The sequence below is a fragment of the Streptomyces sp. NBC_00316 genome, assembly GCF_036158715.1.
Lineage (GTDB): Bacteria > Actinomycetota > Actinomycetes > Streptomycetales > Streptomycetaceae > Streptomyces.
Window position 1 is genome coordinate 631963 of record NZ_CP108023.1, and the last position, 115343, is coordinate 747305.

Consider the following 115343-nt stretch of genomic DNA (forward strand, 5'->3'; position numbering starts at 1 on the left):
GTGAGACGGGAGCTTCCGGGGGGACTCCAGGAGCCAGGCACCGGACCACCAGGTCACGGTCGGTGACGATACCGCGCAGTCGGCCGTCGTCGGCGACCAGCAGACAGCCGACCTCGGCCTCGCTCATGCGGCGGGCGGCCTGCGCGGCCGAGGTGTCCGGGCGCACCGCCACCACCGGCGACATCATGTACTCGGAGGCCTTCACCGCACGCCCCTCTCGGTGCGTCAGGGTGACCCGGCACATCGGGGCACCGACGGGTGCCCCGTACAGCACTTCATTGTCGCGCCGCCGGTACCGTCACGCACCTGATCCCGCTCCAGGACCGCCGCGCGGATCAGGGGGGGTTCTTCGTCAACGGGAGCGCTGTGACTCCGTGCTGGGCCCCCGGGGCCGAGCCCCGCTACCGCTACCGGCCCGGTAGCCGGTCGCCCGTCCGGCCTCAGACTCCCTCGCCGGCCGGCGGAGGCACGGTGATCACAGGACAGACGGCCCTGTGGAGCAGGCCGTGCGGAACGGAGCCCAGCCTCATGCCGGTGAAACCCTCCCGGCCACGCCGGCCGACGACCACGGCCAGCGCATGTTCGGCCGCGTCGGCCAACGCCTCGACAGGGTGCCCCGGCAGCACCGAGTGGCTCAGAGGAACGTCCCGGTAGGCACCGGCCCGCCCCGCGGTCGCTTCCTGCAACTGCTTGTTGCACGACTCGAGTGCGGACTGCTCGTCGGCGAAGCGCAGCAACGGCCGCTGCCACGCCCACACCGCGCGCACGGAAACACCCCGCGCAGCGGCGGTCTCCAGGGCCCGGTCCAGTGCCGCATCGGCCGACGGGCTGCCGTCCACGCCGACCACCAGATACGGCGGCTCCTCCACGCTGCGCTCGTCGTCCGGTACCACGACCACCGGGCAGGCGGCGTTCGCACTCACCGGGACGGTGGTGGAGAAGGCGCTCAGCATCTCCGCCAGCCGGCCCAGCCGACGCGAGCCGAGAACCACCAGCTGCGCGTGTGCGGACTGGCGTGTGAGGACCTGGGCAGGATTGCCGTCCGTGATGAACGTCGTCACCTCGACACCGGGCTGCCGCTCATGGGGCCGCAGCATCGCCTTGTCGAGTGCCTCGTCCCCGAGCTGACGCAAGGCCTTGTGATGTGCGGTCTCCTCGACACCGCGCACATGATGGCTGACTGGCAGCACGGCGTGAACCAGCTGGAGGGACGCCCCGCGGAGGGCGGCTTCGTCGGTGGCCCAGTCAAGGGCCGCATTCGCCGGCTCTGCAGCGTCGACGCCCACCACCACCGGGAGTACGTCACTGGCGGATGTCATGGTTCCTCCTCCGGTCTGCGTACGCGTGGCTGCAGCCGTCGGCTGCAGCCACGGCCCATACCTGCACGGTACGCACATGGACGACGAGGCAGCAGGACCGAGTGGTCCCCGCCGAGGAAGACGCCCGCCCGGCTCCGGGCTGTCCGGACCCTGAGTTCGCACGGGTGGCGGGCATGCAGGCCGTCAGGGACGGGGCCGGCACTCATGGCGGGAGTGTCTGTTCGGTCCAGATGGTCTTGCCGACGGTGGTGTAGCGCGTGCCCCAGCGTTCGGTGAGCTGAGCGATGAGGAAGAGTCCGCGGCCGCCCTCGTCGTCCGCACCCGCCCGTCTCAGATGCGGGGCCGTGCTGCCGCCGTCGGAAACCTCGCAGATGAGGGTCCGGTCGCGGATCAGCCGCAGCCGGATGGGGGCCTGGCCGTAACGGATGGCGTTGGTGACGAGCTCGCTGACCACGAGTTCGCTGGTGAAGACGGTCTCTTCGAGGCCCCACCGGGTCAGCTGCCGGGCAGTCAGTTCCCGTGCCTCCGCCACAATGGCCGGATCGCACGGCAGCTCCCAGGAGGCGACGCGGTCCGGGCCCATCGTGCGGGCACGGGCGATCAGCAGGGCGACGTCGTCCGGTGGCAGGAAGGGCAGCAGCGCCGCTGTCACCTCATCGCAGATCTCCTCCAGCGGCCGGTCGGGACGGGGCAGGAGGCCGCCCAGGGCATTCATCCCGACATCGATATCGGGATCCCGGGCCTGGACGAGGCCGTTGGTGTACAGGACGAGCAGGCTGCCGGCCGTCAGGTCCAGTTCGGTGGTCTCGAAGGGCAGACCGCCGAGCCCCAGGGGAGGCCCGGCGGGCATGTCCAGGAACTCGACGGCCCCGTCGGGATGTACGACCGCGGGAGGGTAGTGGCCGGCACGGGCGAGCGTGCACCGTCGGTCGACCGGGTCGTACACCGCGTACAGGCAGGTGGCCCCGATCGCCGCCCCGTCCGTGGCCGGGCCGCCGTTGTCCCCGCCGCCCTCATCGGTGAGGCGCACCAGGTCGTCGACGTGGGCGAGCACCTCGTCCGGGGGGAGGTCCAGGTCGGCAAGGGTGTGCACGGCGGTCCGCAGCCGTCCCATGGTGGCGGAGGCGTGCACACCGTGCCCGGGCACGTCGCCCACCACCAGGGCGACACGGGATCCGGACAGCGGGATCACGTCGAACCAGTCCCCGCCCACATCGGTGTCCGACCCGGCGGGCTGGTAGCGGCCGGCCACCTCCATGGCGCTGAGTTCGGGGAGCTCGCGCGGGAGCAGGCTGCGCTGCAGGGCAAGGGTGGTGGCGTGCTCCCGGGTGTAGCAACGGGCGTTGTCGATGCTGAGAGCGGCCCGGGAGACGAACTCGCCCGCGAGAGTGAAGTCGTCGTCGTTGAAGGGTGCAGGGTCGCGCCAGCGGTAGAACGTGGCCACGCCCATGAGGACGTTGCGTGCGGTCAGGGGCATGGCGATGAGTGAGTGCACCCGGGCGAGGCGGATGGTCGCAGCCCGCCTGGGATCATCGGCGAGCCACGGAGCCGTGAGGTCCAGCGGGGTGATCAGCTGTGCCTTGAGGTCGGCCATGCACGTGGCCTGCGGTGCGGAGGCGGCGAAGCGGGACAGCTCGCCGACACCGTACGCGGACCGATCGGGCCCCTCGAAGACGGACTGGTAGGCGGCTCGCCGCAGTGTGACGCTCTCGCCGAGCGGGCCGGGAGGCGGTGCGTCGCCCCGCAGGACCGAGTCCAGCAGGTCCACGGTGACGGTGTCGGCCAGTGCGGGAACCGCCACCCGCGCCAGTTCCTGCGCGGTCCGCACGACGTCCAGGGTGGTACCGATGCGGACACCTGCCTCGTTGACCATCGCCAGCCTGTCCCGGGCCCGATGGACGTCGGTGACGTCGGTGACGGCGTGGCACAGCCCCAGTGCCTTGCCGGCCGAGTCCTCGATCCGGAAGATGCCGGTGGACCAGACGTGTTCGTGGCGGGCATCGGCCGGGGTGTAGCCGCGCTGGAGGAAGTCGACCACCGGTGTGCCCGTGTCGAGGACCTTGCGCATGACTGTCTCGATCTCGGCGACGTTCAGATTCGGGAGCGCCTCCCCGATCCGCCTGCCCAGCCGCTCGGCGATCGGGACGCCGGTCATCTGTTCCAGGGCAAGATTGCGCCGCGTGCAGCGGAGCTCGGTGTCGGAGACCAGCAGGCCGACCGGGGACTGTGTGAACAGACCCGACAGCACCGCCCAGTCCTCCTCCCAGCGCTGCATCTCGGCTGCGTCAGTGGCCAGCACCGTCCGCCGCTGCGCCTCGTCGGGACCGGTCCAGAGGTAGGTGCGAACCGCCAGCTCCACGGGCCGGCCGTCCTTGCACCGTACGGTCACGACAGCCTGCCGCCGCTGTCCTTCCTCCCCGCAGAGCTCCGCGACGGCCGCGCCGGCGCCGGTACGCGCGGTCCGGGCGAGCAGGTCCGTCGCGCGCAGGCCCAGGACCTCCGCAGCCTCGTAACCCAGGAGCCGCTCCGCGCTCCGGCTCCAGCCGACGAGCACGCCCTGCGCGTCGACCACTGCCGTGGCCGCCCGGGCCGCGTCGAACGGATCGACGAACGTGCTGCCGACCTCGGTGTCGTGTGTGTCCGGTGCCATCGCCGTACCTGCACTCCACTCCACTGTCGCGGCGCGAGTCCCGCATGCGAGCGGCCCTTCCGATTATCGCCCGGCACGCCCTGCCGGGCCTCCGGACGGCACCTCCGGCCGGGCTCGCCACCACGCGTGAGGCGTCCGCCGCAGGCACACCAGCTCGCGTGCTCCCTGCGGCGCACGTGGTCCCGACCGATACCCGGCATGGGTACGGCGGCCGGACGACAGGAGAGTGACCGGCACCCTGGCTCGTGAGGCGGGAGCAAGAACAATCAGGCCAGCAGACCGCCGGTGTGCCCGTCCTCGGCGAGCATCCGCCAGGAATGCCCGGCCGTTGCGAACGCCTCCGGGTCGACGGCCTCCACCAGCCCGTCGACCACGCTGATCAGCAGCACGTGCGGATCGAACACCTCCCAGGCGCCCGCCCTGCGCGCGTCGTCCACGTCCTGCCATGCGGCGCGCAGTCGCTCGTACGTCCAGAGCGCGTACAGCAGTGCCGACAGGTCCTGGTGGAGATAGGCGGCGGGCCCGCCCTCGTCGTACCAGTCGGGCAGCTCCAGCCGGCCGGTGGCGCCGTCGAGGGCGACCGCGAGGTCGTGCGGCCACCAGCCGATCGCGACGTAGTCGCGCTGGTACCCCCGCCCTTCCTCCGCCTCGTCGCCGCTCCCGAAGGACTCCGGGTGTGCCTGCGCCATGGTGACCAGCGGTTCATCCACTTCGACCCCGAACATCTCACCGCCGAGCGGCAGCCCCACCTCCGTGAGGAGTCGCCTGGTCGGCCCGTGGGAGAGCACGGCCGGCAGCTCCTCCGGCCGGTAGCGCCGCACCCGCCCCTCGTCGGTCAGCGCGGCGATCTCCTCGACCAGGTCGGCCCCGCACTCGTAGGCGAGACCGCTTGCCTCCGTGCCGGGCAGCGCGCCCCAGGCCAGCGAGGCGACCAGCAGCGCGGTACCCCAGTGCGCGGGCGGGTTCTGCGCTGCCTGCCCGAACAGGCCCGGGTCGATCTCCCGCATCCGCCGCTCGGCGATCCCCGCCACGGCAGCGGCCACTGCCGCACCCCGGTGCCCGTTGCCCGCCTCCGGCTGTCCGGCGGCCCCGGCCACCGCCTCGGTCTCGCGGATCAGCCCGGCAAGCGCAGGCAGGTCCGAGGCCAGCAGGTCGCGCCGCACCTCCCCGTCCGCCCGGGCGGCGAGGTGGACCTCCCCCGTGACGCCGTCCAGCACCACCCGGCTGCCGCAGTACTGCGTCTCGCCGAGGACAAACAGCGGGCCCGCACCGCACCGCTCACGGCCATCGAGCGCCTCCAGCAGGCCCGCTCCCGGCCCCGCGAAGTCCAAGAACGCCGCCTTCTCCGGCAGCCCCTCCGTGACCAGGAATTCCCGGCTCGCTCCATGCGTTAACCCCGCGGGCAGGTCCGCCTCCCGCACCCGCCCGCGCGCCGCCGTCCCGTCGCTCTCCATCGCCATCCCGTCTCCCCGCACCGACGCCCCCACACTTCGAGCGCCCCGACTCTACCGTCGCCGCAGCCGGCGAAATCCGGGGACGCAGGCAGTCAGGTCAGAAGCAGTCACGGGCACACCGACTTCGCAGCGGCACTCCCCCGCCGGCCACCGCGGCACCTGGTGACGCCCGCATCACGCAGCGGGCCCCGTGCCGGCCGTGGCCCTCACCGGCCCGCCCCCGCGGGCTCGCGGGCCGGTGCCGTGACCAGCTGTTCGGCCCAGATGGTCTTGCCGGCAGCCGTGTAGCGCGTGCCCCAGCGCTCGGCCAGCTGCGTGACCAGCAGCAGACCTCGGCCGCCCTCGTCGGTGGTACGGGCGTGCCGCAGATGGGGGGCGGCGCCGCTGCCGTCCGAGACCTCGCAGGTCAGTGACCGGTCACGGAGCAGCTGCAGGCGGACGGGCGGATTTCCGTACCGGATCGCGTTGGTGACCAGCTCACTGACGATGACCTCGGTGGCGAACACCTCCTCGTCCATGCCCCAGCAGGTGAGCTGCCGGGCGGCGAGGGAGCGGGCGGTTCCGACCACGGCGGGGTCGGCCGGCAGGTCCCAGGAGGCGACCTGGTCGGTGGCCAGGACGTGGGTGCGTGCCACGAGTACCGCCGCATCGCCGCGTGGGTCCGCGGGCAGCAGTTCCTCGGCGAGCGCCAGGCAGATGTCCCGCGGGGACCCGGCAGGGCCCGCCAGCAGGCGTTCGAGTTCGGCACGTCCCGCCGCCTCCGGACGCGCCTGGAGCAGTCCGCCCGTGTGGAGCGTCAGGACGCTTCCCTCGGGCAGATCCAGCTCGGCTGTCTCGAAGGGCGGTCCGGGGCGGCCGAGCGGTTCGCAGCCGCGCAGGTCGACCAGGTCCACGCTCCCGTCGGGACGGCTGACGACGAGGCCGGGCCGGCCGGCTGCCGCCGCGGTGCAGCGCCGGGAGAGTGGATCGTAGATCAGGTACAGGCAGGTGGCACCGGTGAGACCGGCCGGCTCGGCGCCGTCCCCTTCATCCGCGAGGCGAAGCACCACATCGTCGAGGCGGGCCAGCACCTCGTCGGGTTCAAGATCGAGGTCCGCGAGGGTGTGCACAGCGGCACGGAGCCGTCCCATACCGGCGGCGGTGCGCATCCCCCGGCCGGTCACGCTGCCGACCACCAGGGCGACGCGGGCACCCGACAGCGGAATGACGTCGACCCAGTCCCCGCCGGCTCCGGAGTGAGCGTAGTGGTGGGCCGTCTCCACTGCGCTGTGGACGGGAAGCCGCTGCGGCAGCAGTCCCCGCTGCAGGGTGAGCACGGCGTTGCGCTCACGGTCGTAGCGGCGGGCATTGTCCAGCGCGACCGCCGTGCGGGCGGCGAGTTCCTGGGCCAGGACCAGGTCCTCTTCGTCGAAGGACCGCTGCTCCGCCCAGCGGTAGCAGGTGACCAGTCCGAGGACGACGTCGTGGGCGACCAGAGGGACCAGCATCATCGAGTGGACCTGCTCCTCGAGTATCCGGCCGGCTCGGACCGGGTCCCCGTGCACCCACGCGGCGCCGTCGGTCACGGGGCTGACCAGCCGCGGCACACAGTCGGCCAGGACCTGGGCGGCCGGTGCGGTGGCCGGGAAGGTGCTCACCTCGCCGACCGCATACGCCCCCGGTTCACGGTTCGTCCGGCGCGACCCGGAGGCCGCACGTCGCAGGACCGTTCCGGGCTCGGGCCGGGCCGACGGGATCTCCCCGCCGCCGAGCACCGGGTCCATGACATCGATCGCCGCGCTGTCGGCGAGTCGGGGCACCAGCACCTCTGCCAGCTCCTGAGCGGTGCGCAGCACGTCCAGGGTGGTGCCGATACGTGTGCCGGCTTCGGCGAGCAGGGCCAGGCGCTCCTTCGCCAGGTGGCGATCGGTGACGTCGACCGCCGCGTCGGCCACGCCCAGGATCCGGCCGTCGGCATCCTCCAGGCGGAACGCGGAGACCGAGTAGACGTGTTCTCGCCCGGGATCACCCGGCGGCCGGCCACGCTTCTCGAATCCGATCACCGGCTTTCCGGTCCTCAGGACCTGCTCCAGTACCCGTTCCAGCCGTTCCCCGCTGAAGTGCGGCCACGCCTCGGTGGGACGCAGGCCCACGGCCGACTGCAGCGGCGTGCCGTGGATGCCCTCGGCGGCCGGGTTGAACCGCATGATCCGCAGCTGTGGGTCCATCATGTACAGACCCAGCGGGGAGAGGGTGAACAGTGCCTCCAGGAATGCCTGACCGACCTCTTCGGTCACTCCCTGCCCCTCCTGACCTGCCTGGCCGGCCGAAGCCAGTGCCACGGCCCAGCGCGGCATGGCCGGGTCGCAGGTCTCGGGCCGCACGCGGACCCGGCAGCCCACAGGACGGCCCTCGAAGTGCCGCAGCACGACATCCCCGTCGGCGTCCTGCGCCGCCACCAGCAGTTCCGCCACCGGCCGGCCGACGACATGATGTGCCGGGTAGCCGAGCAGCCGCTCCGCCGACGCACTCCATTCGGTCACCACGCCCCGGGCGTCGACCACCATCCGGGCCCATTCCCGCCCGCCGGGGCCGCTCCGCCCCGCAGCGCCCTGTCCCCCGCCGTCCCTGGTGGCGTCCGATCCGCCCATGGCCATCAGCCTTGTCCGTCACGTCTCCGGCTTGAGCAGTCGCCCGGCTTCGCGGTGTGCGGCATGCGCCTTGGCTCCGCGGCCGACGAGGTGCTCGTCCGAGGGATGATCCTCATCGGCCGCTCCTTGGTCGCGCTCGCCACTGCTCGACGCCCGCCGTCTGTTCCATCGTGCGACGGAAGCGCACCCACCGCGATGCGGTGCGTCAACGGACGGCGGGCGTCGATGAGGAACGTTCCGGCCCCCGCCTGCAGCGGCTCGGCGCGGCCGAACCCGCCCGCGGGGTCGCGCGGCGGCGGGAGCGATCCGCAATCCGTCGGCTGACCGGTGAACTCACCTGTATTTCCGGCTTCTTGAACCGGCCAGGCCGTGCCGCCCCCGCATCTGCCGGCCGGCGGAGCGCCCGAGTGGCGCTCCCGCTCAGGATGTGACCCGAGTGGCGGCCCCGTTCAAGATGAAACAGGATGAAATCGTAAAAAAGGGAGGCATGCCAGTGGCTGCACCACATATCCCCTCCCGGGTGGCCGAGGCCTCCGTCCTGCCGGAACGCGGCCCCGGCCCGGTGAAGGTCACCCTGTCGGTCAACGGTGCCGAGCACGCGCTGGAAATCGAGCCGCGGGTCAGTCTCCTGGATGCACTGCGTGAACGTCTGCACATGACGGGCGCGAAGAAGGGATGCGACCAGGGCACCTGCGGCGCGTGCACGGTGTGGGTCGACGGACGCCGGGTGCTCGCCTGTCTGACCCTGGCGATCGCCTGCGAGGGCCACGAGGTGACGACCATCGAGGGCTTGGCGCGGGGTGACGAACTGGACGCCATGCAGAACGCGTTCATCGAGCAGGACGCCTTCCAGTGCGGCTTCTGCACCCCCGGCCAGATCATGTCCGCGGTGGCGCTGCTCAAGGAGGGTCATGTCTGCGACGACGCCGAGATCCGGGAGTGGATGAGCGGCAACATCTGCCGCTGCGCTGCATACCCGAACATCCGAGCCGCCGTTCGCGCAGTGCGGGACCAGACCTAGGAGATCTCTCGTGCGGCCCATCAGCTACTCCCGCGCACATGCCGTCGCCGACGCCGTCGCCACTGTCGCCGCAGACCCCACCAGCGACTTCCTGGCCGGGGGGACGACCGAAGTGGACCTACTGCGCCAGAACGTCCTGCTGCCGCGCCGGCTGGTGGACATCAACGACCTGCCCCTCACCCAGATCGAGGAGCGCCCCGACGGCGGCCTGTACATCGGCGCCCTGGCGCGGATGAGCGAAGTGGCCGAGGTCCCGGCGCTGCGCGAGCGGTTCCCGATGGTGGCGCAGGCCCTGGTCCTGGGTGCCTCCGCGCAGCTGCGCCACATGGCCAGCATGGGGGGCAACATGATGCAGCGGGTGCGCTGCGGCTACTTCCGCGACGGGATGTCACCGTGCAACAAGCGTGACCCGGGCAGTGGTTGCAGCGCCCTGGACGGATTCAACCGCGGTCATGCCGTCCTCGGTGTCAGCGATCACTGCATCGCCACCCACCCCTCGGACGTGGCCGTGCCGCTGATGGCGCTGGATGCCCGCATTCACACCGAGGGGCCGCACGGCCGCCGGGTCTGTGCGATCGACGACTTCTTCCTGCTGCCGGGCGCGACCCCGCATCTGGAGCACCCGCTCGAACATGGCGAGCTGGTCGTGGGCATCGAGGTGCCGGGCCTGCCCGCTGCCCGTAACTCCGCGTATCTGAAGGTCCGTGACCGCGAGTCGTACGAGTTCGCCCTGGCCTCCGCGGCCGCCGCGGTGACCATGCAGGACGGTGTCATCGGCGAGGTGCGGCTGGCCCTCGGCGGGGTCGCCGCCAAGCCCTGGCGGGCCCGCCGCGCGGAGGAGTTGCTGCGCGGAGCGCCGGCCCGGCGGGAGACGTTCGAGCGGGCAGCCCGCGAGGAACTCGCCGCCGCCCGCACCACGCCGCTCAACGAGTTCAAGGTCGAGCTGGCCCGGCGGACCGTGGTCCGTGTCCTGGAGACCCTCACCGGTACGGAGACTCCCTCATGAGCACCCCCGTTGCGATCGGCCGGCCCACCGACCGGGTCGACGGCCGCCACAAGGTCACCGGCGGCGCGCAGTACTCGGGGGACTTCCTCCTCGACAACATGGCTTATGCCGTCGTGGTCGGCGCGCGGGTGCCCAGTGGGCGGATCACCGGCATCGACGGGTCCGAGGCGATGGAAACCAGCGGAGTACTCGCGATCCTGACCCATGAGAACCTGCCCAGGATCGCCACGCAGCCGCCGCTGATTCCCTCGCTGGCGGGCATGCCCGCCCCCGGGCAGACCTTCTTCCCGCTTCAGGACGAGGTCGTGCACTACACGGGTCAGCCGGTGGCCGTCGTCGTCGCCGACACCATGGAACGCGCGCAGCACGCAGGCGCGTTGATCCGCGTCGTCTACCAGGAGACGCCCTCGGTCACGACACTGGACCAGGCACGTGACGAGGCCTACGAGCCCGAAGCGATCTTCGCAGGCTTCATCCCCGGCCGGAACCGGCGCGGCAACGTGGAGGCCGGGCTGGCCCAGGCCGATGTGCGCATCGACGCCACCTTCACCTACGCCGCGAACAACCACAATCCCCTCGAACCCTCGACCACCACCGCGGCCTGGGACGGCGACCGGCTCACCCTCTACGACGCGACCCAGGGGGTGACCGCCACGCAGCTCACCGTCGCCGCGCTGCTCGGCCTCACCCCGTCGAAGGTCCGCGTCATCTCCCACTACGTCGGCGGCAGTTTCGGTTGCAAGGCCATGATCTGGGCGCACCCCGCCCTGGCCGCGCTCGCCGCCCGCCACGTCGGACGTCCGGTGAAGCTCAGCCTGACCCGCGAGCAGATGTTCACCTCGGTCGGTCACCGGGAGGAACAGGAGCAGCACCTCACCCTGGGGGCGAGCAACGAGGGACGCATCACCGCGCTGCGGCACCACAAGCTCTCGCCCACCTCGCATTTCGACAACTGGGCAGAGCCCTCCCTCGGGGTCGCCTCCCAGATCTACGGCTGTCCGAACTACGAGGGCGTCTACCGGCTGATCCGCGCCAACACCATGACGCCCACCTTCATGCGGGCCCCGGGCGAGGCCTCGGGCATGTTCGCGCTGGAGAGCACGATGGACGACCTCGCCCACCACCTGGGCATCGACCCCGTCGAACTGCGCCTGCGCAACTACACCGACACGGACCCCCGGACCGGCAACCCCTGGTCGAGCAGCGGTCTCAAGGAGTGTTACCGGCGTGGGGCCGAGCGCTTCGGCTGGTACCGGCGCAACCCGGAACCCCGCTCGCATCGCGACGGACACCTGCTCATCGGCTACGGCATGGCCGCTTCCGTATATCCCGTCTACGGGCCGAACAACCCGCAACGCGCCCGCGCCCGGCTCTACTCCGACGGCACGGCCGTGGTGCAGGCCGCCACGCCCGACTTCGGCACCGGTGTCGCCACGGTGATGGCCCAGGTCGGCGCCGACGCGCTCGGCATCCCGATGGAGCGGTGCCGCTTCGAGGGCGGTGACACCGCACTGCCCACCATCGCGTCCGCCGTCGGGTCCTCGGGATCCGGCATGATCAGCGCCGCGGTACACACCGCCGCAACCAACCTGCGCAACCAGCTCGTGGCCCAGGCGGTCGCCGATGCGCAATCACCGCTGCACGGCGCCGATCCCGGTACCGTCACCGTGCAGGACGGCCGCATGATGCTCCGTGACGGGCCGGAGACCGGGGAGAGCTACGCAGACCTGCTCCACCGCAACTTCCTGCCCGACGTCGAAGCCGACGGCGCCTGGTCGCCCGCACCCCGGACCCACCACTACGGGATGATGACCTTCGGTGCCCAGTTCGCCGAGGTTGCCGTCGACCCCGATCTCGCGGTCGCCCGGGTCCGGCGGATGGTCGGCGCCTTCGCCCCCGGCCGCGTACTCAATCCCAAAACGGCACGGAGCCAGCTCATGGGCGGGATGCTCTGGGGACTGGGCCAGGCGCTCCTCGAGGCGAACTACATGGACCCGCACCGTGGCCGCTGGGTGGCCTCCGGCCTGGGCGACTACCTCGTCCCGGTCAATGCCGACGCCCCCGAGGTGGAGATCGAGCTCATCGAGGTGGAAGACAAGATCGTCAACCCGCTCGGCGTCAAAGGCGTCGGGGAGGTCGGGCAGGTCGGCGCCGCGGCAGCGATCGCCAACGCCATCCACCACGCCACGGGGCGCCGCATCCGCAAGCTGCCCATCACCATCGAGGACCTGCTCTGAGGATCTCGTCGGCGGCCGGGAGAACACCCCCGCCGCCATGGACGACCGGCCGGTTTGCCGGGGCCGCCGGGCAGTCGCAGGCTGGATGCATGGGGCTCCCCCACAACGCCACGGAGATGCTCAGCGGCTGGGCCGTCGGGACTCCCGGACCCATCGGTTCCGGTCCCCTGGTGCGGACCCACCGCCGAGTGACCGCGCCCGGCCCTGATGAGCTGCTGCTGCGGGTGGAGGCCTGCGGAGTGTGCCGCACAGATCTGCATCTGGCCGAGGGGGACCTCGCGCCCCACGCTCCGTCGACCATTCCCGGACACGAGATCGTCGGCCGCGTGGCAGCGGTCGGAGACTCTGTGACCCGGTTCGGCGCGGGGGACCGCGCCGGCGGCGCCTGGCTGCGCCGTACCTGCGGGTCGTGCCGCTACTGCAGAGCGGGGCGCGAGAACCTCTGCCCCGCGTCCGCCTACACGGGGTGGGACGCGGACGGCGGCTTCGCCGAGTTGGCCGTCGTGCCGGAGGCGTTCGCCTACCGGCTGCCCGAGTCCCGCGACGCCGCTCTGCTCGCTCCGCTACTGTGCGCGGGAATCATCGGCTACCGGTCACTGCGCCGCAGCGCGTTGCCGGCGGGCGGCCGGCTCGGAATCTACGGCTTCGGTGCGTCGGCCCATCTCGCCGCCCAGGTGGCTGTGGCCGAGGGGGCGACCGTCCATGTGATGACGCGTTCCGCGCAGGCGCGTGAACTCGCCATGTCCCTGGGTGCTGCGTCGGTCGGCGGTGCGTACGACGGTCCCCCGGAGCCGTTGGACTCGGCGATCCTGTTCGCTCCGGTGGGCGACCTGGTGCCGGTGGCTCTGGAAGCCCTGGACCGGTCGGGCACCCTCGCGATCGCCGGCATTCATCTCTCCGACATTCCCGTGCTCAACTACCAGCGGCATCTCTTCCAGGAGCGGAACCTGCGCAGCGTCACCTCCAACACCCGCCGGGACGGCCGGGAGTTTCTCGAGCTCGCCGAACGCATGGATATCCGGGTCACCGTCAGCCGGTACCCCCTGGACCGGGCCGACCGGGCACTCGCCGACCTGGCCGCGGACCGGGTGAACGGCGCCGCGGTACTCACCACCGGCTGACCGGCCCGATGAGAGCCGTACAAACCAGGCGTAAGCTTGACAAAATGCCTGTACACCGCAGTCGGGCGATGGAGGCGGCGCATGACCGACCCCTACGGCTTCCTCAAGTTCCCCCGCAGGCCCGTCCCGGCGCGCCCCGTCGAGGAGCGGCTGAACGACTGGCACGAGGTCTACGCGGGGCAGGCGCGGCTTCCGCTCATCTCCGAGCAGGCGGGGCGCTGCATGGACTGCGGCCTGCCGTTCTGCCACAGCGGCTGCCCGCTGGGCAATCTCATCCCCGAGTGGAACGCGTACGCGAAGCAGAACGACTGGCGGGCCGCGGCCGAGCGACTGCACGCGACGAACAACTTCCCGGAGTTCACCGGGCGACTGTGCCCGGCGCCGTGCGAGGACGCCTGCGTACTGACCATCAACACCGATCCCGTGACGATCAAGAACGTCGAACAGGCGATCGCCGACGAGATCTGGGCACGCGGGTACGCATCGCCTCGGCCGCCCGAGCAGCTCAGCGGGAAGACCGTCGCCGTCATCGGCTCCGGACCCGCCGGACTGGCGGCGGCGCAGCAGCTCACCCGTACCGGTCACACCGTCGCCGTCTACGAGCGCGCCGACCGCATCGGCGGACTGCTGCGCTACGGCATACCCGCGTTCAAGATGGAGAAGCACCACTTGAACCGCCGCATCGAGCAGATGCGGACGGAGGGCACGAAGTTCCGCACGGGTGTGGACGTCGGCTGCGATGTCGACGCCGCCGAACTCTCGGGACGTTACGACGCCGTGGTCATCGCCGTCGGGGCCACCGGGCAGCGGGAGCTGCCCGTCCCCGGCCGCGGGCTGAACGGCGTCCATCAGGCCATGGACTATCTGACCCTGGCCAATCGGGTCAGGGAGGGCGACTACGTCGCGCCCCCCGTCTCCGCCGAGGGCAGACACGTGGTGATCATCGGGGGCGGGGACACCGGCTCGGACTGTCTGGGCACCGCGCTGCGCCAGGGAGCGGCGTCCGTGGTGCAGCTGGACATCAACCCGGAGCCCGGTGAGGTCCGGCGGGACACCGAGCCCTGGCCCACGTATCCGAAGGTCTACCGGATCTCCCATGCGCACGAAGAAGCCCGGGGACGTGCGGGAACGGATCCACGGGTCTTCGCCTCCGCCACCCTCTGCTTCGAAGGGGACCTGGCCGGGCATGTGCGTCGGATACGTCTGGTGGAGGTGGAGCCCGAGGCCAGACGACCGCGACCGGGCACCGAGTACGTGATCACGGCGGATCTGGTCCTGCTCGCGCTCGGCTTCTACGGCCCCGAGCGCGGCACCGGACTGATGAGACAGCTCGGGCTCGCACTGGACGACCGCGGGAACTTCGCCCGGGATGCCGCCTTCACGGCCGAAACGGCTCAGCATGCCGGGCGGACGCCCGGCACCGGCCTGGACGGGGTGTTCATCGCCGGTGACGCGGGACGCGGCCAGTCCCTGGTGGTGTGGGCCATCGCGGAGGGGCGGTCCGCCGCGGCCGCGACGGACCGCTACCTGAGTGGTTCCACGGTGCTGCCTGCGCCCGTCGCCCCGGGGGACCGGCCCCTGGTGGCATGAGCGCTTCCGGGGCTGAGCGCGCGTCTCCGGGCGACATACGCCGGACGGGTGGCGAGGGGACTTCTCCCTCACCACCCGTCAGGCGTACATCAGTGCCGGCAGGGCCGGGCGTCAGTAGGCCCCGAAGACGTTGTCGATCGAACCGTACTTGGCGGCGGCGTAGTTGCACGCGGCGGTGATGTTGGCGACCGGGTCGTAGATGTCCATCGACGTACCGGGCACGTGGTAGGCCTTGAACGTGGGGTCGATGACCTGGAGCAGGCCCTTGGAGGGCGTTCCCTTGGCGGCGTTCGAGTCCCAGTTGTTGATGGCCTTCGGGTTGCCCGAGGACTCACGAATGATGTTGCGGTGGATGCCGTCGTAGCTGCCGGGGATGCCGTTCTTGGCCATGACGGCCAGCGACTCCTTGATCCAGCCGTCGAGGTTGTTCGCATACGTGACGGGCTGCGCGGCAACCGGAGTGGAGGAAACAGGAGCCGCGGACTCGGACTTGGCGCCTATGGTCAGGGTCATGCCCGGGCGAATCAGGTCGGGGCTGGCTCCGATGACCTGTCGATTGTCCTGGTACAGCTTCTCCCAGCCGCCGCTCACGGAATACGCACGAGCGATCTTGGAAAGGGAATCACCTATGATCACGGAATAGGTGGTCGGCGTGGCCTTCTGCGCAGCAATTCCCTTGACGGAAACGGCAGTCGGCGCCACAGCCTTTTGAGCGGCGGCGGGCTGCGCCGGCGCGGCCGAGGCGACGGTTGCGCCGAACACCGGAAGCGCGAGAGCAGCGCCGCCCGTGCCCACCGCGATGAGACCGCGGGTCAGCGAATTGGGCTTGTGACGACGGTGGTTACCCTTTGCAGGCATTGCGAATTCCTCTCCGTCGCCTACGAGGTGAGCTGTCGGGTTCGGGCTGGAGATGCCCCGCCGCATATGAATGCGACTTCACCCCGAGCCGTTCCGGATTCCGGATCGGCGGCTTACCTGGTTCCCCCGCTCCTGCCGTACGTAAGTGGGTTGGGTTCCCGGACGGCGGCAGGATTCGGCGTTCCATCCGGATTGACGGTGACCGTAGGCGAGAAACACCGGACGAAACAAGCCCCGAATTCCCGATCGCAATTCATTTGCAAGATCGATTCACTGGAATCCGTGTTGCCGACGCCACATCCCGGAGTGAGTTTTCTTGGCACAGAAGGGAACCGGACAGCGCTCGGAGTCCTCCCTCACCACAAACGTGACTCTCACCACTAAGTCCGAAATGGGCGATTTGCGCGGCACCAATCACCCTGAGGCGAAACCCACTTGAGGTGGAATCCAAGGGTCAGAGGGAACAGCTCCCCCAAATCGCCCATACCGGCACATCTGCCGCGATCGTTGCGCACGCAGTGAGACCCGGCACCGCAGAGGCGGTGCCGGGTCTCACTGCGCGGACGCGCGGATCGGGGGAACGCGGATCAGAAGAAGACGCCGCAGCGCAGCAGGACGTTCGCGTAGGGGCGCGCCTCGCCGGTGCGTACCACCAGCCGTGCCCCCGCCGACAGCGCCTTGAGCTCGTCGTGTGCGACGAGCTCAAGGCCGGGCAGGCGTTCCTGCAGCAGCCGGGCGGCCTCCGGATTCGCCTCCCCCACCTCGCTCGCTGCCGTGGCGCCCTCGATCACCAGCTCGTCGAGGAGTCCCTCGAGCACGTCGGCGAAGGAAGGGATGCCGGCGCGGAAGGCCAGATCGACGACGCGCGGACCGGCCGGGACGGGCATGCCCGCGTCGCAGACGAGGACCGCGTCACCATGACCCAGCTCGGCCAGTGCCCCGGCCAGATGGCGGTTCAGGATTCCGGCTTTCTTCACAGCGCTGAGACCTCCTCGGCGGTCGGGAAGGACTCCTGGGCGCCTTCCCTGGTGACGGCGGCGGCACCCACCCGCACGGCGAAGGCGGCAGCCGTCGTGAGGTCCTCGCCCCGGCTCAGACGCCAGGCCAGGGCTGCGGTGAAGGCGTCACCGGCGCCGGTGGTGTCCACGGCGTCGACCCGCAGGCTCGGAACCCGCACCACGGTGTCGGTACGGCCGTCGGCGACCAGCGCGCCCTCCGCACCCAGCGTGACCACCACCGACTGCGGGCCGAGGGCCAGCAGCCCCCGCGCCCAGTCCTCGGGACGGTCCCCGGCCGTGGCGCCGAGCATGAAACGGGCTTCGTGCTCGTTGACGACCAGCGGGTCGCAGGCGTCGAGCACGTCCGCGGGCAGCGGCGCGGGCGGCGACGGGTTCAGTACGAACCGGGTGCCGGCCGGCCGGGTGCGTGCCACCTCGGCCACGGTCCCCAGGGGGATCTCCAGCTGCGCCGAGACGACGCGGGCACCGGCGAGCAGGCCGGCGGCGGCGCGGACGTCTTCGGGGGTCAGCCGGGCATTGGCCCCGGGCGAGACCACGATGCTGTTGTCGCCCGACGGGTCCACCGTGATCAGCGCGACGCCGGTGGGCGCCCCGCCGACCTGGACACCGCCGGTGTCCACACCGGCCGCACGCTGCGATTCCAGCAGCAGCCGCCCGTGGGCGTCGTCGCCCACCCGGGCCAGCAACGCGGTACTCGCGCCGAGGCGGGCGGCGGCGACGGCCTGGTTGGCCCCCTTGCCGCCCGGGTGGACGGCCAGATCGGAGCCCAGCACGGTCTCGCCCGGCGCGGGCCGACGCTCGACGCCGATCACCAGGTCGGCGTTGGCCGACCCCACGACCAGCAGGTCGTAGTCGTGCATCACTGTCCTACTTTCACTCGCGTGAGGGGTGGGGCGGGTCAGGAGAAGTCGGCGACGTTCTTCCCCGTCACGACCTTCACCGGCACCTTGACCGTGCTGTCGACCTGCTTGCCTCGCGCGACCTCGACCGCGTTCTCCACGGCGATCCTCCCGAGCTCCTTCGGCTGCTGGGCGACCGAGGCGTACAGCGTGCCCGCGGCGACCGCCTTCAGACCGTCGGGGGTGCCGTCGAAGCCGACGACGTCGACGGACTTGCCGGCCTTGCTGCCGAGCGCCTTGACCGCGCCGAGCGCCATCTCGTCGTTCTCGGCGAAGACTCCGGTGATGTGCGGGTGGGACTGCAGCAGGTTGGTCATGACGTCCAGGCCCTTCGTGCGGTCGAAGTCCGCGGGCTGGGAGGCGACGACCTTGATCCCCGGATAGGCCTTCAGACCCTCACTGAAGCCCTTGCCCCGCTCACGGCTGGCGGAAGTTCCCGCGGTGCCCTGGAGGACGACGATGTCGCCCTTGCCGCCGAGCTTCTCGGCCAGCGCCTTCGCGGCGAGCCTGCCGCCCGCGACGTTGTCGGAGGCCACGAGCGTCGCGGTGTCCGCCTTGTTGACGCCTCGGTCGGCGGCGACCACCGGGATGTCGGCCTTGTTGGCGGCCCGCACCGCGGGCCCCACCGCGTCCGAGTCCACCGGATTGACGATGATCGACTGCACACCCGCGCCGGTGAAGTTCTGCAGCTGGTTGGCCTGTTGCGACGCATCGTTCTGCGCATCCGTGACGGTGAGGTCGATGCCCGCCTCCTTCGCCTCGGCCTGCGCGCCCGCCTTCATCTGGACGAAGAAGGGGTTGTTGAGCGTGGAGAGCGACATGCCGACCTTGGTGGTCGTGCCGGAGTTGCCGGAGTTGAAGAACGACACGGCCGCGACGACGGCCGCCACGCACACCGCGGCGATCGCGATTTTCGCGGCTCCCTTGCCCCGGGGCCCGGATGCACCGGACGAGGACGCCGACGACGCGGACCCACCGCCGGCCCGCCGGCGCACCGTGTCCAGCAGGACCGCGAGCGCGATCACGACACCGATGACGACCTGCTGCCAGAAGGCCGAGACGGACAGCAGGTTGAGGCCGTTGCGGAGCACGGCGAGTATCAGCGCGCCGATCAGGGTTCCGGATGCCTTGCCCACGCCGCCCGCGAGGCTGGCGCCGCCGATGACGACCGCGGCGATCGCGTCCAGCTCGTACCCCTGCGCTGCCTGCGGCTGCGCGGAGGCCAGACGGGAGGCGAGGACGATGCCCGCGACCGCGGCGAAGAGACCGGACAGGGCGTAGATGACGAGCTTCTGCCGCTTGACGCGCAGGCCCGAAAGCCGCGCCGCTTCCTCGTTGCCGCCGATCGCGTACATGGAGCGGCCGATGTACGTACGCCCGAGGACGACCGCCGTGACCAGCCCCATCGCGATCATCACCAGCACGGGGACGGGCAGCCACCCGCCGAGCGTGTCGCCGAGCACGGAGACGGAGTCGGGGAAGGCGATCGGGCTGCCCTGCGAGATGACGAGGGACAGACCACGGCCGATCGACAGCATCGCCAGCGTGGCGATGAACGGCGGGAGTTTGCCGTACGAGACGAGGGCGCCGTTGACGAGACCGCAGGCGATGCCCGTGACCACGGCGAGGATCACCGCGATCCACACGGGGACGCCCTCCGACGTCGCCATCCAGGCGAGTACGGTCGCGGAGAGCGCCGCCACCGAGCCGACGGACAGGTCGATGCCCGCCGAGACGATGACGAAGGTGACGCCGAACGCGAGGATCGCGGTCACGGAGGCCTGCACACCCACGTTGAGCAGGTTCTGGGTGGTGAGGAAGTCGCCGGACAGCAGCGACATCGCCACCACCAGGACCACCAGGGCGCTCAGTGCGCCGTTGTCGAGCAGGATGCGGCGGAGCGCCGAGGCGCCACTTGCCCCCGTATTGCTCTTGATCGTGTCAGTGGCCACGGGAGCCCTCCACTTCATCGTTCACATCTGGGGTGGTTGTCACGGACGGGGCGGTCACGGCCAGCGCCATCACCGCGTCCTGGGTCGCTTCGTGTGCGGGCAGTTCGCCGGCGATCCGGCCCTGGGCCATGACGAGCACGCGGTCGCTCATACCGAGGACCTCGGGCAGGTCGCTGGAGATCATCAGGACCGCGTGGCCGGACGCCGTCAGCTCGTTGATGAGCTGGTAGATCTCGACCTTCGCGCCGACGTCGATGCCTCGGGTCGGTTCGTCGAGGATCAGCACCCGGGTGTCGGCGAGCAACCACTTCCCGATGACGACCTTCTGCTGGTTGCCGCCCGAGAGGGTGCGGACGTGCTGGCCGAGACCCGCCATCCGCACGCCGAGCTGCTCGGCGATCCGGGCGGCGGCGGCGCGCTGTCCCTTGAGGTCCACCAGACCGCCGCGGCTGGCCGACCGCAGGGTGACCAGGCCGAGGTTCTCCTGCACGGAGGCGTCGAGCACGAGGCCCTGGCCCTTGCGGTCCTCGGGCACGAGCCCGATTCCGGCGCCCATGGCTGCGTTCACATCGCCCTTGCCGAGACGTTCGCCGCGTACCTCGACACTCCCGGCGTCGTAGGGGTCGGCGCCGAAGACGGCGCGGACGACCTCGGTGCGCCCGGCTCCGACGAGTCCGGCGAGTCCGACGACCTCTCCGGCGTGGACGTCGAAGCTGATGTCGTGGAAGACGCCGCCGCGGGTCAGACCGCGCACCGAGAGCAACGCCTCACCCGTCTCCGGGCGTTCACGGGGGTACTGCTGCTCGATGCTGCGCCCGACCATCAGCCGTACGAGCTCGCCCTCGGGGGTCGAGGCGGGCACCTGGTCGATGCTGCGGCCGTCGCGCAGCACGGTGACCCGGTCGCCGAGCGCCGCGATCTCCTCCAGATGGTGGGTGATGAAGACGATCCCCACCCCGTCCGCGCGCAGCTGCCGGACGATCCCGAAGAGCTTGTCCACCTCTTCGCTGGTCAGCACGGCGGTCGGCTCATCCATGATGAGGACGCGGGCGTCCAGGCTGAGTGCCTTGGCGATCTCCACCATCTGCAGCCGGGCAATGCCCAGTTCGCGCACCTTGGCCTTCGGCGAGACGTTCACGCCGACCCGGCGCAGGAGTTCCTCGGCGTCCGCCTCCATCTTCCTGCGGTCGATCATGCCGAAGCGGCGTGGCTGACGGCCGAGGAAGATGTTCTCGGCGACGGTCAGCTCGGGCACCAGGTTGAACTCCTGGTAGATGGTGGCGATCCCGAGCCGCTCGGCGTCCTGGGCGCCGTGGACACGTACTTCGTTCCCGTCGACCAGGATCCGTCCGCTGTCCGGGCGGTAGGCGCCGGAGAGCATCTTGATCAGCGTGCTCTTTCCTGCGCCGTTCTCACCGAGGAGGACATGCACCTCGCCGCGGCGCAGGTCGAAGTCGACGGAGTCGAGCGCGACCACGCCGGGGAAGGTCTTTCGTATTCCCTCGATGCGCAGCAACTCGTCCTGACTGCTCACAGGTTGCTCCTCTGGTCCGAAGCGGGCTCGCCGCACGACCTGCGTACGACGAGACGGGCGGGAAGGGTGACGGACTGCGGGGGCCGGCCCTCTATGACGTCGACCAGCGCCCGTACGGCGGCTCGGCCGAGGTCCCCGGTCGGCTGGGCGATCGCCGTGATCGGCGGATCGGTGTGGACGAACCACGGGATGTCGTCGAACGCGGCGAGCGCGATGTCCTGCGGAACCCGCAGCCCGCGCGCGCGGATCGCGTCCAGTGCGCCGAGGGCCATCAGGTTGTCGGCGGCGAAGACCGCGTCCGGCGGCTCGGGCAGGGCCAGGAACCGCTCGGTGGCACGGCGCCCGCTGTCCGCCTGGAAGTCGCCCTGACCGATGTAGGCGTCGGCCAGCGCGAGTCCGTGCCGGCCCAGGGCGTCGCGGAACGCCTCGACGCGCTCGCTGCCGGTGGTGGTGGCGGCCGGGCCGGCGATGATCGCCAGCCTGCGGTGGCCGAGGCGGTACAGATGGGCGACGAGGTCCCGCACGGCTGGACAGCCGTCGGCGCGTACCACCGGAACGTCCACCCCGGGAATCCAGCGGTCCACGAAGACCATGGGGGTACCACCGCGCGCGGCGTCGAGTATCTGCGGGGAGCCGCCGTCGGTGGGCGAGACGAGGAGCCCGTCGATCCGGCGGTCGAGGAGCGTACGGACGTGGTGGTCCTGCAGCTCGGGCCGTTCGTCGGCGTTTCCGATGATGACGCTGTACCCGAGGGCGCGCGCCGCTTCCTCGACGGAGCGGGCCAGCGCGGTGAAGTACGGGTTGAGCACGTCGCTGATGATCAGCCCGAGGGTGCGCGTCTGGTCGGTGCGCAGCGACCGGGCGACGGCGTTGGGCCGGTAGCCGAGCGTGTCGACAGCGGCGAGGACGCGCGCCCTCGCGTCGGGGCTGACAGACGGATGGCTGTTGAGGACACGTGAGACCGTGGCGACGGACACGCCCGCCTCGGCTGCGACATCTTTGATGCTCGCCACTGCCGGACCACCTTCCTGTGGTTTCCGTGAGCATCGGATCCAGGGGGCGGTGCGTCGGCTCCGCAGTCGTGGAAACGATTACATGAGCGATTGGAATCGATTACATGGCTCCGAGGCAACCCCCTCCCCGCATAGCGAGACAAAACCGTAATAGAGTCGCGCTCATATGAGCGTGGCGCAGAAGTGCGCCCGTCCGGTGTGACGACGGCCCCGCCGCCCGCCCGGCGGCCCCGGCCCGACGTCCCGGGCGAGTTCCCGTGCAACCTCCACGCAACGTTGCGTGCGGTTGGCTTGCACCACGCCATCGGCATCGGACAGCGAAAGGCCGGCCCGTGACTCTCTCGGAAGCACCGCGCGTGGAGCTCACCCCCGCAGCCGCCGATCTGGTGCGGCGGCTACGGGAGGCCCACGGGCCACTGATGTTCCACCAGTCCGGCGGCTGCTGCGACGGCAGTGCGCCGATGTGTTACCCGGACGGAGAGTTCCGTACCGGCAACTCCGATGTGCTGCTCGCCTCGCTCACCGTCGACGGAGTCGCGGAGCGTGTCCCCTTCTGGATGTCGAAGAGCCAGTTCGCGGTGTGGGCGCACACCCGGCTGATCGTCGATGTGGTGCCCGGGCGCGGCAGCGGATTCTCGCTGGAGGCGCCGGAAGGGGTGCGGTTCCTGATCCGGTCGCGCCTCGTCGGCGCCTGATCCGCACGGTCCTCACTCTCCACGGCGTACATCACTTCCTGTCGCGCGCGTACCACCACGACGCCGCGCCGCACGCCGACGTACGCCGTGCCGCCAGGTGCTCCCGGGCGGGCTCTTCTCCCGGGACGACGGCCGCATCCGGCTCCTCGACGGCGTACGAGGCCGCGGCGCCACCACGTCTCCCGGGTCAGGGCTTGAGGCTGCTGACGACGTTGGCCGTGGCCGTCAGTCCCTCCTGGATGGTCGGCGCCATGCTCGTCCCCGCGAGGAAGAATCCGAGCAGCGCACAGACGATCGCATGCGAGAGCTTCAGACCACCGTTGCGGAGGAAGATCACCGCAAGGACCAGCAGTAACAGCACCAGTGAGATCGAAATGGCCATGGCCAACCTCCTCCGCCGCGCCGGAATGCGGCATTCGGCCGCCAGTGTGGCGTAGCGGAGGGGCCATCCGGCGGACTGGCGTGTCCGCCATCCGGGTGTTGACTGACTGTCACGACGGCAGGGTGTACGGCCCGTCAGATGCCGTCCGGCGCGACCCTGTTCCTTGTACGGAGGAAGAGCTCGAGCCCGGCCAGGTCGTCCGTGTTCAGATGGTCGGCCCCTGCGGCGAGCAGTTCGGTCCAGACGGCGTCGCGCTCGGGTCCCGCGACGTCGGGTGTCGCCCAGAAGCGGACGCGCTGCCCGCCGCAGTGGGCGGCGTCGACGAGGGAGCGCAGACGGTTCCGCTCGACGGCGGGGAACGGTCCGGTGCCCAGCCAGCCGAAGCTCTCGGTCCAGTTGCTGCTGATGAGCGGAATGAAGGCGGCGGTGGCCGCGGTGCCGAGGTCGTCGAGCCTGCCGTCGTAGAAGGCAAGGCGGGTGCGCTGGGCCTCCATGGGGACGCGGGCGGCACGGTCGCCGGAGATGACGGGGGTCACTGCGCCCGTGCGAACCCGGCCGTCGTGGTACGTGGTCAGCATCCGGCGGTAGCGCTGGAGTTGCCGGTCGAGCTCCAGGTAGGCGGCGGCACCGTCCGTCTTGATGTCGATGAGCAGCTGCACGGGATCTCGGTGGCCGGCGTACACCGTGCCGTGGTTGGCCCTGACCCTGGCCAGCAGGGGGTCCAGATAGAGCGATGCCAGCGTGCGGGTGGGGTCGAGATCGGTGGCCTCGTGGGCGACGAGCAGCTCCCCGTCCACGAGGAAGATGTCCGCCTCGACGCTCGTGAACCCGTGCGCGAGCGCGTCGTGGAGGGGGTGCTCGTGGAGGTAGTCGTTGTGCGCATGGGCCTGCCGCAGCGGACGCGGGTGCGGGCGGTTGCGGGCGGCAGGCGCGGCAGCCGTGGCTGCCTGGCGAGGTAAGACTGCGCCTGCGGCGAGGGTGGTGAGTGCGGTGGTGACGACGCGACGGCGAGTCGGGAACACCATGGATTCTCCCGGGAACGAGGTGCGGACCGGACGGGCGGACGCAAGCGAGTATGGATCCGCGGTGCGGCCACTCGGCAGGTACCTGCCAAACGTTGAGCCGCCCGTCGCCCGCCCGTCGACTGCCGTTCCCCGGTCCGGCGCGAGTCGCACGACGTCGCCCCTGCCCGGCAGTTTCCGTCACCCCCGACACGGAGCAGGGGCGGGGATACCCAACGCGTACCTCCGCCCCCACGTCCCGCCCCGTCGAACGCAGTCCCGCTACGGCGCGGGCAGTTCCATCAGTTCGGCGATCGCCTCGCGGTGGCGTCCGGCCGAGCCGTACGCGCTCGCATCGGCCTTGGCCCGCTTCAGATAGAGATGCGCGGGGTGCTCCCACGTCATGCCGATACCGCCGTGCAGCTGGATGCACTCCTCCGCCGCGTGGACCGCGACCTTGGAGCAGTACGCCTGCGCCACGGCCACCGCGAGCGGTGTGTCGGGGCTGCCGGTCGCAAGGGCGTCCGCGGCGTTGCGCGCGGCGGCGCGGGCCGAGACGACCTCCAGCCAGAGCTGCGCCATCCGGTGCTTGAGCGCCTGGAACGAGCCGACGGGCCGGTTGAACTGGTGCCGTTCGCGGGTGTACCGGACCGTCTCGGTCAGGCACCACTCGGCGAGGCCCAACTGTTCGGAGGCGAGCAGTCCGGCACCGGCGAGCAGCCCGCGGCGCACGGCGGAGCGTGCGGCTTCCGCGTCGGCGAGGCGGGTTCCGGTCGCGGCGTCGAGGGTGACGGTGGCCAGCGGGCGGGTCAGATCGAGGGGAACGAGCGGCTCGACGGCGACACCGGGCGCGTCAGCCTCGATCGCGTACAGACCGTCGCCGGTCGGCACGAGCAGCACATCGGCGGTGGCCGCGTCGGCGACCACGGAGACGGTGCCGTCCAGGGTGCCGGTCACGGTCGCGGCGACGGTCTCGGGCGCCGCGGAGAACGGCACGGCGAGCACCGCGACCTTGCGGGCCGCAGCCATGTCGCCGAGCAGTTCGGCGACCGGCCCGTCCTCGGTCCCGAGGGCGAGGAGCGTCTCGGTCGCGACGACCGCGCTGGTCAGGTACGGCGCGGGGGTCACGCTGCGGCCCAGTTCCTCCAGCACCACAGCGGCCTCGCGGTGGCTCGCGCCCTGGCCGCCGAGCTTCTCCGGCACGAGCAGTCCGGCGACGCCGATGCCGGCGCCGAGCGCCTTCCAGAGCTGGGGGTCGTACGGCGTGTCGGACTCGACGCGGGCGATCACCGTCGGCGCGTCGGACCGGTCGCCGAGCAGCGCCCGTACAGCGGCGCGCAGATCGTCCTCGGCCTCCGAGTACAGCAGGTCGGGCGCCACGGTCTCTTCGGTCCGTTCGGTCATCGGGACAGGTCCTTCCAGGCGACGTCCTTGTCGGTGCGCGGTTCGGCGGGCAGCCCGAGGACGCGTTCGGCGACGATGTTCAACAGGACCTCGCTCGTGCCGCCCTCGATGGAGTTGCCCTTGGACCGCAGATAGCGGTAGCCCGCGTCGCGTCCGGTGAAGTCGACCAGTTCCGGCCGGCGCATCGTCCAGTCGCTGTACAACAGTCCTTCGTCACCGAGGAGTTCGACCTCCAGCCCGCTGATCTCCTGGTTGAGACGGGCGAAGGCGAGCTTCATGCCGGAGCCCTCAGGACCCGGCTGCCCGGCGACGAGCTGCTGGCGCAGCCGTTCACCGGCGAGCCTGGCGACCTCGGCCTCGACCCAGAGGGTGAGCAGCCGCTGATGGACATCGTGGGTACGCAGTTCGGGACGTTCGCGCCAGGTCCTGGCGACCGGGCCGATCATGCCGCCCTCGCGCGGAATGCGGGACCCGCCGATCGAGACACGCTCGTTCATGAGCGTGGTCTGGGCGACCTTCCAGCCGTCGCCGACCGGGCCGAGCCGCCTGCTGTCGGGAATGCGCACGCCGGTGAGGAAGACCTCGTTGAACTCGGCCTCGCCGGTGATCTGACGCAGCGGCCTCACCTCGACACCCGGGTCGGTCATGTCGCAGATGAAGTAGCTGATGCCGCGGTGCTTGGGCAGGTCCGGGTCGGTGCGGGCGATCAGGATCGCCCAACGGGCCAGGTGGGCGCTGGACGTCCAGACCTTCTGGCCGTCCACGGTCCAGTCCCCGGTGCTCTCGTCGCGCACCGCGCGGGTGCCCAGCGCGGCCAGGTCGGACCCGGCGCCCGGCTCGCTGAAGAGCTGGCACCACACCTCCTCGCCCGTCCACAGCGGGCGCAGGAAGCGCTGCTTCTGCTCGGTGGTGCCGAATCCGAGGATGGTGGGGGCGGCCATGCCGAGGCCGATGCCGATGCGGCGGGGGTCGTTGCCGGGGGCACCCGCTGCGGTGAGTTCGGCGTCCACGACCGGCTGCAGGGAGCGCGACGCGTCGAGTCCGCCGAGCCCGGCCGGATAGTGCACCCACGAGAGACCGGCGTCGAAACGGGCCCTCAGGAAGTCCGTGCGTTCGGTGGTCGCCGGGGGGTGTGCGGCGACCAACTCCCGCGTCCGGCGGCGCAGTTCGGCGGCGTCGATGGCCGTCATCGGGCGACTCCTGTCGGGACGACGACGATACGGCCGGTACTCGTGCCGTCGGCAACACGCTGAACGGCGGCGGCCGCCCCGTCGATGGCGACACGCTCGCTGATCAGCGGCTTGATGGCGCCCTGCGCGGCGAGCGCGGTGAGCTCCTGGTGGCAGGCGCGGACCGCGGCCGGGTCCTTGGTGTTGTACAGGCCCCAGTGGAGCCCGACGATCGAGTAGTTCTTGACGAGGGCGTGGGTGAGTGCCGGGGTGGGGATGGTGCCGCTCGCGAAGCCGACGACGATCACCCGACCTTCGAAGGCGATGCACTTGACGGACTTGGCATACGCGTCGCCGCCGACCGGGTCGTACACGACGTCGGCGCCGTGCCCGGCGGTGAATTCCTTGACCGCCGCGACGATGTCCTCGCTGCGGCGGTCGATGACCAGGTCGCATCCGAGCTCGTGTGCGATCTTGGCCTTCTCAGGGCCTCCGACGACACCGATGACCTTGGCCCCGGCGGCCTTGCCGAGCTGTACGGCCGCGCTGCCGACACCGCCTGCCGCCGCGTGCACGAGGAGGGTCTCGCCCGCCTGGAGGCGCGCCCTGCGGTGCAGTCCGAACCAGCCCGTCTGGTAGCCGATGTGCAGCGCGGCCGCTTCGACGTCGTCCAGGGCCTCCGGGGCCGGAAGGAGCGCCGCCTCGTCCGCGACGACGTACTCGGCGAAGCCGCCGTTCGGCAGGGCGGGGGTGGCGAGGACCCGGCGCCCGTCCGGTGTCTCGCCGCAGATCTCCACTCCCGGGGTGAACGGCAGCGGCGGCCGCACCTGGTACTGGCCGCGGCAGAGCAGCGCGTCCGGAAAGTTGATGTTCGCGGCGAGCACCTTGAGGAGCACCTGCCCGTCGCCGGGCGTGGGCCGGTCCGTCTCCTCGAGCTGCATCACCTCGCTCGGCTCGCCGTTCCGGTGCACTCGCCATGCCTGCATGAGGGGCCTCCACAACGCTGTCGGCATTACCACTGCTCCCGCGCATACTAAGCGGTTGCTTGCCCGTGTGGGAACAACCCGCCCCGCACCCGTTCGGCCGGGCCGGATCATGACGGCGCGCCCGGCACGCCCGAGAGGTCCGGGGTGCCGGGCGCGCGGCCTGCCGGAGCAGGGGCGGCCGGTGTCACGGGCCGTTACGCCTGCCCCTACCGGTTCAGCCCACCACCAGCTCGGCGATCTGCGGAGCCGCCGAACCCGCACGCCAGTCGAGACGTACCGCATCGGCCGTCCGGCCGGTCAGGCTCACCCTGGTGTACGGGCCGTCGAGTGCACCGACGGTCCGCCAGGTGCCGTCGGCGCCTCGCAGCTGGATGTCGGCGAGGGCGTCCGACCCGGTCGGCTGCAGGACGGTGACGGACCCGACGGAGCGCTCGGAACCGAGCCCCAGCTCCAGGGCCTCACCGGCCTCGGGCGCGCGCGCCGCCCGGTAGACGGTTCCGGGGTCGCCGTCGGCCGCCGAGTGCAGGGCGGATCCGGCGGCGGCGGGCGGTCCGCCGGCCACCGCGCCGTCCTTCGTCTCGATGGCGAACTCGCGGACCACGAGCCAGGTCGACTGGCCCGCGGTCGCCCGCGCCCGCACATAGCGGGCCTTCGTACCGGCCGGGGCGGTCGCGGTGACGTCCGGCTTCCCCGAGAACGCAGTCAGCTGCTGCCAGCTCTGCCCGTCGGCGGAGTACTCCAGCACGCCGTCGTGGAGGTAGTCGCCGGTGCTGCCGGGCTTGGCCATGGCGAGGGTGATGCCGCCGATCTCCCGCTCCCGGCCCAGGTCGACGGTGATCTGATCACCGGCGGCGGGGGACGCGTCGCTCCAGAAGTACGTCGCGTCGTCGCCGTCGAGCATCCGGGCCACGGTGTTGGTCTGGTACGTACCGAGGCTCGTCGATGCCGTGGGCCTGCCGCTCACACCGATGGTCCGGTCGTGCTCGGCGTTCGCCTTGTCGATGAATCCGTCCAGCACCCCGCTGCCGACGATGACTGGCACCTTGCGGCCGTCAAGTCCTGTGTAGGTGAAGGACTTCGCCTCGGCGACGAGTGCGGGCAGCTGCCGGCGGAGCTCCCAGGCCTGCGCGCCCTTTCCTGCACCGGCCGCCTCGACCATCCGCAGGGCCGTACGGGCCGCGGTCGCCCAGGCTTCGGTGGCGTCCAGCCAGGGGCCGGAGTCGTCGACGAACCCGCGGTCCGGAAGGCTGCTGCGCAGACGGTCCGGGGCGTTGCCCAGGTCGCGGAGCACGGAGGTGAGCCGGTTCGCATCGCCGGACTTCCAGTAGCGGGTGAACTCGGCTGCCAGGTCGGGTGCTTCCTGCTTGTTCAGGGCCGAGCTGTAGTTGATGTCGGCGAAGGCACGCAGCGCCTTCTCCGTGCGGGCGTCGCCGCCCGCGTACTCCTTCAGCCCTTGCAGCCACGACGCCCGCTCGTCGTACGCGGCGTCGTTCCAGGAGTAGTCCGCGACCGTGTAGAGCGAGAGTTTGGAGGCGTACGGCTGAATCATCGGGTTGGCGGTGATCCCGGCCAGCTCGCCCGGCAGCCCCTTCTCGCGGCCGTTGAACGGGCCGAGCAGCAGCCGGTTGGTGACGTAGTCGTTGACCGGGTAGTTGTCCCAGGTCAGGATCGGGTGGTTGAAGACCGTGCGGGCGGCTTCGGCCTGGGCCACGGTCATCGTCGGCGCGATGACGCCGACACCCGTCCACTCGACGAGGACGTCGGGGTCGAGCTGGTCCGCGAGCGCCTGTTTGTACGGCGATGCCGAGACGTTGTAGTACTCGGTGGGCACCATCTGGAGCGGCTGGGCGCCCGGGTGCGTGGCGATGAACTCCTTGTTCACCTTGTTCAGGAGGTACGCCTGCGCGGCACCCGCCGCACCGCCGCCGGTCCCCCACTTCTCCTTGTCCGCCGCGCAGTTCCAGTCGGTGTAGCTGATGTCGTCGAGCGGGACGGCGAAGGTGCGTACGCCGATGTCCCAGATCGTCTGGAACTTGTCGACGAGCGCCTTGACGTCTGCGTCGGAGCTGTAGCAGACGGAGAGCCCGGGCGAGAGGGCGTAGGTGAACTCGACGTGCCGCTGCGCGGCCCGGTCGGCGAGTTCCTTGATCTGCGCCAGCTGATCGGCGGGGTACCGGTCGCGCCACTTCGCGCGGAGATACGCGTCGTCCTTCGGCGAGTACACATAGATGTTCATCTTGTGCTCGCCGTAGTAGTCGAGCTGGTCGAGGCGGGCCGCGTGCGACCACGGGGTGCCGTAGAAGCCCTCGATGACGCCGCGCAGCGCGGTGCCCGGCCAGTCGCGCACGGCAAGCCCGGCGACCTTGGTGCCGGGGTGGTTCTGCCGCGGCAGGATCTGACGGAGGGTCTGGGCAGCGTAGTACGTGCCGGTGGTGTCCTTGCCCGCGAGGACGATGCGGTCGGCGCCGATGCCGAGCACGTATCCGTCGGCGGGCAGCGCGTCGGGGCGTTCGATGTGCTGGCGCGCGAGGGCGGCGGAGACGCCGACGTGGACGGTGAGTCCGCTTCTGCCGGGTGTGTCGCTCCGTACGATCCGCTGCGCACCGGCGCGGCGCAGCGCGGCTTCGACGACCTTCAGGGAGGGCTCGTCGGAGGTGTCGCCCGTCACCAGGGTGACGGTGGGGCTGATGGTGATCCGGTCGGACCGCGATGTCACCGACTGCGGGGTCGGGGTGATGGCGGGAGTGCTGGGTGCGGTCGCGGCGGTCGCGGCCCGTTCGGTGCGGGCGCTGTCGGCCGCCCGGGCGACGGGTCCGGTGGTCAGCAGACCACCGACGAGCAGGCTCACTGCCGAGCCGAGCGCGATGAGACGGGGTGGGCGAGGCGTCACATGTCCTCCATCGGTCACAAGTCACCAGAGTCGCGCAACACAACAAGAGCGAATTCAACATCGTGGCGCCGACATGTCAATGGTCTGGACAACGTCAACGCTTGGACCTGGTGTTTTGTCTTCCCGAGGGTGGACCACAGCGAGGATCAGGAACCTGCCGGCATGCACGCGGTGGCGCACGTCGGCCCGTCCACCGGGCCTGCTGCAGACCACGTGGCGGACCGGTTCACGACGCGCGCCAGCCGCTCCAGCGCAGAACCGAGACCTCGACCACCGGTCCACCGGGAGGGCGCCCGGCGTACTGCCGGTATTTCGCCGCGAGCAGGCCGACGCAGTGCGCGGCCTCGGAACATCGGTCCGCTGACGGCAACACGCGGGCCTCGCCATCGGCCCTCACCCACCAGAGCCGGTCCCAGTTCTCGCCGTAGTGGTCGGCGAGCAGACAGACCGACGGGTTGGCAGCGATGTTGGCCAGGCGTTTCAGCCGCGTCGTCCGTTTCGGTTTGTGGTCCACGGCCAGCACCACCGTGTCGCCGTCCAGTGCGAACACCACCGGAACGAGGTGCGGGCGACAGGCCGTGTCGACCGTCGCCAGGTGGGCGACGCGCGACACGGCGAACCGCTCCCGGGCCTCAGTGCTCGTCAGGGCAGGCATCGCATCCCTTGCGGCAGTTACGGACAGTCGGGGATGTCCGGATCGGCCCCACATGCCGACGCTCGTGCGGCTGCGTCGCCTCAGCGGTACCGGGCGGCCACTTCGGCCAGCCGGTCGAGGTACTCCAGTGTCTCCCGTTCGGGCATCGTCGGCACATAGAACAGCAGCCGCTCGACACCCAGGCCGCTGTAGGCCTCGATCTGCCCGGGATCGGCCGGAACCCCGTACACCGTCACCGGCACCTCCCGTTCGGCACGCGCGCGCAGCCGCTCGATCTGCGGACCGAGCTCCTCCGGCGACACGCCGAGCGCCAGCCACGCGTCGCCCAGTTGCGCCACGCGCGGGAACGCACCCTCGCCGCCGCCGACATAGATCGGCGGATGGGGGCGCTGCACGGGTTTGGGCCACGCGAAGACCGGATCGAAGTTCACGAACTCGCCGTGGAACTCCGCCCGCTCCGAGGTCCACAGCTCTCGCATGGCGCGCAGCCGCTCATCGGTCAGCCGGCCACGGGTCGCGGGGTCGGTGCCGTGGTTCCTCATCTCCTCACGGTTCCAGCCCACGCCAATACCGAAGATCACGCGACCGCCCGAGACCAGGTCGAGCGAAGCGACTTCCTTCGCCGTGATGATCGGGTCTCGCTGCGGAATCAGCGCGATGCCGGTACCCAGCAGCAGGCGTTCCGTCACCACACCGATCGCGGTCAGGGCCACGAAGGGATCCAGGGTCCGGTAGTACACCTCAGGCAGTTCGCCACCGCCCGGGTAGGGCGTCTGCCGGTCCACCGGGATGTGACTGTGCTCGGCGATGAACAGCGAGTCGAAGGAGCGTTCCTCGAGGGCGGTCCCGAGCGAGGTCGGCCTGATGCCCTGGTCGGTGATGAAGGTCGATACCCCGAATTTCACGGCGGCTCCGTCGAGGATTGAGTGCGGTACAGGACGAGTGGCACAGATCTGTTGACTACCCGCCCCGGGCGATACCGCTTCCATGACCACCCGGGTGAACCAGCGCGGAGCACGGTCACGGCTCCTCGGTCGCACGCGCGTCATGGACCCGCGGCGCAGGAAGCGCTCTAAGGCGTGGGCGCGGCGCATCGGCAACGCATGCACGGACCGGCACGGACCGCTCCGGGACGTCGGCATGGAGCCCCGACGACCACAGCGCACGCCCTCTGGTTCTGCTCGCGCCGCGATCCTGCTCCCGCCACGGGTGGACGACGTCGGATGCCCTCGCGCCCGCCGTCGGGCCGGCCTCCGAAAGCCGACCGCTCTTCCGCACGCCACCCCAGGCCAAAATACCCCCCGGGGTATACGTGCTAATCTCGACGAGAGATACCCCCCGGGGTAACCCGTACGGAAGGAGTCACGCCGTGTTCTTCGTCGAAACCATGGAGACCGCCGGCCTCGGCAATCGCAGTTATCTCGCGGGCGGCCGGCGCTCCGCGCTGGTGGTGGACCCCCCTCGCGACATCGACCGGGTCATCGCCGCGGCCGCCCGGCGTGGCGTGCGGATCGCCCTGGTCGTGGAGACACACCTGCACAACGACTACGTGACCGGCGGCCTGGAGCTGGCGCGCCTGACCGGGGCCCGATACCTGGTGCCGGCCGCCGCACTCGTCTCCTTCGACCGGGTGCCGGTCGCCGACGGGGACAGCGCCCAGGTCGACGACGGTCTGGCCCTGCGCGCACTGGCCACCCCGGGGCACACCCCGCACCACATGTCCTACGTACTGGAGGAGGGCGGTCGCGCGGTGGCCGCCTTCACCGGCGGTTCGCTGCTGATCGGGAGCGTGGGCCGGCCCGACCTGGTGGAGCCGCGGCTGACCGCCGAGCTGGCCCGCGCCCAGCACGCCTCCGCGCACCGGCTCGCCGACGAGCTCGACGACGCCGTGCCGGTATTGCCGACGCACGGCTTCGGCAGTTTCTGCTCCTCCTCCCAGGCCGACGGGAACACCACGACGATCGGTGACGAACGCGCCCGTAACGACGCGCTCGTCAAGGACGTGGACACGTTCGTCGCCGAGCTGCTTGCCGGGCTCGACGACATCCCCGCCTACTACGCACATATGGGTCCTGCCAATGCCGCGGGCCCCGGGCCCGTCGATCTGATGCCGCCCGCACCGGCCGATCCCGAGCAGATCGCCCGGCGGCTGGCCGCCGGCGAGTGGGTGGTGGATCTGCGAAGTCGGGTGGCGTTCGCCGAGGGGCACGTCGCCGGATCGTTCAACTTCGAGAGCGAGGGGCAGATCGCCACGTATCTCGCCTGGCTGATCCCATGGGGCCGGCCGGTCACACTGCTGGCGAGCAGCGCCGACGAGCTCGCGCACGCCCAGCGCGAACTGGTCCGGGTCGGCATCGACCGCCCGGCGGCCGCGGCGATCGGCGACCCGCAGTCCTGGGTCCGCGACGCTGACGAGCTGCGCTCGCTGCGCAGGTCGGACTTCGCGGGCCTGGCCGTGGCGCGCGAGCGCGGCGAGGAACCGGTGGTTCTCGATGTCCGCAGGGAGGCCGAACGCCGGGCCGGCTCGATAGCCGGATCGGTGCACATTCCGGTGCACGAACTGCCCCAACGGCTGGACGAAGTGCCGGACGGAGTGGTGTGGGTGCACTGCGCGGGCGGAATGCGGGCGGCGATCGCGGGCTCGCTGCTGGATGCGGTCGGGCGCGAGGTCGTGGCCGTCGACGACGGGTTCGGCGCGGCGGAGGCCGCCGGTCTGACGATCGCGGCTCCACCGCCCGACCGTCCCGCCGGCACGACCGGCACCGCGCCGGCCACCGCCTGACCGTCGGACTCCCCCGTCCCGCACTTCTGGAGCACTTCCCCATGCCTTTCTTGATGTCTCTCCTCCGGCGCCGCCCCGGCCGCGTCACCCCTGCCGAGGCCTGTCGGCGCACCGCCGATGGTGCGGCGGTGCTGCTCGACGTACGCGAAACCCACGAGTGGAATGCCGGTCACGCTCCGGTCGCGGTCCATCTGCCGCTCTCCCGGCTGGCCGCCGGGCACGCGCTGCCCGCGACGGCGGCGGGCCGCCCGGTGGTGGTCATCTGCCGTTCCGGCCACCGGTCCCGGCAGGCCGCCCGCGTCCTCGCGGGGGCCGGCACGGAAGTCGTCGATGTCGCGGGCGGCATGCACGCCTGGGCGGCCTGCGGGCTGCCCGTGCTGGACCGTCACGGAGCGGTGGGCACCGTCGCATGACCACCCTGATCCTGGCCCTGGCCGCCGGTGCCGTGGTCGGTCTCGCGCTGGGCGGGCTTGGCGGCGGAGGCAGTGTCCTCGCCGTGCCCGCGCTGATCTATCTGCTCGGCTTCACCCCGGCCGCGGCCACCACCGCAGCGTTGCTCATCGTCATTGCGACCTCGCTGACCGGTCTGGTCTCGCATGCCCGGGACGGTCACGTCCGCTGGCGTACCGGCGGGCTCTTCGCGGTGGCCGGCATCCTGCCGGCGGCGGTCGCCGGAGCATTGTCGGTCAGGATTCCGGCGGGGGTGCTGTCGGCGTCGTTCGCGGTGCTCGCGGTGCCCAGCGGCGTGCGCATGATGCGGCCACGGACACCTGTGCGGCCGGAAACGGATGCGGCCGGGACGCATCCTGCGGACCGCGCCGCCCGTACGGACGCCGTTCCCACGGGGCGGGCCCTCCGTGCCGGGGCGGGGCTCGGCGCCGTGACCGGGTTCCTCGGTGTCGGAGGCGGGTTTCTCGCCGTGCCCGCGCTGGTCACCGTCCTCGCCGTGCCGATGACGACCGCGATCGGCACCGGCCTGCTGGTGATCACGATGAACTCCGTGGCCGCCCTGGCCACCCGCCTCACCACCCCTGCCTCGCTGGACTGGGCGGTGATCGCCCCGTTCACGGCGGCTGCGGTGCTCGCGGCCTGGGACGGCAAGCGCCTGGCGGCCAAGGTGTCCACGGCCGCGCTCCAGCGGATCTTCGGTGCGGCCCTGCTGGCCGTGGCCGTGTTCATGCTGGCCGACGCCGTGGGATGACCCACCGCCCCGTGACGGATCTCAGGCCAGCGAGAGGAAGAGCTTCTCCAGCCTGGCCCGCATCTGGTCCCGGTCGGCGGGCTCGGCGCCGTCGTCGGCCATGCAGTGCTGCAGACCCGTCGCGATGATCGCGAACCCGGCCCGGTCGAGCGCTCGCGACACGGCCGCCATCTGCGTGATGACGTCCTCGCAGTCCCGGCCCTCCTCGATCATCCTGATGATCGCGGCGAGCTGGCCCTGTGCGCGGCGAAGGCGGTTGAGGACCGACTTCAGTTCGTCGGCCGCCATGTCAAGTTCCACACATCCTCCTCCTGATACCCCAAGGGGTATTCTAACCTGTCCGGGGTACGCCCCGGCGACGAAAGGACAGCTTCCTCGTGACCAGCCCCGTCTCCCTCTCCCCCGCCCAGGCCGCGGCCCGTATCGCGGAGTTCACCGTGATCGACGTACGGGCCCCTGGCGAGTACGCCTCCGGGCATGTGCCCGGCGCGCTGAACATCCCGCTCGACCGTCTCGACGAGGCGCTGCCCGCTCTCAAGTCGGCCGCGGCCCGCGGCTCCCTGCTCGTGGTGTGCGCGTCCGGTGTCCGTTCCACGCGTGCCTGCGACATGCTCGCCGCAGCGGACATCGACGCGGTCACACTGTCCGGCGGCACCTCCGCCTGGGAGGGCGAGGGCCGCAATCTGGACCGTCCCGCCGGAGCCCGTGCCGTCTGGCCGATGGAGCGTCAGGTCCGGCTCGCGGCCGGTTCGCTCGTGGTGGCCGGCCTGCTCGCCGGCAGGCGTTTCCCGGCCGCTCGCTGGCTGTCGGCAGGCATCGGCTCCGGCCTCGTCTTCTCCGCGGTGACCAACACCTGCGGCATGGCCGCCGCCCTGGCGAAACTGCCGTACAACCGGGCCCCGCGCTCGGTGGGCGACTTCGACGCCACGCTGGACGCCCTGCAGAGCTGAGGCATCGGCTGAGGTCGAGGCTCAAGCTGAGGTCGAGACCGACGCGGTACGGCAGGAGCCGGTCACGCGACATGCGTGACCGGCTCCTCACATGACCGAGCAGCTCAGGCTTCGTCCCGGACGAGGGCGAGCAGCCGGTCCAGCACCCGCGGTCCCCCCGCGCGCAGCCCGTCGTGCTCGAACTCGTTCGTCACCCAGGTGCGCAGTCCGCGGATCGACGCCGCGGTGCGCAGCGCGTGCTCGGTGTCGACGTACATGTCGTCGTGGTACACCGCCGCGGCGACCGGCACCTCGTTGGCGGCGAGGCGCCCGGTGTCGTAGAGCTCGGGCCAGTCGGTACGCGAGGCCAGCAGTTCGGCCGTCTCGCGCAGCGGGCGCAGCGCCGGGTCGACGTCGAAGTGCCAGGGGTGGATGGTCTCGCCGGTGAAGAGCACCGGTCCGTCGCCTGCCAGGGCCGTGGCGGCGTCGAACTGCGGGAATTCGGCGCGGATCCGCTCGGCGGCCCAGCCGGTGGGCTCCTTGCCCTGGCCGTAGATCGACTCGTGCATCAGGGCGTACAGGGGGTGGCCCGCGAACGAGTTGGCGGTGCGCACGGCCTCCTGGAACGTGTCGGAGAGCTCGGTGCCCAGCGGCGTGCGCACGAAGGCGTTCTCCAGCAGGTAGTGCAGCTGGTGGCTGCCGTTGCTGCTGCCCAGCATGATGCCCAGGGACTGGAACCCCTCGGGCGTGAGACGGTGTCCTGCGCTCTCCGGCCGGTGCTCCGCAAGGTACGCGGCGATCTCACGGGCGCGTTCGACGTCCTGCGGGTAGCGGGCGTAGTGGGCGGCGACCTTGCGCTCGATCCGCGGGTACGCCGCGCGGTACACGTCATCGGCGTGGCCGTCGAGCGAGGGCAGCCCGCCGGTGATCAGGACGGCCTTGAGCCCTTCCGGAGACGCCGACAGATAGCGGACCGCGCAGAAGCCGCCGTGGGACTGCCCCAGCACCGTCCATGGGGCGCCGCCCGTCAGCCCCGGCCTGATCAGCTCGCAGTCGCGCACGATGTTGTCGGACCGGAAGTGGGCGAGATAGTCCGCCTGCTCACGCGGGCCGCCGCGCAACGGCAGGGTCTGCCGGTTGGCCGGGGTGGACAGCCCGGTGCCCCGCTGATCGAGCAGCAGCACCCGGAAGTCCTGCAGCGCCCGCCCCAGCCAGGCCTCCGTACCGGCGAAACGGCGGGCACCGAAGCCGGGTCCGCCCTCCAGGTAGACCAGCCACGGCAACTCGTCGTCGGCCCGGCCGCTCGCGACCGCCTCCCGGCCGAAGATCTCGATCTGCTCGCCGCCCGGGTCGGCGTGGTCGAGCGGGACAGTGAAAAAGCGGTCGGTCAGAACGACGCCGGGCTGCCGGTAAGTGCTCAAGAGGTACTCCTGGATCAGACGGTTCACGGACAGTTCAGCACACCACCGGGACTCGGACGGTCGCGGCCCATGTGCGGAGCGCCCGGAGGGCTCCTAGCGTGCAGTCATGATCCGGTTCGAGCAGGTCAGCAAGGTGTATCCGGACGGCACGACCGCGGTCGACGGACTGTCCTTCGAGGTCTCCGAGGGGGAACTCGTCACCCTGGTGGGGCCGTCCGGTTGCGGCAAGACCACCACGATGATGATGGTGAACCGGCTGATCGAGCCGACCTCGGGCCGGATCCTGGTGGACGGCAAGGACATCGCTGCGATCGACCCCGTGAAACTGCGCCGCCGGATCGGCTATGTCATCCAGCAGGTCGGGCTCTTCCCGCACCGGACGGTCCTCGACAACACCGCGACCGTTCCCTCGCTGGTCGGCTGGAAACGGACGAAGGCGAGGGAGCGGGCCGCGGAGCTGCTGGATCTGGTGGGGCTCGACCCGAAGACGTACGGCTCCCGCTACCCTGCCCAGCTCTCCGGCGGCCAGCGCCAACGGGTGGGTGTCGCACGCGCGCTGGCCGCCGATCCGCCCGTGCTGCTGATGGACGAACCGTTCGGTGCGGTCGACCCGGTGGTGCGGGAGCGGCTGCAGAACGAGTTCCTCAGCCTCCAGGCAACCGTCAGGAAGACGGTCCTGATGGTCACCCATGACATCGAGGAAGCGGTCCGGATGGGCGACCGGATCGCGGTGTACGGGCAAGGGCGCATCGAACAGTTCGACAAGCCGGCCACGGTGCTCGGCGCACCGGCGACCTCGTACGTGGCCCGATTCGTCGGCGCGGACCGGGGGCTGAAGCGTCTGTCGGTCACCACGATCGAGCCGGATGACCTGGAGGAGCCGCCGGTCGCCCGGCTCGACGAAGCCGCGCAGTCGGCGGCGGCCCGGCTGCACGACGCGGGCGCCCGCTGGGCGGTCGTGCTCGGCCGCGAGGGTGAATTGCACGGCTGGGTGTCGGCGGACGCGCTGCGGATCGCTGGGGGACACGGCACGGTCGGCGAACTCGCGCGCCGGATGGACGCCTGGGTGCCGGTCGGCGCCCCGCTGAAGCTGGCCTTCAGCGAGATGCTCCAGCACGACGCCGGGTGGGTGGCGGTGCTGGACGGTGCGCGTTTCCTCGGTGTACTGACGCCGGCGAAGCTCCATGAGGCGCTGCGCCGGTCGGTGGAGGCGGACGCGCGGGGAGTGGGGCGCGACGAGGTGCGGTTCGACTCGGTGGCCGATGCCTGATCAGCCGCCCTTCCCGCCGCTTCCGCCCTTCAGCCGGACGGAATGAGCTTCTTGGACTCCAGGTAGTTCCGCGCGACGTCCTCGGGCAGCCGCCGCCAGCTGTCCACCTGCTCGTTCATCCGCGCGAGATCGGCGGTCGTCAGCACCCTGTTGAGCCGGTCCAGTGCGTCGCGTACGCCCGCGCTTCCCGCCCGGGCCCGGTTGACGACGGGGACGAGACAGTCGGCGTTCTGCAGATGCTTGTCGTCGGCGAGCAGAACGAGCCCGAAGTCGTCGAGGGTGGCGTCGGTGGTGGTGGTCAGGACCATCTGGTCCCGACCGCTCTGGACCGCCTGCTTGGCCTGGGTGGTGCCGACGCCCTTGGGATCGACGGCGGTGATGTCGATGCCGTACGTCTTCTTCAGCCCCTGAACACAGTACGGCCGCTGCACGCACTCGTCGCCCGCGGCCAGCCGCACCGGCAGCCGGGCCCTGCCGAGATCGCTGAGCGTCTTCAGTCGGTGCTTCGCCGCGTACGTGGCGGCCACCGCGAACGCGTTCTGGTCGACGGCTCGGCCGGGGTCCAGCACGCTGAGACCCCGGGGAACGGCCAGGGCGCGCAACGCCTTCATCGTGGTGTCGACGTCGGGCGAACCGACGGGCGCGGCGTCGGCCCCGTTCTCCTTGGCATTGAGCCAGTCGGCGAAGGTGGCGGCGTACTCCGGAACGACATCGATCTGGCCGCTCTCCAGCGCGGGTTCGTAGATCTCCCGGTTGGTGACGGAGATGATTTTCGTGGAGTAGCCGGCGCGGTCGAGCAGCAGTGCGTACATCTGCGCCAGCAGATCGCTCTCGGTGAAGCCCGCAGACCCGATCGTGAGGTGCCGGCTGTCGCCGGGCGCGGCGGTGATGTCTCCCTGGCTCTCTAGGGCCGGCCCCGTGGTGCACGCGGTCACCGTCAGCAGCACCGCCAGGTGTACGGGTACGGTCCGGCAGGCCCTCATCCGTGGGCCTCACCACGCACCCAGGCGGGGGCGAGCCGCTGCCCCGCCGCGAAGAGCCCCTCGACGATCAGGGCGAACACCGCCACAAGGATCGCTCCTGCGACCACCTGCGGGGTGGAGGCGAGGTTGAAGCCTGCGGTGATGATGCGGCCGAGTCCCCCGCCGCCCGCCAGCGCGGCAAGGGTCGCGGTGGCGACGAGCTGGACGGCGGCGATCCGCACGCCGGTCAGGATCAGCGGCATGGCGAGCGGCACTTCGACCCGTAGCAGCAGCTGCCGTCCCGTCATGCCCATGCCGCGGGCGGCCCGTACGACATCGCGGTCCGCCTCGCGCATGCCCACGTATGCATTGGTCAGCAGCGGCGGGACGGCGAAGAGCACCAGGGCGACGACCGTCGGCCCCTCACCGAACCGCCCGACCGGGGTGAGGAGCAGCAGGACCAGGACGGCGAACGTGGGGACGGCGCGGCCGACGTTGGAGATGTTGACGGCGAGAGCCCCGCCCTTGCCCAGATGGCCCAGGACCAGGGCCACGGGCAGGGCGATGGCACAGCTGATCAGCAGGCAGACGACGGTGAGGAGCAGATGTTGTTCGAGCCGGTGCCAGATGCCGTTCTCACCGGCCCAGTGGGCGGAGTCGGTGAGCCAGGACCAGGTGTCGGACAACGTCTTCACGACCGGCTCCGGGTCCACGGGGTCAGCAGCCGCTGCGCGCCGAGCAGGAGGAGGTCGGCGGCGACGGCGATGACGACGCAGAGAACGGATGCGGTGAGCACCTGGGCCTTGAAGTAGGTGTTCATCCCGGAGTAGATGAGGTTGCCCAGCCCGCCGTAGCCGACGATCGCTCCGACGGTGACCAGGGATACCGCGGAGACGGTGGCGATCCGCAGCCCGGCCATGGCAGCGGGCAGTGCGAGGGGCAGCTCCACGGCGACGAGCAGGCGGACGGGCCCGTACCCCAGGCCACGGGCGGCCTGACGGGTCTCTTCGGGCACGGCACGCAGTCCGGCGAGGATGTTCCGCACGAGCAGGGTGAGCGAGTAGAGGACGAGCCCCGCGACGACGAGGGATGCGGAGAGTCCGTACAGCGGCAGCAGCAGCGAGAACATGGCGAGCGACGGCACGGTGTAGAGGACGGTCGTCACGCCGAGAACAGGTCCTGCCGCCCAGCGCCAGCGGCGGGCCGCGAGGGCGAGCGGCGCGGCGAGGAGCAGTCCGACGAGCACGGAGACGGCGGTCAGCTGAAGGTGCTGGACGACGGCGTCCCAGAGGATTTCGCGACGGCTGGTCAGATAGGCCCCGCAGAGCCACTCATTGCGCGCGAGGCAGTCGTCGGGGGGCGCGGTCACGTGTTCATTGCAGCGCGGGGATGCTGCGCCCGCGCGTGCTGATCGACTGATCGGGGGCTGCCCGTGGCGGGTGAGCGGCCGGGACCGTCGTGTGCGTCGTTCGGCCTGCCGGCGGCCGCCGGCGGACATATGCTCGCCGTCCTGCGCCTTCGCGGGCGACGCGCGCTCGCCCACCGCACCGACGCGGCCTGAGCGCGCCTGATCAACGTGACGAGGAGTGGTCATGGCCCATCGGTTCGAGGCGACGGTCGAGATCGACCGGCCGATCGAAGCAGTCTTCGCCTATCTCGCCGATGGCGAGAACGACCCGGAGTTCAGCCCACGTGTGCAGCGGATCGAGAAGTCGCCCGCGGGCCCCACGACGGTGGGAACGGTGTTCCGGAGCACGGTGAAGGACGCCGGTATGACGACACAGCGGGAGTTCGAGATCAAGGAGCTGGTGACGCCGACCCGTATCCGCTGGCAGGAGCTCTCGAAGAACATCGTCACCGCCTCCGAGGGCGGCTACGACCTCGAGCCCACGCCCGACGGCAGGACCAAGGTGCGGATCTACAACGTGCTGGAGGGCCACGGCATCGGCAAGCTCCTCGTCGGCTTCGCCGCCGGCGCCGCACGCAAGGACGCCCCCGCGTTCGGGCAGCGGATCAAGAAAGCGGCGGAGACTTCGGCCGCCCGCTGAGCGACCGGTGGTGACGAGCACGACGCACTCGCTCGTGCTGCACCTGCTGCGTACGGGTGGCGCTCGCGCGCCTATGGCCGGGGGTGATCCTGCGGGGCGGTAGACCGGGGTCACTCCTCGCATTCCCGTGCCCGTACAGAGGAGCCCCCGCACGGTGCCACCCGGCTGTACCGATGACGCGTACCGCTTCGACGGTCTGCGCGCGATGTACATCAACTGCACGCTCAAACGCTCCCCCGGGTCAGCAACACGGAAGGGCCGATCGACCGGAGCCGGGCGGTGATGGAAGAGCATGGCGTCACCATCGAGGTGGTCCGGGCCCTCGATCACGACATCGCGACCGGCGTGTGGCCGGACACGCGGGAGCACGGCAGGCAGACGGACGCCTGGCCGGAGCTGTACGAGAAGGTCATGGCCTCCGACATCGTGGTGCTGTCAGGGCCCATCTGGGTTGGGGGGGGAACGGTCTGGCATCTGGGGCCCGGCGGTAGGCCTGGACCTTCTCGGTATGTTCGGTGCGGTTGTTTGTCGGTTCCTTGATCGAGGCCAGGCTCTTCTAGCACCACCGGGAGCCCCAAAGCATCGGCCAGCTCAGTGGCGACGTCGTCTACCCGCGAGGCAGTGTCCTTGACGCCGCCGCTGCGAGCGCGTCGGTCAGCTCGTCCCTGACAGGACGACCCGAAGTGCTTCTTCGAGTGCATCGAGGCCGATCCGGCCCAGTTCGAGTGCCTGCCCGGGTATCTCCTCGACGCAACCGTCAGCCAGTGCGTGACAGCAGAACAGTGCACGCCTCGTCCGGCGGCTCAATGAGTCCCCGCCCCAGGGCCGGCGACGGCGGGACTGCGCCGTTGGGACGTGCTGGGGAGTTTCGAGGCGACGCCGAAGGCTGAGCCGGCCTCATGAGCGAGGGGTTGCAGTGCCCAGAGCCGGTTCGATGAGGGAGGCGACCCGGACGAGCACCGCTGGAGCCCGGCCACCATCCGGCCGCTCCCGACCTGACGTTCGTGGAGTCCGATCTGGCCTCTCCTCGCGCAACTCGTCCCGAGTAGCCCCCCCGATGCCAGCCCTTGCTCGGCTCGGACGAGGTCTACGAACGCGGCTCCCGGCGAGAGCTTCACGGAGGAGCCGGCCGACGTCCGGACGCCGGTGGGTGCGCCCGCGTCGAGCTTCACCCAGACCGATACCGTGGCCGAGCCGAAGGGCCGTGCAGAGCGGGCCTGTCGGCCCCAAGGGACGAGCAGGACCGCTCTGGGCTCAGTGCGCGGAGAAGAGCTGGTGAAGTGGCACCACCGCCAGCGCCCTGGCCGGCACCGTGTCGATCAGCCAGGTGGTGCCCCCGGCATAGCGGCATTCGAGGCCGTGGGCGGCCGGGTCGTTGACCGACAGCAGTACGGCGGGACCGTGTCGCCGTCCGGCGAGGACCGCCGTTCGTGGATGGGTGGTGAGGTGGACGGCCTTTCGTGTCATCGGTCGCAAGCCCTGCCGGAGTTGGAGGATGTCGCGCAGGTTCACCGATGCCGTTGCGTGGTACAGCAGCCCGTCCGGTTTCCCGACTTCGTGGTCGTCGGGTGCCGACGTGGTGTGACCGTAGCGAGCGCGGATCAGGTTGTCCCAGACTTCGAAGCGCGGCTCGTCCAAGGCCTGGGCGACGGCCAGCACCTCTGCGGACGACACGGGCTGCCCGCTCTCCGAGAGGGCGGACAGGAGGTCGTCGAGCCGCGCCCAGCCCTGCTGGTTCGTTGGCAGGTGCGGGTTGTGACGCAGTTGGTAGGCAAGAGCCTTGCTGATCCGCCTCTTGCGTCCGAGGTTGAGCTCCCGCAGCGGCGCGCCCCCTAGGGCGCCGCGCCGCTCGGCCCAGGCGTCGCGCAGGGTGACGGCCACCTCGTGGACGGAGCCCCACTCCGGGTGGGCGCTGATTTCGTCCAGCAGGGCCTCGCCGTGCCGGCGGAGCGCGGGGTCGCCGGTTCGATCCGTCAGACACCGTACCGCCCTGACGATCAGTGAGGCGCGGTAGACGGCCCAGATCCGTTCGACCTCCGCGGCGTCGTACGGCTCACCGGTGCACTCGCGCAGCGCTTCGACGTAGCTTTCGAACACCTCACGGCGAAGGTCCCAGGACCCGGGTGCCAAGGCTGGCGCGTCGTCCGTCAGCTGGGCCAGTTCACACCCGATCGGTTCGTGGCCCGTCGCCTCCAAGTCGATGGCAACGATTCTTCCGTCGTCGGTGGCGAGCCAGTTGAACGCGTGCGCGTCCCGGCGGGGAAGCGTCGGCGCGTCGGCCAGCAGCGCCCACCAGCTGTCGAAGGTCTGGTCGACCAGTTTGTCGGCGCCCTTGGGGAAGACGTCGCGAAGCCACATCCGCACCCGACCGCGCACCTTGGCGCGGACCTTGGTGGGCTTGGCATCGCCTGGCCGGGGAGCAGCGTGGATGTAGGCGAGAAAGGCGGCCGCCTGTTTGAGCAGGTCCGCGGAGGCGTCTTCCGTCTCGGGGGAGAGCAGCTCGGCGAGGACCGTTCCGTGCTCGAACCGTCGGACGGTGATCACGTTCACGTTGGACGCAAGGCCCGAGCGGCTGCTCAGCTCGTCCGCGTCCAGGGTGGTGATCAGGTCGCTGGTGCGGAAGCGGGTGTCGGCGCCCACGCGGGCGAGAGCGGTCCGTACGGCCTGCGCGGTACGGGTGTCGCGTTCGACGTTGTCCGTGTGCGTGGGCTTGAACACCAGGGTCGACGAGGCGAAACCCAGGTGGTCCTCGACGGTGATCACGTTGCTGCGGCCACCGAGGTTGCGACGGGTCACGTCCGGGCTGGTTATCGCGCGGGTGGCCGCCCGAGCGTAGTAGAAGCCCGCGTCACCGTCGGCGAGTGCCCGGACCCAGGAGGCCGGATCCGAGACGAGGCCGGCCAGCCGGGCTTCCAGCGCGGCGCGGTCGGCGGGACTGACGCTCCGCCGGAGTTCGGCCTCCCGGCCCAGGACGACCAGGGGGACACACGTCGACGGGTCGTCGGCAGCTTCCCGCACGAGCCGTACTACTCCCTCGGCCCAGTGCTGGGGCGAGGCGCTCAGCGCGGCCACGTGAAGCAGGTCGTCGGCGTACCGCATCCGGCTCGGCGTGTCCGTCAGAGCGGTACCGACCGTGCCGCCCCCGAGGAGGTCGATGACCGTGCGGCGCAGTTCGAGCCGGGTCAGGGTCGAGTACTCGACGAACTCGGCGCACGCCCGGTGCCAGTCGGCGAGAAGACGCCGGATCAGCGGCTCACCTGAGCCCTTGAACCGCTCGTTCAGGGCTCCGAGGACCAGCTGAGGGAACGACGACGCCGGGGCCCCAGCGCCGACGAACCGCTGCACCTGCTGGTCGAACCCGAACTGGCTCGGCAGACCGCGCAGTGCGAGCCGGACGGTCGCCGACTCGGGCACCACGCGTGCCTGGGCGACGATGGTCAGCAGGAGCGTGTGGCGCACCGCCTCCCCACTGACGAAGTTTCGGATGGTGTCGAGGGTGGCGGCAGCCTGATCGAGGTAGCGAGCGGTCCGGTCGTCCATCGGGCGCCCGTCGGCCAGCCGGAGCCACGCCTCGGCGATGTGCAGTCGCCAGGCGGTGCTCTTCTCGGCGTCGGTGAACTCCCGGTGCGCCCCGATGATCCGGCCCAGGTACTTGCGGTCGCCGGTGCTGTCGTGCAGGCGCAGGAAGCCCTCCATCAGGTACGGCACGGCGTCGGCGACCTTGTTGCCCTCCTCGATCGAGCGTCGGATCAGCTCGACGGACCGTGACAGCTCAGCCGTGCCGACCGACTCGAACCTGCTGAGCAACACCGGGCCTTGGCCGAGCCGTCCGCTGAACTGGTGACGAGCGTTCACACCGGTCAACTCGCCGTCGCTCACCACGGCCTCCAGGTACACCTCGGCCAGGCGCAGTGCCCGACAGAACACCGTGGGCCGCTGCCAGGTCACGTCGAGCGCGTGCTGGTGCAGCTTGGTGCCGATCCGCTGTCGGACCACGTGAAGCGTCTTCGCGAAGTGCATTCCGGGTGGAAGCCCCTGCGACGTCGCGGCTGGCCGACAGAAGCCGTGCTCGAACACCAGCAGCTCCAGCAGCGGGCGACTGTCATCGCCGAGGAACTCCTGCCAGAGTTCGAAGATACGGCGGGCCGACGTCTGCGGATTCACGACGGTCGACACCCAGGGTGCTCCACGGAGCCGGATCCACTCGGAGAGGGTTTCGTCGAGCGAACACCCGAGCCAGTGCAGCAGGCTGACGAGCTCGGGACAATGCTCCTCTAGCGCGAGGCGGATCTCCGCCTCGGAGAGGCCGGACACCGGAGGTGGCGTCCGGCGCGCGAGATCCAGCGGCGTGACTTTCCGATCGACGTTCACCCCGGTGAGTCTAAACGGCGTCTCTGACAGCTCGTCGGGTTGGCGACGGGCCCGCCGTCAGTGAGGGCGTCGGCGGTCAATGTCTTGGATCGGGAGGCATGTTGACGGCGTGAGCCGGTCGGTGAGGTTTGATGGATCCGTCGATCCGACAATGGGGCTTCCTGGTACGCGCACAGGGTTTGTGTCCGACCTCGCACGCGCGAGCTCCCCGCGTCGGGCTGCTTTCGGGCAGGGCCCTGTGATGTCCACGTGCGCAGCGTGTTCCTCGGGAGCGAAGCGGAGCTCGCGGTGTTGCAGGTGGCACTGTGTGCGGGGGTGATGCCACCGGTCCGCCGGTCGTGGTGGTGCACAGGGAGCCGCCGACGCCGGCTGGGCCGGGGAAGCAGGTCCGGGACCGTCGTACCTCGACGAGGACTCCGGCGGCCCGGAGAACGACTTCACCAACCGCAACACCTCGTTCATGACATGGAATCTGATGCACCTGGCACGACTGCTCAAGGATGCGGGCGGCCTTCCGGCATACGGCAACCAGCGCTCGGAGTGGGACGCCGGCTGCCGCTTCGACTTCGACAACCCCGAACACCGCTGACACCTGCACCGGGATCACGACCGGGCGGTCGGGGGAAACCCGCGCCGTGGTCACGCGGAAGGCGGAGCGAGGCCCACCACCGCCTTGGCCGGTCGACGGGCGCCGGCATCCGGGCCCTGTCCGCGTCAGTCCTGTCCAACGGGCGGCACTGCACAGTGCGGTGAGGCCCACGGAGTTCGGTTGACCTCCGCTCGCGCGGAGAGCACGGCACGCCGAGATGTGTGTCCGCTCTGAGCGCCGCGCGTGTCCGCAAGTCACGGGTGGCCGGTGACAACCGTACGGACCGAGTTTGTCGATGGGTTGGCCGATTACGACGTGGGCGGCGCGGCCAACTCGCCCGAGCTGTGGGCCGACCCGAACCCGAACAGCGCCGAGCACTGCTCGCACCACCGTTGGAACGAGGTCACCGCAGCCGCCTGATCGCGAACTGCAACTGCCGTTTCAGATCCAAGTGTCGAGCCACATACGGTCGCGCCACGCGTCCATCGGAATGGTCTGCCCCGTGTAGATCGGCCAGAAGTAGATGAAGTTCCAGACGATGAGCAGGACAAGGGTGCCCGCGCCCACCGCGCCCCATATCCGGCGGCGTTCGGTGGCCCCCGGCGGCCCCAGGATGGCGCCCAGCATCATCGCGACGGCCAGGCACAGGTACGGCGCGAAGGTGACCGCGTAGAAGGAAAAAATCGTGCGGTCCTGGTAGTGGAACCACGGCAGCCAGCCGGCAGCCACGGCGCACAGGGCGGCGCCCGCGCGCCAATCGCGGCGCATCGCCCACCGGTACAGCAGATAGACGAGCGCGAAGCAGGCCGTCCACCACAGCAGCGGCGTGCCCAGAGCAATGATCTCCTGCGCGCAGCCGGCAGTGGCCCGGCAACCGTCCTCTCCGAATTTCGGCGACTGGAAGTCGAACACCACCGGGCGGCCGAGGACCAGCCAGCTCCACGGATTGGACTGGTACGTATGTGGGGTGTGCAGTCCCACATTGAATTGGTAGACGCCGTACTCGTAGTGCCACAGACTGCGGATCGGGGCCGGAATCCAGGCCCAGGTGCCGCCTCGCCCGTCCGCCCAGTGCCGCCCGTACCCCTTGTCGGACAGGAACCAGCCGGTCCAGGTCACCAGATACGTCATCAGGGCGACCAGGAGGACGGACATCATCGACCAGAGGTTCTTGCGCAACGCCGACCTGTACGGGCGGCCCGCCCCCGCCACGCGGCGGGAACCGATGTCCCACGCCACGGTCATGATCATGAAGAAGACCAGGTAGTACAGGCCATTCCATTTGCAGGCGGCCGCCAGGCCAAGGAGGACGCCGGCCGCGACCCTCCACGGCCGCCGGCCTGTCCCCGCCCGGTCCCCGGTATCCAGGTCGGGGCCCGCAAAGCCGGTCGGATCCACTGGCAGGGCCGCCGCGAGCTGGGCCCGTGCTCTGTCCCGGTCGATCAGCAGGCAGCCGAACGCCGCGAGCACGAAGGCCATGACCACGACGTCGAGCAGAGCGACGCGGCTCATCACGAACTGCAGCCCGTCCACCGCCATCAGCGTCCCGGCCAGGCATCCCAACGCCGTCGAACGGAACAGGCGGCGACCTGTTCGGCACAGCATGACCACCGAGATCGTTCCCAGCGCCGCCACCATGAAGCGCCATCCGAACGGGTTCAAGCCGAAGATCCACTCGCCGACGGCTATCACCCACTTGCCCATCGGTGGGTGCGCGACGAACGCCCCGGCATCGGAAAGCGGGATCGACTGAGGGTCCGCCAGGATCTTCGGGTCGGAGATCGTGCGGTCCGGCCAGGTGCCCTCGTAGCCGAGCCTGAGCAACGCCCAAGCATCCTTTGCGTAGTACGTCTCGTCGAAGACAACGTCGTGCGGGCGGCCGAGGCGCCAGAAACGGGCCGCTCCCGCGAGGACGGCAACGAGTACCGGCCCGACCCAGCCCATGGACTGCGCGACGCGGTACGCCCGCGCCGGACTCAGGCCCATCGCCTCCCAGATCCGGGTTCCCGGCTCCGGGAAGGGCGGGACCAGACGCTCACGCGTGTCGGTCCGCGGGCGCTCGACATACCCGAACCGGCGCAGCCGCCACGTCCAGGGACCGGGCTCCGTCTCCGGCCGGGCTGCGGCGTCCACCTGGTCCTTCGTCGCAATGTCCCTCGTCACCGCGCCATCGTAGGGGCACCTCGGCGGAGGCGATGCGGTGATGCCTTCCGTTCCGATTGCAGGCAGGTGCAGCTCGCCTTCCACGGGCTGTAGCGTTCGAGCAGGTCACGCCAGGTGATGCCGGTGCGGAACTTGCAGACCATGCGTCGATGACCTGACGGTCGCCGGCCCGAGGCCGTCCGGTCCGTGTGGGTGTCGCGGCGGAGCCCGGGGCCCGCATCCCGGTCCCGGGCTCCGTCTGCCCGCTCGCTCGAACTCGGGGTCAGCCCACACCGTTCGGGCGCGGGGCGCGCAGGTGAGCCCGCTGCTTCAATTCCTCCTCGTCGACCAGGGTGAGCATCGGCTGGCCCGGCACGCACATCATGGTCACGACGAACTCGGTCCGCCCGTCCGTCAGGGCGTTGCCGTCCTGGTAGTGGATCACATCGCCGCCCGGCTCCCAGAAAGTCTCGCCGGCCTTGATCACGCGTTCCGGCTCGCCCTCGAGCTCGAAACGGACCGCGCCCTCGGTCACATACCCGAAAGCCGGCCCCGAGTGGCGGTGCGGGGGAACCCCGGGATCACCGGGCTCCCGCCAGACGATGAGAGTCATCGCCGAAGCGCCCTCGGGGATGAAGGGAGGCTTGACGTCCAGCAGCGTTTTCAGCTGCGTCTGCCATACCTCCGACCGTGGCTGCTTGCCGGCCTGGTCTTCCGGTTCCTTGTCCGACACTGCGCTGTACCTCCATACGTCTGCTCGAAACGGAGAAAATGATCGTTGCGCCACTCCATGGGGCCACGGCACAACTCCCGACGGCAGCGGTGTTCGTCGATCCCAGGCTCACACACCCGCTGCGCATCCACTACCGGATCCGCCCGTCTCCTGTGGCGTCGCCGACCGTGTCAGGTGAGTAAGGCACTTCGATCCGCTTGAGCCTGCTGAAGACTCGTGTCGCAGAAGCAGGTCTGGCTGATGTGGGTGCGGCTCTCTCGGGGGATGAGCCGAGCGAGTGGTCGGCCTCGTGGCAGTAACGCTGAGCATCGTTCACACGCCCGGAGCAGGGAGCTGGTTCGTGAGGAGCACACGGTTCATCCTCGAAGGCGACCCCAGCACTCTGCAGGACCTCCGTGACCTGTGGCCGACCCGGCGGTCGTGGGGTGTGTGTCGTGCTGCTGTACCACTACACGCGCCCTGCCGCCTGGCAGGACGTACTCGCCGAAGGGGAGATCCGGGCGTGATGGCCCATCGATCCCAACGACATGCCCGTACTGCCCCGTGTCGTCCACTTCACCAGTGACCCGGACCTGGCGTCCTCCCGGGATCAGCACAGGACCGACCCATACGGATCACCGTTGACGTTCCCGACGAGGACGCACACGAGTGGAGCATGTGGGCTCGGAACAACTTCCCGCCGGACGCCTTCTCCGTCCTCGCGCCGACCCGCTTCGGCGGCAACCCAGATGCTTGGTACGTCACGGAGCGGCCCGTGTCGATGGCGGAGTGGCGAGAGGTGATCGACCTCCACACCGCGGCGCCGCTCTGGGCGCGCCCGTAGCGCTTCACCACACTTCGAGGCCGCGCCGCGCCACTCGGACAAGCTTGGGTCGGTGATGTCGCGGGGGTCGAGGCCGGCGCCCGCAGGCACTCCAGGAGGTCGCGCAGGCTGTACGCGACTCGAACGCCGTCCCCGTCGATGTGCAACTGTCGGCCGACGCCCCAATGGCGGCATCACGATCACTCCGCACTCCAGGGCCAGGATGACCTGGGCCGGATGGCGGCGTATCCGGGGAGGGCGGCCCCGTCCCCCTGGAGACATGGCCTTCGGGGCGGGGACGCTCGGTCCCCCACACCTTCGGCCCCCACCGTGCCACTCCACCTGTTGGGGATCAACAAGGGTTCACTGTGATCACACGGGCCGGGTGTGTACTGCTGCGACCGGAAAGGTTTGCCGGGAAGCTCGCGGCGTCCGGTGCGGTGCATCGCAAGGCGGAGCATCGCCCGCGTACGGGATGTACTCGGGTGATGCGACAACGCGGCGAGGTGCCGTGCCGGGCGGCGGCGCGAGCCGGTGAACCTTTCCGGTCACAGCAGTACGCGTTCCTGGAGCTCCCCGGGCGGGGCGGCGCATCCACGCCGCCCCGCCCCTTCGTCCCCACACCGACCGGGACGGGATGTATCCCCACCGTCCCCCACTGGCCTCTCATGTGTCACAGGTTGGGGGGTCCTCCGGTCGGTTGGTGCAGAGGCCGCATTCCGCGCATGTGCGGATGTGGCATTGCCGAAGAGGAAGAGTGCCCCGTGCCGTACACACCGAACGCCGGCCCCTATGACACTTTGACCCCGGAGAACGCGGTCGTTGTGCTCGTCGACCACCAGATCGGGTTGATGCAGCTCATCGACGACATGGCCCCGGAGACGGCGAAGAACAACGTCATCGGCCTCGCCCGGGCCGCCAAGACCCTGGGCCTGCCCGTCATCCTCACCACCAGTCGCGACTGGGGCCCGAACGGGGCGCTGCTGCCCGAGTTGGCCTCGCTCTTCCCCGAGAACGAGGTCATCCGCCGGCCCGGCGTCATCAATGCCTACCGCTGGCCTGCCTTCCGTGAGGCACTGGAGGCCACCGGCCGCAGGAAGGTCATCATCGCGGCCGTCACCGACGCGACCTGTCTTTCGTTCCCGTCCCTGGACATGGTCCTGGACGGCTACGAGGTGCACGCTGTCATCGACGCCTCGGGCGCCGAGGCGCCCGGTGAGATCGTCCGCGACGCAGTCGTGGCGAACCTTTCGCGGGCCGGAGTGAACATCAAGTCGTGGTTCGGCGTGGTGGCCGAACTCATCGCCGACTGGCGGCGCGACGAGGCCCAGGGCTGGCCGCTCGCCGTCGGGGCGGTCCACGACCACCTGCCCAGCTGGGGCTACCTCTTGGACACCGACATGGCCTACGGGACGGGGCGGATGACCGCGCCCGAATCGTTCGAGGAGGGCCGGTCCGAGCCGACCGTCCGCACGCAGGCCATGGGTACCTGAGAGGCTGAGCCGCCCGGCCGCCCCTGTCGTAGGGGGCGGGTTCCGGGTCGCGGTGTCGCCGCCAGGTCGATGCGATCGAGGGCGCGGATCCAAGGGGCGTCATCGTTGTCGCCGACCCGGCTGGTCCGGGCATGTGGCACGCGTACCAGCACCTGTGGTGGCTCTTCGCAGCGATCGGCCTCGCCAGCAACTGCGTGACCTGCCTGCCTGCCCTGCGGCAAGCGCACGCCAAGGCAGCGCCGGCCTCAAAACAGAGTATGGAGGCTGCCATTGACGCCTCGGCCGGGATCTCCCGGTCCGCGCAGGAGGCCTGACCGCGCCAACGCCCACTGTGCCGGCCGGGCAGCGGCGATGCCGGGTCGGCACGGTGGAGGCACGGTCCGACCGTCAAAATGGTCGAGCCGAGCGGCGCCGGCGCGCCGGCGGCCCCGCTCGCGTTGTCCCTCGGCGTTCGCGGTGCCTTCGATGTCCGCGGTCCATGCTTGTCCTTCCACTCCTGGCCCAGGTAGGGGTAGAAGCCGCTCTCCAGAAACGCGCAACACGCGCTCCCTCAGCGGCGCCGCGTGAGATCTCGCTGGTGAGCGACGACGGCATCGACAGCCGGCGATGCCCCGGCCGCCCGGCACGGCCTCGGTCAGCGCCACCCACGGTTCGCCAGATCCGGGTCCGCCGCGGCTGCGGCCACTGCCAGGGTGATGTCCCTGACCACGCCCAGCTGCTGCTGACGGTCGAGAGCACCGGAGTTGGCGGTCACCTGCACGCGCACGTAGTCGCTCTTGCCACTGGCGGTCGACAGCGCGTCCGACGGCAGTTGATGGATGAACGCGGCGGTGTTGTCACTGAAGAACGGGATCTCCGGCATCTTCTCCCAGCGCATGACCAACTGAGCGAGTTCCGTTGCGAGTGCGTGTTTGTCGCTGACGGGCGTCGGCGAAGGACGGCCGTTATTCCAGCCACATCCCGTCGCGCATGATGACTCTCCCGCGCAGTTCTGGCTCGCCACGCCAGGCGCGCACAGTCCTCGGGACCGCGCGTACATACAGAAAGGAACCCTCTTCCACGCGTGGATCCCACCCGAACTTGTCGGCGAACGCCTCCGCTGCGTCTCCGGGCACCTGCTGGTCCGGGAAGCACTCCGCCTCACCCTGGAGGAGCACCACGTCGAAGACTCTTCCCGTGTCCAGCGTGAGCCGTCGGCCGCGAATCATCGTGGGCTTCGCCACCGCGCCGGGCTGGGGCATCTACGCCTCCATGAGGTTCGCCGTCGAAGGCTTCCACGAGACCCTCCACACCGAACTGGCCCCTCGACATCCACGTGACGCTCGTGGAACCGGACTTCTTCCGCACCGAGTTCCTCGACCCCGCCGGCCTGCACACCGGCCCCGACACCATCGACGACTACGCGCCCACCATCGGCCCGATGCGTGCAGCCGCCGCGAGCCTGAACCACGCCCGGCCCGGCGACGAGGTCAAGGCTGCGCGCCATTGTCGAGATGGCCGCCGTTGCCCGGCCGACCCCGCGCCTCCCGCTCGAAGCCGACACCCTGCAGGCCTTCGACGACAAGCTGACTCCTTCCGCAAGGAGATGGCCGTCCGGCGGTACATCGCCCTCTCCACCGATCACGGCCAGGGCCTGTTCGATAGGTCAGGTCAGATGTCGTGATGGCGGCTTCTTGGTTTGACTGATGCACTCTGCCGCTTCGTGCCTCCGGGCCTCCCGCTCACCTGCCACATGGTGCATATTGCTGCCGTTAGGGTTCGGTCCGTACATATGACTGGCCCGAGGGGATCAAAGAGTGTCCGATCTGGACTTCTACGCACACGTCGCCACGCGCTGCGACGTTTTCGGGACCGGCATCGGATCCAGTCCCGGCGCATGGGAAGCCGCAGTAGGACCGGACTACATCGACGATCCGGGCAGGGTCGGCTACGCCGGGATTACGGGCTGGTGGAGCTCTCCTTCTCGGATGTCGAAGGGCTTCCGTCCTGTTTCGGGATCAGCGTGCAGGTCCACCGGTTGATCCACGGCCTCTCCGTGCCGACCGCTCTGACAGGGAAGTACGGGGAGTTCGCGCCCCGCGTCCGGTTCACAGAATTGCAGGCCGCGATCCTGTCTCTGGGCTGTGCCGTCGAGCCCGACGACCTCTCGGGGGACGTCCACCGCTATCGCGCGGCCGGGTCCGGTGCTCGCATCTTCGTCATTGACGACCCCGACCCTTATGGGGACGGCGACCATGATGCCGATGATCAGGAGGCTCACCGAGCGGGCGACGTGTGGGCATTGAGCGTTTTCCCGGCCTGGTGGGGGCGTGTCGGTTCTGAAGGGAGGCCTTCGTCGTGGGGTGAGAGGCGGCCGAAGGAGGCCAACGGCCAAGGGAGCCATGTATGACGCGGTACCTGATCTCGTTCGATGACGGCGCGATGACCTTCCCCGAGGAGGAGTTGCCCGAGGTGTCCGAGGCCTCGCACGAGGTGGTGCGTAAGGCTCAGGCCGCCGGTGTGTGGGTCTTCGGTGGTGGACTGGAAAGGCAGCAGGCGAGCGTCGTGGCCACCGACGGGACCGTCACCGACGGCCCGTACCCGGAGACCAAGGCGGTGCTCGGCGGGTTCTCGATCATCGATGTGCCCTCACGTGAGGACGCGCTGGAGTGGGCTGCCGAGCTCGCTGCCGGGTGCCGCTGTGCGCAAGAGGTCCGGGAGATCATGCCCGACCCGACCGTCTGATCGAAGACAACCCGCCACGGCTGGGGCCTGGTTCGGAAGTGGCTTGTGACCTGCGGGATCGGCACGCCGCGGGCCTGTGGGCGACGCGGTTGCTCTGATCCACGGTGCAAAGCAGCTCCCGGGCTCGGGTCGGAGAGCGCGCGGTCAGAACCAGTGCAGGCAGTGCGGGGAGCGCTCGGCGCGGAAGAGGGCGTCAGCGAGGGTGGCCGCGCCCGGGCGGTGGGCCCGGATGTGTCCGGCACGCACGAGCGTGCTCGGGGCCGTGCCGCCGAGGTAGACCGAGCCCAGGTCGCTGATGTCCAGGGACAGGTCGGGCTCCCGGTCCGTCGGGACGCAGTCGGCCTTGCTGTCCCGGACGGTCAGCAGGTAGCGGCCGTGCTCGCCGAGGAACGGGTCCTCGACGTCGAGGACGAGCTCGCCGTCCATGAACCAGCCGCGCGCGGTCAGAGCACGCGGGACGTCCAGCAGCCGCACCCAGAGCCAGTCGGTGTCGCCGCTCACCTCACCGGCGCGGAAGTCCGCGAACTGCCAGCGCAGCGGGTGCTCGGGCGGAACGTGCTTGAACACGACCTGAGAGACCAGGTCGTGTCCGAGTACGAACCGGGACAGGGCCGTGAAGACGGCGTCGTCGGTGGCGATGGTCTCGTCGACCGTCAAGGTGGCGGACTCGCCGATCGAGTAGCTGGCGTACCCGTCCGGGTCGCCGTCGGCGTCACGGTGGACGGCGACGTAGCGCGGCGCCGGCGAGATCGGGGGCTGCCCCGCGCGCAAGGCCCACCAGCGGTGCGGCCGGGACAGCGCGCCGGGCTGGGCGCGGCGATACCGGTCGTAGACCTCTTCCAGAATCTCTCCGCACTCGGCACGACGCAGCACCTCGACCGAGTCGTTGTCAGAGCCGGCCGCCGGTGCGTCGGCCACTGTGCGCGCCCGGGGAACGGCGAGGGCGGCCTCGTGGCGCGGCACCGTCAGCCGCGCCGTGTAGGTCGCCGGTCCGTAGCCGAACCTGCCGTAGACCGGGGCCTCAGAGGCCAGCAGCACGGAGAGGAACTCCCCGCGGGCCCGCAACTCGGCGAGCTGATGCCGCATCATCGCGCTGAGCACACCCTGGCGCCGGTGCGAGGGCAGGACGCCGACGGCGGTCACCCCGGCGGCCGGGGCGAGGATCTCACCGGGCAGGGTGAGCTCGAAGGAGTGCGCGGCGGCGGTGCCGACGGGCCGCCCGTCCGCCGTCAGGGCGAGCAGGCAGCGGTCCGTCTCGAGCGCCGACCACCAGAGCCCGCCGCCCTCGATCGGGGTTTCCGGGAAGCGCCCGAACGCGGCATGGACTGTGTCGACGAAGACGTCAAGGTCCTCATCGGTCGTGGAACGAATCTCCATTTGCCGCCGCCTCCTCGAAACACCGGCACCACGACTCGTGGTGTCAGGCCAAAGTGCAGCGTTGACCCGTGGCCGGAGCAAGCGAATTACGACCGGGCCAGCAGCCGAGTCGGTGGCCGGCGCCCCGTCGTGGACGCCCGGCAGACGACGCATGATCCTCGCCTGCCGCGCCGAAGGCCCTTCGATCCGCGTAATCGCCGCCGGAGTCGGCGTCTCAGTCGGCTCGTACACAAGATTCTCTCAACCCCACCGACAGCTAAGCCTCGATCCACCGAGTGGCTCGCTTGCTGTGGATGAGCAATCAAGAAGAGGTGCCTGCTGACCTGCGATGATGGGAGTTCTGACGCTTCCAGCACGCACAATCAGCAAGGCACCTCGTAGATGCAAGTTTCCCATACTCCGGCAGCGGTCTCCGCTGCGTTCGATGACCCGAACCTGATCGCGTATGCCGGGCTGCTGCCGGTGCTGCGGCTGGCCGAGCGGTGCGGGCTGTCGCGGTTGGTGGCCGAGAAGGTGAAGCTGACCGGCGCGAAGAACGGGGCTGGGGCTGCGGCGGATGCCAAGGTCACCAGCATTGTGGGCGGCATGGCCGCGGGTGCGGACAGCATCGACGACCTTCACGTCCTGCGGCACGGCGCGATGCCGGCCGTGTTCGCAGGTGCCCGTGCCCCGTCCACGCTGGGCACCTTCCTTCGCTCGTTCACCCACGGTCACGCCCTCCAACTCCACGCTGTCCACCGCCGGTTCCTGGCCGCACTGGCCGCGCACACCCCCTTGTTGCCGGGCTCGGACGAGATGGCGTTCATCGATGTCGACTCCACCCACAAACGCGTCTACGGGCGGGCGAAACAGGGCGCCGAGTACGGCCGGTTCAAGGGCATCCGCACCCTGCACCCGCTGCTCGCCACGGTCTGCACCCCGCAATCGAGGCCGGTGATCGCCGGCGTGCGGATGCGACGCGGCAAAGCAGCAGACTCCCGCGGCGCCCCGAAATTCGTGAGCGAGGCCCTGGCCACCGCCCGCGAGGCCGGCTGCACCGGGACCCGAATCCTGCGGGCCGACTCGCAGTTCTACAACGCCGGTGTGATCGCCGCCTGCCACCGGGCCGGAGCCCACTTCTCGCTCACCACCAGCATGAACCCCTCCATCAAACGAGCCGTCCACAGCATCCCCGACGAGGAATGGCAGCACATCAGTTACCCGACCGCGGTGCCCGACCCCGCCACCGGTGAACTCATCTCGGACGCCGAAGTCGCCGAGATACCCCAATACACCGCCTTCGCGAGCCGCAAAAAGAGCGAGCAGATCACCGCCCGGCTGATCGTGCGCCGGGTCCGTGACCTCGCCAAACCCGCCGTCGTGGGTGAACAGGGCGAGTTGTTCCCCGTCTGGCGCTACCACCCCTTCTTCACCGACCAGCCCGCCGCAACCCTGCAGGCCGAGCGGGAACACCGCCACCACGCCGTGATCGAGCAGGTCATCGCGGACACCAAAGCCGGCGCCCTGGCCCACCTGCCTTCCGGGCACTTCCACGCCAACGCCGCCTGGCTCACCCTGTGGGCGATGACCTACAACCTGCTGCGGGCCACTGGCTCCCTGACCTCCGCCTTCCACGCCAAAGCCACCACCGCCACGATCCGCACCCACCTGGTCCACGTTCCGGCCCGGATCGCCCGCTCCGCCCGCCGCATCACCCTGCACCTGCCACACAACTGGCCCTGGCAGCACGCCTGGACACACCTCTTCCACACCGTTCACGGCCCACCCGGCTGACGCGAACAGCCCCTACCCGACCCGCCCGCCGCCAGGGCCCAACCGGAACCGAACCCGTGGAAAAGCTGGGCAGACCAGCGACTACAACCTGCCCATACCCGAGCGCCGACCTGAAACCGGCTCGAAACCGGTCACAAGATCACTCCCCAAACCACGTCGGTGGATCAAGGCTAAGACAGCTGCCTTGCACCCTCAAGAGCCTGGATCCTCATCCGCCGGGCCAAGTCCATCGGCCCGATGCCGAACAGGCGTGACACAGCGGCGACTTGAGTGATTACGGCTGCAGGGGGCAAGGCCTGCGCGACCGGAGTGACCTCCTCCAGCACGGACATCAGCTCGGGCAGCCCAGGGCCTCGGCGCAGTCGGATGTGGATGACGGTAGAAGTGTCCGGCTCCTTCACGATCCGCCTCTCTCGCCCGGCGCAGCCTCGGCCACTGAGTCCACTCGAGGATGTGATGATCTTGCATCGTGTCCCGTGGAGATCTGACGGACGAGCAATGGGCCGTGCTGGAGCCGCTGTTGCCCCAGGGGAAGAAGCCCGGCGATTCCCGCAGTTCGAGGCCGTCCTGGAGCGCATCTGAGTACCCCGGCTGAGGCCGGGCCGCCCCCGGGTGCGCCCGCGGCGGGTACGGGCAGACAAGGCGTACGCCTCCCGCAAGAACCGCGCCTCCCTGCGCCGACGCGGCATCCGGTGCACCATCCCGGACAAGGCCGACCAGGCCGCGAACCGCAGGAAGCGAGGCTCGCACGGCGGCCGGCCACCGAAGTTCGACAAGACCGACTACAAGGCGAGACATGCGGTCGAGTGCGGCATCAACCGTCTGAAGCGGCACCGGGCCGTCGCCACGCGATACGACAAACTTGCTGTCCGCTACGAAGCGACCGTGCTGGTCGCCGCCAGCAACGAATGGCTGCAACCGGCACGTAACCACGTCTCAAGCCCACACCGCTTTGACCACGGCGTGGCCCGCCGAAGCCGCCCGCCCGTAGAACCCTTGGAGGTCCCTGTGATGGTCGAGGAACTCCTGCCTGTCCTGCGCCTCGTCTCGGCCGTGGTAGCGAAGCTTGGCACTGGCGACGTTCCACAGCTCGTCGAAAGAGACAGTCGCGAGGAAGTTTGCGGCCTGTGCCACCCCGGGTGGCTCCAGAATCATCAGGGGCGGGTTGGAGGGGTCGGCTTCGGCGCTGTGTGCCACGGGGCGGCCACCGTAAATCGGCAGCCTCCACAGCTTGTCGGCGTCTGCTTCGAGGGCATGGGCAGCGGCGTAGAGGTCATTGACGTCGTCCCAGATCTTGTCGATCGAGTCGGCGATACCTGCCGCGTATTCGTCGGGGTGGTTGTCCCAAGCCGTCCACATGAACGCCGCAAGCCAGGTGTGGTCGTCCCGGATCTCGGACTCCGCGACGGCGCGAAGGTGTAGGTGGATGCTCACGGCGACGAGTCCTTCTGTCCGTTTGGCCCGCCTGTCGGGCCGAACGGACAGAACTTACTCGACGGCAATGACGGCGAGATGTCCCCTCTCCTAACGCGGGATGCCCGGCGTTGCCAGGACGCACTCCGACACCCAAGCGCCGTGTGCCGTCGAGATCGACCGCTGCGGACAGGTAGCCATCCGTACGGGACTTTCGCAACAGGCCTTAGCTTGATCTTTAACCTGTGCGGCGTGGGCGCGGGATTGTTGACTTCTTTGTGCGTCGCTTTGTGGGGTCGGGTGTGGCGATGGTGTGCACGTCATAGCGTGTAGGTGGCTGGTTGTTCCTGCGGCCGGGTGGCCGTCCCGGGCCGGGCCGAGAGGATTTCGGTGCTTCGGCTGGGCAGGCGGCCTTCGGGCGGAGGTGCCGAAAGTTGCGGCGGACTCGTGCGGGAGTGAGTCTGTCGGGCGGGGCCGGTCTTTCCCACGGCCTTCGGAGGTCTGCCGCCAGATGATCTATTCCAAGGGGTCAGTGATCGTAGGCGATCAGTGAGCGTAGGACGGAGTCCACGACCCATTCGTCGTCGCTCCACACCGAGGTGGTGGTGGCCAGGATCCGGTTGACGCTTCGCATCAGACCGGCGGCCTTGCGCAGCCGCTTGTTGTAGCCGGCCTGCTGGGGCAGGTAGGGGAAGAGGTGGCGCAGGTGGGCACGGGCATGGCGGAGCCATTCGGCCTCGGAGGTGTAGCCGAGTATGGCCTGCATCGTGGCGACGGTGACCAGTTCGGCATCGCTCAGGCGGGGCGTAATGCCGACCGGCGGGCGCCACGGCGCCAGGTCGGGATGCTCCTTCAGCATGTCGTCGGTCGTCGCATAGAGTGCTGTCGCGAGGGTGTCCACGTCGTTCGTCACAAAACGATCTTGGACACCCTCGTTCTCGTCTCCGCAGGCACCCCTTGGACCACACCACCAGGAGGAACCAGTGTCATACCCGCAACTGCTCACCCCCGAGGAGAAGCTCGCCGACGCGAAGAAGCTGTTGAGCCTCCCGCGTATCGTCGTGATCTGCGGCTCCACCCGCTTCATGACCGAGATGAACGAGGCCGATCTGCGGGAGACCAAAGCTGGAAAGATTGTCGTCAAACCGGGCTGTGACATGAAGTCGCCGCACGAACTTTGGTCCGATCCTGTCGAGGCCGAGGCGCTGAAGGTTCGACTCGACGATCTGCACCGGGCGAAGATCCGGCTCGCTGATGAGGTGCTCGTAGTCGGCGACTACATCGGAGACAGCACCCGAGCCGAAATCGCCTACGCCCGGTCGCTGGGCAAGCCCGTGCGGTTCACGCACCCCGAAGTCGACCCTGCCGCCTGACCGCCCGCTGCCACCTCGACAACCAGGGCCGGCAGCCCGCCGCCTGACCGTCTCGCGGTGGCTTCGGCCGCCGCCCACCCCACACCCTCCGCAGGCATCCCTTGGGATTGATCATCTAGTGGGCGGGCGAGCCGGAGCTGTGTGAAGACGGTAAGGATCAGCCAGGTCCAGCGGTCGGCGGCTTCAGGGGTGCGGATCTTGGGGCAGGTCCAGCCCAGGGTCTGCTTGAAGAGGCGGAAGGTGTGTTCGATGTCGAAGCGCCGCAGGAATGCCTGCCGGAGCAGGTCGACGTCGGCTTCGGTGGCATCGGTGCCTGACCACCACAGCCAGACCGGCTTCGGTGTCGCGCCGCTGGGCAGGTACTCGACCTGAAGAGGGATCACGGTGCCCTCGATCACCGGTAGCACGCCAAGCTGGGCGGTCCAGGCCGAGCGATGGGTCAGTCTGGGATGGAGCCGGTCCCAGGCCCGTGCGGTGGCGGTGCCGTAGGGACGGGTCTGGGTCACCGTCTGCGCGTCCGGTGGGTTCCAGGTGGTCGGGTCACCGAAGACGAACTCGCCGTCGTGGCGGGGCGGCCGACCCCGGACACCGGGCTCGCGGCACGGGACCGCACGTCGCAGGACACGGTCCGAACGCATCCGTCCCAGCACCTGCACCGGCAGGTCCTTCAGCAGGAAGGCCGGACGCGGCACCTCGTGGCCGGCGTCCACCACGATCAGGATGTCCGGGTCGCCGTCCTTCCACTGCCCGGCTGTGATGAGCCGTTCGACCAGCTCGCGCATCTGCCCGGCGGTAACAGTGGCGGCGTCGTCACCGGGTGCCAGACGCAGCGCGTCCAGCGGTGCGGTCCAGGAACTGCGGCCCGTCTCCAGCGCGCAGACCACTGAATACGGCCAGCCGGGAACGGGAATGTGCTGGTCCTTGCCCCGTCCGTAGGTGAGGCACAGGGTCCGCTGCGATGAGGTGTGGGCGCTGGGCCGCAGCCAGCAGGTCAGATCGGCGGCCAGGACCAGCCGGCCGTCCGCCGCCCGGGGCAGCGGCACCGTGGCCAGGGCTCGTCTCAGCCGGGCGACATCGACCCGGCCCCCCAGGCGGTGGCGCAAGTGCATCGAGCACCGGTTGCCATCGTGTCCGATTGCGATCCGAGAAGCCCACCCGAGTCTCAAGACAGCGCCGGGCCAGGTCGCCGGTGACTCGTGCGAGCGCCACGTGGACAGCCACTTGCGGCTGCGCCTGTGCCATCACAAGGGACTCGTGCACCTGGTCTCGGCACGTCACCACAACCGGTGCCTTGGCCGCACTCCGCTCGTACCGCTCGATGGCACCCAGCAGGCCAGCGGCTCGGCTGTCCAGAACGGGAAGCACGGCTGCGAGCTCGTCCAGCCCATCAATGACCGGCAGCACCAGGTCCTCGGCCACCACCAGTTCGGCGTCTCGCTATTCCAGCCGGTAGACGGAGATCAGGTGCGAGATCAACCAGGCACGCAGCTCGCCGCCCGGCCATGCTGCCGCCGTCAGTCGTACAGGAACTCTCTCACCGGGTTGGCGTCGATCAGCCAGTTGCAGCAGCAGTGCCAGTACCAGGATGGTCTTGCCAGTCCCCGCGTCGTTGCCCAACACCGTTCCCGAGGTGCCATGGGGCGAGGTCTGAGTGCCTGTGATCACGAGGCGACCTGGGGACAGCCGCTGGAAGAAATCAGCAACCGTCTCCAAGGTTCCTGCCGCAGACGTACTGAGCACTCCGGATGTACTGACCACGGTGAAGGGCAGGTCGATACGGCCGTTGAGGGCGGAGCTTCCTCCTCCGAGCAACTGCCGGTACTCCGCGCTTTCGAGACGTATGACCGACTGCGTCAGCGACTGAGCGACCAGCTCCCCCGTTCGCTGTACGCACGCGGCTCGCACCGCGACCGCGAGTCCTGCGACACCGGCGACCGTGCCGACAACACCGACACCAAGAGACAGCACCCCGGCGGGATCAGAACTCTCGACCTTCACCTGCGGCAACATCCACCACGTCAGAGCGATGCCCGCGAGGATGACCACCACAGTCGCGACCACACCCGCACTCGATTTCTTACTTCCCCCAAGCATCATGAACGACATACTGTTTGGCAGGTGGGGCGCCGGACACCCCCTTCCCCGGACTGTGACTTCGCTGCAGCGACACCGGCGCGACGGCCGTCACCGCGCCGACTGAACACGCACCGGCCTCCACTGCCGGCACCCGTCTGCGACTCCGTTCCCCGCGCCGTGCTCGCCGTATCGCACCCGGCTCCAGCGGAAGGCACGGCGCGCCTCGAATCCGAGCGTGTAAGGTTGCCGCGGTTCCGTGGCAGCGGTTGGTCGCGTGGGAGTCGACGCGCACGGACCGTGTCGGAGGTGGTTCGGGTGGAGTTGGCCACGGCCTTCAACGACGCTTGGCACCAGCAGCCGGATCCGGCGGGCCGGCCCGACGGTCATCGACCGTCGAACTCGCAGTGGGTGCTCGTCTCGGCCCTGTGGTTGCTCGCCGCGTGGACGCCGGAATCCACACCCGGCTGGGCGTCTACGCTCGTACTCAACGAGACCAGTGACCGCCGCGACGAGCCATGGCCGGCTCCGCCCGGGCAGCTTGCCGCGATCGCGGACCTGCCGGAGGTCACGGACGCTGTCCCATACACCAGCATGTTGTCGAAGGACGACCACTCCACGCCGCCCGAGGAACTGGTCTCGCTCATCGCCGGGGCGGCCCACGTCCACGACGCGCGTCGGACGTCGTTGGTGCGGTACCTCGCGGACGAGGCAGCCGGCCGGAAGGGCGATCTGCTCCGCCTCACCACGACCGACGACGACCCAGCCCTGCACCTGTTGCACCGGGATTACTCCGGGACAGTGCGGATCACCCTCGCGCCGGCGCCGACGGTGCAGCAGCCGCCGGTCATCGCGGACGACGGCGCCGACGGCGCCATCCGTACCCGGATCTCCTGTCTCGCCACGCTTCTGAGCGATCTCCTCATGGTGAACAACAACAACTCCGTCGACTTCCGGTTCCGGATCGGCACGCTCCCCGAAGACGGCTCGCAGGATGAGGACCGCCTCGCCGCCGCCACCCGCTGGTGGTCGGCCACCCGCGAGGACGCCGAGGAGTACGCCGAGGAAGAACCGACGTTTCGCCCGATCACGTTCACCGAACTGCGGACGTCGCTCGGCAACGACGCCCGGCTCTCCCTCGTCGACATCTGGGACGGCTCGTGGAGCGGCATCGACGAGATGCCCGAGATTCCGGCCGGCCACGTCGTGACCCATCTCGTCGACGACCTGGTCGACGTCATCGAGGGTCGGCTGGGCGGCGCGCTCGTAGCGGTGAACGGGTACCTGCCCACCGGGTGGCCGCCGGCGGACCCGACCGACGAGGACGACGACGGCGAGTACACGTACGTGCTGTTCGTCCGCGGCAATGAGGTGGGCGTCCTTGACATCGACCGGGCCTGCTGAACGCGTAACCAAGTGTCGGCGCAAGGTGTTCCGCGATCGCGCTCAATGTCGCGATCGGCAGAGCCGGTGTTGGTTCGTCGGTGTTTGCGTAGCCGTCTCGTGGGGGTTCGTGGACGGTCGGCGTGCGCGAGATCCGCGAGGCGGAACCGAGTGCGAGGATCCGCACCAGCAGTAGGTGCGGGCCGTCGCTTCTTCCGGTCCGGATCGGTCGTGACAGCGACGGCTCGGGTCCGGCCGTCGAGCGGTCGCCTGCGCCCGCCGCTTGCAGCCCTGACGAGTTGGTGCGTGACAGCGGCTGAAGCAGGGGTGACCTGTTCATGGGCCGCGGTTCGGCCGCTGCCACGCACCAACCCGTAAAGGTCTCCAGGGTTTGGGGAGTCCTCACTTCCGGACTGACGGTAGCGGTAGCGGATTCAGTGGTCGTCACGGGGTTCCCCGGGGTCGCCAGTACCTCCGCCCAGGTCTCCCGCAGCTGCAGCGTGCGCTCCTGGCATGCGGCGTCCCAGCAGGCCATAAGTGTCGCGTCGGTTGCCCTCTTCGCCGGTTCAGGGTGGACCTCGACCGGGATCCCGGCGGGTGTGCACTTCAGGGTGCAGGGACGGGTGTCTCGCGGGGACCCTCCGCACGCGGTCAGCAGCGCCAGAGCAGCCAGGGGTATCGCCGACGTTGTGTCTCACGCCGGCTCCTCGGCAACCGCCCGCGTCATGACCAATGGCCACTCATGCCGGAACGGCAGCCGCGCCACGCCACTCGACCTGAACAGTCGCGTGCCGTCGCCTCCCCAGTAGCTGAGTCAGGACAAGAGCCGGGATCGGCCGCGACGCCGCCAACCTGCTTCTGGACGCAGCGAGGGGAGCGTCAACACGTCCGCGAAGGCGGCGCGTTGCCCGCCCAGGCCGGTTACGTGCCCGAGTACCCGCCTGGGCGCGTTCGGGTGTACGCCGGCAGCTGATCCACACCCAAGGGAGGAGGAGGGACACCATGACCGAGCCCATCACCACCAGCCCACACAACTGCGGCGCCGTGGAGTCCGGCCTGGCGATCCTGCCGGTGGTCGCCGATCGCCGGGCCGATCGCCCGGGCCACCGGCTCGTCACCGGGCCGCCTCCTGGACGAGCCCCTGTTCTGGCTGGGGCACCACTGCTCGTGCGCCCAGAGCGAGGAGGTCGAAGAACTGCTGGGCGCGGAGATTCGCCCGTTCGGGCGTGATCAGATGCGCACTGCGGCCTGGAAGCTGCCAATGGTGTTCATCGACTCGTAACGGACGTAGGCGCCCGGGTAAGGAGCGTGGAGCACGGTGTTGTTGCCCGCGTAGAGCCCGACGTGCGAGGTGTTGTTGAAGAAGACCAGGTCGCCCGGCTTCAGCTGGCTGCGCGCGATGCGGGTGCCCTGGTTGATCTGGGTGTACGTGGTGCGGGTGATCTGTGCACCGGCCTGGGCGTAGGCCCACTGGGTCAGGCCGGAGCAGTCGAAGGAGTTGGGGCCGGTGGCGGAGCGGACATACGGCTTGCCCACCCGCGTGTCGGCGGCCTGCAGGGCGGCGGCGCCGAGGGCGGAGGCGGGGACCTCGTTGCCGAGGTCGACCCGGTCGCCGGCAGCGCGGCTGGCACGCTGGTCGTCCTGGCGCATCTTCTCGCGCTCGGCGGCGGTCAGAGTGTTGAGCAGGCGCTGCGCCTCGGCCAGCTTGCCCTGGAACTTCCTCTTGTTCTCGCCGAGCGCCTTGCGGACGTCCACGAGGTCGCCCAGCTTGTCCTGGGCCTCCTTGCGCTGCTGCGCGAGGGCCCGCTGCTTCTCCTGGATCTTCTCCAGCGACTCGGTCTGCTTGGCCGTCAACTGGTCGAGGGCCGAGGCCTCGTCGAGGAAGCTGTCCGGGTCCGAGGCGAGGAAAAGTTGCACGGACGGATCGATGCCGCCGGAGCGGTACTGCGCGGCAGCGAGCGAACCGAGGCCGCTGCGGAGCGTGTTGAGTTCCTGCTGACCGCGGGCCACCTTGTCCTGCAGCGCGCCGATCTGCTTTTCGAGCTTCTGCTGCTGCTCCTTGGCCCCGTTGTACTTCTCGGTGGACTCCTCCGCCTCGTGGTAGAGCTTGTCGACCTTCGCCTTGACCTCGCTCTTGGTCGGCTTAGGGTCGGCGTGGGCAGCCTGGGAGGTCAGAGCCACCGCAGCGGCGGCGGTCGCGGTGAGCACGGTCACGCGGGTGCGGCTCGGCTGCTTGGGACGACGGTGTGACGCCACTAAGGCGAGCTCCTTCTTCCTCGAGCCGCCTACCGGGCTATGGGGGGGTGAATCCCCGGCTCCGCGCACGTCACGGACTCGGCGGTTCCTTCGCCGCCACCCCGGATGGGTGATCAATCGTGCGAAGGTTCGAGACCCGACCCTAGTGACCATCTTGTGACCAGTTCAATCCTCACAGGATGAATCTCGTCACACGAGGTACATCCTTTACTCACATCACACGGCGTGTAGCGGCGACTTGACACCCCGTTCCGTAATCTCCGGCACATCGCAACAAGTCTCACTAGTGACCTGAGTCGGAGATTCATCGCCAGTCCGGCACATGTCGTCCCGGTCCAAGGATTCCGCCGATGCCGGCAACTGATGCCCAGCGGGCTGTGCTTGAGGAAGGCCGTGCGAAAACCTCGGTTCGCCGGGCTGACCAGGGGGCTCACTTGACGTGGTCTGGCCGCACGTTGGTACTCACTTGATGAGGCCGCCGCGCATTCGGGAACGGCGGATGCGGCCGCGGAACGGGATTACGGGGGCTGCCTGGCCGGTCTCTACGACCCGGGGGTGGTCGTTGGCGGAGCGATTGGTGGAGGCGGTGCCAACGGAGCAGCGTCGCCGGGGTGACGAGGAAACTGCCCCAGCGCTCCCTGGGAGCAGACGCGACCGGGCCCGGCAGGACCCGGTCGCCCGGTTCCAACTGGGTCCTACCGACTTGGTATTGGAGACGCCGCCGTCTGGCCGTTGAGCCGAAACCTACGGGGCCTAGGGGCGCAACGATGCCGGAGCCTGCGCCGCATCTCGGCAGCTACCGCCCGTCCCTCGCGCTGGAGCTGCCGTCCGGGTCCCCTTTCCGGGCGCCCGCAGCATGCTTGTGAGCCCGGTTGACGGTGGAATCCACCGAAACCGTCCGCTCCAGGCGGCCAACCGCACCGTCGCGGACTGAACATGCTTCAGCAACCGGGCCCACGTCCCATCGGCCTCCCACCGGGCGAACCGCTCGCAAACCGCCTGTCACGGCCCATACCGCTCTGGCACCGCCGCGGAGCCCCAGTCCGTAAACGCCACAACACCCCGTCGATCACCTGCCGGTAATCCCTCCCCGGCCGCCCCCGACCATCCAGCACCGGCAGGCGCGCTGCACAAGATCGGCGTCGGCTTCCTGATACTTGAACATGTTCAAACTCCGTGCCAGGGTACGGCGTGGGTTCTCGAGTCCACCGGTCGCGCACGCGGCCTGCGGAACCCGCTAGGGGTGGAGTGTGTTGCGTTACTCTCGTACTGGGCTGATCTTGCTCGCCATGGCCTTTGCTCTCACGGCCTGCGGCAGGTTCACGGTCATGCCGCCGCCCGACGGCGAACCGGCCGTTCTGAAGCCGGCCGAACTTGCGACCACGTGGACCGACGCCGACGGCGGCACCCTCACGCTGAAGCAGGACGGGACGTTCATCGCCGATAAAATCTGCGTCGCCGTCAGCTGGTACGACAGTTTGACCTGGTCCGGAACAGGCACCTGGGAGCAAGGCTCCAACAAGAAGCAAAGCTTCGTCGGTGTGACCTTCGACGCCGCTCACTCCTTCGACGCCTATCACCCCGAAAAGAGTGAGCGGCGGCCCGACTCCTACGCCGCCTTGAGGCAAGGCAAGGTCCTGAAGCTCTGGGTCGCCGTCGGCGATCCGGACAACGATTATCCGAACTGCGTCCTGACCAGCCCGGCGAGCTGACCCGGCTGCCGCGTGGGCGGGTGAGCTGCACATGGTCCGGCACCGCAGATGAGCGGTTTTAGCCTTGATCCACCGACGTGGTTTGGGGAGTGATCTTGTGACCGGTTTCGAGCCGGTTTCAGGTCGGCGCTCGGGTATGGGCAGGTTGTAGTCGCTGGTCTGCCCAGCTTTTCCACGGGTTCGGTTCCGGTTGGGCCCTGGCGGCGGGCGGGTCGGGTAGGGGCTGTTCGCGTCAGCCGGGTGGGCCGTGAACGGTGTGGAAGAGGTGTGTCCAGGCGTGCTGCCAGGGCCAGTTGTGTGGCAGGTGCAGGGTGATGCGGCGGGCGGAGCGGGCGATCCGGGCCGGAACGTGGACCAGGTGGGTGCGGATCGTGGCGGTGGTGGCTTTGGCGTGGAAGGCGGAGGTCAGGGAGCCAGTGGCCCGCAGCAGGTTGTAGGTCATCGCCCACAGGGTGAGCCAGGCGGCGTTGGCGTGGAAGTGCCCGGAAGGCAGGTGGGCCAGGGCGCCGGCTTTGGTGTCCGCGATGACCTGCTCGATCACGGCGTGGTGGCGGTGTTCCCGCTCGGCCTGCAGGGTTGCGGCGGGCTGGTCGGTGAAGAAGGGGTGGTAGCGCCAGACGGGGAACAACTCGCCCTGTTCACCCACGACGGCGGGTTTGGCGAGGTCACGGACCCGGCGCACGATCAGCCGGGCGGTGATCTGCTCGCTCTTTTTGCGGCTCGCGAAGGCGGTGTATTGGGGTATCTCGGCGACTTCGGCGTCCGAGATGAGTTCACCGGTGGCGGGGTCGGGCACCGCGGTCGGGTAACTGATGTGCTGCCATTCCTCGTCGGGGATGCTGTGGACGGCTCGTTTGATGGAGGGGTTCATGCTGGTGGTGAGCGAGAAGTGGGCTCCGGCCCGGTGGCAGGCGGCGATCACACCGGCGTTGTAGAACTGCGAGTCGGCCCGCAGGATTCGGGTCCCGGTGCAGCCGGCCTCGCGGGCGGTGGCCAGGGCCTCGCTCACGAATTTCGGGGCGCCGCGGGAGTCTGCTGCTTTGCCGCGTCGCATCCGCACGCCGGCGATCACCGGCCTCGATTGCGGGGTGCAGACCGTGGCGAGCAGCGGGTGCAGGGTGCGGATGCCCTTGAACCGGCCGTACTCGGCGCCCTGTTTCGCCCGCCCGTAGACGCGTTTGTGGGTGGAGTCGACATCGATGAACGCCATCTCGTCCGAGCCCGGCAACAAGGGGGTGTGCGCGGCCAGTGCGGCCAGGAACCGGCGGTGGACAGCGTGGAGTTGGAGGGCGTGACCGTGGGTGAACGAGCGAAGGAAGGTGCCCAGCGTGGACGGGGCACGGGCACCTGCGAACACGGCCGGCATCGCGCCGTGCCGCAGGACGTGAAGGTCGTCGATGCTGTCCGCACCCGCGGCCATGCCGCCCACAATGCTGGTGACCTTGGCATCCGCCGCAGCCCCAGCCCCGTTCTTCGCGCCGGTCAGCTTCACCTTCTCGGCCACCAACCGCGACAGCCCGCACCGCTCGGCCAGCCGCAGCACCGGCAGCAGCCCGGCATACGCGATCAGGTTCGGGTCATCGAACGCAGCGGAGACCGCTGCCGGAGTATGGGAAACTTGCATCTACGAGGTGCCTTGCTGATTGTGCGTGCTGGAAGCGTCAGAACTCCCATCATCGCAGGTCAGCAGGCACCTCTTCTTGATTGCTCATCCACAGCAAGCGAGCCACTCGGTGGATCGAGGTTTAGTCGATCGTGTCCCCCTCCCCGGCACTATCCAGGGCTGATCCCCTCCATCACGGCATGGGGAACTGTCTGCCGCGCATGTCAGCGACAGTGTCCAGCTGGGCCCGGACTGCCTCGGCAGTGGGAATGGACCCGGCAGCGCTGCCGGCCGGCACCGAAGATGACCCGGTAAGGCCCAGGGACACTGTCCGCTCCGTACCCCCATCCTCGCCGGCCACAACGTGCTGCCGCCCACGTACCTCGAGCGCGCCGCGCCGTTCGCGAGTTCCAGAACCACTTGGCTCTGTCAGCGTTGATCAATGTCCGCGAGAAGCGGCTCCGCGCAGCGTGATGTTGATCGGGTGATACCGATGGCTCGGTCGCCCTGTCATGCCGAAGAGAGGTTGACGCTATGCGGCGTCGAGCGCATGCAGCAGGCGCCGTTCGTCGTGGTCGGAAAGTCCCGCGCGCCGTGGCCGTTCCGGGTCTCTGGTCAGTTCCCATGCAAGGGTGTCTGCGAGTGTCTCGGCCAGAGGTCGCGAAACGAGCCCCGCGGCTCTGGCCGTACTGCCGTCCCGCGAATTGAAACCGGCGTACTCCGGCAGGGGCAGCCACAGAGGCAGGGACCGCTCGCCCATCCATGGCGCGACGTTGTGGGCAAGTAGCCACTCTTGGCCGACCGCCACGACCGAGCCGCGGTGATCCGCCACCTCGCGGGCCGTCGCCAGGTGCTCGGGCAGGGAGAGCGTCTCGCCGACGACGTCGAAGACCCCGCCCAGGCCGCCCTCGCCGGCTTCGATGAGCCACGTCGCCACATCGCGAACATCGATCACCTGCGTCATCAAGGCAGGCACGTCGGGCACCAGTACGCTGCCATCGTTGGCAGCCGGTCGGGAGAACCGCAGCGGCCAGTATCCGGTGCGGTCGAAGATGTCTCCTGGACCACCGATGAGCCCGACGCGGGCGATGAGTGAACGGTCAGGACCGAATGCGTTCAACACGTGTCGTTCGCACGTGACCTTCGCCTGCCCGTACGTTTCCATGGTCTCCATCACGTCCCCGGCAAGTGCTGGAAGCAGGGCAGCGCTCTCATCATGTCCGGGTGTGGTGTGATCGGCATACACGTTCACCGATGAGACGAAAAGGAACGATCCGACGCAGTCGGCGAGAGCTGCGGTTGCGCGCCCGACGTGCCCCGGCTGACGGGACACGTCGATTACCACGTCCCACTCGTCGCGGGCGACCTCGCCGTAGGCATCGGCGCCGTCCCGGTCAGCCCACTTGAACTCCACGCCGCGCGGAACAGCCCCCGACTCGCCGCGAGCCAGGCAGGTGACGTGGTGTCCGCGTCCCAATGCCATCGTCGCGATGTAGCCGCCAAGCCAGGCGGTGCCGCCGAGAATGAGAAATCGCATGCGGACAGTAGATTCCGGCCTGCAGAGTCCTCGGAAGGCGGTTCGCCGACGGCGTAGCGCCGCATCGAAGTCTCGGCCACACCACATCATGCGTCTCATGCCGCGAAGCGGGCCGCCGGCTCGCACACGGCTGCTGGCGCACCCGCGCTTCCACATGTGCTTCACGCCCACGAGGTCGTCCCGGCTGAACCAAGTCGAGTGCCGACTTGGGCTCTTGGCAGGCAAACGGACACGCCGAGGTGTTCATAAGAACTCTCCCGCGAGCCACTCCTCGACCCCCGGCCCGCTTCAACCGTGACCACGCCGGCTGCCCCACACACGACTTTTCCCGGCGGCTTCTGCTCCGGACCCTGCCCCAGCCGGATCCTCCCGGACTGGGTCATCTTCGGCGGTGGATCCGGCATCCGCGCCCGCCCGCTTGACACCACATGGCTCACCGGTCTGATCGCAGTCTCCCGGCCGGCAGGCGCAGTTCCATTCGTGAAGCAGCTTGGATCCGTCTGGGCCCGCGACAACACGTCGGACATCAAGGGCGGACATCCCGACAATTGGCCGGAAGAGCTCCGCATCCGCGAGTACCCGGCGGTCATCCGGTGACCCGGTCGTCATGCCTCAGGGGCAGGTCTCATGTCCGTACGGTCAACCTCTTCGAGGTCGAGTTCATGCGGCCGCCAGGTTTGTGACTGCGTACGAAAAGTGCAACTTGCCGTGATTCGCGCGGTTCACGGCTGGCAAGTCCGTGCCATGGCAAGGACTTGCCTTCATCAGGCCTTCTCGTCGGCGTTACCGGCCGATAGACCCATGGCATGTTCTCCCCCTCTCAGGCTTCCGCCTTCCGGCGCAGGCGCTGGCAGCTGCTCTCTGCCGCCACCGCGGTGCCGCTGCTGGCGTCGGGGCTTGCAGTTCTGCAAGCGCCCGCACAAGCCGCTCCGAGCAAACCCACCGTTCCCGCCAAGCCCTCGGCGACCCACAAGGTCACCCTGGTCACTGGCGACGTCGTCACGGTCACCACGATGGCCGACGGCAAGCAGACCGCCGACGTCGACCGGCCCGACAGCGCCGTCGGCGGCGTAAAGATCCAGGAGATCAAGGGTGACCTGTTCGTCATCCCGGACGAGGCCGTGCCGCTGCTGGGCACAGACAAGCTGGACCGGCGGCTGTTCAACGTCACCGACCTGATCGAGATGGGCTACGACGACGCGAAGTCGGCCGCGGTGCCACTGATCGCGGCGTACGCCCAGCCGAAGTCTCGCTCGGCCGCCGTCGAGCCGACGGCCCCCCGGGGCAGCAAGCTGACCCGCAAGCTCAAGGGCATCCACGGCGCGGCCCTCAGCACCGAGAAGCGGCAGGCCCGCACCTTCTGGACCACCGTCGCGCCGCAGGGCGGCGCGAAGTTGGGCGCGGGTGTGTCGAAGCTGTGGCTCGACGGTCGCGTGAAGGTCAACCTGAAGGAGAGCGTGCCGCTGATCGGCGCGCCCGAGGCCTGGGCCGCCGGGTACACCGGCAAGGGCGTCAAGGTCGCGGTGCTCGACACCGGCATCGACGTCAACCACCCCGACTTCGCCGGCCTGATCGACGGCACGACCAGCTTCGTGCCGGGTGAGGGCGTCACCGACGTCAACGGGCACGGCACGCATGTGGCCAGCACGATCGTCGGCTCCGGCGCCGCCTCCGGCGGCGACTACAAGGGTGTCGCCCCCGGCGCCGACCTGTTCGTCGGCAAGGTGCTCGGCGGCGCGGACGGCTACGGCCAGGACTCCTGGGTCATGGCCGGCATGCAGTGGGCCGCCGAATCCGGTGCGGACGTCGTCAACATGAGCCTGGGCGACACCTACCCGACGGACGGCAGCGACCCGATGTCGCAGACGGTCGACGCGCTCTCCGAGCAGTACGGCACTCTGTTCGTCATCGCCGCCGGCAACGCGGGTCCGGAGAGCATCTCCGCCCCGGGCGCGGCCGCCTCGGCGCTGACCGTGGCCGCCACGGACAAGCAGGACCAGCTCGCGTCCTTCTCCAGCACCGGCCCGCTGGCCGGCTCCGGCGGCATGAAGCCGGACATCGCGGCACCCGGCGTGGACATCACCGCGGCCCGGTCGCAGGAGATGACCGACGGTGGTGAGGGCCTCTACCGCACCCTCAGCGGCACCTCGATGGCCACCCCGCACGTGGTCGGCGCGGCGGCGATCCTGGCCCAGCAGCACCCGGACTGGACCGGCGCGCAGCTCAAGGAACACCTGATGAGCACCGCGAAGGGCCTGGCCGACGGGTACTCGCCGTACGAGGTCGGCACCGGCCGTGTCGATGTGGCCGCCGCCGTACGCACCGCGGTCCGCGGCACCGGATCGCTCTTCTTCGGCAACTACACATGGCCGCACGAGCCGAGCGACGTCGCCGTCAAGAAGGACCTGACCTTCACCAACTCCGGTTCCGCCGACGTCACGCTGAAACTGGCGCTGACCGACGACGGCGGCCCGTTCGCGCTGGGGGCCACCAAGGTGACCGTCCCGGCGGGCGGCACAGCCACCGTCCCGGTGACCGGTGACCCACAAGCCGCCTCGGCCGGCCGGCACGTCGGCTACGTGATAGGCACCGATGCGGCCACCGGCAAGCCGGTGACCCGCACGTCCGTGGCGCTGCTCAAGGAGGAGGAGCGCTACGACCTGAACATCAAGCTGGTCGGCCGGGACGGCAAGCCCGCCGCCGGCTGGGTCACGGTCAACCTGGCCGGCGACTTCTGGCCGTGGAACGTCTACGTCGACGGCTCAACCACCATGCGCATGGCACCTGGCCTGTACACCGTCGCGGGGTACCTCGACGTGGCCGGCGAGAAGTCGGACCGCTCGGGTCTGGCCGTGCTGGTCGACCCGGAGACCGTGCTCAAGAACGGCTCCATGGACGTGATGCTGGACGCGCGCAAGGCACGCCTGCTGCAGACCGAGGCGCCGCAGCGCACCGAGGACCGTCAGCGCAAGGTCGACTTCAACGTCCACTACAAGGGCTTCGACCCGTTCACGGACTACCGCAGCGCGTACGTGCTGCCGCCGACGTACGACGACGTCTACGTCGCGCCGACGGAGCCGATGAAGCAGGGCGAGTTCCTCCTGACCACCCGCTGGCGCAAGGGCGAGCCGTCGCTCAGCCTGAGCGCGTCGGGCGGACGGCTCCGCTTCGAGACGCTGGTGCAGGCGGGCAGCGCCCTGGGCACCGGCACGGACAAGTTGGACGCCGTCTACGCGGGCAACGGCGCGGCGGCCGCGTACAAGAAGGTCAGGGCCAAGGGCAAGGTCGTCGTCATCGAGCGCAGCGACGAGGTCTCGCCGCAGGAGCGCACCGAGGCGGCGGTCGCGGCCGGTGCGAAGGCGCTGATCGTGGTCAACGACGGTGTCGGTGCCCTGATGGAGTACGTCGGCGAGTCGACCATCCCGGTCGCCACCGTGCACCGCGACGCGGGCAGGACCCTTGTCTCGATGGCCAAGGCCGGCTTCCTGAAGCTGACCGCAAAGCAGACCGAGTACACGCCGTTCGTCTACGACCTGACCCGGGAATACCCCGGCCAGGTGCCGGACCGGGCCCTGGTCTACAAGCCGACCAAGGGTGACCTCGCCCGGATCGATGCCCGCTACTACTCGGCCACGGACGGCGGGTTGGCGGAAGGTTACCGGTCCGACTTCACCCTCAGCCCGTCGTTCAACCTCCCCGAAGCCGAGTGGCACCCGGGCACCCGCACCGAATGGGTGACCCCGGGCCAGGTCTGGAGGGAGTTCCACGCGCAGGGCGTCGACGGAAACCTGCCGTGGGTGATGGTGTCGGGCGACAACACGTATGCCAAGGGCAGCACCACCCGCCTGGACTGGTTCGCTCCGGCGACCCGGCCCGGCCAGGGCGAGGCCTTCGGCGTGTACAACTCCCGCTGGCAGAACTACATGACCTGGAACGTGCAGGCATGGGCCTCGGCCAGCGACAACATGCGGCTGGGCGGCTTCTTGGACTGGGGTGAGACGCCGACCCACCTGCAGGTCTTCCAGGGCGACAAGCTGATCCACGACAACCCGAACAGCACGGACATGCAGTGGGTCGAGGTGCCGGCGGGCAACCTGCCCTACCGCGCCGTCCTCGACGCGGAGCGGCCCGGTGACGCCTTCCGGCTGTCGACGCGCACCCACACCGAGTGGACGTTCATGTCCGACACCGTCGACTCGGACTTCTTCGAGCGGTTCTCGGTGCTGAACCTGAACTACAAGCTGGAGTCGGACCTGCACGGCGACGTCAGGGCCGACGCGACCCAGAAGATCGCGCTCAAGCCGGTGTCGATGGACCTCGGCACCGTGCCGGGCAACGTCACCAAGGTGAAGCTGGACGTCTCGTACGACGACGGCGCCACCTGGCAGAAGGTGACCCTGGCCAAGGGCGCCCACGGCTACTGGACGGGTTCGTTCAGGACGGCCAAGAAGCGCGGCGGCTTCATCTCGGTCCGCGCGAGCGCCGGGACGGACAGCGGCTTCAGCGTCAAGAACGAGATCATCCGGGCGTACGGCCTGCGATGAACCGCACCGTCGGGCCCCGGGGAGGCGACTCCCCGGGGCCCTTCCCGTCACACCTGCTCCCAGCAGGGACTATTCAAGGTCTGCCGCCATGGCGCATACTCTCCCCGCTGCGGCAAGCGGAAGAGAGTCGGTCGCCGATGCTGGATGTTCTGGGCCTCGAACCCGATGACGAGCGCGTCTACCGGGCGCTGCTCGGACGGCCGAACTCCACCGCGATGCTGCTGTCGGATCTGCTCGTCGTATCGCGGGCCGACGTCGACAAGGCCTTGTCCCGCCTGGTCGGGTGGGGGCTGGTGATCGGGTCGGCGGACGATCAGTACACGGCCGCGCCGCCGGCCATGGCGCTCGGCGCTCTCATCAGCCAGCGCCGGGACGGGCTACGCATGGCCGAGCACGCGCTGGTGACCTTCGCCGAGGAACACCGGGCCGCGATGACCGGGAACAGCATCAGCGATCTGATCGAGGTCGTCACGGGCGTCGACGCCATCCGTCATCGCTTCCTGCAGGTGCAGCAGGCAGCCCGCACGCAGGTCCGCAGCTTCATCACCGCACCGTTCCTCGCCGTGCCGCCCGACGAGAACACGGCCGAACCCGCGGCCATCGGCCGCGGCGTGCACTTCCGGGTGGTACTGGACCGGGCGGTGCTGGCCGAGCCGGGCATCATCACCGATGCGATCGATTCACTGCGCAACGGCGTGCAACTGCGTGTCGCCGACCAGCTGCCGATGAAACTCGTGCTGGCCGACGCCGACCTCGGCCTCGTCCCGCTCGCGGTCACACCGGCGGGAGAGCCCGGCGCCGTTCTGCTGCACCGCAGCGGCCTGCTGGATGCCCTGGACGCGCTGTTCGAGACGGTATGGCGCACCGCCCACCCGCTCGAACTGTCGGGTACCGGCGGCGAAACCGGAACAACCGTCGAGCTCGGTGCGGAAGGCCCGACCGACCTCGACCGAAAGATCCTCGCGCTACTGCTGGCCGGCCTGACCGACCCGACGGCCGCGACACAGCTCGGCCTGTCACCGCGCACGCTGCACCGACGCCTGCGCCACCTCATGGACATAGCCGGCGTTCGGACCCGGATGCAGCTTGGCGGTCACGCCGTCCGACACGGCTGGGTGGAGCCGCACTGAAGGTCCCGTGCCGTTCAGAGATGCGACTGATTCGGACTCGGCACGGACGCTGACGGCAACAGCGCCATCGCCGTCCTCGGCAACGAGAACCAGCACCTCACCGACGGCCACGAAGCGTTCCAGCAGATGATCCGCGACACCGAGGCCGGCAAGGCCGACCACCTGCCCCGACGCCGCGGGCCCGGTACCGCGGCCATGTGTCGGGGCGCCGGGCCGGCAAGGTTCTTACCTGCCGCGTAACCACAGCAAGCCCTGTGCTACTGGGACACTCAAGCCGATTGAACTCGACATGTTCGACTGCGACGGCGTGCTGGTCGACAGCGAGCGCATCGCCGCATGTGTCCATGCCGCCCTCGGCGCGGAGCTGGGCTGGTCGCTCACCGAGGACCGTCGGTACCGTCTTCGAGACAGCTTCGGTAGAAGCTCCGGACCTGCGCTGGTCCTCCGCCCGGTGCGGTCGGAATCGGGTACGCCTTGGTGGCGCGATGCCGGGGCCGGGCCGCGACGACCTCAAGCCGGTACATGACGTCTGCGGCCAGAGCTTCACGGTGGCGCAGGGCTGACGGTGCGTCGAACGATGCCGACAGGTGCCGAGGCGTCGCGCTGCCATTGACGTCGGCCGTCTGCCGGTCGGCCGATCAGGGTTCTATGTTGCGCTGCTGCGTGATCTCGTCGGGTGAACGGGATACCCATGTTCCGAGCAGTGGTTCGACGGGAGAGTGATGCATGCCTTTTCGGAAGCGCAGAGCGGAGCTCGGGGCCCCGGCAGGACGGGCGGCGGAAGGCGCATACACGGCTCTGGACGGGCGACTGCCCGTCAGTGAACTCGCTGCACGGTTGGTGCGCAAGGCCTTCCCCGATCACTGGGCCTTCCTCCTCGGTGAGATCGCCCTCTACTCCTTCGTGGTCCTTCTTCTCACCGGTGTGTATCTGACACTGTTCTTCGACCCGAGCATGGTGGAAAGCGTCTACACCGGCCCCTATGTTCCGCTTCAGGGCGAGCGCATGACCCAGGCCTACGCCACCACGCTCGACATCAGCTTCGAGGTGCGGGGAGGCCTGCTGATTCGTCAGGTCCATCACTGGGCGGCTCTTGTGTTTGTGGCAGCGATCGCGGTCCATTTGCTGCGGATCTTCTTCACCGGTGCGTTCCGCAGGCCGCGTGAGGCCAACTGGGCCGTGGGCGTGGCGCTGTTCATCCTTGCGCTCGGCGAAGGCTTCGCGGGCTATTCGCTGCCCGACGATCTCCTGTCCGGGACCGGTTTGAGGACGGCGGGCACCATTGTGGGATCAATCCCTGTCGTCGGCACCTATCTGCAGCTGTTCGTCTTCGGTGGGCAGTTCCCCGGAAATGCGGTCATTCCGCGTCTTTACGCCCTTCACATCCTGCTCCTGCCCGGCCTGCTCGTGGCGCTGATCAGCGTTCACCTCATCCTGGTCGTCTACCTGAAGCACACGCATTGGGCCGCCCAGGGCAGGTCCAACAAGAATGCTGTCGGCGCGCCCGCATTCCCGCAGTTCTCCGCGAAGACCACAGGCTTCTTCTTCGTGATCTTCGGCGTGTTGGCCCTGATGGGAGGGCTCGCCCAGATCAACCCCGTGTGGAGGTACGGCCCTTACCGTGCCGATCAGGTCTCCATCGGGGCTCAGCCGGATTGGTATGTCGGGTTCCTGGAGGGCGCGCTACGGCTGATGCCGCCATGGGAGACCAACGCCGCAGGTCACACCGTCATGTGGAATGTGTTGATTCCGGCGCTCGTGCTGCCCGGTGTCGTCTTCCTGCTGCTGTTTCTCTATCCCTTCTTCGAGAAGTGGGTGACGGGTGACCGCAGGGAACATCATGTGTGCGACCGGCCGCGCAACCGCCCCACTCGGACGGGGCTGGGCGTGGCGGCCGTCGTCTTCTACGCGGTTCTTCTGGTCGCCGGGGGCAATGACATCATCGCGTTCTCGTTCCGGATCTCGGTCGAGGCCACGACGTGGATCCTCAGGATCGCGTTGATCGTCGCTCCGGTCCTGGCGTTCGCGGTCACCAAACGGCTCTGCCTGGCCCTTCAGATGCGGGACCTCCAACGCTTGACCGAGGGTGAGGAGACCGGGCAGGTGACCCAGGCGGTCCATGGAGACCTCTCGGACGGCCACCGCGCTCTGGCGCCGGCCGCCCGCTACCGCATTCTGATGCGCGATGTCCCACAGCCACTGAAGCTCCCTTCAGAAGGCCGGGTCTCACGTCGTCACCGACTGCGGACCGCGCTGAGCGGCTGGTACTACGAAGACGTCGTCGAATTGCCCGTCACCGAGCAGCAGCGATCCGTGATCGTGGAGCGGACGGCGCCACCGGAGCCGGCCACCGAACGCCACGAGTAATGATCCTCGCGCTGCCAGGACCTCAGTCCTGCGTGCGCGCGTACTGGAAGACCAATCCGAACACCCCGCCGAACAACATGCCCAGTCCGATCAGGAAGAGCCACAGACCGAACAGGACGCCAAGGGCGGACACGGCCAGTCCTACAGCGGTGAATACCGGCCAGATGCTGTGGGGAGAGAAGAAGTCCACCGGACCGGACCGCTCACTGATGTCGCCGTCCTTGCGGTCCTCGGGACGTAGCCCTTTGCGCCGGTAGTTGGTGGCGAAGAAGAACGCGATCAGCAGCGCCATGAGAAGGGAGACGGTGAGGGTCGCCGTACCGGCGGGGTCCCGGGACCATGCCGCGTAGAGGACGTCGGTCACGAGAAAGAATCCCGCGACGCCGGCGAAGACGATGGCCTCGGTCTTCATCTGCCGATCTCTCCTGGTGTGTCCGTGGCGGATGTGAAGCCTCGGCGCGGACCCGGCGTGTCCAGCGCTTCCGGGTGATTGAGGTCGAAAACCGGTGAGTCGGAGCGCACGCGGGGAATCGACCGGAAGTTGTGCCTCGGGGGCGGGCAGGAGGTTCCCCACTCCAATGAGCGGCCGTAGCCCCATGGGTCCTCCACCTCGACCTTCGGCGCGTAGCGGGTGGTGCGCCACACGTTGTACAGGAAGGGCAGTGTCGAAAGACCCAGCAGGAACGAGCCCATGCTCGAAATCGTGTTGAGGAGGGTGAAGCCGTCCGCCGCGAGGTAGTCGGCGTAGCGCCGGGGCATCCCGCTCTCTCCGAGCCAGTGTTGGACCAGGAAGGTCATCTGGAAGCCGATGAAGAGAGTCCAGAAGTGGATGCGTCCGAGGCGTTCGTCGAGCATGCGTCCGGTCCACTTGGGCCACCAGAAGTAGAAGCCGCCGAACATCGCGAAGACGACTGTTCCGAAGAGCACGTAATGCAGGTGGGCGACGATGAAGTACGAGTCGGTGAGGTGGAAGTCCATGGGGGGCGAGGCGATCAGAACCCCGCTGAGACCGCCCAGAAGAAACGTGACCAGGAAGCCGATGGCCCAGAGCATGGGCGTCTCGAAGGACAGGCTGCCGTTCCACATGGTGCCGATCCAGTTGAAGAACTTGACTCCCGTGGGCACGGCGATGATGAAGGACATGGCGGAAAAGAACGGCAGCAGGACGGCGCCCGTGGCAAACATGTGATGGGCCCAGACGACCGCCGACAGCATGGTGATGGTGATCGTGGCCATGACCATGCCGAAGTATCCGAACAAGGGCTTTCGGCTGAACACGGGGATGATCTCGCTGACGACCCCGAAGAACGGCAACGCGACGATGTAGACCTCGGGATGACCGAAGAACCAGAAGAGGTTCTGCCACAGCAGTGCACCGCCGTTGGCCGAGTCGAAGATATGGGCCCCGAACTTCCGGTCGGCTTCGAGGGCGAGCAGCGCGGCCGCCAGTACCGGGAAGGCGAGCAGCGCGAGGATCGAGGTGAACAGGATGTTCCAGGTGAAGATGGGCATTCGGAACATCGTCATTCCCGGCGCGCGCAGACAGACGATAGTGGCGACGAAGTTGACGGAACCGAGGGTCGTGCTGATCCCGGACAGCACCAGGCCCATGGTCCACAGGTCCGCACCAGTCCCGGGCGAGAAGACCGCGCTGTTCAGCGGGGCGTAGGCGAACCAGCCGAAGTCCGCCGCACCACCAGGTACGACGAACCCGGACACCACGATGATTCCGCCAAGGAGGTAGAGCCAGTAGGTGAGTGCATTGAGGCGGGGGAAGGCGACGTCGGGCGCGCCGATCTGGAGCGGCATGATGGCGTTCGCGAAGCCGGCGAAAAGAGGGGTGGCGAACAGCAGCATCATGATCGTGCCGTGAATGGTGAACAGCTGATTGTACTGTTCGGCGCTGACCACCTGCAGTCCAGGTCGGGCCAACTCCGCTCGCATGACCATGGCCATGAGCCCCGCCAGCAGAAAAAAACTGAACGCGGTGACCATGTAGAGATTGCCGATGACCTTGTGGTCCGTAGTCGTCAGCCAGCCCATGAGCCTGACACCGGCACGGACGCGCTTGCTGGCCACCGGCTCGGCCAGTGCGGCTCCTTGCAGTTCCTGCGCCATCGATCTCCGTCCCTACCTGGTAAATCGATGGTGGCGCCTTCCAGCGGGCACGTCCCATATGACTGGTGATGAGAAGGCGAAGTTCACCATTTCGCTGAAAGCGGCGGCCGATCGCTTCGTTGCGTCTGCGACGTCCGAGTGACCCCCTCCGCAGAACGTCGCGCGCACTGCTCCGGCTCCCGGCATCGCGCCGGGCGTCGGGTGGCAGGAGCGGGAGAGGACGCTGTGCTCAGGCGTGATCCACGAGTTGCGCGACGCCGCGCTCGCGGGCGCAGTGCGCGCAGCAGAAGAACTGCCCGTCCGCCTGAAGACCGTGGCCGAGGATTCGGCACTGACAAGTGCCACAGATCGGTGCCATCTTCTGGGCCATACATTCGATGCTGTCGAAGATGTGCACCGCTCCGGCGGCACGTACCTCGAAAGCCAACTCGTAGTCGTTGTGGCAGACCTCGCATACGGCCATCAATGATCAGCTCCTCGTTACCGCAGCGGTTGGTGGTGTTCTGCCCCCATTCGTGATGGTACCGACGATGGTTGGCCCGCCCCCTCACACGGCAGGTTTGTCGGGACCGGAGTGGCGTACCGGAATCACTCAGGTGGGCGCGCGCCGTTCAGAGAGCTCGGTTCGATCGGGCGCACGGTGCGCATCCCATGCGTGAGTGTCCCGTGGTGCGGCAGGACTCCGGCCTCGTCGGGAAAGCGACGACCGCGGCCAGTTCGCGTGCGTCGCCCGGCCGGCGCAATGGAATACGCAGCCGCTCGATCTTCGTCACACGGGTGCCCTCCTGGTCCGTCATGGGGTCGCGATCTCCCCGGGCGCCACAGAATTCGCCGTGACGCCGTACTCGGCGCGTTCCAGTGCCAGCACCTGGGCCGGCAGGTCGAACCCGCCCTTGGCGGCGCAATACGGGGCGGCATCCCACGCACGGCTGGTGCTCGCGCACAGACGTGATGTTGATGATCCGCTCCCGAAGCTCTGGCCGATCATGCGGCGCGCGCGACATCCTGCGAGCACAGGAACCGGTCGATCCGGTCGACATTCAGCACTTGTTGGACCGTCGAGCGCTCCAGGTCGACAAAGTGCGTGGACGTAACCGCACCCGCGCAGTTCACCGGGACGTCGCCCCTGCCCGGCTCGTCCGCGAGCGTGCCGACCGCCTCAGCGCCGCCCGGGAGGTCAGCGAGATCCAGTCGGGCGAGTGCACACCGGCGGCCCTTGTCCCGGACTCTCGCGCTGTTTTCTCGGCGCTCGTCCGGTCTCGGTGCCGGGTGATCCCCACGTCCATGTCGCCCGTCCGGCGGGGCGCGACGCGGCACGCACCGTTCCACGCCCCGAGACAGAAGATCATCCGCCGGATCCCAGCTGCCCTCGGTCGCCACTCCGTACCTTCGTGAGCGGGACTCTCCGCCTCGGCCCCGAAACTGTTCGCGACTCGTCTTGCCGGTCTGTGACGGACTCGGATCACCATCGGCGGGTCAGGCTGATGCCCCCTGCGGTACGGCCCACCTCTACCGCGCCGCAGCGCCGCTGTGTCCGCCTGTCAATTCTCGGCGTCCTGAATAGGTGAACTTCTTCGCCTTCACTCGTGTCGCGAGCGGCAGGTTTTGCGCGTGCACTGGGGGTAGCCGGGTGTGCAGAAACATGCCCCGGAGAACAGCTCTCCCGGGTGCCCGGCGTTGTCGACCACAGCAGAAGCGAGGAGAGCGTCAGTCACGCCAGCCCGATCCAGCCCTGAGCGTGAACGCCAGTACAAACACATCAAAGTAGGTGCTGAGAACCACGGCGCCTCCGAGAAGCGTGCGAAGGAAATCGCCAAGTCCTGGAGAAGAACTTCCACCCACGACCCCAAGTCCGCCCCCAGTGTGGCGGGCAACGCCGGCATAGCGGCTCACAGGAACCCACAAAGGACCGGCTGTACGAGGAGGCCAAGAAGAAGAACATCGACGGCCGCTCACTCATGAACAAGCAACAGGTGCGCCAGGCCCTCGGCCGTTGAATCCGGTGCGCTGCGGGTTCCTTGCAGGCGGCCCGGAACTGGACGACTGCGCGATGTACGCAACACAGTGAGGCTGCCTACGTAGGCGGGGCCCAGCTACGGAGCTGGGGTCCGGCCGTCGCGGGCTCTCCCAAATGAGCGGAAGCCACTGCCTCGCTGTGTGAGCGGCGGAACTCCCTCAGGAAGGACGTGTGCCAGATGAACTACCACGTGAGCCAGATTCCCATCAGTGACATCACCGTGGCCGCCTCGGCTGTGCGCTGGATTTTCCCCCTCGGGATAATGGTGGTCGTAGTCGCGGTTCTGCTTGGCCTCGTCTGGTGGGACGCGCGCCGTCGGGCACGAGCACGACAGCAGGGACCACGGGCCGAACGTTCCTCCCGAAACCGGTGGCAAGGCGAAAACAGGAGGGAGGCAGATGATTTCGGGGAAGGTCTCAGCCCCTACGAGATCAACCGGCCCTCTTCGCCGAGAGACGCACGCAAGCATGACAACGGCGGGGCATTTGGCAGTGGAGGCCCCGGCGGCTGACGGGTCCCCGCCATCGGTAACGCTTGCCCCTACCCGTCAGCAGCGTGGTCCGGTCGCCACGGAACGGTTCCTGGAGCGCGGTGGTCGCCAACAGTGGTCGAGCCAACACGCACGGGAACCAATCAAGAAGCGCCTGCCGGGACGAACGGCATCCATCCGGCGGCTGCGGGCTGTTCCATAATCCCTGGTCGACCAGCGCGCGCCATCAGGTGCGATGCATCGCAACGCGGCCTCCTCGAGCTGGGTGTATCCGGATGTTCCGGCTACACAGCGGCCGTACCTGTCGTCGCACGGCCACCAGGAGTTACGGGACAGTCGCCGAGCTCCACGCGCTCCCTGGCCGCCACTTCGCGCCGCGAGCGGCAGGATCCGCTCCTCCATCGGAAGCACCCGTCACCCATGACCGCAAGCTCACAGGCGGCCCTGCTGTTCGGAGCCTCCGAGAGCCAGAGGATCCTCTCCGTCCCCCCGAAGCCAGCGTCGCCTACGCCCCGCGCGGAATCCGCATCAGCCCCGACACCATCGGCACCCCCGCGGTCAGCGACATGATCGCCAAGGGAGGACTCGACCGCGCCGAAGCCGAAGCCAACCAGCTCATCAACCGCCTCGGCACTGCGGAAGAGATCACCCAGGCCGTTCCGTGGCTGCGCAGCCCCGGAGCCGGCTTCGTCATCGGCGTCGCCCTCCCCGTCGACGGCGGCTACATCGCCCGCTGACGACACCAGGCCGCTTCGTCACCATCTCCCCATCCCACGGCCCCGCACTCCGGCGGCTGCGTCGGGGGTGCCGCCCTGACCTGTGCCAACACGCACCCCACGACCAAGGCGGGGCGAGGCATGCACGGTTCGGGGACTCCGACGACGACTCCTTCGCCGTCGGCCTGACCTGCGGCGGTGAGCCCGGGAGCCTGGTGCAGCGCATCGGCCCCGCATACAAGCCACACCTCGCCACGGCCCTCGCCGAGGCTGCCCACGGCCACCAGCCCTCAGGTGGTGGCCGTGGCCGTGAGACGGCTCGGCGCCCTCATGTCGCTGCGTGCGGACGGCAGCGTGCTCGGCGGAAGCGTCGACGGCAGCCGAATGGACGACTCGGTGGCAGACAACCTGCGTGCACCCGCTGAGCCGCGCGGGGTGCATCCTGGGGGCACAGTGAGCGCGCCGATCGTCGTGCACCGGCCGTCTCCGACAGGCGGCCGGCGCGTCACCGCGTATGGCCACATCCTCGGACCGGCCCACGACGATCACGATCTGATCGAGTTCCTACGCCGCGCCGGGCTCCCGGACGCGGAGACGCTGGTCGACGACCCGCAAATCATAGAGTGGCGCGGCGGCCGGGCCCACGTCTACGAAGCGGCGTGACGCCACAGGCGGGGCCTTGGCTATCGGGAGGCGGTCCGGCCGTCTGGGGAGGGAGAACCGGCAGGGCCGGGACAGCCAGGCCACCGCCCGTCCTCCCATCCTCATGCCGGACCGGGCAGCTCGCACCTCGGCCCGGTGTCCTGCACGGCGTGCACGAGCAGCCGGGCGGACGCACCCTGGATGGATGATGAAAGCCCCGATAGTCGTGCATCGCTGCACCTCGTCCGGGGGCCGGGCAGTCACGATCAATGACGAGATGGCCGGCCTCGTCCACGACGACCGCGACCTGATCGAACTTCTCCGGCGGGCCGGAGTCTATGACGCCGAGCATTGCCTCGACGACCCGCACTGGATCGAATGGCGCAGCGGCCAGGCCCACCGGTACGAGGCAGCATAAGAGCGGGCACGCACCTTGCTGCCCCTCCCGTGGGGAGGGCCGAGAGCGGCAGCAAGCCCCGCCTGCTTCGCAGCACCAGGCGGGCCGGAACGGAATACCTCGGCCTGGGGGCTTCGGGGGTGACGTGTGATCAGCGGTGCACCGGAACCGGCCAAGGACGCAGGCGGCATTCCGGCGCACGGCGATCAAGGCTCGGAGTGGGATGCCGGCTGCCGTTTCGACTTCGACAACCCCGAACACCGCCGACATCTGCAGCCGGAACCGCGACCGGGGCGATCCGGCGAAATCCGCGTCGTGGTCGGTGCCCCCGGCGGGACGTGCCCGCACGCTACGCGCCATGGGCCCGGGTCTGCGACCCGTTCCGACTACTGCAGCGAGACGGTACCTGGGCGAGGATCCTCACCCAGCTCCAGGCCGAAGCCGACGCCAAGGGGCTGATCACCCGGGAGGTCAATGTGGACTCCACCGTCTGCCGGGCCCACCAGCGCGCCGCTGGAGCCAGGAAAAGCACCACACCCAAGCACTACTCTGCCTCCCCAGGCGGCGGGCCGACGTTTCCTCCGCGATGCTCCGCGACCGAACCTTCTATGGACCTCAACCCGTCGCGGCCAGGTGAGGAGTTCAGACCGAGCACCAGTCAAGCCTTGTGGATCGTGGTCGGCCGGTGGTTGTGGGGATGTCGGTCTGTTCGGTGAACTTGCCTTGGTACCGGTCCCGCATGTCGTTCGTGGTGCGGGCACCGCTGACGGATGTCAGGGAGTGCCATGGACAGCGCAGGCAGCACGCGCCGCCGCACTGCCGAACTCGGCCTTCTACGGATCAGGTCGTCGCCTCCGACGGCGCTGCCGCCAACCGCATCTGGGCGGGTCCATGAGCTACGGGACCCGCGTTCAGCGGGCCTTCCTCGGGTCGAAGTTGGACCGGCGTTCGCGCACGGCTGCCACGGCCTTGGCCACTTGGGCGTCGAAAGCGTCGAGCTGCTCAGCTTCGGCAGCGCTCGCGACGAAGGCGCGTCGATCGCAGGCCGTGCCCGCGCGCCAAATCCGCTCAATCGCGCGTGTTGCGGTGATGTCCGTCAACGGGTTACCGGACACGAGGACCAGGTCCGCACGCTGCCCGGCCGCGACACGTCCTCGGTCGGCGAGACCGAACACTCGTGCCGGCTCGGTTGTGGCAGCGGCCAGGGCCTGCGCCGGGCTGATGCCGCACCGGACAAGGAGCTCCAACTCCCGGTGCAGGCTTGCTCCGAACACGGTCCCCGGGTTCGGGGCGTCGGTGCCCGCCAGCAGAGTGACCCCTGCATCGGCCAATCGCCGCACGTTGTCCTCGGCCCGCGAGTAGGGCGGCATTCTCCGGCCACGCCATCCCGAGGCGCTCGAGGTCAACCGGCGTACCCAGGCGTCCCCGAGCGGCTCAGCGAGCCGCGGGTCACCTGCCACTGCCGCGCCACCCGCCTCACCGAGGGTGTTCTCGATGGTCGCCAGCGTCGGACCGACCACGATTCCGGCTTCGGCCATGCGTCCGACCAGAGCCTTGTCCAGCTCGGCGTCCACGGGAACGTGGGCCACCACGTCGACACCGGCGGACACAACCTCCTCGACACCGGCCACCGAACTCACATGAGCGACGACGACCAGACCGCGGGTATGCGCGGCAGTGACCAGTGCCTTGATGGTTTCGGAGTCCAGCGACGGAAATAGACCCCCGATGCCGGAGATGATCTTCAGATAGTCCGAGCCCGCTGTGATCCGTTCCTCGACGAACTGCTCGGCCTGATCAGCGGCGTTCAACGTCGGGAACGGGGCATACATGATCGCCGGGTGCCCGCCGGGCGCGGTGGCACCGACACCCGAGGAACGCACATCGGCCACGTCCGGACGGGAGCCCGCCTGCTCCTTGGCCTGCGCCACCTGGTCGGGTTTGCTGAACATGTCGAGAACGGTGGTGACGCCGAAGGTCAACGATTGGGCGAGGGCGCCGGGAACGAGGTGCACGTGCGCGTCGATCAAACCGGGAAGCACAGTCCCGCCACCCGCGTCGATCACTTCGTCGCCTTCTTGGGCGGCCGAGGCCGCCGAGCACTCGGTGATCAGCCCGTCAGCGAACCGGACCGAAGTCCAGTCCTGCGACATCGTCCCGTCGAACACCTTCGCGTTCACAATCGTTGTTGCCGCGGCCACGGCGTCCTCCCCCAAGTGATCCTGAACAACCGGGACGGTAGAGGTTCACCCGACATGGGATCCTCCCGAGGTCGTCGACCTCGCCGGCGGAAGAGCCAACCGTTACGCAGGGAGTCTACGACCCACGCTCGGTTGGACAGCTCGGCTCCTGCCGCAAGCCGCAAGTCCTCCCGGGACTGCTTCGAGCGGGATGTGAAGATCACCCGCGGGTAGGGAAGCGCGACGGTACGGCGACCGCGCCGGCTCGAGACATTGTGGTGGTTGATGCCCGGCCAGTACGAGCGTGGGGACTGTCAGGCCGCTGAGGCGGCCGATGCACTGGCGCGCAGAGTGGCGGCGGTGGGCCACCACCGGGGTCCTCGCCACCTGCGGTGCCCCAACTGACCCCGACCGACCCGAGCAGGACCAGGACGCACGAGTGCGCCTGCCCGAGGCGGACCTCGGGGTGGGCACCGTCGGCCCACACGTAGACGAAGTCGCAGTCCGACAGGTCCGGTCCTGGAAGGCGGCGTAGTCCTCACTCCACTGCCTGGTCAGCCGGGTCACGGTCGCCGGCGACAGCCCGGCGGTACCACCGAGGAACTGTTCGAGCGCGGGCACGAAGTCCCCCGACGAGAGGCCGTGCAGGCAGAGCAGCGGCAGGACCTCGGAGATGGTGTCCGTTCCGGACCACCACCGTTGATCTCGTCGATCAGGGAGCCGGACTGGTGGAGCCGTCGTCGGTGACTACGCTGAGCAGGGCGTGCATTCCCGACCCGCGCTGCAACGCGGGCCTACTCGGAGACCATCAAAGGATCATTCGGGAAGGTGCGCCCTTCGCGTGCCCTTCCAGAACCGATCCACAGGTCGCTCAACGACAATGTGGCGGCGCTCCCTGGCGGATCAGGCCTCACCCTTTGACGGCCTCGGCGACCCGCAGGGCGGCCTCGGCGGGCGTGAGGTGCGTGGTGTCGACGACCTCGGCCTCGCCGTGCAGCCACGTGCGGGCCGCCTCGGCGTAGGGCTCAAGGTATGCGAGACGGAACGGGGAGTTGGGACCCGTCACGGTGTCGCCCGCGATGCGTCCACGCAGGGTGTCCTGGTCCGCGTGGAGGACGAAGTGCCTTACCGTGATGGCATGTTGGGCCAGGCCCGTGCTGATTTCGCGCCAGTACTGCTCGACCAGGACGGTCATGGGAATCACCAGAGTGCCGCCGGTGTAGTCGAGTACGCGGCGGGCGGTCTCGACGACGAGTGGCCGCCACGGCGGCCAATGCTGGAAGTTGTCCGTCGCGGGCAGCCCCGGCCTGATGTCCATGAGTGTCTCGCCGACCTTTTCGGCGTCGAACACGCGTGAATCCGGGAGAAGCTGCTGCACGAGTGCACTGGTCGTCGTCTTGCCTGCGCCGTGGGTGCCGTTGAGCCATACGATCATGGGACCGAAACTAGCGGTGTACAGCCCGCAGCCGTCGACTGTCACGTCACAGAACAGGCACAGCCGGGCATGGCCGAAGATATGACGTCGGGTTGATACAACGCCCGTGTGCAGCGGTGTGAGACCAGAGAAGAGCACAGGCCACAGCACTGCTGTATGAATCCTGGCGCGAGAACCTTCACGGGGCGGACCGGCCGCCAGCCACGGAGAACCGGCAGGGCGGGGCAGCCGGGCCACCACCCGTGCACCGATCCTCACGCCGGACCGGGCAGCACATCTGGGTCGCCCGGGTGCGCCCGCCGACCCCACCAGTCAGCCTGTACCCATGACAGCAGCCCCGATCGTCGTCCATGCGCCCACGCCGTCCGGCGGCCGGCCGGTCACCATCAACGGACAGAGCGCCGGACTCGCCCACGACGACCGCGACCTCATCGAGTTCCTCCGGCGGGCCGGGATCGACGACGCCGCGAGCTGCCTCGACGAACCGCACTGGATCGAATGGCGCGGCGGCCAGGCCCACGTGTACGAGGCGGCATAGGAGCGGACACACCCCGACCCTCCCGTGGGGAGGGCCGGGAGGGGCGGCAAGCCCCGCCCGCTTCGTCATACACGGCGGGGCCCGAACGGGATGCCGCAGCCTGGGGGGCTCCGGTGATCCTGCGTGATGAACGATGCACCCGAAACCGGCCACAGGGATAGATGTGTGACCGGAAACATTTGGTCAGCCCGCGCTCCTGCTCTTCCAGCGCCCTTGCGGTGTCGGCTGTCGGCACGGTCGTTGAGCGCCTCGATGGCCGCGTCCCGGATCGTCCGCTTCAGCACTCCGTCGGTGTTCTCGTGGATCTCGCCCAAGATGCGGTCCTGCTTTCCGAGCCGCATCATCAAAGCCGCAGCGCCGAGCACCGGACCGATCAGCGCTATGAGAACGTCGAGGGGGCGCCGACGGTGATCGCGGCGCCCTGCGGGAAGCGGCCGATAAGGGCGCGTAGCAGCGTGGTCCTGCCTGATCCCGGAGGCGCCGCTCGATGCTTCCCGTCCGGTCGTCGACTTGTGATCGCCACATGCCCAAGGCCATCGACGACGGACAGCGCTACCCGGGCACCGCCCACGTCGACCCCTGCCAGTCCCACCGCGCCGACCCCGACGTCCCCGTCCAGGAGACCTTCGGAGCGGTCAGGAAAAGTTCAGGCCGGCCCTGACAGCGTGCCGTTCCATGACAACCGACACGTATGCGTCCGGTCGGCACTCCGGGCAGCGGCAGATGCTGAACAAGGTCCCGGAAGTGACGCTTTACTTCTGGGTGATCAAGGTGTTGTGCACCACCGTCGGGGAGACCGCGGCAGATCTGCTCAATGACAACCTGGGATTGGGGCTGACCAACACCTCGTACCTGATGAGCACGCTGCTGGTGGTGACGCTGGTCTTCCAGTTCAGGGCACGTGTCTACGTGCCGAGCCTGTACTGGCTGTCCGTCGTCCTGATCAGCGTGGTCGGCACGCTGATCAGTGACAATCTGACCGACAACCTCGGAGTTCCGCTGGAGACCACGACGGCGGTCTTCGGCGTGGCCCTCGCCGTCACGTTCATCGCGTGGTACGCGAGTGAGCGGACCCTGTCGATCCACTCCATCCGGAGCACGCGCCGGGAGGGGTTCTACTGGCTGGCAATCCTGTTCACGTTCGCGCTGGGCACGGCGGCAGGGGACCTCACCGCTGAGAAGCTGGACCTGGGCTACTGGCCCTCGGCGATGGTATTCGCGACGTTGATCGCCGCCGTCGCTGTCGCGCACCGCACGCTGGACCTCAACGCTGTGTGGTCCTTCTGGATCGCATACATCCTGACCCGGCCGCTCGGCGCCTCGCTGGGCGACTACCTGTCGCAGCCGGTGGCGGACGGCGGACTGGGGCTGGGCACGGTGGGGACCAGTGCGCTGTTCCTGGTGGTCATCCTCGGGCTCGTCGTCTTCCTCACTCGAACCCGGCGCGATGTGACGGAGGAGGCTGCCGTCAGCCCGCAGGAAGGGTGACCTCGAAGCGGGCGCCGGGCGCTGCGGTGTCCAGCTCAATGTCGCCGCCCGCGGCGCGGGCCAGGCGGCGGGCCAGGGCCAAGCCCAGGCCCGCGCCGTCGTGCCCGTCCCGGGGGTGGGCGCGGCGGCCCGGTTCGAAGAGCGAGGCGGCGAACGCCTCGGGTACGCCGGGTCCGTCATCGGCGACGTACACCGTGACCCCGCTGTCGCGCGGGACGCACCCGATGGTGATCGACCGGGCGGCGTAGCGGCGGGCGTTGTCCAGCAGCGGTATCAGGATGCGTTCGGCGACCTCCTGCGAGACGCCGATGTCGACGCCAGGGCTCGTACCGCCGGCAAGAGTTCCATCCGTCACAACTGTCACCGCCGGGGCCCGGCCGGCGTCCTGCGCGGCACTGAGCCGAGCGAGGTGGTATCCGAGTTCCGGAAAGCGGCAGCGACCGGGCGTCTGCGTGTTGCGGGTCCTGACCTCGGAGAGCAGCGATTCGCATATCTGCTGCATCCCGGCAGCGGCGCCCGCGATGGTCTCCAGTGAATCAGCCGTTTGCTGCTCGCTGCGCGGCCGGGCGATGAGCCAGTCCGTCTCGGCGGTGATCCTGGACAGTGGGGTGCGCAGCTCGTGGGAGAGCTCGGCGGCCTGCTGCTGTTCGTGGCGCAGCACCGCGGCCAGTCGGTCGAGGAGGGCGTCGAGGCTGGTGGCGAACGCGGCGAGTTCAGTGGGCCTGCCCTCGGAGCCGAAGCGTTCGGGTGCGCCCGCCGCGCTCCACCGCGTGGCCTGTTCGCTCATCGCGGCTACGGGGCGCAGCGCCCGTCGGACCGCGAGACGGGTCAGCAAGTAGAACGTCGCCAGCAGCAGCACAGCCAGGGCAATGGAGCCGACCAGCGCGGTCTCAGCGGTGTTGCGGTACGGATCGAGGCTCACGGCGCTCACCACGGTGCCGGCCTGCGTGGGTGCGTGGCCACGGACGGCCGGGGCGTCGAGGGGGAAGGAGTACAGCCGCCAGGGATCGGGTCCCTGGGCGTCGGCGAACGCCTCACGGCTGCCCGCCAGTTGTTGCGCCTGCCCATCGAGAGCGGCCGGTGCACCCGGGGGCTTCTCGACCATCCGAGCACCCTGGAAGATCCACACTCCGGCGTCGAGGGCGCCGTCCTCGGTGGGCTCACGGACAACGAGCCGGCCATCGGGGCGCACGTCCACCGTCGCCGCTACGGCCTCGGTCCGGGTGCGCAAGACGTCGGCGGCTTGTTCGTGCAGCCGCTGGTCCAGGGCCAGGTTGAACACGGTGGTCAGGACTGCGATCCACAGCGCGCTGGTGGCGAGGGCCATCAGGGCGAGGCGTCCGCGCAGGGTACGGGGTGTACGGAGAGCCAAGGGAGTACGGTCGGCCATCATCCGAAGCGGTAACCGACGCCGCGAACCGTGCTGATGGTTTGCGGGCCGTCCGCCTCGCGCAGCTTGCGCCGCAGCCGGGTCAGGTACTGATCCAGGGTGTTGTCGCTGACCTGGGCCCCCTCCGGCCAGGCAGCCCGCAGCAGCGCGCGGCGCCGCACCACTCTCCGGGGGCGGACATCAGGCGGGCCAGCAGCCGGAACTCGGTGGGCGTGAGCGCGATGGGCCGTCCCTGCACGGTCAATTCGTGGCGCACAGGGTCCAGCCGCACCGTGTCGGCGCTGTCGGCGAGGGCGTTGGTGTGGCCGGTGCGGTGCAGCACCGCGCGTACACGGGCGGCAAGCTCGCTCAGGTGGAAGGGCTTGACGAGATAGTCGTCGCCGCCGGACGCGAAGCCCGAGAGCCGGTCGGTGAGGTTGCCGTGTGCGGTCAGGAAGATCACCGGTACGGCGATGCCCGCTCCGCGCATTGCCTGGCACACGTCGCGCCCGTCCGAGTCCGGCAGCCCGATGTCGAGGACGACCGCGTGGACAGTCCCGTCGGCGGCCTTGAGGGCGGCGGCGCCGTCAGCGGCGGTCACGACATCGAAGTCCTCGTCGCGCAAGCCCCGGGCCAGGACATCGCGCAGGCCGGGGTCGTCCTCGACGACGAGAATGCGGGCAGCGTTCATCGGCCCAGTATGAACCGGTTCGCGGGCCCGCCCCGGTGTGTGCGACGAGGCGGACGGCGGTGCTCAGGTTGTGTTCAGGCGGCGGTAGCGATCATTGAAGGGTGCCGAGGAGCGAAACAGCGTATGCGTGCAACCCGTCCTTGCCTGTCGCGGTGGCGTGACAGCGAGAGCAGCAGCGAGGCCGCGTGCAGGGTCAGGCCGATGCGGGGCAGCGTGGGCGGATGCCGTGACCACAGGCCCGTGCCGGGCAGCAGCAGGGCGGCGAGGTACGGGACCACGACAGCCCTACCGAGCCGTCGCCGCAGCCAGTCCGCCGCGCGCTCGGTGTGCGTGGCAGCATGCTCCTCCTGTGGGGCCGGCGGGGCAGGTGATGCCACGCGACAGTCAGGATGCGTTCGGGTGCCCGGTCGCACGGTCAGGCCTCTATGGCCCGTGGGGTGTCCGAGACAGCGAGATTCCAGAACCCCGCCGATGTCGCCCCGGGGTTCTCGACTGCACACTCACCCGGCACCGGGGCCGGCGAGCCCGAGGTCATAAGCGAGGATCACGGCCTGGATGCGGTCGCGGGCGCCGATCTTGGCCAGGACACGGCCCACGTGTGTCTTGACGGTGGACTCGGACACGACGAAGCGGGTGGCGATCTCACCGTTGGTCCAGCCTTTGCCGATGGCGACGAGGATCTCGCGTTCGCGTTCGGTGAGGGCATCCAGTCTCGGGTCCTCCTCGGAATCGCTCCGGCGAGCAGGCACGTGCTGGGCGTACTCGTCCAGGAGACGGCGGGTGAGAGCCGGTGCGATGACGGCGTCGCCGGCGGCGACGGCGCGGATGCCGGCGAGGAGTTCCTCGGGGCGCGCGTCCTTGAGGAGGAAGCCGCTGGCTCCGGCCCGTAGCGCGGCGTGGACATATTCGTCGAGGTCGAAAGTGGTCAGCACGAGAACGCTGGAGCGGCCGCCGGCGGCGGTGATCCGGCGGGTGGCCTCGATGCCGTCCATACCGGGCATGCGTACGTCCATCAGGACGACGTCGGGACGCAGCTCGGCGGCCATGCGGACGGCCTCGGCTCCGTGCGTGGCCTCACCGACCACCTCCGTCTCGGGGATGGAGTCGAGCAGCACCCGAAAGCCGTAGCGCTGGAGCGGCTGGTCGTCCACGATGAGCACCGTGGTCACGTGGCACCGGCCCGGGGTGTCATGTCGAGGGTGGCCTCCACGGCCCATCCCCCGCCGGCCGCCGGTCCGGCGCTGACGTTCCCTCCGTAGAGCGCCGCTCGTTCTCGCATGCCCACCAGTCCGTGTCCTTCCTCGTTCGGTGCTCCGGGGCACTCCACCGGGCCGTCGTCCCGGACCCGGATGACCAGCCGGACGTCCTCGACGGCCACCGACAGTTTCACCTGCGTGCCGGCCCCGGCGTGCTTCAGGCTGTTCGTGAGGGCTTCCTGAACGATGCGGTAGACCGTCAACTGCATCCCGCCGTCCAGGGCACCCAGGTCGCCGGCGGTCCGGTAGACGATGTCCAGGCCGGCGGTGCGCACACCGGCACACAGCGCCTCGATGTCCATGAGGACGGGCTGCGGACTCAGTTCAGGCGTGACGGGAGGGCCGTCCGACGCCTCCCGCAGCACGCCGAGCACGCGTCGCAGTTCACCGAGGGCAGTCCGGCCTGTGTCGCCGATGAGCTGCAGGGCCTCTTTGCCGCGCTCGGGAGTCGCATCCGTGGCATACACGCCGGCGTCGGCGAGGGTGATCATGACGGCCAGGTTGTGGCCGACGATGTCGTGCATCTCGCGGGCCACCCGTGTCCGCTCGGTGGCGACCGCGAGCCTGCTGCGCTGGTCACGTTCGATCTCCAGGCGGGCCGCCCGCTCCCGCAGCCCCTCGAGCTGGGCCCGGCGGGTCCGTACCATCAGGCCGAGCGCCAGGGCCGCGGTCGCGGTGCTCAGCAGGAAAAACAGCGCGTCCCACACGGACACCGCCGCCGACGCGCGGACCGCGACCAGCACCATCCCCGCCGCCATGATCCCGCAGGCCCACGGCAACTGCCGCAGCCGCCCGTGCAGGGCGAGGCTGTACAGGGCGATGAACAGGGCGACGTCCGCGCGCAGCGCGGCTCCCAGCGACCACTGAAGAACGAACACGGCCGCGATGGTGCCGAAGGCCGCCATGGGCCTGCGCCGACGCCATAGCAGCGGCAGCACCAGACCGGCCTGCAGGAGCAGCATGCCCGCCGGGGGCAGCCGGGTGAAGGCAAGTCGGAACCGGCGTGGACCGTCGCCGTACCCGGCGCCACCGTGCAACAGGTCCGGCAGGCAGAACATGAGGAGGACCAGCACCACCACCGCGGTGTCCAGCACCCACGGATGTGCCCGGTCCGCCTTCCGCAGCCGCTGGCCGCCCCGGGAAAGCCGGGCGACCAGCGGCCCCATCCCGCCGGCTTCGTCCGCGGACGTGGTCGTCGTCAAGGAGGTCACCTGCCCATGGTGCATGCGATCACACGTCGCTGCGCACAAGCCGGTACGCCGCCCCCACCAGGGCGAGTGCCGTCCAGCCGAGGAAGACCAGCAGCCCGGCCGTGGGCGACAGGGCCGTGCTGTCGTGGGTCAGGGCGAACATCGACGCGCCCGCATTGCTCGGCAGGTAGGGACTGATGTCGTCCTGCCAGGAGCTGGGGAGCAGCGAGACGAGCCCCGGGATCAGCATGAGGGCGGCGACCAGCACCGAGATGCCGCCGGCCACCGACCGCAGCAGCGCGCCCAGGGCGGTGCCGATCACGCCGACCAGGCCGAGGTAGAGCCCGGCGCCCAGCAGGCTTCGTACGACTCCCGAGTCCGTCAGGGCCATCGCGGCGGGGGTGCCGGAGACGATGCCGCTGCCGAACAGGAAGGCGACGAACGCGCCGAGGGTGCCGACCACCAGCGCGACCAGTCCGAACACGGCCGCTTTGGACCACAGGACCGGCAGTCGGCGCGGTACTGCCGCCAGCGTCGAGCGGATCATGCCGGTGGAGTACTCCCCCGCCGTGACCAGCACGCCGAGCACGCCGAGGGCGAGCTGGGCGAAGTTGGTGCCGAAGAGGGACAGGCTCACGGCCGTGGAGTCGGCGAAGTCCCGGTCCAGGTGACCGGAGCCGATGCCGGACTTGTAGCGGCTCGCGGCGATCAGCCCGAAGGCGACGAGGAAGAGCAGGCCGAGGCTCAGGGTGATCCACGTCGAGCGCAGCGACCACAGCTTGGCCCACTCCGAGGACAGCACACGCCGTCCGGTCACCCGATAGGCGGGGCGGGCGGGGCCGGGCGAGGGCGCCTCGACGGGCGCGGTGAGGGTACTCATGCCGCCCTCCCGTCGGCCGCACGGAAGTCGATGCCGGTCGTGGAGCCGTGGTACTCCACGGCATCCCTGGTCAGGTTCATGAACGCCTCCTCCAACGACACCGTCCGCGCACTCAGTTCGAAGAGCGCGATCCCGTGCTCGGCCGCCTTCAAACCGATCTCGCGGGCGGTCAGCCCGGTCACCTGAAGTTCCTCGGAGCCGGCGCGGCCCGTGGCGTCGACACCGGGACCGGCCAGTACGTCCCGCAGCCTCGCCGGCTCCTGCGTGGCCACCTTCACCATGTCGCCGCCCGCCTCGCGGACGAGGTCCCGCACGGTCGTGTCGGCCAGCAGCCGGCCACGGCCCACAACGATGAGATGGTCCGCCACCAGCGCCATCTCGCTCATCAGATGGGACGAAACGAACACGGTCCGGCCCTCCTCAGCGAGCGCCTTGAGCAGGTTCCGGATCCAGAGCACGCCTTCCGGGTCGAGCCCGTTGACCGGCTCGTCCAGCATCACCGTCTGCGGATCGCCCAGAAGTGCCGCCGCGATGCCGAGCCGCTGGCCCATCCCGAGGGAGAAGGCGCCCGCCCGATTCTTCGCCACACTCCCCAGTCCCGCGAGGTCGATGACCTCGTCGACCCGGCGACGGGGAATCCCATGCGTCAGCGCGAGCGCCTTCAAGTGGTTGTGGGCCGAGCGGCCCGGGTGAATCGATTTCGCCTCCAGGAGGGCCCCGACCTCCTGAAGCGGCGCCTCGTGCCGGGCGTAGTGGCGGCCGTTGACCTTGACGGAGCCGCTCGACGGGGCATCGAGCCCGACGATCATCCGCATGGTCGTCGACTTCCCGGCGCCGTTGGGCCCCAGGAAACCGGTCACCATCCCCGGCCTGACGGCGAAGTCCAGCCCGTCGACGGCAGTCTTCTCCCCGTACCTCTTGGTCAGCTGCTGTGCGTCGATCATGCGCGCCTCTTCCTGTCGGAGACCGGCGCCCGTCCGTCGCCCCTGACGCCTCACCGGCAACGCTAGGGACCAAAACGCCCCGATCCGGTGGTACCGGGGACTGATCCGCGCCCATCGGGTGGTACCCCGGTACTACGTGGTGCCGCTGCGGCGCGCATGCTGTTCAGGTCGTGTTCAGGCACGGCGTGCCATCGTGCGGATCATGAGCACAGAGCGCGTCCTCGACGGCCGGCCCCTCGTCCCCGTACGCCGGACGGCGAACAAGGTGCCGGAGGTGACCGTCTACTTCTGGATCATCAAGGTGCTGACCACCGGTATGGGCGAGACGGCGTCGGACCTCCTGGCCCGGCTGCTCGGCCCGATGCCGGCGGTCGCGCTCGGCGGCCTCGCCCTGACGGTCGCCCTCGCCGTGCAGTTCGCTCTCCGCCGGTACGTCGCCTGGGCCTACTGGACCGCCGTCGTCATGGTCAGCGTGTTCGGCACCATGGCAGCCGACGTCCTGCACGTCGGCCTCGGCGTACCGTACGCCGTGTCGACGCCGGCCTTCCTCGTCGTACTGGCCGCGGTCTTCGTCCTCTGGTACGCGAGCGAGCGGACCCTCTCCATCCACAGCATCCGCACCCGCCGTCGCGAGACGTTCTACTGGGCGGCCGTCCTCGCCACCTTCGCCCTGGGCACAGCCGCAGGCGACTTCACCGCCACCGTCGGCTTCGGCTACCTGGGCTCGGTCGCCCTTTTCGCCGCCGCCATCTGCATGCCCACCCTGACCCACCGCTTCGGCACCCTGAACGCAGTGACCGCCTTCTGGACCGCGTACGTCATCACCCGCCCCCTCGGCGCCTCTCTCGCCGACTGGATGGCACTCGGGCATGCCCGCGGCGGCCTCGGCTTCGGGCTGGCGCCGGTCACCCTCGCGTGGACGGCCGCGATCGTCGGATGCGTCGGCTACCTGGCCATGTCACAGCGCGACACGCACGCCCGCGCCGCAGGCTGAGGGTCGGAACGCGCCCCGGTGCGTGGCCGCTGCGCAGATGGGCCAAGTCGAGCAGGGCCTGTCCGCGGACGCTGAGGCGCCGCCCTCGGGTGCCGAGGTCCCGGCGGTGCTGGCGCAGCCGAGCGGCGAGGAAGCACAGGGGCAGAGCTGGACAGGTCCAGCCCAGACGGGTGGACAAGCACACGAAGCCTCTGGTGGAGACGGATTTCTTGGTCGAAAACCCGTCTACCAGTGGCTTCGCGCGTCTGTCAGCCCAACCGCCCAGCCCGCCCGGCAGGTTGGAAAACGCTCACTACTTCGAATCCGGTCAGGAGCATCCAGTCACGTTGCCTCTGGCGGCTCTCGGCTCAGCTCGGCCATGGCGCACCGATGATGCGTTCGACCGTGGTTGTGCGATGGAAGCCGGGAACAAAGTGCTCCAGCACGTCCGCATTCACGGTTCCGTTCGTGGTCTCCGGGCGGCTCTTGAGTCCGTCGACGAAGGCCTGCAGGAACTCGTTCTTGAAGTCGCCCCGCGGATGGATGGCCGTGATCTCTTCCACCTGGGCTTGATCCAGTTCGTCCAGACCCAGGCCGAGCACGTCGGTCAGAACGCCGAAATTCGTGATGGCGATCTCCGGGCCCATCCGGCCGGGAATTCCCGGCGTCGTGTGCAGCGCGATAGCCGTCCAGACCACGTCGGCGGCGGTGGCCGGGAAACCGTGGTCGAGCATGAACTTGCGCGCATGGTCGGCTCCGTCGACCTCGAAGCGCTGCTCTGCATCGGAAAAGGGCGTCAACAGGCCAGTGTCGTGGAACATGGCGGACAGGTAGAGCAGCTCCGGATCGGGCTCCAGGCCGAGCCTGCGAGCATGAATGGTGCCGAATACGAAAACGCGCCGGGAGTGATGGTAGATGAGGGGGCTGGTCATCTTCTGAATGAGGCTGGTGGCTTCGGCGACCGCCGCTGTTTCAGGAATGTCCACCCCTGCAATGATCTCGGTCATGACCTCTCCGCTCTCTGGTATCGGTGTGCTAAGAATGAACGGTGCGTCCGTCTTCCACACTGCCGACCAGCGGGCCCTCGACGCCACCTCGGACCCGCCATGAGTCACCCGAATCAGGACAGGCGGGAAACGGGCGTGTGAGCTCCGCCACGCACCGGGTCGTGATCCTTGTCTACGACGGGGTCACGCTGCTGGACGTCGCCGGCCCCGCGGAGGTGTTCGCGGAAGCGAACCGGTCGGGTGCCAACTACCAGATCGTGCTGGCGTCACCGACCGGCGCCGACATCACCTCGTCCATCGGGATCCGGATCGCGGTCGACGCCGCCGCCTCGCAGTCTGCTCCTGACACATTCCTGGTGGCCGGCGCAGACCTCTACCCGCGCAGCCCCGTCGCCCGTGATCTGGTCGAGGCCACCCGGACGCTGGCGCTCCGGGCCGACCGGGTTGCGTCCATCTGCACCGGAGCATTCGTCCTCGGCGCCGCTGGTCTCCTGGACGGCAAACGTGCGACCACGCACTGGAAGGTCGCGCAAGAACTCGCCGCCCGGTGCCGGACCAGCCGCGTCGAACCCGATGCGATATTCGTTCGTGACGGCACCACGTACACCTCGGCGGGCGTGACAGCCGGCATCGACCTGGCACTGGCACTCGTCGAGGAGGATCACGGCCCTGATCTGACCCGCGATGTCGCCCGCGCCCTGGTGGTCTATTTGCAGCGTTCAGGCGGCCAGTCACAGTTCTCCGCCCCCTTGCAGGGACCGCCACCCCGATCCCCGGCCATCCGCAGGATCACCGACCTGGTGGCTGCTGATCCGGCAGGAAATCACTCAGTCGGCGAGCTCGCCAAGCACCTGAATGTGAGCTCTCGGCATCTCGCACGGCTCTTTCACGACGAACTGTCCACCACCCCGGCCCGGTACGTGGAGATGATCCGGTTCGACATGGCAAAAACTCTGCTCGACCAAGGGCACACCGCAACGCAGGTGGCATCCCTTGCCGGATTCCCGAGTTACGAGAGTATGCGGAGAGTTTTCGTGAGGAAAATGTCGATCAGCCCCGCCGCTTATCAGCGCCGCTTCAGCACAGCGCATCGCACAACACGGGGCAGTAGTAAGACGGTGTCCTAAGACGTCATTTCGTCTGGTGAGTCCGCGGTAGCAGATCAGGGCGCAGGCGATGCTGGTGAAGGCGCGGAGTGCTCGACTTCACGCTCGTAGCGCCGGTGTTGTCACCCCTCGGTCAGCGCTGCGCGCAGGCATTCCCCCATAGCGGCAGTCTCCTCATCCGTGAGATTCAGCATTCCGTTCTCGGTCATCAAAGCGTGGAACTGCTGCTGCCTGTACGGCGTACCCGCGGGCAAACCGGCAATATGCCAGTGAAGATGCGCGTTTCCCTGCTGACTGCCCAAGGACAGCAGGTAGGTACGCTCAGGCTTCACCACCGTCTCCACGGCCAGTGCCACCTTCCGGACGACCGCCATCAGTCGTAGGTATTCAGCCTCGTCCAGGTCACGGACAGCATGCTCGATGTGCGCCTTCGGAGCCACGAGCACCTTCCCGGGCACCGTCGGATACCGATCGAGGAAGGCAACGTGCCATTCGTCCTCATACACCGTGACATGCTGAGAACCCGTAGCACCCGCCACGAAAGCGCACACGAAGCACGGGCCGCTGCGCACTCTGGCCTCATAAGCCTCAAGGTCCATGGGCTGCCGCTCCGGTGACATGCTCCCCCTCTTCCTGCGCAGGGAGTGCTTCTCCCTGACGACGTGACAGCGTCTTCTTCCGCTGAGTCGAGATGAACCGCTCCCGTTCCGAGAGCTGCGCCAGAACAGGAGCGGTTCATGGTCGGCTGCGTTGCGGCATGCCTCAACGATCGAGCGACTCGTAGTCACACCAGTCGAAGTGAACGGACCCTGACGACGCGAACATTCCGATGACCCGCCCGGTGAAACCGCCGGCGACCTCCGTGGACAGGTATCGACCGTCCAGCGAGGTGAGTCCGGCGTATGTGCCGTCCGGTTCCTCGATGCCGATCGTGACGGTGTCGGGTCCGGTTCGTGCATCGTTCACCGCCTCTACGGCGGCCACCTCGATGCGGAGAACCACAGGTCCGGGGGGTATCGGCCGGGACGCCACGACTGTGCTCAACGGACCGATACGGGCGCGCACTTGCACCTCGCCGGACGAGGCCTCGATGTCGTAGTGGTGCCGCTCGTCAAGGCGTACGGTCAGGCCACCGCGTCCTTCCTCCACGTCGGCCAAGGCACGTACCCGGCAGGACAGATGCTGCTGCCGTCGGCCGACGAACGTCACGTCGGCGTCGTCGAGTGATCCACCGCGAGCGTGCAGGGTCAGCCAGCCGGGCCGTTCCTTTGTCGTGCAGTCCTCCGTGGAGCGGTGACGCAGCGAGATCCAGCACGGGGCCAACTCGCTGATGTCGAAGTCGTCGAGGCCCGGCACGACGCCATGGGGCTGTAGTGGCCATGGGGGCGCGGGCACGACGGACGACAGTTCACCGACGACCGGCCAGCCGTCGGCCCACTCGACCGGTACCAGAAATGTTTCCCGGCCCAGTACGTGCCAGCCGGGCGTTCCACCGCCCGGCCGCACGCCGAGCAGCACCATCCACCACGTACCGTCAGGTGCCTGGACCAGGTCCGCATGGCCCGTGTTCTGGATGGGGTGATCGGTGCCGCGGTGGGTCAGGATCGGGTTGTCCGGGCACGGCTCGAACGGGCCCGTGGGCGTGCGGCTACGGGCGATCGAGACTCCGTGGCACCTCTCGGTGCCACCCTCCGCGATGAGCAGGTACCAGAAGTCGCCGATCCGGTACAGGTGCGGCGCTTCCGGGGCCTTGGCGCCGGGGGCGCCGGACCAGAGCCGGCGTGGCGGACCGAACGTCTCCCCTGTGTGGGGATCGATGCGGACCTGTCCGACTCCGGCATAGGTGCACCAGCAGTTGCCGTCGTCGTCCCAGGCGAGATCCGGGTCGATACCGTGCACCCCGGGCAGGCGAATCGGATCCGACCAGGGACCGGCCGGGTCGGTGGCAGTGAACAGCAGATTGCCGTCGCCGCTCACGTTCGTGACGATCAACCAGAACCGGCCGTCGTGGTGTCGGAGTGTGGGCGCGTAGATACCACCCGAGGAAGGCGAGTCAGGTGGCAGGCGCAGTTGGCTCGGGCGGTCAAGTGCATTGCCGACCTGGGTCCAGTGCACCAGGTCACGGCTGTGGAAGATGGGTACTCCGGGGAAGTATTCGAAGCTGGAGCACGCGACGTAGTAGTCCGCGCCCGCCCGGCAGATCGACGGATCCGGATGAAAGCCGGGGATGACAGGGTTGCGTACGGTGTTGCCTGTCCTGGGCACGCTCGACACCCTCATCGAGTCCTTTCGCTGGTTTGACCGCACTGTGGAGACGTGCGGGAAGAGACTGGGCCGCCCGGTTCAGCGGGCGGGTGGCGCTGTACGACGACGAGCGGGCTGCGCGGCGGCGCTACGGCGGCCAGCCGATCAAGCGGGCACAGTACCTGTGAACCGGCCTCCGCATGAGCTCCTCCGACAGGATGACAACCCAGGCGTCGGTAATCGAGGAGTAATTGTCAAATCCTGTGGATCGATGAGTGTGGTCGGACTTCCCAGGCCGGCCGTTGGAGCTGATCGTTGTAGACGATGATGTCGGCGTGGTCGGTTGGGCGGGCTGTGGCGAAGTAGAGCTGTTGGGAGGGGATATAGCGGTTGCGCCAGGACCGTTCGATTTCGGCGGTGTCGGCGGTGGATCCGGCCAGCGCTGCGCCTCGGTCACGGGCGCGCTCTACCGTCTGCTCGAATGGGACGGACACGAAGATGCGCAGGTCCCACCGGTGGATGAGTTCTGGGCGCAGGAGGAAGACGCCGTCGAAGAGCAGTACGGCGTCTGCGGGGGCGGTCGTGGCCGGCGGGGACGATGGGGTGTCGGTGTCTGCGTCGTAGACCGCGTGTTGGAACCTTCGGTGTCCGCCCGGGCCTAGCGGATCGAGCAGGACCCGGCACAGCGCGGCGTGGTCGTGGGCGTCGAAGTAACAGCCTTCGGCCGAGTACTGGCCGCGTCGGTAGCGCTGTGCACGGGGGACGAGGAAGTCGTCGATGGTCGCGCGGATGATGTCGTGGTCCTGCGCGCGCAGGACGACGGCGAGCTCGTCGGCCAGCGTGGTCTTGCCGGAGGCGGGCGGCCCGTCGATGGCGACCCGCAGCGGGTGCGCGGTTGTGACGGAGCTGATCGCCTCGGCCAGCCGACTGATGAGCTCGCCGCGGGTTCCTTGGTCCATTGCTGCCTCTCTCACGGTGTCTGTGTCCAGCACCGCACGTCAGACTGCGGTCGCCCGCTCGCGTTCGACGAGGTCGCCTCGTTCGAAGCGGGCTCCAGCGCGGACGAGCGCGACGAGGTGGGGTGCGTTCACCGCTCGCCACCGGTGCTGGGCGGACTCGACGAGCTTGAACACCATGGCCAGGGCGGCCGCGCGGGAGCCGGCGCCCTTGGTGACCTTGGTCCGAAGCCGGACGGTCGCGAAGGTCGACTCGATCGGGTTCGTGGTGCGCAAGTGGATCCAGTGTTCGGCGGGGAAGTCGTAGAACGCCAATAGCTCGTCCTCGTCATCGACGATCTTCTTGTCGGCCTTGGGGAACTTCGCCCCGTACCGCTTGGCGAACCCCTTGACCGCGGCGGCCGCATGCTCACGGTCCTCGGCGTTGTAGATGCCCTGGATGGCCTTCTTCGCCGCGGGCTGGGCTGACTTCGGCAGGCTGTCGAGGCAGTTGGCCGTTTTGTGAACCCAGCACCTTTGGTGGCGGGTCTCGGGGAAGACCTCGCCCAGCGCGTTCCAGAAGCCGAGGGCGCCGTCGCCGACGAGGCACCATGGCTCATCCGTCCGGGCGAGTCCCGAGGCACAGTCCGGCCGACCGAAGAAAATGGCCTGCCCCGGAACGAGCGTTGGGCATGCGCAGCGGGCCGCCCGCTTGCGTGTGGGCAACCGAAGTCGTCCGCAGCACTGCAGTGCATCCCCCTGTAGGGGGCCGTGAGTCGGCTGCTCGGCCGACAGGGCGTGCGGCCCTGGACGCCATCCTCCTCATTCGACGCGGACGCGCGGACCGCCCGGGCGTAGGCTTCGCTCAGCATGGACGCGGCGGGGGGCGGAGCAGATGACGGCTGAGCCGACACAGAGGTGGGGGTCGACCCTCGATTCGGTCGTGGTGTACGCGCAGGGCGCGGTCTGCCGACGCCTGGCCCGGGGCAGTGTGCCGCCCGACGGCCGGGTGCGGGTGACGGGACTGCCCCGCTCACTGGACCCGGGCTCGCTGCGGGTCCATGCCCTCGGTGTACCCGGGGTGCGCGTCACCGAGGCCCGGGTGGAAGTCGAGGCCGAACTGCTCGGCACGGGCACGTCCGCCGAGTTGCGGCGCGAGGTCCAGCGGCTGAGCGACGCGTACGCGGTGGCGCAGGGACGCCGGGAACGACAGTTGGGCCTGATCGAGGAGGTCACGGCTCTCCACCCGGTCCCACCTGCCGACACGCGCGAGGACCCGCACCGCCGCACCCCGGTCGACGCATGGCTGGAGCTCGCCGACTTCGTGGACGAGCGGCTGGCGGGACTGCACAACCGCCTCGTCGAGCTGGAGGAGGCACTGCGCAACGTCGAGCACGAGCTCGCCGTCGCCGCAGACAGGCTTGCCCGCGCCTCCACCGACGCGCCGTCAGCGCACGTCGAGACCACGGTCTGCGCGGTCCTGATCCTCGACGGCACCGGGGATGCGGAGGTGGAGCTGGAGCTGGAATACGGGGTGCCGGGCGCCGTCTGGGTGCCGGCCTACCGTCTCACTCACCGTCAGGGCGACGGCAGCGGCCGTCTGGTGCTGCGCGCTTCGGTCGCCCAGCGGACCGGCGAGGACTGGACCGGCGTGCGCATCGCGCTGGCCACCGCCGATCTTCGGCGCCGCACCGACCTGCCGAGGCTCCGCTCGATCCGGATCGGACGCAGTCAGCCCGCCCCAGCGCCCTCTGGCTGGCGCGAGCCCCCGGCCGGGCTCGTCGATCTGTTTTCCGGGTACGACGCGGCAGGCCCCGGCCCGGCCCCGACGGCCACACGTTCGGCCGTCGGGGGCGGCTCCGCGTCCGGTCCCGTTCCGCCACCGACGCCTCCCCCGCCGCCGGCACCGCAGAGTTACGGCAGTCCGCCGGCCGCAGTCCCGATGCCCGGCGGCGCGGACGGCGCTCCCACGGACGTCTTCGGCGGCGGGATGCCCGCCCCCGGGCAATCACCTGGGCCGCGGCCGGGCGGCAGGTCCTTCGCGGGTGCGCCCGCCGCCATGGCGCCCGCGGCTCCTGGCCGGGCTGCGCCGCCACCCCGGCCGACACCTGTAGCCGGTCCTCCGCAGCCGAGCGGCGCCGAGCTCGACTACGCCGCCCTCGTCCTGTGCGGCCCCGACGAGCAGGGCGGTCACAGAGGCCGGCTTTTCCCCCGCTCTCCATTCGACCCGGTAGCGGACGAGTACCGCCGCCGCGCCGAAACGGTGGCCGCGCTGCCGTTGCCCGGACATGCCGTACGGCCCCGCGAGTCGGCGGGTTCCTTCGACCACCGCTTCGATGCCACCGCCCGCGCCGACATTCCGTCGGACAGCACCTGGCACACCGTCACCGTCGGTGAGATCCCGGTCGGCCTGCGTACCGAGTACCTCTGCGTGCCGTCCGTGGAGCGGACCGTGTATGCGACGTTGGTGCTTTCCAACGCCACGGACCAGGCGCTGCTGGCCGGCCCGGTGGAGGTCACCGTCGACGACGACTACCTACTGACCGCCGCGCTGCCCACGCTTGCCCCCGGCGGTGTCCGCCGTGTGGGACTCGGGCCGGCCGAGAGCATCCGTGTCACCCGCAGTACGAACCTGCACGAGTCGACCTCGGGCCTGCGCAACAACACCACCGTGCTCGACCACCGCGTCCACGTGGAGCTGGTCAACGGGCTCGCGAGGCCCGTCACCGTGGAAGTGCGCGAGCGAGTGCCGGTCACCTCCGAACCGGACGTCCGGATCGAGGAACGGGCCGACTGGACGGTACCCGAAGAAGGCACGGGGCCCGATCGGCCTGCGCCGGGCACCCGCGTCTGGCGACAGGACCTGCCCGCAGGCGCCACTGCCGCCTTCGACGGCGGCTACGAGATCCGCATCCCGACCGGCAAGGCCCTGGTCGGCGGCAACCGCAGGAGCTGACACACGCCATGTCCACGGCCCCGAAGCCGATCGCCCTCCCCGTCACTGCCGTCACATGCCTCGAGGATCGCGCCCAGATCGAGCGCGCCGTCGTGCTCGACCTGGAGGCCGGGGTCCAGCGGCTGCGTCTCGGGCCGGTCAGTGCGCTGGCCGTCGACCGGACCCTCCATGCCGAACTGACCGCCGATCACCCCGCGGCCGTGCTCGACGTGCGGATCGTCCGCAGCTGGACGCCGCGCGGGCCGCTGCCGTCCCCCGACGTCGACTCCGCCCTGCGCCACCGCGTTCACACCCTCGAAGAGGAGCGCCTGGCCCTGGGGCAGCGCCGCGACCGGCTGCATGCCCGCCTCGACCTGCTCGGCCGCCTCGCCGCCGATCTGCTGCGGGAAATCGGCGAAGGCGCCGGCTCCGGGGAGACCGAACGGCCCCGCTGGGCCCGCGAACTGGACCGGGTGGACGACGAGCGCGACGCGCACGGCGAACAACTCCGCACCGTTGAGGCCCGGCTGGCCGCCCTCGCTGTCGAACTCGGGGAAGCCCAGCGGGCCATGCATCTCTCGGATGAGGAGCCCGCCGAGCTGGTCGGCCATATCGAGTTGACCGTGGAGGCCGCGGTCGCCGGGCCGGTCGGGCTGCGCCTGACCCACCTCACCCCGTGTGCGCTGTGGCGGCCTGCCTACCGGGCCGTGCTCGACGGGGACTCCCTGACACTGGAGACCGACGCGATGGTCTGGCAGCGCACCGGTGAGGACTGGTCGGACGTGCGGCTGACATTGTCGACGGCCCGCTCGGCGCTGGCCACCGATCCGCCACGGCTGGGCGAGGACCGGCTGACGCTCAAGGACCGCTCCGCAGCGGAGCGCCGCACGGTCGACGTCGAGCTGCGCGAAGAGGAGATCGGGGCCCTCGGCCCGAGCCCGGTGCTCGGGCTGCCGGGGGTGGACGACGGCGGCGAGACGCGGGTGCTGAGATCCCCCGCACCGGTCTCGGTGCCCGGTGACGGCCGCGCCCACCGCGTGCTGCTCTCCGCGTTCACCACGGCCGCGGCCAGTGAGTACGCCTGCTCACCGGAGTTGTCCCCCCTGGTCACCCAGGTGGTGCGGTTCGACAACTTGTCCGGGCACGCGCTGCTCGCCGGGCCCGTGGACCTGGTCCGCGGCAGCGGATTCAGCGGCCGCGGCACGCTGGACTTCACCGCCCCCAGCACTCCCGTTGAGCTGGCCTTCGGCAGCTGCGACGACTTCAGGGTGGTCCGGCGCACCGAGGAATCCCGCGACCTCGCCGGAATCACCCAGCGGACCGTGATCACCCGCACGGTACGGCTGCACCTGTCCCGGTTCTCCGCCCCCGGGGAGCGCGGCGAGCGGGTGGTCGTGCTTCGGGAGCGGATCCCTGTCTCCGAGGTCTCGGCGGTGGAGATACGCCTGCACAAGGATTCCTGCTCCCCGGCGCCCGACGTGGTCGACGCCGAGGGCATCGTCCGCTGGGATGTCGCCCTCCCACCGGGCAGCCGCCGCACGGTCACGCTGGCCTACGAGTTGTCGGCGAGCGCCAAAGTCACCGGACTCTGAGTCCGGACTCCGAGTCCGGTGGAGGCTGTCCGAGGCGCAGCAGGCTCCCGGTGTCGCGGGCGAGGCGGGCCGCGGCGTCGACGATGGCGTCGGCCTCGTCATGGCCGCCGACGGCGACGATCACCTGAGGTGCGGCGGTCTGGGCGAGTGCGCGGACCATGGTGAGCGTCGGGGCGACGGTCTCGGTGTCCGCGGGGCTGGTCTCGGCCCGGCCCAGCATGCGGTGGCCGGTGGCCAGAACGGGAATGGCGAGGAGAAAGGCGGCGGCCCCGACGTAGAAGGGGAGGCTGAGGCCGGCTGCGTCGGCGAGCTTGCCGGCGGCGTAGGGGGCGATAGGGCGACGATGCCCATGGTCAGCAGACTGCGGTCACAAGTGGAATGCCGAGCAGCGGCACCGTTCCACGCCGGACTGCAGTCCCAGTAGGTAGGAGCGGGCTGCGGCCCGCGACTCCACCCGCCCGCACCGGGCCCGCGACCACCGCACGATCGTCAGGAGTCGACACAGCCCCCGGTGATCAGGCAGTGGCCGTACCGTTCTGCAACCGGGCCTCTGGTTGGTACTTCCGTGTCGATTGGGGGACGGTACGACGGAGGTGCCGTGGCCTACGGGGTGCCGTGGTCGTCGAGGAAGCGAAGCAGCACCCCGGCCTCGGCGCGGAGCCGCGTGACTCGGTCAGCGTGAGCGGGCGCAGTCAACTGCGCTGCGAGTTCGAGTCGTTCGGTGGCCTCGGCTCGCACGATGTCCACCACGCCGCACTCGTTCAGCTCACGTCGCGCCGCTTCGGTGGCACCGGCACCGACCGGTGACTGTTCGAGGGCCAACCCGCGCAACTCGGCCTCGCCCACGGGCACCGCCTCAGCGTTGCCCAGTGCGGCGAGTGTTGTGCGCAGGACGCCGACCGCGACCTTGTCGCGGGCGCGCATCGCTTCCGGGAGGGCTTGACGCATACGAACACGTAGGGACACAAGGGGGAACCTTATGGCTGTGTTCCTGCCCCCGCAACGGGATATCCGTACAGCACCAGACTTCCCGCCAGCCTGAAGCACCCAGCGCCGGCATCTCACATGTACACGCACAACCGAGGCTCCACGCCTACGTCAGATCGCAAAACCGGACTGGAGTGCCATTCGACCCATCAAGCCGGAGGAACCTTCTGCTCCGGTCCCGGACCATCCGACAAGAATGCGCGGGCGTTTGGGAGAGCCGATGTGAAGGCGGTTCCGGGGCCGCTCCACTGGGGCATCTCACGCTCACTCCTCAGGCCCGGCCAGGTCGAAGTCGTCCTGGCTCAGCGCGCTGCGAAGGCGCTCCTCGGCGATGTCGACGTAATGGTTGGCGAGTTCGATCCCAATGAACTGGCGCCCCTCGCGCAGAGCGGCGACGCTCCCGTGGTTCCGGATCCTGTGAGGGACCGGCAGCGACTCGTGCTCACGGCGCGCGGTCGCGTCACCAGGCCCCGGCTCCACGGCCTGGATGACCTGCTGTTGGGCACGTTCCCTGTTCTTCAGAGTCTCTTCTCCTTCCGAATCCTCCCGACCGCCTCCTGGGAGATCCGCTTCTTCGGCAGAGACGCTTTCACGTGTTCGGATACCGGCTGGCTTTTCAATTCGTGCGCATGATCGGAGAATGGCGGGGCAGACGATGGTACGGAGGTTGATATCCATGGTTCCCCTGCTTCTCGTTCTGCTGCTGGCCCTGATCCTCTTCGGCGCGGGTTTCGCGCTGAAAATTCTGTGGTGGGTCGCAATCGTCGTACTGGTCCTGTGGCTGGTCGGCTTCGTCGCCCGCCCGAAGGGCCGCACCGGCCGCTGGTATCGCTGGTAGCCGACAGCTTCGGCGCATTCCGAGCAGTCGATGGCGGTGGCCCGCCGCGCTCCGAATGAGGCAGCGGGCCATCGCCGTCACATCAGGCGCCGCCCTTGTTTTCCGATAGCGGATTGAAGTCGGATATCAAGGGAAGGCGGAGGACCGATGTACGGAAATAAGAGGACGGCAGGTAATCCTGTTGTCCTCCGTTTACCGGAGGAGTTGTTTTCGCGTGACTGAGAATGTGTGGAATTACAAGTCGACTGCGGGCCGTGCGACGGGCCCGGACCTCACCGGCTACAAGGTCGAGGCCACCGACGGCAGCATCGGGAAGGTCGACAAGCATTCCGATGAGGTCGATGACGCCTACCTGGTGGTGGACACCGGCGTGTGGATCTTCGGCCGGGAGGTTCTGCTCCCGGCGAGCACGGTCGTCAGTATCGACTTGGACGAGCACAAGATCTTCGTCGACCGCACCAAGCAGCAGATCAAGGACGCCCCGGAATTCGATCGGGAGAAGCACCTCGGCGACCCGGGCTACCACGACCAGCTGGGCAATTACTACGGCGCCGGCACACCCTTCGGCGGACCGTTCTTCTGACCCTGCGTCTGTTCTGTGCAGCACCAATCCCGACGGACTCACCGCCGGCGACGCGCCGACCGGCCCCGCCCATGGAACCGATTCGGGCGGGGCCGCGCCTCTCCCCCGGCACCGAGTACGCCGGTGGGGAACCCTGTTCATCCCGGCTGGAGCCTTCAAGCAGGCATGGTCGCTTCGGTGGTTCGGAGCCGCATCGATCTGTCCGACGGGCGGCCCTGCACACTGCCGGCTTCTCCGATCTGCTCGGCCAGGTCCAACCCGTCGTCGGCCGATGACGGCACCGCGGCAGCAGTGGGCGGCTTCCGTACAGCCGACCGGGCCGCAGGCCCTCGTACTCCTTGAGCGTGACGCAGATCGTCAACGGGACACCTCCTGGCCTCGGGTCTCGGAGGCGGAAGAAGTCGCTGTCGACGAACGCTCCGATCGCGCGCACACCATGCTGCAGCGCGTGCCCTGTTCTGCTCGAACGCCCTCCGCCTGACCGTAGTTGTCGAGTCCATGCGTCCGCTGGTCCACGAACTCGCCGCGGCGCCTCCGACGTCCCGTCGGCTCACAGTCCCGAGCACTCGGCCCAAATGGTCTTGCCCGTAAGGGAGTAGCGGGCCGGGCTGTACGCCCAAGTCGTTCACGCTCCTCGAAACGTCCGTACGGGATGAGTTGAGGCAGGTCAAGCGGCGAGGGCCTCGGCACGCTCAACGAGCTGGCCGCGTTCGGAGCGGGCTCCGGCGCGGACGAGGGCAACGAGGTGGGGTCCGTTCACGGCCCGCCGGCGGGCCTGGGCAGACTCGACGAGCTTGAAGACCATAACCAGCGCGGCGGCCGCGCCGCCGGCGCCTCGGGTGACCTTGGTCCGCAAGCGGACGGTGGCGAAGGTCGACTCAATCGGATTGCGTCAGGCTGTGATCTACACAGTTCGTGAGCACCGTGGTCGGAGCGAGGAGCGAGTGGTCAGCCATCGAAGTCGACGTACCACCTGTCTTGTGCGCATTCCAGAACCCCAGAGACGCGCAGGCACGGTCGGACTGCGTGGTAGCGCCCCTGAACAACAGGCGTTGAAGTCCACCCTGTGGCACCGGAGTGGTAGGCCTGGCAGTAGTCGTAGCCTCCGGTGGCGGCGACCTGCGCGTTGGTACGCCAGCCGTGCCCGTTCTTCTTCTCCGCGTCGGTGACTGCCGAAAATGATCCGATGGAACGATCGATGGATACGTAGGACCCGTTCGGGACATAAGCCTCAGCGTAGGCGCCGGCCGACTGCTTCCCTGTGTAGAGATAGGTAGTGATGTTGCGCAGGGTCTTGGGGTAGTACGTTCCGACCTCCGCGTACCACAAGTACTCAGTGGGAGCGGGCGCGCACTTCTCGGCCGCCTGTGCCGGCGTCGATGTGACCAGCACTGCCAAAGGCAGCATTATCAGCATCGCCAGTGTCGCTGACAATGCACGTCCACGCTTCATCAATTCGCCCCCCGAGTCTCCTGTGATGTACGCCATACAGTGGTGGCCCCGAGGTTGCCCGTCAAGGGCTCGGTCAGGTTGTCGACGCCAGCCCGGCGGCATACCGGCAACAGGCTTCAGCACCAACAGCACCACTGAGCCAAGCCCCTACGCGTCCCGCGAAGCTGATGCCCGGAACTGCGGTCGGAGCCGTCTCAGCGGGACCCATCAGAGCTGGGGTGAGGAACCGGCAGGCTCTGCACGTGCGTCGTCGCCAGAGCAACGTTACGCAACTACGTCAAGCAAGAAGGCAGTGCATGGAACCGGAACCCTCGATATGGGAGTTACTGATCACGTTCCTCTTCGTGGGGATCATCGCCATTGTGAGGATGTCGTTGATCGTGTTCCCCATCATCGGGGTCGGGATCTGGACTGTGTCGCGAGTACGCCGCAGACGAAGCGGCGGCCGTCAGTCCAGCACACTGAACGCCGTGGCGAAGCGGCGAGGGATCAGAGTTCGCAAGGGCCGGCAGTAGTTTCTCCTCGGCCCAGCGCAAGAACGGCCGCTGGTGTGCTCCGCCGATCCGGACGAGTGCGATCTCCGTGAAGCCCGCGCCGGTGAAGGCCCGTACAGCATCGACGAATTCGTCATTGCCCCCCACGGAGCGGCCGTCGCGATGTCGTTGGACCGTACGTGTGGGGTGACTTGAGCGAAGGCAGCGGGGACCGGCAGTTCGGAATGTGCCGTACAGCCGTGCCGCAGTCGCCAGGTCGCCGGCGCGCTCGTGGAGGTGTGCCGCCACCGCGGCGTGGCGGGGCAGTGAGTCGTTCAGCGCCGCTGGCCCGGCGCGCGGTCCATCGGCCTCACCGACGGCCACTGCGCGGTTGAGCCGGACGACCGGGCTGTCGGTCAGGCGCGCGAGCTCGTCGTACCACTCGACGATCCGCACCCAGTCGGTCTCTTCGGCGTCGGACGCATCTGCGTGGGGTGCCGCGACGGCGGCCTGGGCCTGGAACTCGCCCGGCCGGTCGCGGGCGAGGGCCGCCTGCAGGGTCTCGACGTCCTCGGTGATGGACTCCTTGTCCCACCGGCCTCGGTCCTGCTCGGCGAGCGGCACCAGGCTGCCGTCGGGCGGTACATCTGCGGGCTGTACTGCCGGAGCCGGAACGGCCCGTCAGTTCACGGTCGTGCCAGGGAAGATCCGCGTCCCTGGGCCGGACCCGGGCATGCTTCGCACGAAGCCGGACAGCTTGGCAGACGTTGTGCCACTCCCCCGGCGCCCGGTCATGGACGGGCCTGGCGATGAGGTGCTCGAAAACCACTGGAACAGCGCCACTGCGCGCCATTACCGTGCTGTCGAACCAAGTCGTCCAGGCAAGGACATGCCGTTGTACACCGTGTGAGACCTCCCGAGTGCTGATTCGTCGCGCGTCGCGCTTTGTTGCGCCGCGCTGCTTTTTGCTGCGGACTTCTCACTGAAACCGGTGTATTTCTGTGCTCAACAACTGGGTTGTCATGCCCACCTGCCTGCCGCTCGTTCTCCGGCGTTGCCACACGTGCGCCTCCGAGCGCTTCCGGGCAAACGGCAAATTTCGCGTCAACGCCAACCACAAGCTCCTCGACGCCTGGCTCCTCGTGCTCTGTACCGGTTGCGGGGAAACGGCGAAGCTCACGGTCCTGGAGCGGGTGAATGTGCGCTCCGTACGACCCGAGCTGCTGGACCGGATGCATGACAACGACCCTGGCCTGGCAGCCGAGTTGCTCCAGGATCCGGCCGTACGGCGCCGTAATCGCATCGCCCTCGACTGGGACAACGCCTGGCGCCTCGACACCGGCGGATCGGATCACCTGGAACGCGAGGTGATCGACATCTCGGTCCGCTTCGCGGCGCGGATCCCTGTCCGGCCCGTGCGCCTGATCGCCGAAGGCTGCGGTCTTTCGCGGGCCGAGGTCGAGCGACTGATCACGGAAGGGAAACTCGTGTCGGCAGTCCGGCTGAGCGGCAAGCTCTCCGGCGACTTCACCTTCACGCTCAAGCGCTGAGCCCCCTCGGGACCTGGGGCCTGTCCGGCACGTTCCGCCGGACAGGCCCCAGTTCGCCCGCGAGAATCCATCTCCTCGGCCACATGAGCGACCGGGCGGCCGGAACGGGCACGCTGGATCAGCAGCCTCCCGCCATGAAGAGTCAGCCGACCGCAGCTGTCGTCGTGCGCCCGCCAGGGACGACGGGACAGCCCTTGGTGATCAATACACCTGGCGCTCGGTCGTGTCGTCCGGCCAGATTCCTATGTGGTCGGGTTCCAGCTCCAGCATCACCCGGTCACGCATGCCCAGGGCATCGGTGTACTCCGCGGGCAGCTGAAGGCGGCCCGCGCGGTCCAGCATCGCGTACTCCCTCGCCACCACCGACTCCTGGCCCGTCGTCGCGTCGACCTCCGTCCGCCGCAGGGTTTCCGTGGAGGTGCGGCCGTCGCGGATGGCCACCGTGCGGCGGACCTCGTCGGCCACTGACTGGTCGTGGGTGACGATGAGGGTCGTCGTGCCGAGTTCCTCGTTCGCCGTACGCAGTGCAGCGAAGACCTGCTCGGCCGTCTGGGAGTCCAGCTCGCCCGTCGGCTCGTCGGCGAGCAGCACCGACGGCTCGTTCGCCAGCGCCACCGCGATCGCAACGCGTTGCTGCTGACCGCCGGACATCTGGTGCGGGCGGCGGTCGCGGCAGTCGGCGACGTCCAGCAGGGAGAGCAGCGATTCGGCCCGCTCGGCCTTCTTCTTCGTACGGCCGCGCAACTGCATCGGCAGTGTCACGTTCTGCACCGCGCTCAGATACGGCAGCAGATTGCGTGCCGTCTGCTGCCACACGAAGCCCA

92 protein-coding genes, 17 pseudogenes and 1 riboswitch (2 of these 110 only partly in view) are annotated in these 115343 nt (G+C 69.3%); of the genes and pseudogenes, 44 read left to right on the top strand and 65 right to left on the bottom strand.

What is annotated here, in order from left to right; translation table 11 throughout:
• The 5 genes from OG878_RS02880 to OG878_RS02900 form a co-directional block, all read right to left on the bottom strand.
• On the bottom strand, window positions 1-205 hold the start of the coding sequence (locus OG878_RS02880) for a CBS domain-containing protein (RefSeq protein WP_328885261.1). 272 nt of this gene lie to the left of the window's left edge; 205 of the gene's 477 nt are visible here — the first part of the coding sequence; the start codon lies at window positions 203-205; its stop codon lies off the left edge, out of view.
• 235 nt (window positions 206-440) lie between these two features.
• Entirely contained in the window at window positions 441-1319 is an 879-nt protein-coding gene (locus OG878_RS02885) for a universal stress protein (RefSeq protein WP_328885262.1), read from the bottom strand.
• Window positions 1320-1521: 202 nt separating this feature from the next.
• On the bottom strand, window positions 1522-3969 hold the full coding sequence (locus OG878_RS02890) for a SpoIIE family protein phosphatase (RefSeq protein ID WP_328885263.1): 2448 nt from the start codon (window positions 3967-3969) through the stop codon (window positions 1522-1524).
• Window positions 3970-4235: 266 nt separating this feature from the next.
• Entirely contained in the window at window positions 4236-5429 is a 1194-nt protein-coding gene (locus OG878_RS02895) for an SUKH-4 family immunity protein (RefSeq protein ID WP_328885264.1), read from the bottom strand.
• A 200-nt stretch (window positions 5430-5629) separates the two neighbouring features.
• Window positions 5630-8053 carry a SpoIIE family protein phosphatase gene (locus OG878_RS02900; RefSeq protein ID WP_328885265.1) on the bottom strand — a complete coding sequence of 808 codons (2424 nt, stop codon included), beginning with the start codon at window positions 8051-8053 and terminating at the stop codon, window positions 5630-5632.
• Between the two features lie 487 nt (window positions 8054-8540).
• Here OG878_RS02900 and OG878_RS02905 point away from each other — a divergent pair, with 487 nt between their 5' ends.
• The 5 genes from OG878_RS02905 to OG878_RS02925 all read left to right on the top strand — a co-directional run bounded on the left by OG878_RS02905 (window position 8541) and on the right by OG878_RS02925 (window position 15028).
• Window positions 8541-9074, top strand: coding sequence for a (2Fe-2S)-binding protein (locus tag OG878_RS02905; RefSeq protein ID WP_328885266.1), 534 nt, complete (start codon window positions 8541-8543; stop codon window positions 9072-9074).
• A gap of 10 nt (window positions 9075-9084) precedes the next feature.
• Window positions 9085-10080, top strand: a complete 996-nt coding sequence (locus OG878_RS02910; protein WP_328885267.1) for an FAD binding domain-containing protein — start codon at window positions 9085-9087, stop codon at window positions 10078-10080.
• Window positions 10077-12317, top strand: coding sequence for a xanthine dehydrogenase family protein molybdopterin-binding subunit (locus tag OG878_RS02915; protein ID WP_328885268.1), 2241 nt, complete (start codon window positions 10077-10079; stop codon window positions 12315-12317). The genes OG878_RS02910 and OG878_RS02915 overlap by 4 nt, the downstream gene beginning before the upstream one ends.
• 89 nt (window positions 12318-12406) lie before the next feature.
• Complete coding sequence (locus tag OG878_RS02920; RefSeq protein WP_328885269.1) at window positions 12407-13438, top strand: zinc-binding alcohol dehydrogenase family protein; 1032 nt, start codon at window positions 12407-12409, stop codon at window positions 13436-13438.
• Window positions 13439-13519: 81 nt separating this feature from the next.
• Entirely contained in the window at window positions 13520-15028 is a 1509-nt protein-coding gene (locus OG878_RS02925; RefSeq protein WP_328885270.1) for a glutamate synthase subunit beta, read from the top strand.
• A gap of 111 nt (window positions 15029-15139) precedes the next feature.
• Here the strand turns inward: OG878_RS02925 and OG878_RS02930 are convergent, their stop codons facing one another.
• The 6 genes from OG878_RS02930 to OG878_RS02955 all read right to left on the bottom strand — a co-directional run bounded on the left by OG878_RS02930 (window position 15140) and on the right by OG878_RS02955 (window position 22303).
• Complete coding sequence (locus OG878_RS02930) at window positions 15140-15886, bottom strand: transglycosylase SLT domain-containing protein (protein WP_328885271.1); 747 nt, start codon at window positions 15884-15886, stop codon at window positions 15140-15142.
• Between the two features lie 2 nt (window positions 15887-15888).
• Window positions 15889-16074, bottom strand: a riboswitch (cyclic di-AMP (ydaO/yuaA leader).
• A gap of 399 nt (window positions 16075-16473) precedes the next feature.
• Window positions 16474-16863: a D-ribose pyranase gene (rbsD, locus tag OG878_RS02935; protein ID WP_328885272.1), complete on the bottom strand. Its 390-nt coding sequence runs from the start codon at window positions 16861-16863 to the stop codon at window positions 16474-16476.
• Complete coding sequence (locus tag OG878_RS02940) at window positions 16860-17765, bottom strand: ribokinase (RefSeq protein ID WP_328885273.1); 906 nt, start codon at window positions 17763-17765, stop codon at window positions 16860-16862. Before OG878_RS02940 ends, rbsD begins: the two co-directional genes overlap by 4 nt.
• A 38-nt stretch (window positions 17766-17803) precedes the next feature.
• Entirely contained in the window at window positions 17804-19756 is a 1953-nt protein-coding gene (locus OG878_RS02945; protein WP_328885274.1) for an ABC transporter permease/substrate-binding protein, read from the bottom strand.
• Entirely contained in the window at window positions 19746-21290 is a 1545-nt protein-coding gene (locus OG878_RS02950; RefSeq protein ID WP_328885275.1) for a sugar ABC transporter ATP-binding protein, read from the bottom strand. Before OG878_RS02950 ends, OG878_RS02945 begins: the two co-directional genes overlap by 11 nt.
• Window positions 21287-22303 carry a LacI family DNA-binding transcriptional regulator gene (locus tag OG878_RS02955; RefSeq protein ID WP_328885276.1) on the bottom strand — a complete coding sequence of 339 codons (1017 nt, stop codon included), beginning with the start codon at window positions 22301-22303 and terminating at the stop codon, window positions 21287-21289. The genes OG878_RS02950 and OG878_RS02955 overlap by 4 nt, the downstream gene beginning before the upstream one ends.
• 332 nt (window positions 22304-22635) lie before the next feature.
• Here OG878_RS02955 and OG878_RS02960 point away from each other — a divergent pair, with 332 nt between their 5' ends.
• A complete protein-coding gene (locus OG878_RS02960; RefSeq protein WP_328885277.1) occupies window positions 22636-22998 on the top strand; it encodes a DUF779 domain-containing protein in 363 nt (120 codons plus the stop codon).
• A gap of 187 nt (window positions 22999-23185) precedes the next feature.
• On the opposite strand, the gene OG878_RS02965 is transcribed toward OG878_RS02960, so the two are convergent.
• The 8 genes from OG878_RS02965 to OG878_RS03000 form a co-directional block, all read right to left on the bottom strand.
• A complete protein-coding gene (locus OG878_RS02965; RefSeq protein WP_328885278.1) occupies window positions 23186-23380 on the bottom strand; it encodes a hypothetical protein in 195 nt (64 codons plus the stop codon).
• A 134-nt stretch (window positions 23381-23514) separates the two neighbouring features.
• Entirely contained in the window at window positions 23515-24405 is an 891-nt protein-coding gene (locus OG878_RS02970; RefSeq protein ID WP_328885279.1) for a phosphatidylinositol-specific phospholipase C/glycerophosphodiester phosphodiesterase family protein, read from the bottom strand.
• Window positions 24406-24663: 258 nt separating this feature from the next.
• Window positions 24664-25785: an acyl-CoA dehydrogenase family protein gene (locus OG878_RS02975; RefSeq protein ID WP_328885280.1), complete on the bottom strand. Its 1122-nt coding sequence runs from the start codon at window positions 25783-25785 to the stop codon at window positions 24664-24666.
• On the bottom strand, window positions 25782-26975 hold the full coding sequence (locus OG878_RS02980) for an acyl-CoA dehydrogenase family protein (RefSeq protein ID WP_328885281.1): 1194 nt from the start codon (window positions 26973-26975) through the stop codon (window positions 25782-25784). Before OG878_RS02980 ends, OG878_RS02975 begins: the two co-directional genes overlap by 4 nt.
• Entirely contained in the window at window positions 26972-27940 is a 969-nt protein-coding gene (locus OG878_RS02985) for an NADPH:quinone oxidoreductase family protein (protein ID WP_328885282.1), read from the bottom strand. Before OG878_RS02985 ends, OG878_RS02980 begins: the two co-directional genes overlap by 4 nt.
• Before the next feature lie 214 nt (window positions 27941-28154).
• The gene (locus OG878_RS02990) at window positions 28155-30830 is read right to left on the bottom strand and encodes a beta-N-acetylglucosaminidase domain-containing protein (protein ID WP_328885283.1); all 2676 of its coding nucleotides are present in this window, start codon (window positions 30828-30830) and stop codon (window positions 28155-28157) included.
• 226 nt (window positions 30831-31056) lie between these two features.
• On the bottom strand, window positions 31057-31485 hold the full coding sequence (locus tag OG878_RS02995; protein WP_328885284.1) for a TIGR03668 family PPOX class F420-dependent oxidoreductase: 429 nt from the start codon (window positions 31483-31485) through the stop codon (window positions 31057-31059).
• An 80-nt stretch (window positions 31486-31565) separates the two neighbouring features.
• Window positions 31566-32390: an LLM class F420-dependent oxidoreductase gene (locus OG878_RS03000; protein ID WP_328891113.1), complete on the bottom strand. Its 825-nt coding sequence runs from the start codon at window positions 32388-32390 to the stop codon at window positions 31566-31568.
• A gap of 464 nt (window positions 32391-32854) precedes the next feature.
• Here OG878_RS03000 and OG878_RS03005 point away from each other — a divergent pair, with 464 nt between their 5' ends.
• Genes OG878_RS03005 through OG878_RS03015 form a run of 3 tightly spaced genes read left to right on the top strand, consistent with a single transcriptional unit; the run spans window position 32855 to window position 35468 of the window.
• Window positions 32855-34267, top strand: a complete 1413-nt coding sequence (locus OG878_RS03005) for an MBL fold metallo-hydrolase (protein WP_328885285.1) — start codon at window positions 32855-32857, stop codon at window positions 34265-34267.
• A gap of 53 nt (window positions 34268-34320) precedes the next feature.
• Entirely contained in the window at window positions 34321-34680 is a 360-nt protein-coding gene (locus tag OG878_RS03010; RefSeq protein WP_328885286.1) for a rhodanese-like domain-containing protein, read from the top strand.
• On the top strand, window positions 34677-35468 hold the full coding sequence (locus tag OG878_RS03015; protein ID WP_328885287.1) for a sulfite exporter TauE/SafE family protein: 792 nt from the start codon (window positions 34677-34679) through the stop codon (window positions 35466-35468). The genes OG878_RS03010 and OG878_RS03015 overlap by 4 nt, the downstream gene beginning before the upstream one ends.
• Before the next feature lie 21 nt (window positions 35469-35489).
• On the opposite strand, the gene OG878_RS03020 is transcribed toward OG878_RS03015, so the two are convergent.
• The gene (locus OG878_RS03020) at window positions 35490-35768 is read right to left on the bottom strand and encodes a metal-sensitive transcriptional regulator (RefSeq protein WP_328885288.1); all 279 of its coding nucleotides are present in this window, start codon (window positions 35766-35768) and stop codon (window positions 35490-35492) included.
• A gap of 77 nt (window positions 35769-35845) precedes the next feature.
• On the opposite strand from OG878_RS03020, the gene OG878_RS03025 reads away from it, so the two are divergent.
• A complete protein-coding gene (locus tag OG878_RS03025) occupies window positions 35846-36418 on the top strand; it encodes a rhodanese-like domain-containing protein (RefSeq protein WP_328885289.1) in 573 nt (190 codons plus the stop codon).
• A 104-nt stretch (window positions 36419-36522) separates the two neighbouring features.
• On the opposite strand, the gene OG878_RS03030 is transcribed toward OG878_RS03025, so the two are convergent.
• The gene (locus OG878_RS03030; protein ID WP_328885290.1) at window positions 36523-37818 is read right to left on the bottom strand and encodes an alpha/beta fold hydrolase; all 1296 of its coding nucleotides are present in this window, start codon (window positions 37816-37818) and stop codon (window positions 36523-36525) included.
• Window positions 37819-37924: 106 nt separating this feature from the next.
• Between OG878_RS03030 and OG878_RS03035 the strand changes: the two genes are divergently transcribed.
• The gene (locus OG878_RS03035; RefSeq protein ID WP_328885291.1) at window positions 37925-39088 is read left to right on the top strand and encodes an ABC transporter ATP-binding protein; all 1164 of its coding nucleotides are present in this window, start codon (window positions 37925-37927) and stop codon (window positions 39086-39088) included.
• A 29-nt stretch (window positions 39089-39117) separates the two neighbouring features.
• Here OG878_RS03035 and OG878_RS03040 read toward each other — a convergent pair whose 3' ends face one another.
• Genes OG878_RS03040 through OG878_RS03050 form a run of 3 tightly spaced genes read right to left on the bottom strand, consistent with a single transcriptional unit; the run spans window position 39118 to window position 41419 of the window.
• Window positions 39118-40071 carry an ABC transporter substrate-binding protein gene (locus OG878_RS03040; RefSeq protein ID WP_328885292.1) on the bottom strand — a complete coding sequence of 318 codons (954 nt, stop codon included), beginning with the start codon at window positions 40069-40071 and terminating at the stop codon, window positions 39118-39120.
• Window positions 40068-40745, bottom strand: coding sequence for an ABC transporter permease (locus tag OG878_RS03045; protein WP_328885293.1), 678 nt, complete (start codon window positions 40743-40745; stop codon window positions 40068-40070). Before OG878_RS03045 ends, OG878_RS03040 begins: the two co-directional genes overlap by 4 nt.
• Window positions 40742-41419, bottom strand: coding sequence for an ABC transporter permease (locus OG878_RS03050; protein ID WP_328885294.1), 678 nt, complete (start codon window positions 41417-41419; stop codon window positions 40742-40744). Before OG878_RS03050 ends, OG878_RS03045 begins: the two co-directional genes overlap by 4 nt.
• A 223-nt stretch (window positions 41420-41642) precedes the next feature.
• Here OG878_RS03050 and OG878_RS03055 point away from each other — a divergent pair, with 223 nt between their 5' ends.
• Both OG878_RS03055 and OG878_RS03060 read left to right on the top strand, forming a co-directional pair.
• Window positions 41643-42098, top strand: a complete 456-nt coding sequence (locus OG878_RS03055) for an SRPBCC family protein (RefSeq protein WP_328885295.1) — start codon at window positions 41643-41645, stop codon at window positions 42096-42098.
• Between the two features lie 205 nt (window positions 42099-42303).
• A pseudogene (locus OG878_RS03060) lies at window positions 42304-42554 on the top strand (NAD(P)H-dependent oxidoreductase); the annotation flags it as partial.
• Between the two features lie 798 nt (window positions 42555-43352).
• Here the strand turns inward: OG878_RS03060 and OG878_RS03065 are convergent.
• Entirely contained in the window at window positions 43353-46469 is a 3117-nt protein-coding gene (locus tag OG878_RS03065) for an RNA 2'-phosphotransferase (protein ID WP_328885296.1), read from the bottom strand.
• 358 nt (window positions 46470-46827) lie between these two features.
• Here OG878_RS03065 and OG878_RS03070 point away from each other — a divergent pair.
• A pseudogene (locus tag OG878_RS03070) lies at window positions 46828-47058 on the top strand (flavodoxin family protein); the annotation flags it as partial.
• Window positions 47059-47499: 441 nt separating this feature from the next.
• On the opposite strand, the gene OG878_RS03075 reads toward OG878_RS03070, so the two are convergent.
• Window positions 47500-49221: a dolichyl-phosphate-mannose--protein mannosyltransferase gene (locus OG878_RS03075; RefSeq protein WP_443049051.1), complete on the bottom strand. Its 1722-nt coding sequence runs from the start codon at window positions 49219-49221 to the stop codon at window positions 47500-47502.
• A 262-nt stretch (window positions 49222-49483) separates the two neighbouring features.
• Window positions 49484-49867 carry a cupin domain-containing protein gene (locus OG878_RS03080; RefSeq protein ID WP_328891115.1) on the bottom strand — a complete coding sequence of 128 codons (384 nt, stop codon included), beginning with the start codon at window positions 49865-49867 and terminating at the stop codon, window positions 49484-49486.
• Window positions 49868-50588: 721 nt separating this feature from the next.
• Between OG878_RS03080 and OG878_RS03085 the strand changes: the two genes are divergently transcribed.
• Window positions 50589-50756: a hypothetical protein gene (locus tag OG878_RS03085; protein ID WP_328885297.1), complete on the top strand. Its 168-nt coding sequence runs from the start codon at window positions 50589-50591 to the stop codon at window positions 50754-50756.
• 743 nt (window positions 50757-51499) lie between these two features.
• The gene (locus OG878_RS03090; RefSeq protein WP_328885298.1) at window positions 51500-52228 is read left to right on the top strand and encodes an isochorismatase family protein; all 729 of its coding nucleotides are present in this window, start codon (window positions 51500-51502) and stop codon (window positions 52226-52228) included.
• Window positions 52229-52862: 634 nt separating this feature from the next.
• Here OG878_RS03090 and OG878_RS03095 read toward each other — a convergent pair.
• The gene (locus OG878_RS03095) at window positions 52863-53105 is read right to left on the bottom strand and encodes a hypothetical protein (protein WP_328885299.1); all 243 of its coding nucleotides are present in this window, start codon (window positions 53103-53105) and stop codon (window positions 52863-52865) included.
• A gap of 67 nt (window positions 53106-53172) precedes the next feature.
• Window positions 53173-53397 (bottom strand): annotated as a pseudogene (locus tag OG878_RS03100) (pyridoxamine 5'-phosphate oxidase family protein); the annotation flags it as partial.
• A 155-nt stretch (window positions 53398-53552) separates the two neighbouring features.
• Here OG878_RS03100 and OG878_RS03105 point away from each other — a divergent pair.
• The 3 genes from OG878_RS03105 (at window position 53553) to OG878_RS03115 (ending at window position 54952) form a co-directional block, all read left to right on the top strand.
• Window positions 53553-53891 (top strand): hypothetical protein, encoded by a 339-nt coding sequence (locus tag OG878_RS03105; protein WP_328885300.1) that lies wholly within the window; start codon window positions 53553-53555, stop codon window positions 53889-53891.
• A gap of 285 nt (window positions 53892-54176) precedes the next feature.
• Entirely contained in the window at window positions 54177-54617 is a 441-nt protein-coding gene (locus OG878_RS03110; protein ID WP_328885301.1) for a hypothetical protein, read from the top strand.
• Window positions 54614-54952: a YciI family protein gene (locus tag OG878_RS03115; RefSeq protein WP_328885302.1), complete on the top strand. Its 339-nt coding sequence runs from the start codon at window positions 54614-54616 to the stop codon at window positions 54950-54952. Before OG878_RS03110 ends, OG878_RS03115 begins: the two co-directional genes overlap by 4 nt.
• A gap of 144 nt (window positions 54953-55096) precedes the next feature.
• On the opposite strand, the gene OG878_RS03120 is transcribed toward OG878_RS03115, so the two are convergent.
• Window positions 55097-56329, bottom strand: a complete 1233-nt coding sequence (locus OG878_RS03120) for a GNAT family N-acetyltransferase (RefSeq protein ID WP_328885303.1) — start codon at window positions 56327-56329, stop codon at window positions 55097-55099.
• Between the two features lie 381 nt (window positions 56330-56710).
• Here OG878_RS03120 and OG878_RS03125 point away from each other — a divergent pair, with 381 nt between their 5' ends.
• Both OG878_RS03125 and OG878_RS03130 read left to right on the top strand, forming a co-directional pair.
• A complete protein-coding gene (locus tag OG878_RS03125) occupies window positions 56711-58102 on the top strand; it encodes an IS1380 family transposase (RefSeq protein ID WP_328885304.1) in 1392 nt (463 codons plus the stop codon).
• Between the two features lie 582 nt (window positions 58103-58684).
• A pseudogene (locus OG878_RS03130) lies at window positions 58685-59041 on the top strand (transposase); the annotation flags it as partial.
• Here the strand turns inward: OG878_RS03130 and OG878_RS03135 are convergent.
• The 3 genes and pseudogenes from OG878_RS03135 to OG878_RS03145 form a co-directional block, all read right to left on the bottom strand.
• Window positions 59039-59536: a DUF1877 family protein gene (locus OG878_RS03135; protein WP_328885305.1), complete on the bottom strand. Its 498-nt coding sequence runs from the start codon at window positions 59534-59536 to the stop codon at window positions 59039-59041. The pseudogene OG878_RS03130 and the gene OG878_RS03135 sit on opposite strands and share 3 nt — an antisense overlap.
• Before the next feature lie 217 nt (window positions 59537-59753).
• Window positions 59754-60026: pseudogene (locus tag OG878_RS03140) on the bottom strand (NF041680 family putative transposase); the annotation flags it as partial.
• 51 nt (window positions 60027-60077) lie between these two features.
• Window positions 60078-60428, bottom strand: a pseudogene (locus tag OG878_RS03145) (IS982 family transposase); the annotation flags it as partial.
• A gap of 70 nt (window positions 60429-60498) precedes the next feature.
• Here OG878_RS03145 and OG878_RS03150 point away from each other — a divergent pair.
• Complete coding sequence (locus OG878_RS03150) at window positions 60499-60888, top strand: hypothetical protein (RefSeq protein WP_328885306.1); 390 nt, start codon at window positions 60499-60501, stop codon at window positions 60886-60888.
• Here the strand turns inward: OG878_RS03150 and OG878_RS03155 are convergent.
• The gene (locus tag OG878_RS03155; RefSeq protein ID WP_328885307.1) at window positions 60825-62054 is read right to left on the bottom strand and encodes a transposase; all 1230 of its coding nucleotides are present in this window, start codon (window positions 62052-62054) and stop codon (window positions 60825-60827) included. The genes OG878_RS03150 and OG878_RS03155 overlap by 64 nt on opposite strands.
• Window positions 62055-62325: 271 nt before the next feature.
• Window positions 62326-62985 carry a hypothetical protein gene (locus tag OG878_RS03160; RefSeq protein ID WP_328885308.1) on the bottom strand — a complete coding sequence of 220 codons (660 nt, stop codon included), beginning with the start codon at window positions 62983-62985 and terminating at the stop codon, window positions 62326-62328.
• A gap of 294 nt (window positions 62986-63279) precedes the next feature.
• On the opposite strand from OG878_RS03160, the gene OG878_RS03165 reads away from it, so the two are divergent.
• The gene (locus OG878_RS03165; RefSeq protein ID WP_328885309.1) at window positions 63280-64365 is read left to right on the top strand and encodes a hypothetical protein; all 1086 of its coding nucleotides are present in this window, start codon (window positions 63280-63282) and stop codon (window positions 64363-64365) included.
• 1209 nt (window positions 64366-65574) lie between these two features.
• Here OG878_RS03165 and OG878_RS03170 read toward each other — a convergent pair.
• Window positions 65575-66600, bottom strand: coding sequence for a C40 family peptidase (locus OG878_RS03170; RefSeq protein ID WP_328885310.1), 1026 nt, complete (start codon window positions 66598-66600; stop codon window positions 65575-65577).
• A gap of 838 nt (window positions 66601-67438) precedes the next feature.
• Window positions 67439-67721, bottom strand: a pseudogene (locus OG878_RS03175) (transposase); the annotation flags it as partial.
• A gap of 168 nt (window positions 67722-67889) precedes the next feature.
• Between OG878_RS03175 and OG878_RS03180 the strand changes: the two are divergent.
• Window positions 67890-68312 (top strand): hypothetical protein, encoded by a 423-nt coding sequence (locus tag OG878_RS03180; RefSeq protein ID WP_328885311.1) that lies wholly within the window; start codon window positions 67890-67892, stop codon window positions 68310-68312.
• Between the two features lie 232 nt (window positions 68313-68544).
• Here OG878_RS03180 and OG878_RS03185 read toward each other — a convergent pair whose 3' ends face one another.
• Both OG878_RS03185 and OG878_RS03190 read right to left on the bottom strand, forming a co-directional pair.
• Window positions 68545-69936: an IS1380 family transposase gene (locus tag OG878_RS03185; protein WP_328885304.1), complete on the bottom strand. Its 1392-nt coding sequence runs from the start codon at window positions 69934-69936 to the stop codon at window positions 68545-68547.
• Between the two features lie 511 nt (window positions 69937-70447).
• The gene (locus OG878_RS03190) at window positions 70448-71452 is read right to left on the bottom strand and encodes an oxidoreductase (protein ID WP_328885312.1); all 1005 of its coding nucleotides are present in this window, start codon (window positions 71450-71452) and stop codon (window positions 70448-70450) included.
• Between the two features lie 294 nt (window positions 71453-71746).
• Between OG878_RS03190 and OG878_RS42170 the strand changes: the two are divergent.
• From OG878_RS42170 to qcrB, 4 genes and pseudogenes are all read left to right on the top strand, one after another.
• Window positions 71747-71905: pseudogene (locus tag OG878_RS42170) on the top strand (hypothetical protein); the annotation flags it as partial.
• Between the two features lie 353 nt (window positions 71906-72258).
• Window positions 72259-75996: a S8 family serine peptidase gene (locus tag OG878_RS03195; protein ID WP_328885313.1), complete on the top strand. Its 3738-nt coding sequence runs from the start codon at window positions 72259-72261 to the stop codon at window positions 75994-75996.
• Window positions 75997-76133: 137 nt separating this feature from the next.
• Complete coding sequence (locus OG878_RS03200) at window positions 76134-77126, top strand: helix-turn-helix domain-containing protein (RefSeq protein ID WP_328885314.1); 993 nt, start codon at window positions 76134-76136, stop codon at window positions 77124-77126.
• A 726-nt stretch (window positions 77127-77852) separates the two neighbouring features.
• Entirely contained in the window at window positions 77853-79493 is a 1641-nt protein-coding gene (gene qcrB, locus OG878_RS03210) for a cytochrome bc1 complex cytochrome b subunit (RefSeq protein WP_328885315.1), read from the top strand.
• A gap of 22 nt (window positions 79494-79515) precedes the next feature.
• Here qcrB and OG878_RS03215 read toward each other — a convergent pair whose 3' ends face one another.
• The 4 genes from OG878_RS03215 to OG878_RS03230 form a co-directional block, all read right to left on the bottom strand.
• Entirely contained in the window at window positions 79516-79905 is a 390-nt protein-coding gene (locus tag OG878_RS03215; protein ID WP_328885316.1) for a cytochrome c oxidase subunit 4, read from the bottom strand.
• Window positions 79902-81611, bottom strand: coding sequence for an aa3-type cytochrome oxidase subunit I (gene ctaD, locus OG878_RS03220; protein WP_443049052.1), 1710 nt, complete (start codon window positions 81609-81611; stop codon window positions 79902-79904). Before ctaD ends, OG878_RS03215 begins: the two co-directional genes overlap by 4 nt.
• Before the next feature lie 229 nt (window positions 81612-81840).
• On the bottom strand, window positions 81841-82074 hold the full coding sequence (locus OG878_RS03225) for a hypothetical protein (RefSeq protein WP_328885317.1): 234 nt from the start codon (window positions 82072-82074) through the stop codon (window positions 81841-81843).
• A 330-nt stretch (window positions 82075-82404) separates the two neighbouring features.
• Window positions 82405-82599: an SDR family NAD(P)-dependent oxidoreductase gene (locus OG878_RS03230; RefSeq protein WP_328885318.1), complete on the bottom strand. Its 195-nt coding sequence runs from the start codon at window positions 82597-82599 to the stop codon at window positions 82405-82407.
• A 689-nt stretch (window positions 82600-83288) separates the two neighbouring features.
• On the opposite strand from OG878_RS03230, the pseudogene OG878_RS03235 reads away from it, so the two are divergent.
• The 5 genes and pseudogenes from OG878_RS03235 to OG878_RS03255 all read left to right on the top strand — a co-directional run.
• Window positions 83289-83608: pseudogene (locus OG878_RS03235) on the top strand (plasmid stabilization protein).
• A 785-nt stretch (window positions 83609-84393) separates the two neighbouring features.
• Window positions 84394-84855, top strand: coding sequence for an SDR family oxidoreductase (locus OG878_RS03240; RefSeq protein ID WP_328885319.1), 462 nt, complete (start codon window positions 84394-84396; stop codon window positions 84853-84855).
• Between the two features lie 432 nt (window positions 84856-85287).
• Window positions 85288-85497, top strand: coding sequence for a hypothetical protein (locus OG878_RS03245; protein WP_328891117.1), 210 nt, complete (start codon window positions 85288-85290; stop codon window positions 85495-85497).
• Window positions 85498-85681: 184 nt separating this feature from the next.
• Window positions 85682-85894: a hypothetical protein gene (locus tag OG878_RS03250; RefSeq protein WP_328885320.1), complete on the top strand. Its 213-nt coding sequence runs from the start codon at window positions 85682-85684 to the stop codon at window positions 85892-85894.
• Window positions 85895-86047: 153 nt separating this feature from the next.
• Window positions 86048-86137, top strand: a pseudogene (locus OG878_RS03255) (flavodoxin family protein); the annotation flags it as partial.
• 647 nt (window positions 86138-86784) lie between these two features.
• Here the strand turns inward: OG878_RS03255 and OG878_RS03265 are convergent.
• The 3 genes and pseudogenes from OG878_RS03265 to OG878_RS03275 all read right to left on the bottom strand — a co-directional run bounded on the left by OG878_RS03265 (window position 86785) and on the right by OG878_RS03275 (window position 89488).
• On the bottom strand, window positions 86785-88074 hold the full coding sequence (locus OG878_RS03265; protein ID WP_328885321.1) for an amidohydrolase family protein: 1290 nt from the start codon (window positions 88072-88074) through the stop codon (window positions 86785-86787).
• Window positions 88075-88468: 394 nt separating this feature from the next.
• Window positions 88469-88725, bottom strand: a pseudogene (locus OG878_RS03270) (transposase); the annotation flags it as partial.
• 238 nt (window positions 88726-88963) lie between these two features.
• The gene (locus OG878_RS03275) at window positions 88964-89488 is read right to left on the bottom strand and encodes an ATP-binding protein (protein ID WP_328885322.1); all 525 of its coding nucleotides are present in this window, start codon (window positions 89486-89488) and stop codon (window positions 88964-88966) included.
• Between the two features lie 325 nt (window positions 89489-89813).
• Here OG878_RS03275 and OG878_RS03280 point away from each other — a divergent pair, with 325 nt between their 5' ends.
• The 3 genes from OG878_RS03280 to OG878_RS03290 all read left to right on the top strand — a co-directional run bounded on the left by OG878_RS03280 (window position 89814) and on the right by OG878_RS03290 (window position 91514).
• Window positions 89814-90026, top strand: a complete 213-nt coding sequence (locus tag OG878_RS03280; protein WP_328885323.1) for a hypothetical protein — start codon at window positions 89814-89816, stop codon at window positions 90024-90026.
• 523 nt (window positions 90027-90549) lie between these two features.
• The gene (locus OG878_RS03285) at window positions 90550-90687 is read left to right on the top strand and encodes a hypothetical protein (protein ID WP_328885324.1); all 138 of its coding nucleotides are present in this window, start codon (window positions 90550-90552) and stop codon (window positions 90685-90687) included.
• A 14-nt stretch (window positions 90688-90701) separates the two neighbouring features.
• Window positions 90702-91514 carry a COG4705 family protein gene (locus tag OG878_RS03290; protein ID WP_328885325.1) on the top strand — a complete coding sequence of 271 codons (813 nt, stop codon included), beginning with the start codon at window positions 90702-90704 and terminating at the stop codon, window positions 91512-91514.
• Here OG878_RS03290 and OG878_RS03295 read toward each other — a convergent pair.
• From OG878_RS03295 to OG878_RS03320, 6 genes and pseudogenes are all read right to left on the bottom strand, one after another.
• Window positions 91495-92886 carry an ATP-binding protein gene (locus OG878_RS03295; RefSeq protein ID WP_328885326.1) on the bottom strand — a complete coding sequence of 464 codons (1392 nt, stop codon included), beginning with the start codon at window positions 92884-92886 and terminating at the stop codon, window positions 91495-91497. The genes OG878_RS03290 and OG878_RS03295 overlap by 20 nt on opposite strands.
• Before the next feature lie 17 nt (window positions 92887-92903).
• Window positions 92904-93574: pseudogene (locus OG878_RS03300) on the bottom strand (response regulator transcription factor).
• Window positions 93575-94074: 500 nt separating this feature from the next.
• Window positions 94075-94743, bottom strand: coding sequence for a response regulator transcription factor (locus OG878_RS03305; protein ID WP_328885327.1), 669 nt, complete (start codon window positions 94741-94743; stop codon window positions 94075-94077).
• On the bottom strand, window positions 94740-95996 hold the full coding sequence (locus OG878_RS03310; RefSeq protein WP_443049230.1) for a sensor histidine kinase: 1257 nt from the start codon (window positions 95994-95996) through the stop codon (window positions 94740-94742). Before OG878_RS03310 ends, OG878_RS03305 begins: the two co-directional genes overlap by 4 nt.
• 64 nt (window positions 95997-96060) lie before the next feature.
• A complete protein-coding gene (locus OG878_RS03315) occupies window positions 96061-96900 on the bottom strand; it encodes an ABC transporter permease (protein ID WP_328885329.1) in 840 nt (279 codons plus the stop codon).
• Window positions 96897-97844: an ATP-binding cassette domain-containing protein gene (locus OG878_RS03320; protein WP_328885330.1), complete on the bottom strand. Its 948-nt coding sequence runs from the start codon at window positions 97842-97844 to the stop codon at window positions 96897-96899. Before OG878_RS03320 ends, OG878_RS03315 begins: the two co-directional genes overlap by 4 nt.
• 202 nt (window positions 97845-98046) lie before the next feature.
• Here OG878_RS03320 and OG878_RS03325 point away from each other — a divergent pair, with 202 nt between their 5' ends.
• On the top strand, window positions 98047-98838 hold the full coding sequence (locus OG878_RS03325) for a COG4705 family protein (RefSeq protein ID WP_328885331.1): 792 nt from the start codon (window positions 98047-98049) through the stop codon (window positions 98836-98838).
• 22 nt (window positions 98839-98860) lie between these two features.
• Here OG878_RS03325 and OG878_RS03330 read toward each other — a convergent pair.
• Window positions 98861-99020 (bottom strand): annotated as a pseudogene (locus OG878_RS03330) (IS5/IS1182 family transposase); the annotation flags it as partial.
• A 165-nt stretch (window positions 99021-99185) separates the two neighbouring features.
• Window positions 99186-99824 (bottom strand): HD domain-containing protein, encoded by a 639-nt coding sequence (locus tag OG878_RS03335; protein ID WP_328885332.1) that lies wholly within the window; start codon window positions 99822-99824, stop codon window positions 99186-99188.
• 137 nt (window positions 99825-99961) lie between these two features.
• Here OG878_RS03335 and OG878_RS03340 point away from each other — a divergent pair, with 137 nt between their 5' ends.
• On the top strand, window positions 99962-100951 hold the full coding sequence (locus OG878_RS03340) for a GlxA family transcriptional regulator (RefSeq protein ID WP_328885333.1): 990 nt from the start codon (window positions 99962-99964) through the stop codon (window positions 100949-100951).
• Window positions 100952-101052: 101 nt separating this feature from the next.
• Here the strand turns inward: OG878_RS03340 and OG878_RS03345 are convergent, their stop codons facing one another.
• Together OG878_RS03345 and OG878_RS03350 are read right to left on the bottom strand one after the other, a co-directional pair.
• Window positions 101053-101550, bottom strand: coding sequence for an HIT family protein (locus OG878_RS03345; RefSeq protein ID WP_328885334.1), 498 nt, complete (start codon window positions 101548-101550; stop codon window positions 101053-101055).
• 142 nt (window positions 101551-101692) lie between these two features.
• Complete coding sequence (locus OG878_RS03350; protein ID WP_328885335.1) at window positions 101693-103210, bottom strand: glycoside hydrolase family 43 protein; 1518 nt, start codon at window positions 103208-103210, stop codon at window positions 101693-101695.
• Window positions 103211-103227: 17 nt separating this feature from the next.
• Between OG878_RS03350 and OG878_RS03355 the strand changes: the two genes are divergently transcribed.
• Entirely contained in the window at window positions 103228-103362 is a 135-nt protein-coding gene (locus OG878_RS03355; protein WP_328885336.1) for a hypothetical protein, read from the top strand.
• Window positions 103363-103428: 66 nt separating this feature from the next.
• Here OG878_RS03355 and OG878_RS03360 read toward each other — a convergent pair whose 3' ends face one another.
• Together OG878_RS03360 and OG878_RS03365 are read right to left on the bottom strand one after the other, a co-directional pair.
• Complete coding sequence (locus OG878_RS03360; protein WP_328885337.1) at window positions 103429-104133, bottom strand: cytidylate kinase family protein; 705 nt, start codon at window positions 104131-104133, stop codon at window positions 103429-103431.
• Between the two features lie 39 nt (window positions 104134-104172).
• Window positions 104173-104724, bottom strand: a pseudogene (locus tag OG878_RS03365) (transposase); the annotation flags it as partial.
• A gap of 280 nt (window positions 104725-105004) precedes the next feature.
• Between OG878_RS03365 and OG878_RS03370 the strand changes: the two are divergent.
• Together OG878_RS03370 and OG878_RS03375 are read left to right on the top strand one after the other, a co-directional pair.
• Entirely contained in the window at window positions 105005-107065 is a 2061-nt protein-coding gene (locus OG878_RS03370; protein ID WP_328885338.1) for a DUF4139 domain-containing protein, read from the top strand.
• A gap of 8 nt (window positions 107066-107073) precedes the next feature.
• Window positions 107074-108636, top strand: a complete 1563-nt coding sequence (locus tag OG878_RS03375; RefSeq protein ID WP_328885339.1) for a mucoidy inhibitor MuiA family protein — start codon at window positions 107074-107076, stop codon at window positions 108634-108636.
• On the opposite strand, the gene OG878_RS03380 is transcribed toward OG878_RS03375, so the two are convergent.
• The 3 genes and pseudogenes from OG878_RS03380 to OG878_RS03390 all read right to left on the bottom strand — a co-directional run.
• The gene (locus OG878_RS03380) at window positions 108623-108856 is read right to left on the bottom strand and encodes a hypothetical protein (protein WP_328885340.1); all 234 of its coding nucleotides are present in this window, start codon (window positions 108854-108856) and stop codon (window positions 108623-108625) included. The genes OG878_RS03375 and OG878_RS03380 overlap by 14 nt on opposite strands.
• Window positions 108857-109239: 383 nt before the next feature.
• Entirely contained in the window at window positions 109240-109560 is a 321-nt protein-coding gene (locus OG878_RS03385) for a hypothetical protein (RefSeq protein ID WP_328891118.1), read from the bottom strand.
• A 327-nt stretch (window positions 109561-109887) separates the two neighbouring features.
• Window positions 109888-110042: pseudogene (locus tag OG878_RS03390) on the bottom strand (DNA methyltransferase); the annotation flags it as partial.
• A 257-nt stretch (window positions 110043-110299) separates the two neighbouring features.
• On the opposite strand from OG878_RS03390, the gene OG878_RS03395 reads away from it, so the two are divergent.
• Together OG878_RS03395 and OG878_RS03400 are read left to right on the top strand one after the other, a co-directional pair.
• Window positions 110300-110461, top strand: coding sequence for a hydrophobic protein (locus OG878_RS03395; RefSeq protein WP_328885341.1), 162 nt, complete (start codon window positions 110300-110302; stop codon window positions 110459-110461).
• 214 nt (window positions 110462-110675) lie between these two features.
• On the top strand, window positions 110676-111044 hold the full coding sequence (locus OG878_RS03400; protein ID WP_328885342.1) for a PRC-barrel domain-containing protein: 369 nt from the start codon (window positions 110676-110678) through the stop codon (window positions 111042-111044).
• Window positions 111045-111711: 667 nt separating this feature from the next.
• Here the strand turns inward: OG878_RS03400 and OG878_RS03405 are convergent.
• From OG878_RS03405 to OG878_RS03415, 3 genes and pseudogenes are all read right to left on the bottom strand, one after another.
• Window positions 111712-111933, bottom strand: a pseudogene (locus OG878_RS03405) (IS256 family transposase); the annotation flags it as partial.
• Between the two features lie 59 nt (window positions 111934-111992).
• Window positions 111993-112442: a hypothetical protein gene (locus OG878_RS03410; protein WP_328885343.1), complete on the bottom strand. Its 450-nt coding sequence runs from the start codon at window positions 112440-112442 to the stop codon at window positions 111993-111995.
• A gap of 713 nt (window positions 112443-113155) precedes the next feature.
• Window positions 113156-113614 (bottom strand): annotated as a pseudogene (locus OG878_RS03415) (RNA polymerase subunit sigma-24); the annotation flags it as partial.
• A 356-nt stretch (window positions 113615-113970) separates the two neighbouring features.
• On the opposite strand from OG878_RS03415, the gene OG878_RS03420 reads away from it, so the two are divergent.
• Window positions 113971-114519, top strand: a complete 549-nt coding sequence (locus OG878_RS03420) for a DUF1062 domain-containing protein (RefSeq protein WP_328885344.1) — start codon at window positions 113971-113973, stop codon at window positions 114517-114519.
• Between the two features lie 201 nt (window positions 114520-114720).
• Here OG878_RS03420 and OG878_RS03425 read toward each other — a convergent pair whose 3' ends face one another.
• Window positions 114721-115343, bottom strand: the 3' portion of a protein-coding gene (locus tag OG878_RS03425) for an ABC transporter ATP-binding protein (RefSeq protein WP_328891119.1). The gene runs 343 nt beyond the window's last position; the window shows 623 of its 966 coding nt (coding positions 344-966); its start codon lies off the right edge, out of view; its stop codon occupies window positions 114721-114723.

What these genes read in the sequence shown, in the direction of transcription:
- OG878_RS03290 (WP_328885325.1), top strand. Translation starts at nt 90,702, where the DNA reads ATGACAACCGACACGTATGCGTCCGGTCGGCACTCCGGGCAGCGGCAG.
- OG878_RS02895 (WP_328885264.1), bottom strand. Translation starts at nt 5,429, where the DNA reads ATGGCGATGGAGAGCGACGGGACGGCGGCGCGCGGGCGGGTGCGGGAG.
- OG878_RS03095 (WP_328885299.1), bottom strand. Translation starts at nt 53,105, where the DNA reads ATGCGCTGGGAGAAGATGCCGGAGATCCCGTTCTTCAGTGACAACACC.
- OG878_RS03125 (WP_328885304.1), top strand. Translation starts at nt 56,711, where the DNA reads ATGCAAGTTTCCCATACTCCGGCAGCGGTCTCCGCTGCGTTCGATGAC.
- OG878_RS03360 (WP_328885337.1), bottom strand. Translation starts at nt 104,133, where the DNA reads ATGGACCAAGGAACCCGCGGCGAGCTCATCAGTCGGCTGGCCGAGGCG.
- OG878_RS03280 (WP_328885323.1), top strand. Translation starts at nt 89,814, where the DNA reads ATGACAGCAGCCCCGATCGTCGTCCATGCGCCCACGCCGTCCGGCGGC.
- OG878_RS03395 (WP_328885341.1), top strand. Translation starts at nt 110,300, where the DNA reads ATGGTTCCCCTGCTTCTCGTTCTGCTGCTGGCCCTGATCCTCTTCGGC.
- OG878_RS02980 (WP_328885281.1), bottom strand. Translation starts at nt 26,975, where the DNA reads ATGACGGCCATCGACGCCGCCGAACTGCGCCGCCGGACGCGGGAGTTG.
- OG878_RS02940 (WP_328885273.1), bottom strand. Translation starts at nt 17,765, where the DNA reads ATGCACGACTACGACCTGCTGGTCGTGGGGTCGGCCAACGCCGACCTG.
- OG878_RS03325 (WP_328885331.1), top strand. Translation starts at nt 98,047, where the DNA reads ATGAGCACAGAGCGCGTCCTCGACGGCCGGCCCCTCGTCCCCGTACGC.
- OG878_RS03215 (WP_328885316.1), bottom strand. Translation starts at nt 79,905, where the DNA reads ATGAAGACCGAGGCCATCGTCTTCGCCGGCGTCGCGGGATTCTTTCTC.
- OG878_RS02890 (WP_328885263.1), bottom strand. Translation starts at nt 3,969, where the DNA reads ATGGCACCGGACACACACGACACCGAGGTCGGCAGCACGTTCGTCGAT.
- OG878_RS02900 (WP_328885265.1), bottom strand. Translation starts at nt 8,053, where the DNA reads ATGGGCGGATCGGACGCCACCAGGGACGGCGGGGGACAGGGCGCTGCG.
- OG878_RS03285 (WP_328885324.1), top strand. Translation starts at nt 90,550, where the DNA reads ATGCCCAAGGCCATCGACGACGGACAGCGCTACCCGGGCACCGCCCAC.
- OG878_RS03275 (WP_328885322.1), bottom strand. Translation starts at nt 89,488, where the DNA reads ATGATCGTATGGCTCAACGGCACCCACGGCGCAGGCAAGACGACGACC.
- OG878_RS03010 (WP_328885286.1), top strand. Translation starts at nt 34,321, where the DNA reads ATGTCTCTCCTCCGGCGCCGCCCCGGCCGCGTCACCCCTGCCGAGGCC.
- OG878_RS03350 (WP_328885335.1), bottom strand. Translation starts at nt 103,210, where the DNA reads ATGAGGGTGTCGAGCGTGCCCAGGACAGGCAACACCGTACGCAACCCT.
- OG878_RS03370 (WP_328885338.1), top strand. Translation starts at nt 105,005, where the DNA reads ATGACGGCTGAGCCGACACAGAGGTGGGGGTCGACCCTCGATTCGGTC.
- OG878_RS03200 (WP_328885314.1), top strand. Translation starts at nt 76,134, where the DNA reads ATGCTGGATGTTCTGGGCCTCGAACCCGATGACGAGCGCGTCTACCGG.
- OG878_RS02995 (WP_328885284.1), bottom strand. Translation starts at nt 31,485, where the DNA reads ATGCCTGCCCTGACGAGCACTGAGGCCCGGGAGCGGTTCGCCGTGTCG.
- OG878_RS03195 (WP_328885313.1), top strand. Translation starts at nt 72,259, where the DNA reads ATGTTCTCCCCCTCTCAGGCTTCCGCCTTCCGGCGCAGGCGCTGGCAG.
- OG878_RS02885 (WP_328885262.1), bottom strand. Translation starts at nt 1,319, where the DNA reads ATGACATCCGCCAGTGACGTACTCCCGGTGGTGGTGGGCGTCGACGCT.
- OG878_RS02965 (WP_328885278.1), bottom strand. Translation starts at nt 23,380, where the DNA reads ATGGCCATTTCGATCTCACTGGTGCTGTTACTGCTGGTCCTTGCGGTG.
- OG878_RS03250 (WP_328885320.1), top strand. Translation starts at nt 85,682, where the DNA reads ATGATGAAAGCCCCGATAGTCGTGCATCGCTGCACCTCGTCCGGGGGC.
- OG878_RS02915 (WP_328885268.1), top strand. Translation starts at nt 10,077, where the DNA reads ATGAGCACCCCCGTTGCGATCGGCCGGCCCACCGACCGGGTCGACGGC.
- OG878_RS03035 (WP_328885291.1), top strand. Translation starts at nt 37,925, where the DNA reads ATGATCCGGTTCGAGCAGGTCAGCAAGGTGTATCCGGACGGCACGACC.
- qcrB (WP_328885315.1), top strand. Translation starts at nt 77,853, where the DNA reads ATGCCTTTTCGGAAGCGCAGAGCGGAGCTCGGGGCCCCGGCAGGACGG.
- OG878_RS03380 (WP_328885340.1), bottom strand. Translation starts at nt 108,856, where the DNA reads ATGCTGGGCCGGGCCGAGACCAGCCCCGCGGACACCGAGACCGTCGCC.
- ctaD (WP_443049052.1), bottom strand. Translation starts at nt 81,611, where the DNA reads ATGGCGCAGGAACTGCAAGGAGCCGCACTGGCCGAGCCGGTGGCCAGC.
- OG878_RS02930 (WP_328885271.1), bottom strand. Translation starts at nt 15,886, where the DNA reads ATGCCTGCAAAGGGTAACCACCGTCGTCACAAGCCCAATTCGCTGACC.
- OG878_RS03085 (WP_328885297.1), top strand. Translation starts at nt 50,589, where the DNA reads ATGTGGGCTCGGAACAACTTCCCGCCGGACGCCTTCTCCGTCCTCGCG.
- OG878_RS03310 (WP_443049230.1), bottom strand. Translation starts at nt 95,996, where the DNA reads ATGGGGCCGCTGGTCGCCCGGCTTTCCCGGGGCGGCCAGCGGCTGCGG.
- OG878_RS03190 (WP_328885312.1), bottom strand. Translation starts at nt 71,452, where the DNA reads ATGCGATTTCTCATTCTCGGCGGCACCGCCTGGCTTGGCGGCTACATC.
- OG878_RS02975 (WP_328885280.1), bottom strand. Translation starts at nt 25,785, where the DNA reads ATGACCGAACGGACCGAAGAGACCGTGGCGCCCGACCTGCTGTACTCG.
- OG878_RS03185 (WP_328885304.1), bottom strand. Translation starts at nt 69,936, where the DNA reads ATGCAAGTTTCCCATACTCCGGCAGCGGTCTCCGCTGCGTTCGATGAC.
- OG878_RS02985 (WP_328885282.1), bottom strand. Translation starts at nt 27,940, where the DNA reads ATGCAGGCATGGCGAGTGCACCGGAACGGCGAGCCGAGCGAGGTGATG.
- OG878_RS03015 (WP_328885287.1), top strand. Translation starts at nt 34,677, where the DNA reads ATGACCACCCTGATCCTGGCCCTGGCCGCCGGTGCCGTGGTCGGTCTC.
- OG878_RS03320 (WP_328885330.1), bottom strand. Translation starts at nt 97,844, where the DNA reads ATGATCGACGCACAGCAGCTGACCAAGAGGTACGGGGAGAAGACTGCC.
- OG878_RS02920 (WP_328885269.1), top strand. Translation starts at nt 12,407, where the DNA reads ATGGGGCTCCCCCACAACGCCACGGAGATGCTCAGCGGCTGGGCCGTC.
- OG878_RS03385 (WP_328891118.1), bottom strand. Translation starts at nt 109,560, where the DNA reads ATGCGCGCCCGCGACAAGGTCGCGGTCGGCGTCCTGCGCACAACACTC.
- OG878_RS02905 (WP_328885266.1), top strand. Translation starts at nt 8,541, where the DNA reads ATGCCAGTGGCTGCACCACATATCCCCTCCCGGGTGGCCGAGGCCTCC.
- OG878_RS03040 (WP_328885292.1), bottom strand. Translation starts at nt 40,071, where the DNA reads ATGAGGGCCTGCCGGACCGTACCCGTACACCTGGCGGTGCTGCTGACG.
- OG878_RS03115 (WP_328885302.1), top strand. Translation starts at nt 54,614, where the DNA reads ATGACGCGGTACCTGATCTCGTTCGATGACGGCGCGATGACCTTCCCC.
- OG878_RS03120 (WP_328885303.1), bottom strand. Translation starts at nt 56,329, where the DNA reads ATGGAGATTCGTTCCACGACCGATGAGGACCTTGACGTCTTCGTCGAC.
- OG878_RS02925 (WP_328885270.1), top strand. Translation starts at nt 13,520, where the DNA reads ATGACCGACCCCTACGGCTTCCTCAAGTTCCCCCGCAGGCCCGTCCCG.
- OG878_RS03240 (WP_328885319.1), top strand. Translation starts at nt 84,394, where the DNA reads ATGTTCCGGCTACACAGCGGCCGTACCTGTCGTCGCACGGCCACCAGG.
- OG878_RS03375 (WP_328885339.1), top strand. Translation starts at nt 107,074, where the DNA reads ATGTCCACGGCCCCGAAGCCGATCGCCCTCCCCGTCACTGCCGTCACA.
- OG878_RS03315 (WP_328885329.1), bottom strand. Translation starts at nt 96,900, where the DNA reads ATGAGTACCCTCACCGCGCCCGTCGAGGCGCCCTCGCCCGGCCCCGCC.
- OG878_RS02970 (WP_328885279.1), bottom strand. Translation starts at nt 24,405, where the DNA reads ATGGTGTTCCCGACTCGCCGTCGCGTCGTCACCACCGCACTCACCACC.
- OG878_RS03180 (WP_328885311.1), top strand. Translation starts at nt 67,890, where the DNA reads ATGGCCTTTGCTCTCACGGCCTGCGGCAGGTTCACGGTCATGCCGCCG.
- OG878_RS03055 (WP_328885295.1), top strand. Translation starts at nt 41,643, where the DNA reads ATGGCCCATCGGTTCGAGGCGACGGTCGAGATCGACCGGCCGATCGAA.
- OG878_RS03230 (WP_328885318.1), bottom strand. Translation starts at nt 82,599, where the DNA reads ATGATCGGCCAGAGCTTCGGGAGCGGATCATCAACATCACGTCTGTGC.
- OG878_RS03345 (WP_328885334.1), bottom strand. Translation starts at nt 101,550, where the DNA reads ATGTCACCGGAGCGGCAGCCCATGGACCTTGAGGCTTATGAGGCCAGA.
- OG878_RS03160 (WP_328885308.1), bottom strand. Translation starts at nt 62,985, where the DNA reads ATGATGCTTGGGGGAAGTAAGAAATCGAGTGCGGGTGTGGTCGCGACT.
- OG878_RS03225 (WP_328885317.1), bottom strand. Translation starts at nt 82,074, where the DNA reads ATGGCCGTATGCGAGGTCTGCCACAACGACTACGAGTTGGCTTTCGAG.
- OG878_RS03335 (WP_328885332.1), bottom strand. Translation starts at nt 99,824, where the DNA reads ATGACCGAGATCATTGCAGGGGTGGACATTCCTGAAACAGCGGCGGTC.